At 67.4% G+C, this 114728-nt stretch carries 104 protein-coding genes and 1 tRNA gene (1 of these 105 running past the window's edge); 59 read left to right on the forward strand and 46 right to left on the reverse strand.

Annotated elements, in window-relative coordinates; translation table 11 throughout:
- The 5 genes from JNO53_RS03910 to JNO53_RS03930 form a co-directional block, all read left to right on the forward strand.
- Positions 1–469 (forward strand): inositol monophosphatase family protein (locus tag JNO53_RS03910; RefSeq protein WP_338015295.1); only part of this gene is annotated, 469 nt, incomplete at its 5' end.
- A 1-nt stretch (position 470) separates the two neighbouring features.
- The gene (locus JNO53_RS03915) at positions 471–1262 is read left to right on the forward strand and encodes a sulfite exporter TauE/SafE family protein (protein ID WP_203107902.1); all 792 of its coding nucleotides are present in this window, start codon (positions 471–473) and stop codon (positions 1260–1262) included.
- Positions 1263–1407: 145 nt separating this feature from the next.
- Complete coding sequence (locus JNO53_RS03920) at positions 1408–2412, forward strand: ligase-associated DNA damage response exonuclease (protein ID WP_203107904.1); 1005 nt, start codon at positions 1408–1410, stop codon at positions 2410–2412.
- A gap of 158 nt (positions 2413–2570) precedes the next feature.
- On the forward strand, positions 2571–4172 hold the full coding sequence (locus tag JNO53_RS03925; protein ID WP_203107906.1) for a cisplatin damage response ATP-dependent DNA ligase: 1602 nt from the start codon (positions 2571–2573) through the stop codon (positions 4170–4172).
- A 34-nt stretch (positions 4173–4206) separates the two neighbouring features.
- Positions 4207–4845 (forward strand): YoaK family protein, encoded by a 639-nt coding sequence (locus tag JNO53_RS03930; protein WP_203107908.1) that lies wholly within the window; start codon positions 4207–4209, stop codon positions 4843–4845.
- On the opposite strand, the gene JNO53_RS03935 is transcribed toward JNO53_RS03930, so the two are convergent.
- The 6 genes from JNO53_RS03935 to JNO53_RS03960 form a co-directional block, all read right to left on the reverse strand.
- Entirely contained in the window at positions 4842–5135 is a 294-nt protein-coding gene (locus JNO53_RS03935) for a DUF167 domain-containing protein (RefSeq protein ID WP_203107910.1), read from the reverse strand. The genes JNO53_RS03930 and JNO53_RS03935 overlap by 4 nt on opposite strands.
- Positions 5116–5688 carry a gamma carbonic anhydrase family protein gene (locus JNO53_RS03940; protein ID WP_203107912.1) on the reverse strand — a complete coding sequence of 191 codons (573 nt, stop codon included), beginning with the start codon at positions 5686–5688 and terminating at the stop codon, positions 5116–5118. Before JNO53_RS03940 ends, JNO53_RS03935 begins: the two co-directional genes overlap by 20 nt.
- Complete coding sequence (locus JNO53_RS03945; protein ID WP_203107914.1) at positions 5685–6245, reverse strand: GNAT family N-acetyltransferase; 561 nt, start codon at positions 6243–6245, stop codon at positions 5685–5687. Before JNO53_RS03945 ends, JNO53_RS03940 begins: the two co-directional genes overlap by 4 nt.
- A complete protein-coding gene (locus JNO53_RS03950) occupies positions 6238–6798 on the reverse strand; it encodes a GNAT family N-acetyltransferase (protein ID WP_203107916.1) in 561 nt (186 codons plus the stop codon). Before JNO53_RS03950 ends, JNO53_RS03945 begins: the two co-directional genes overlap by 8 nt.
- A 2-nt stretch (positions 6799–6800) precedes the next feature.
- Positions 6801–7796, reverse strand: a complete 996-nt coding sequence (gene hemB, locus JNO53_RS03955; protein WP_203107918.1) for a porphobilinogen synthase — start codon at positions 7794–7796, stop codon at positions 6801–6803.
- Positions 7797–7923: 127 nt separating this feature from the next.
- Complete coding sequence (locus tag JNO53_RS03960; RefSeq protein ID WP_338015296.1) at positions 7924–9549, reverse strand: peptidoglycan DD-metalloendopeptidase family protein; 1626 nt, start codon at positions 9547–9549, stop codon at positions 7924–7926.
- Between the two features lie 271 nt (positions 9550–9820).
- On the opposite strand from JNO53_RS03960, the gene JNO53_RS03965 reads away from it, so the two are divergent.
- The 6 genes from JNO53_RS03965 to JNO53_RS03990 all read left to right on the forward strand — a co-directional run bounded on the left by JNO53_RS03965 (position 9821) and on the right by JNO53_RS03990 (position 15001).
- On the forward strand, positions 9821–12238 hold the full coding sequence (locus tag JNO53_RS03965) for a helicase-related protein (protein ID WP_203109000.1): 2418 nt from the start codon (positions 9821–9823) through the stop codon (positions 12236–12238).
- Positions 12238–12522 carry an RNA-binding S4 domain-containing protein gene (locus JNO53_RS03970; RefSeq protein WP_203109002.1) on the forward strand — a complete coding sequence of 95 codons (285 nt, stop codon included), beginning with the start codon at positions 12238–12240 and terminating at the stop codon, positions 12520–12522. The genes JNO53_RS03965 and JNO53_RS03970 overlap by 1 nt, the downstream gene beginning before the upstream one ends.
- A gap of 34 nt (positions 12523–12556) precedes the next feature.
- Positions 12557–12895, forward strand: coding sequence for a ferredoxin FdxA (gene fdxA / locus JNO53_RS03975; protein ID WP_203107922.1), 339 nt, complete (start codon positions 12557–12559; stop codon positions 12893–12895).
- A gap of 247 nt (positions 12896–13142) precedes the next feature.
- On the forward strand, positions 13143–13676 hold the full coding sequence (locus JNO53_RS03980) for a CarD family transcriptional regulator (RefSeq protein WP_203107924.1): 534 nt from the start codon (positions 13143–13145) through the stop codon (positions 13674–13676).
- A 140-nt stretch (positions 13677–13816) separates the two neighbouring features.
- Positions 13817–14602 (forward strand): head GIN domain-containing protein, encoded by a 786-nt coding sequence (locus JNO53_RS03985; RefSeq protein WP_203107926.1) that lies wholly within the window; start codon positions 13817–13819, stop codon positions 14600–14602.
- A gap of 63 nt (positions 14603–14665) precedes the next feature.
- The gene (locus JNO53_RS03990; RefSeq protein WP_203107928.1) at positions 14666–15001 is read left to right on the forward strand and encodes a hypothetical protein; all 336 of its coding nucleotides are present in this window, start codon (positions 14666–14668) and stop codon (positions 14999–15001) included.
- A 6-nt stretch (positions 15002–15007) separates the two neighbouring features.
- Here JNO53_RS03990 and JNO53_RS03995 read toward each other — a convergent pair whose 3' ends face one another.
- The gene (locus JNO53_RS03995) at positions 15008–15961 is read right to left on the reverse strand and encodes an L-threonylcarbamoyladenylate synthase (protein ID WP_203107930.1); all 954 of its coding nucleotides are present in this window, start codon (positions 15959–15961) and stop codon (positions 15008–15010) included.
- A gap of 50 nt (positions 15962–16011) precedes the next feature.
- On the opposite strand from JNO53_RS03995, the gene JNO53_RS04000 reads away from it, so the two are divergent.
- Together JNO53_RS04000 and JNO53_RS04005 are read left to right on the forward strand one after the other, a co-directional pair.
- On the forward strand, positions 16012–17751 hold the full coding sequence (locus JNO53_RS04000) for an acyl-CoA dehydrogenase family protein (RefSeq protein WP_203107933.1): 1740 nt from the start codon (positions 16012–16014) through the stop codon (positions 17749–17751).
- On the forward strand, positions 17748–18590 hold the full coding sequence (locus tag JNO53_RS04005; RefSeq protein WP_203107935.1) for a DUF815 domain-containing protein: 843 nt from the start codon (positions 17748–17750) through the stop codon (positions 18588–18590). Before JNO53_RS04000 ends, JNO53_RS04005 begins: the two co-directional genes overlap by 4 nt.
- Before the next feature lie 4 nt (positions 18591–18594).
- Here the strand turns inward: JNO53_RS04005 and JNO53_RS04010 are convergent, their stop codons facing one another.
- The gene (locus JNO53_RS04010) at positions 18595–20052 is read right to left on the reverse strand and encodes a PQQ-dependent sugar dehydrogenase (protein ID WP_203107937.1); all 1458 of its coding nucleotides are present in this window, start codon (positions 20050–20052) and stop codon (positions 18595–18597) included.
- 332 nt (positions 20053–20384) lie between these two features.
- On the opposite strand from JNO53_RS04010, the gene JNO53_RS04015 reads away from it, so the two are divergent.
- Both JNO53_RS04015 and JNO53_RS04020 read left to right on the forward strand, forming a co-directional pair.
- Complete coding sequence (locus tag JNO53_RS04015; RefSeq protein ID WP_203107939.1) at positions 20385–20867, forward strand: GAF domain-containing protein; 483 nt, start codon at positions 20385–20387, stop codon at positions 20865–20867.
- A gap of 116 nt (positions 20868–20983) precedes the next feature.
- A complete protein-coding gene (locus JNO53_RS04020) occupies positions 20984–21874 on the forward strand; it encodes a hypothetical protein (RefSeq protein ID WP_203107941.1) in 891 nt (296 codons plus the stop codon).
- Between the two features lie 103 nt (positions 21875–21977).
- Here the strand turns inward: JNO53_RS04020 and JNO53_RS04025 are convergent, their stop codons facing one another.
- The 6 genes from JNO53_RS04025 to JNO53_RS04050 form a co-directional block, all read right to left on the reverse strand.
- Positions 21978–22955: a ParB/RepB/Spo0J family partition protein gene (locus JNO53_RS04025; RefSeq protein ID WP_203107943.1), complete on the reverse strand. Its 978-nt coding sequence runs from the start codon at positions 22953–22955 to the stop codon at positions 21978–21980.
- Positions 22952–23728 carry a ParA family protein gene (locus JNO53_RS04030; protein WP_203107945.1) on the reverse strand — a complete coding sequence of 259 codons (777 nt, stop codon included), beginning with the start codon at positions 23726–23728 and terminating at the stop codon, positions 22952–22954. Before JNO53_RS04030 ends, JNO53_RS04025 begins: the two co-directional genes overlap by 4 nt.
- On the reverse strand, positions 23725–24354 hold the full coding sequence (gene rsmG / locus JNO53_RS04035) for a 16S rRNA (guanine(527)-N(7))-methyltransferase RsmG (protein ID WP_203107947.1): 630 nt from the start codon (positions 24352–24354) through the stop codon (positions 23725–23727). Before rsmG ends, JNO53_RS04030 begins: the two co-directional genes overlap by 4 nt.
- Positions 24351–26213 carry a tRNA uridine-5-carboxymethylaminomethyl(34) synthesis enzyme MnmG gene (gene mnmG, locus JNO53_RS04040; protein ID WP_203107949.1) on the reverse strand — a complete coding sequence of 621 codons (1863 nt, stop codon included), beginning with the start codon at positions 26211–26213 and terminating at the stop codon, positions 24351–24353. The genes rsmG and mnmG overlap by 4 nt, the downstream gene beginning before the upstream one ends.
- A 97-nt stretch (positions 26214–26310) precedes the next feature.
- On the reverse strand, positions 26311–27630 hold the full coding sequence (mnmE, locus tag JNO53_RS04045; protein WP_203107950.1) for a tRNA uridine-5-carboxymethylaminomethyl(34) synthesis GTPase MnmE: 1320 nt from the start codon (positions 27628–27630) through the stop codon (positions 26311–26313).
- Positions 27631–27731: 101 nt separating this feature from the next.
- Positions 27732–27992 carry a DUF6489 family protein gene (locus tag JNO53_RS04050; protein ID WP_129525012.1) on the reverse strand — a complete coding sequence of 87 codons (261 nt, stop codon included), beginning with the start codon at positions 27990–27992 and terminating at the stop codon, positions 27732–27734.
- Between the two features lie 106 nt (positions 27993–28098).
- On the opposite strand from JNO53_RS04050, the gene JNO53_RS04055 reads away from it, so the two are divergent.
- Genes JNO53_RS04055 through JNO53_RS04065 form a run of 3 tightly spaced genes read left to right on the forward strand, consistent with a single transcriptional unit; the run spans position 28099 to position 30837 of the window.
- Positions 28099–28797, forward strand: coding sequence for a dienelactone hydrolase family protein (locus JNO53_RS04055; RefSeq protein ID WP_203107952.1), 699 nt, complete (start codon positions 28099–28101; stop codon positions 28795–28797).
- A gap of 13 nt (positions 28798–28810) precedes the next feature.
- Positions 28811–30427: an FMN-binding glutamate synthase family protein gene (locus JNO53_RS04060; RefSeq protein ID WP_203107954.1), complete on the forward strand. Its 1617-nt coding sequence runs from the start codon at positions 28811–28813 to the stop codon at positions 30425–30427.
- On the forward strand, positions 30424–30837 hold the full coding sequence (locus tag JNO53_RS04065) for a nuclear transport factor 2 family protein (RefSeq protein WP_203107956.1): 414 nt from the start codon (positions 30424–30426) through the stop codon (positions 30835–30837). The genes JNO53_RS04060 and JNO53_RS04065 overlap by 4 nt, the downstream gene beginning before the upstream one ends.
- On the opposite strand, the gene JNO53_RS04070 is transcribed toward JNO53_RS04065, so the two are convergent.
- The 6 genes from JNO53_RS04070 to hemE form a co-directional block, all read right to left on the reverse strand.
- Positions 30829–31374, reverse strand: coding sequence for an AAA family ATPase (locus JNO53_RS04070; RefSeq protein ID WP_338015298.1), 546 nt, complete (start codon positions 31372–31374; stop codon positions 30829–30831). The two genes, JNO53_RS04065 and JNO53_RS04070, sit on opposite strands and share 9 nt — an antisense overlap.
- A gap of 10 nt (positions 31375–31384) precedes the next feature.
- Positions 31385–31798 (reverse strand): aspartyl protease family protein, encoded by a 414-nt coding sequence (locus JNO53_RS04075; protein WP_203107960.1) that lies wholly within the window; start codon positions 31796–31798, stop codon positions 31385–31387.
- Positions 31785–32033, reverse strand: a complete 249-nt coding sequence (locus JNO53_RS04080) for a hypothetical protein (RefSeq protein WP_203107962.1) — start codon at positions 32031–32033, stop codon at positions 31785–31787. Before JNO53_RS04080 ends, JNO53_RS04075 begins: the two co-directional genes overlap by 14 nt.
- Before the next feature lie 99 nt (positions 32034–32132).
- Positions 32133–33398: a transcription termination factor Rho gene (gene rho / locus JNO53_RS04085; RefSeq protein ID WP_203107964.1), complete on the reverse strand. Its 1266-nt coding sequence runs from the start codon at positions 33396–33398 to the stop codon at positions 32133–32135.
- 203 nt (positions 33399–33601) lie between these two features.
- Positions 33602–34045 (reverse strand): CopD family protein, encoded by a 444-nt coding sequence (locus JNO53_RS04090; RefSeq protein ID WP_203107966.1) that lies wholly within the window; start codon positions 34043–34045, stop codon positions 33602–33604.
- A 163-nt stretch (positions 34046–34208) separates the two neighbouring features.
- A complete protein-coding gene (hemE, locus tag JNO53_RS04095; protein WP_203107968.1) occupies positions 34209–35234 on the reverse strand; it encodes a uroporphyrinogen decarboxylase in 1026 nt (341 codons plus the stop codon).
- Between the two features lie 321 nt (positions 35235–35555).
- Between hemE and JNO53_RS04100 the strand changes: the two genes are divergently transcribed.
- The 10 genes from JNO53_RS04100 to JNO53_RS04145 all read left to right on the forward strand — a co-directional run bounded on the left by JNO53_RS04100 (position 35556) and on the right by JNO53_RS04145 (position 42027).
- The gene (locus JNO53_RS04100; RefSeq protein WP_203107970.1) at positions 35556–36401 is read left to right on the forward strand and encodes a pyruvate, water dikinase regulatory protein; all 846 of its coding nucleotides are present in this window, start codon (positions 35556–35558) and stop codon (positions 36399–36401) included.
- The gene (locus JNO53_RS04105; RefSeq protein ID WP_203107972.1) at positions 36398–36979 is read left to right on the forward strand and encodes a Maf family protein; all 582 of its coding nucleotides are present in this window, start codon (positions 36398–36400) and stop codon (positions 36977–36979) included. The genes JNO53_RS04100 and JNO53_RS04105 overlap by 4 nt, the downstream gene beginning before the upstream one ends.
- The gene (locus tag JNO53_RS04110; RefSeq protein ID WP_203107975.1) at positions 36976–37830 is read left to right on the forward strand and encodes a shikimate dehydrogenase family protein; all 855 of its coding nucleotides are present in this window, start codon (positions 36976–36978) and stop codon (positions 37828–37830) included. Before JNO53_RS04105 ends, JNO53_RS04110 begins: the two co-directional genes overlap by 4 nt.
- Positions 37827–38417, forward strand: coding sequence for a dephospho-CoA kinase (gene coaE / locus JNO53_RS04115; RefSeq protein WP_203107978.1), 591 nt, complete (start codon positions 37827–37829; stop codon positions 38415–38417). The genes JNO53_RS04110 and coaE overlap by 4 nt, the downstream gene beginning before the upstream one ends.
- 76 nt (positions 38418–38493) lie before the next feature.
- Positions 38494–39180 (forward strand): DNA polymerase III subunit epsilon, encoded by a 687-nt coding sequence (gene dnaQ / locus JNO53_RS04120; protein WP_203107980.1) that lies wholly within the window; start codon positions 38494–38496, stop codon positions 39178–39180.
- 44 nt (positions 39181–39224) lie between these two features.
- Positions 39225–39794 carry a ribosome hibernation-promoting factor, HPF/YfiA family gene (hpf, locus tag JNO53_RS04125; protein WP_203107982.1) on the forward strand — a complete coding sequence of 190 codons (570 nt, stop codon included), beginning with the start codon at positions 39225–39227 and terminating at the stop codon, positions 39792–39794.
- Positions 39795–39926: 132 nt separating this feature from the next.
- The gene (locus JNO53_RS04130) at positions 39927–40388 is read left to right on the forward strand and encodes a PTS sugar transporter subunit IIA (RefSeq protein WP_203107984.1); all 462 of its coding nucleotides are present in this window, start codon (positions 39927–39929) and stop codon (positions 40386–40388) included.
- Positions 40375–40845 carry a hotdog domain-containing protein gene (locus tag JNO53_RS04135; protein ID WP_203107986.1) on the forward strand — a complete coding sequence of 157 codons (471 nt, stop codon included), beginning with the start codon at positions 40375–40377 and terminating at the stop codon, positions 40843–40845. The genes JNO53_RS04130 and JNO53_RS04135 overlap by 14 nt, the downstream gene beginning before the upstream one ends.
- A gap of 2 nt (positions 40846–40847) precedes the next feature.
- A complete protein-coding gene (locus JNO53_RS04140; RefSeq protein ID WP_203107988.1) occupies positions 40848–41183 on the forward strand; it encodes a DUF1491 family protein in 336 nt (111 codons plus the stop codon).
- A 202-nt stretch (positions 41184–41385) separates the two neighbouring features.
- Positions 41386–42027 (forward strand): cell wall hydrolase, encoded by a 642-nt coding sequence (locus JNO53_RS04145; protein ID WP_203107990.1) that lies wholly within the window; start codon positions 41386–41388, stop codon positions 42025–42027.
- 172 nt (positions 42028–42199) lie between these two features.
- On the opposite strand, the gene xth is transcribed toward JNO53_RS04145, so the two are convergent.
- The 3 genes from xth to JNO53_RS04160 all read right to left on the reverse strand — a co-directional run bounded on the left by xth (position 42200) and on the right by JNO53_RS04160 (position 43881).
- Positions 42200–42973: an exodeoxyribonuclease III gene (xth, locus tag JNO53_RS04150; RefSeq protein WP_203109004.1), complete on the reverse strand. Its 774-nt coding sequence runs from the start codon at positions 42971–42973 to the stop codon at positions 42200–42202.
- Positions 42974–43088: 115 nt separating this feature from the next.
- Entirely contained in the window at positions 43089–43418 is a 330-nt protein-coding gene (gene erpA, locus JNO53_RS04155) for an iron-sulfur cluster insertion protein ErpA (protein ID WP_203107992.1), read from the reverse strand.
- Positions 43419–43449: 31 nt separating this feature from the next.
- Positions 43450–43881 carry a CBS domain-containing protein gene (locus JNO53_RS04160; RefSeq protein ID WP_203107994.1) on the reverse strand — a complete coding sequence of 144 codons (432 nt, stop codon included), beginning with the start codon at positions 43879–43881 and terminating at the stop codon, positions 43450–43452.
- Positions 43882–43968: 87 nt separating this feature from the next.
- Between JNO53_RS04160 and JNO53_RS04165 the strand changes: the two genes are divergently transcribed.
- Both JNO53_RS04165 and JNO53_RS04170 read left to right on the forward strand, forming a co-directional pair.
- Positions 43969–44262, forward strand: coding sequence for a hypothetical protein (locus tag JNO53_RS04165; RefSeq protein WP_203109006.1), 294 nt, complete (start codon positions 43969–43971; stop codon positions 44260–44262).
- A 106-nt stretch (positions 44263–44368) separates the two neighbouring features.
- Entirely contained in the window at positions 44369–45481 is a 1113-nt protein-coding gene (locus JNO53_RS04170) for a calcium:proton antiporter (RefSeq protein ID WP_203107996.1), read from the forward strand.
- A 6-nt stretch (positions 45482–45487) separates the two neighbouring features.
- On the opposite strand, the gene JNO53_RS04175 is transcribed toward JNO53_RS04170, so the two are convergent.
- From JNO53_RS04175 to JNO53_RS04185, 3 genes are all read right to left on the reverse strand, one after another.
- Complete coding sequence (locus JNO53_RS04175) at positions 45488–47293, reverse strand: AMP-dependent synthetase/ligase (RefSeq protein ID WP_203107998.1); 1806 nt, start codon at positions 47291–47293, stop codon at positions 45488–45490.
- Positions 47294–47385: 92 nt separating this feature from the next.
- Positions 47386–49089, reverse strand: a complete 1704-nt coding sequence (ggt, locus tag JNO53_RS04180) for a gamma-glutamyltransferase (protein WP_203108000.1) — start codon at positions 49087–49089, stop codon at positions 47386–47388.
- 9 nt (positions 49090–49098) lie between these two features.
- On the reverse strand, positions 49099–50127 hold the full coding sequence (locus tag JNO53_RS04185) for a quinone-dependent dihydroorotate dehydrogenase (RefSeq protein ID WP_203108002.1): 1029 nt from the start codon (positions 50125–50127) through the stop codon (positions 49099–49101).
- 300 nt (positions 50128–50427) lie between these two features.
- Between JNO53_RS04185 and JNO53_RS04190 the strand changes: the two genes are divergently transcribed.
- From JNO53_RS04190 to JNO53_RS04230, 9 genes are all read left to right on the forward strand, one after another.
- Positions 50428–52242 (forward strand): DUF885 domain-containing protein, encoded by a 1815-nt coding sequence (locus JNO53_RS04190; protein ID WP_203108004.1) that lies wholly within the window; start codon positions 50428–50430, stop codon positions 52240–52242.
- Between the two features lie 111 nt (positions 52243–52353).
- Positions 52354–52788 carry an SUF system Fe-S cluster assembly regulator gene (locus tag JNO53_RS04195; RefSeq protein WP_203109008.1) on the forward strand — a complete coding sequence of 145 codons (435 nt, stop codon included), beginning with the start codon at positions 52354–52356 and terminating at the stop codon, positions 52786–52788.
- Entirely contained in the window at positions 52785–54266 is a 1482-nt protein-coding gene (gene sufB / locus JNO53_RS04200; RefSeq protein WP_203108006.1) for a Fe-S cluster assembly protein SufB, read from the forward strand. Before JNO53_RS04195 ends, sufB begins: the two co-directional genes overlap by 4 nt.
- 132 nt (positions 54267–54398) lie before the next feature.
- Entirely contained in the window at positions 54399–54905 is a 507-nt protein-coding gene (locus JNO53_RS04205) for an endonuclease domain-containing protein (RefSeq protein WP_203108008.1), read from the forward strand.
- 144 nt (positions 54906–55049) lie between these two features.
- Complete coding sequence (sufC, locus tag JNO53_RS04210; RefSeq protein WP_203108010.1) at positions 55050–55793, forward strand: Fe-S cluster assembly ATPase SufC; 744 nt, start codon at positions 55050–55052, stop codon at positions 55791–55793.
- Positions 55790–56539 (forward strand): SufD family Fe-S cluster assembly protein, encoded by a 750-nt coding sequence (locus JNO53_RS04215; RefSeq protein ID WP_203108012.1) that lies wholly within the window; start codon positions 55790–55792, stop codon positions 56537–56539. The genes sufC and JNO53_RS04215 overlap by 4 nt, the downstream gene beginning before the upstream one ends.
- A gap of 119 nt (positions 56540–56658) precedes the next feature.
- Positions 56659–57801 carry an aminotransferase class V-fold PLP-dependent enzyme gene (locus tag JNO53_RS04220; RefSeq protein ID WP_238401685.1) on the forward strand — a complete coding sequence of 381 codons (1143 nt, stop codon included), beginning with the start codon at positions 56659–56661 and terminating at the stop codon, positions 57799–57801.
- Positions 57798–58304, forward strand: a complete 507-nt coding sequence (locus JNO53_RS04225; RefSeq protein ID WP_203108016.1) for an SUF system Fe-S cluster assembly protein — start codon at positions 57798–57800, stop codon at positions 58302–58304. The genes JNO53_RS04220 and JNO53_RS04225 overlap by 4 nt, the downstream gene beginning before the upstream one ends.
- A 161-nt stretch (positions 58305–58465) precedes the next feature.
- Positions 58466–58822 carry a HesB/IscA family protein gene (locus JNO53_RS04230; protein WP_203108018.1) on the forward strand — a complete coding sequence of 119 codons (357 nt, stop codon included), beginning with the start codon at positions 58466–58468 and terminating at the stop codon, positions 58820–58822.
- On the opposite strand, the gene JNO53_RS04235 is transcribed toward JNO53_RS04230, so the two are convergent.
- Positions 58819–59712 carry a hypothetical protein gene (locus tag JNO53_RS04235; RefSeq protein ID WP_203108020.1) on the reverse strand — a complete coding sequence of 298 codons (894 nt, stop codon included), beginning with the start codon at positions 59710–59712 and terminating at the stop codon, positions 58819–58821. The two genes, JNO53_RS04230 and JNO53_RS04235, sit on opposite strands and share 4 nt — an antisense overlap.
- Entirely contained in the window at positions 59709–60701 is a 993-nt protein-coding gene (locus JNO53_RS04240; protein WP_203108023.1) for a diacylglycerol kinase family protein, read from the reverse strand. The genes JNO53_RS04235 and JNO53_RS04240 overlap by 4 nt, the downstream gene beginning before the upstream one ends.
- Before the next feature lie 82 nt (positions 60702–60783).
- Here JNO53_RS04240 and JNO53_RS04245 point away from each other — a divergent pair, with 82 nt between their 5' ends.
- Positions 60784–61995, forward strand: coding sequence for a M20 metallopeptidase family protein (locus JNO53_RS04245; RefSeq protein WP_203108025.1), 1212 nt, complete (start codon positions 60784–60786; stop codon positions 61993–61995).
- A 9-nt stretch (positions 61996–62004) separates the two neighbouring features.
- Here the strand turns inward: JNO53_RS04245 and JNO53_RS04250 are convergent, their stop codons facing one another.
- The 7 genes from JNO53_RS04250 to JNO53_RS04280 all read right to left on the reverse strand — a co-directional run bounded on the left by JNO53_RS04250 (position 62005) and on the right by JNO53_RS04280 (position 76791).
- Positions 62005–62364 carry a MarR family winged helix-turn-helix transcriptional regulator gene (locus JNO53_RS04250; protein ID WP_203108027.1) on the reverse strand — a complete coding sequence of 120 codons (360 nt, stop codon included), beginning with the start codon at positions 62362–62364 and terminating at the stop codon, positions 62005–62007.
- 185 nt (positions 62365–62549) lie between these two features.
- A complete protein-coding gene (locus tag JNO53_RS04255) occupies positions 62550–65636 on the reverse strand; it encodes a Mur ligase family protein (RefSeq protein WP_203108029.1) in 3087 nt (1028 codons plus the stop codon).
- Positions 65633–66820, reverse strand: coding sequence for an HlyD family type I secretion periplasmic adaptor subunit (locus tag JNO53_RS04260; RefSeq protein ID WP_203108031.1), 1188 nt, complete (start codon positions 66818–66820; stop codon positions 65633–65635). The genes JNO53_RS04255 and JNO53_RS04260 overlap by 4 nt, the downstream gene beginning before the upstream one ends.
- Positions 66817–68958: a type I secretion system permease/ATPase gene (locus JNO53_RS04265; RefSeq protein ID WP_203108033.1), complete on the reverse strand. Its 2142-nt coding sequence runs from the start codon at positions 68956–68958 to the stop codon at positions 66817–66819. The genes JNO53_RS04260 and JNO53_RS04265 overlap by 4 nt, the downstream gene beginning before the upstream one ends.
- Complete coding sequence (locus JNO53_RS04270) at positions 68955–70160, reverse strand: TolC family protein (RefSeq protein ID WP_203108035.1); 1206 nt, start codon at positions 70158–70160, stop codon at positions 68955–68957. Before JNO53_RS04270 ends, JNO53_RS04265 begins: the two co-directional genes overlap by 4 nt.
- 188 nt (positions 70161–70348) lie before the next feature.
- Positions 70349–75550 carry a BapA/Bap/LapF family large adhesin gene (locus tag JNO53_RS04275; RefSeq protein ID WP_203108037.1) on the reverse strand — a complete coding sequence of 1734 codons (5202 nt, stop codon included), beginning with the start codon at positions 75548–75550 and terminating at the stop codon, positions 70349–70351.
- Positions 75551–75984: 434 nt separating this feature from the next.
- The gene (locus JNO53_RS04280) at positions 75985–76791 is read right to left on the reverse strand and encodes a type I phosphomannose isomerase catalytic subunit (RefSeq protein ID WP_203108039.1); all 807 of its coding nucleotides are present in this window, start codon (positions 76789–76791) and stop codon (positions 75985–75987) included.
- Positions 76792–77033: 242 nt separating this feature from the next.
- Between JNO53_RS04280 and JNO53_RS04285 the strand changes: the two genes are divergently transcribed.
- The 10 genes from JNO53_RS04285 to JNO53_RS04330 all read left to right on the forward strand — a co-directional run bounded on the left by JNO53_RS04285 (position 77034) and on the right by JNO53_RS04330 (position 95825).
- A complete protein-coding gene (locus JNO53_RS04285; protein ID WP_443111157.1) occupies positions 77034–78389 on the forward strand; it encodes an MFS transporter in 1356 nt (451 codons plus the stop codon).
- A gap of 74 nt (positions 78390–78463) precedes the next feature.
- Positions 78464–79666, forward strand: coding sequence for an ROK family transcriptional regulator (locus JNO53_RS04290; protein WP_203108043.1), 1203 nt, complete (start codon positions 78464–78466; stop codon positions 79664–79666).
- Between the two features lie 211 nt (positions 79667–79877).
- The gene (locus JNO53_RS04295) at positions 79878–82268 is read left to right on the forward strand and encodes a GH92 family glycosyl hydrolase (RefSeq protein ID WP_203108045.1); all 2391 of its coding nucleotides are present in this window, start codon (positions 79878–79880) and stop codon (positions 82266–82268) included.
- 23 nt (positions 82269–82291) lie between these two features.
- Positions 82292–84238 carry a glycoside hydrolase family 2 protein gene (locus JNO53_RS04300; RefSeq protein ID WP_203108047.1) on the forward strand — a complete coding sequence of 649 codons (1947 nt, stop codon included), beginning with the start codon at positions 82292–82294 and terminating at the stop codon, positions 84236–84238.
- Between the two features lie 185 nt (positions 84239–84423).
- The gene (locus JNO53_RS04305; RefSeq protein ID WP_203108049.1) at positions 84424–87411 is read left to right on the forward strand and encodes a TonB-dependent receptor; all 2988 of its coding nucleotides are present in this window, start codon (positions 84424–84426) and stop codon (positions 87409–87411) included.
- 126 nt (positions 87412–87537) lie between these two features.
- Positions 87538–88599, forward strand: coding sequence for a glycoside hydrolase family 43 protein (locus tag JNO53_RS04310; RefSeq protein WP_338015299.1), 1062 nt, complete (start codon positions 87538–87540; stop codon positions 88597–88599).
- Positions 88600–88661: 62 nt separating this feature from the next.
- On the forward strand, positions 88662–90977 hold the full coding sequence (locus tag JNO53_RS04315) for a GH92 family glycosyl hydrolase (RefSeq protein ID WP_443111162.1): 2316 nt from the start codon (positions 88662–88664) through the stop codon (positions 90975–90977).
- Positions 90978–91012: 35 nt separating this feature from the next.
- A complete protein-coding gene (locus JNO53_RS04320) occupies positions 91013–92446 on the forward strand; it encodes a glycoside hydrolase family 125 protein (RefSeq protein WP_203108053.1) in 1434 nt (477 codons plus the stop codon).
- A gap of 15 nt (positions 92447–92461) precedes the next feature.
- A complete protein-coding gene (locus tag JNO53_RS04325; RefSeq protein ID WP_203108055.1) occupies positions 92462–94795 on the forward strand; it encodes a GH92 family glycosyl hydrolase in 2334 nt (777 codons plus the stop codon).
- Between the two features lie 106 nt (positions 94796–94901).
- The gene (locus tag JNO53_RS04330; protein WP_203108057.1) at positions 94902–95825 is read left to right on the forward strand and encodes an ROK family protein; all 924 of its coding nucleotides are present in this window, start codon (positions 94902–94904) and stop codon (positions 95823–95825) included.
- A gap of 6 nt (positions 95826–95831) precedes the next feature.
- Here JNO53_RS04330 and JNO53_RS04335 read toward each other — a convergent pair whose 3' ends face one another.
- Positions 95832–96473, reverse strand: a complete 642-nt coding sequence (locus JNO53_RS04335; protein WP_203108059.1) for a cation transporter — start codon at positions 96471–96473, stop codon at positions 95832–95834.
- Between the two features lie 70 nt (positions 96474–96543).
- Here JNO53_RS04335 and JNO53_RS04340 point away from each other — a divergent pair, with 70 nt between their 5' ends.
- The gene (locus tag JNO53_RS04340) at positions 96544–96969 is read left to right on the forward strand and encodes a MerR family transcriptional regulator (RefSeq protein WP_203108061.1); all 426 of its coding nucleotides are present in this window, start codon (positions 96544–96546) and stop codon (positions 96967–96969) included.
- Between the two features lie 61 nt (positions 96970–97030).
- Here JNO53_RS04340 and JNO53_RS04345 read toward each other — a convergent pair.
- A tRNA-Arg gene (locus JNO53_RS04345) sits at positions 97031–97107 on the reverse strand.
- Between the two features lie 119 nt (positions 97108–97226).
- Here JNO53_RS04345 and JNO53_RS04350 point away from each other — a divergent pair.
- Positions 97227–97616, forward strand: coding sequence for a hypothetical protein (locus JNO53_RS04350; protein WP_203108063.1), 390 nt, complete (start codon positions 97227–97229; stop codon positions 97614–97616).
- A 60-nt stretch (positions 97617–97676) separates the two neighbouring features.
- The gene (locus tag JNO53_RS04355) at positions 97677–98183 is read left to right on the forward strand and encodes an MmcB family DNA repair protein (RefSeq protein ID WP_203108065.1); all 507 of its coding nucleotides are present in this window, start codon (positions 97677–97679) and stop codon (positions 98181–98183) included.
- Between the two features lie 4 nt (positions 98184–98187).
- Here the strand turns inward: JNO53_RS04355 and JNO53_RS04360 are convergent, their stop codons facing one another.
- The 5 genes from JNO53_RS04360 to JNO53_RS04380 are packed head-to-tail and all read right to left on the reverse strand — an operon-like array spanning position 98188 to position 103324.
- Complete coding sequence (locus JNO53_RS04360) at positions 98188–98580, reverse strand: (2Fe-2S) ferredoxin domain-containing protein (protein WP_203108067.1); 393 nt, start codon at positions 98578–98580, stop codon at positions 98188–98190.
- Positions 98577–100679: a S9 family peptidase gene (locus JNO53_RS04365; protein ID WP_238401644.1), complete on the reverse strand. Its 2103-nt coding sequence runs from the start codon at positions 100677–100679 to the stop codon at positions 98577–98579. Before JNO53_RS04365 ends, JNO53_RS04360 begins: the two co-directional genes overlap by 4 nt.
- Before the next feature lie 53 nt (positions 100680–100732).
- Positions 100733–101182, reverse strand: a complete 450-nt coding sequence (locus JNO53_RS04370) for a DUF2497 domain-containing protein (protein WP_203108070.1) — start codon at positions 101180–101182, stop codon at positions 100733–100735.
- A 28-nt stretch (positions 101183–101210) separates the two neighbouring features.
- Complete coding sequence (locus JNO53_RS04375; protein ID WP_203108072.1) at positions 101211–102704, reverse strand: TolC family outer membrane protein; 1494 nt, start codon at positions 102702–102704, stop codon at positions 101211–101213.
- Positions 102705–102706: 2 nt separating this feature from the next.
- Positions 102707–103324, reverse strand: coding sequence for a protein-L-isoaspartate O-methyltransferase family protein (locus JNO53_RS04380; RefSeq protein ID WP_203108074.1), 618 nt, complete (start codon positions 103322–103324; stop codon positions 102707–102709).
- Positions 103325–103475: 151 nt separating this feature from the next.
- Between JNO53_RS04380 and JNO53_RS04385 the strand changes: the two genes are divergently transcribed.
- The 3 genes from JNO53_RS04385 (at position 103476) to JNO53_RS04395 (ending at position 107073) form a co-directional block, all read left to right on the forward strand.
- Positions 103476–105017, forward strand: a complete 1542-nt coding sequence (locus JNO53_RS04385) for a fumarate hydratase (RefSeq protein ID WP_203108076.1) — start codon at positions 103476–103478, stop codon at positions 105015–105017.
- Positions 105018–105101: 84 nt separating this feature from the next.
- Positions 105102–106340: a sensor histidine kinase gene (locus JNO53_RS04390; RefSeq protein ID WP_203108078.1), complete on the forward strand. Its 1239-nt coding sequence runs from the start codon at positions 105102–105104 to the stop codon at positions 106338–106340.
- Positions 106333–107073, forward strand: a complete 741-nt coding sequence (locus JNO53_RS04395; protein WP_203108080.1) for a LytR/AlgR family response regulator transcription factor — start codon at positions 106333–106335, stop codon at positions 107071–107073. The genes JNO53_RS04390 and JNO53_RS04395 overlap by 8 nt, the downstream gene beginning before the upstream one ends.
- Positions 107074–107147: 74 nt before the next feature.
- On the opposite strand, the gene JNO53_RS04400 is transcribed toward JNO53_RS04395, so the two are convergent.
- Positions 107148–107444: a UrcA family protein gene (locus JNO53_RS04400; RefSeq protein ID WP_203108082.1), complete on the reverse strand. Its 297-nt coding sequence runs from the start codon at positions 107442–107444 to the stop codon at positions 107148–107150.
- 211 nt (positions 107445–107655) lie between these two features.
- Between JNO53_RS04400 and JNO53_RS04405 the strand changes: the two genes are divergently transcribed.
- The 3 genes from JNO53_RS04405 to JNO53_RS04415 are packed head-to-tail and all read left to right on the forward strand — an operon-like array spanning position 107656 to position 109665.
- On the forward strand, positions 107656–107922 hold the full coding sequence (locus tag JNO53_RS04405) for a hypothetical protein (protein WP_203108084.1): 267 nt from the start codon (positions 107656–107658) through the stop codon (positions 107920–107922).
- A 38-nt stretch (positions 107923–107960) separates the two neighbouring features.
- Positions 107961–108815, forward strand: a complete 855-nt coding sequence (locus JNO53_RS04410) for a diacylglycerol kinase family protein (RefSeq protein ID WP_203108086.1) — start codon at positions 107961–107963, stop codon at positions 108813–108815.
- Positions 108805–109665: a metallophosphoesterase family protein gene (locus JNO53_RS04415; RefSeq protein ID WP_203108088.1), complete on the forward strand. Its 861-nt coding sequence runs from the start codon at positions 108805–108807 to the stop codon at positions 109663–109665. The genes JNO53_RS04410 and JNO53_RS04415 overlap by 11 nt, the downstream gene beginning before the upstream one ends.
- Before the next feature lie 15 nt (positions 109666–109680).
- On the opposite strand, the gene JNO53_RS04420 is transcribed toward JNO53_RS04415, so the two are convergent.
- The 3 genes from JNO53_RS04420 to ybaL all read right to left on the reverse strand — a co-directional run.
- Complete coding sequence (locus JNO53_RS04420; protein WP_203108090.1) at positions 109681–110715, reverse strand: phytase; 1035 nt, start codon at positions 110713–110715, stop codon at positions 109681–109683.
- A complete protein-coding gene (locus tag JNO53_RS04425) occupies positions 110715–113561 on the reverse strand; it encodes a TonB-dependent receptor (protein ID WP_203108093.1) in 2847 nt (948 codons plus the stop codon). Before JNO53_RS04425 ends, JNO53_RS04420 begins: the two co-directional genes overlap by 1 nt.
- A 114-nt stretch (positions 113562–113675) precedes the next feature.
- Positions 113676–114728: the 3' portion of a YbaL family putative K(+) efflux transporter gene (gene ybaL / locus JNO53_RS04430; RefSeq protein WP_203108095.1), read on the reverse strand. The gene runs 609 nt beyond the window's last position; 1053 of the gene's 1662 nt are visible here — the last part of the coding sequence; its start codon lies off the right edge, out of view — the gene reads right to left on this strand; it ends in the stop codon at positions 113676–113678.

Genomic DNA, 114728 nt, shown 5'->3' on the forward strand with positions numbered 1-114728 from the left:
CTGGGCGGTCCATGTCGGGCTTGCCATCGACGGGGAAGCCAAAGTCGGCGCGGTCGCGCTGCCCGGCCTGAACGGCGGCGTGGTGCTGCGCAGCGACCGGATCGCCGCCCTGCCCGAACCCGCCGCCACCCCGCGCCTCGTGGTCAGCCGCACCCGGCCGGCAAAGGAAGCACTCGCCGTAGCCGAGGCGATCGGCGGCGAGCTCATCGCGATGGGCTCCGCCGGCGCCAAGGCCATGGCCGTGGTCCGCGGACAGGCCGAGATCTACCTCCACTCGGGCGGACAATACCAGTGGGACAACTGCGCCCCCGTCGCCGTCGCCAAGGCACACGGCCTCCACTGCTCTCGCATCGACGGCTCACCACTCATCTACAACGCGCCCGATACCGAACTCCCAGACCTCCTCATCTGCAGAACACAATGGGCCGAACAGGTGCAGTCTGCTCTGCGGGCAATGGTACCCGGCTAACATGGAATTCGGCTACTCGCTGGCGGGGGCCTTCGTCGGGTTTCTCGTTGGGCTGACAGGGGTTGGGGGCGGATCTCTCATGGCTCCCCTGCTGATCATCCTGTTCGGTTTTTCGCCAGCAGTAGCCATCGGCACCGATCTGTGGTTCGCCTGCATGACGAAAGCTGCAGGCGGCCTCGTTCACCATCGATTGGGGTCGGCCAACTGGAAGATTGTTGGTCGGCTCGCGCTGGGAAGCCTGCCAGGGGCTGCGCTGACGCTAATATGGCTCGCCGTATTCCACGACGGAAGCCTCGAATCCGGCATGCTGCTAAAGTTGCTGGGCGCCGCACTGCTGCTCACTGCCACACTGATGCTGTTCAAGACCCAGATCACCCGCCCTCTGCAACGGATCCGTTCGAGGTTGGAGATGGCCGCAGGCCGCTTGCGCCGATGGCAGCTGATACTGACGCTCTGCGGTGGAGCGGCCGTGGGAAGTCTGGTGACCCTCACGTCCGTCGGTGCGGGCGCACTGGTCGCGGTTATGCTCGCCCTGATCTATCCTTTGCGTCTCAGTGCGAAAACGATCGTCGGCACCGATATCATTCACGCCATTCCTCTCACTTTGGTTGCTGCCCTGGGTCATAGCTGGCTTGGCAATGTCGATGCCTGGCTCCTCGGCAGCCTGCTACTTGGCTCCATTCCCGGGATCATCATCGGCTCGCTGGCAACGGGAAAGATCAACGACAACATCGTTCGCTATGCGCTTTGCGCCATGCTCTTTGTGTCCGGCATAAAGATGCTTCTCAGCTAGGCACTGCAGCCTTGATGCATGCGCTCGCCGCTACAGCGTAGGGTAGATCCAGCTTCAATCTCACACATTCTCCGCTCCGCCTCTTCAAGTCCTGACCGAACCCGAACCTCTGGAACCGCCCGGCGTTACGCGTCATTCTAAACGAATGGCGCACGACTTCGCATGGATCCGGCCCGAGCCGCATGGCATCCATGTCGTTCCCGCCGATTGCTGGATCGATCCCTCGGAGCCGGTGGATCATGCGCTGGTGACGCACGGGCATGCGGATCATGCGCGCGGCGGGCATGGGCGCACGGTCGCGACGCCCGAGACGCTGGCGATCATGAAGTTGCGCTACGCGACTTCCGGCGGTGCCGTGCCGGCAGGTTATAGCGAGACGATTCGCCTGCCGGGCGGTGTGGATGCGACGTTCGTTCCTGCGGGGCACGTGCTCGGGAGCGCGCAGATCCTGCTCGAGCATGCGGGCGAGCGCGTGGTCGTGACCGGCGATTACAAGCGCTGCCCCGATCCGACCTGCCCGCCGTTCGAAGTGACGCCGTGCGACGTGTTCATCACCGAGGCGACCTTCGGACTGCCGGTGTTCTGCCATCCCCCCATCGAGACCGAGATCGGCAAGCTGCTCGATCGCCTCGCCGCGTATCCCGAGCGCTGCGTGCTGGTCGGCGCCTATGCGCTGGGCAAGGCGCAGCGGGTGATCGCCGAGCTGCGCCGTGCCGGACATGACCGGCCGATCTACCTCCACGGCGCGCTGGAGCGGATGTGCCGGCTTTACGAGGACTGGGGCGTGGACCTGGGCGAGCTGCGCCTGGTGAGCGACGCGAAGAAGGAAGACATGCGCGGGCACATCGTCGTCTGCCCGCCGTCCGCGCTGAACGACCGCTGGAGCCGCCGCCTGCCCGACCCGATCACCGCCATGGCGTCAGGCTGGATGCGCGTGCGGCAGCGCGCCCGCCAGCGCAATGTGGAGCTGCCGCTGGTCATCTCCGACCATGCCGACTGGGGCGAGCTCACCCGCACGGTCGAGGAGGTCGATCCGCACGAGACCTGGATCACCCACGGACGCGAGGAGGCGCTGCTGCGCTGGCATCAGCTCCGCCAACGCCGCGCCCGCGCGCTGGCGCTGGTCGGGTACGAGGACGAGGATGACTGAGCGATCGGCATCGGCCCCTCCTCTTCAGAGGAGGGGCGGCGGGACTTGGGGCTGCGCAGCAGGCCCTAGTCGCAGCGGGGTGGTGCCAAAGCACGGCGCGACGCTGCGCGACGCGACACCACCCCCAACCCCCTCCTCTGAAGAGGAGGGGGCTTAGGTTGGAACGCTTTGCCGCCCTGATCGACGCGCTGGTCTATACGCGCAGCCGGAACGAGAAGCTGCAGTTGATCGCCGGCTATCTGCGGGCGACGCCCGACCCCGACCGCGGATGGGCGCTCGCGGCCCTGACGGGCGGGCTCGACTTTCCTGCGGTCAAGGCGAGCACGATCCGCAACCTGATGCACGAACGGGTCGATCCGGTCCTCTGGACCCTGAGCCGCGATTTCGTGGGCGATACGGCCGAGACCGCGAGCCTGCTGTGGCCGGCCGGCGAATCGCCGCCCGATCCGCCGAGCGTGTCGGAAACGGTCGAGGCGCTCGCCGCGATGACCCGCAGGAGCGTGTTCACCGAACTGCCGGCCCTGCTCGACCGCCTCGACGCCTCGGGCCGCTTCGCGCTGCTCAAGCTCGCCACCGGGGCGATGCGGATCGGGATCTCGGCGCGGCTCGCCAAGATCGCCTTTGCCCAGGCGTTCGACGTCGGGGTGGAGGAAGTCGAGGAATACTGGCACGGCCTCGCCCCGCCCTACCGCGCGCTCTTCGCCTGGGCCGCCGAGAGAGCGCCGCCGCCCGATACCGGCAGCCTGCCGCTGTTCCGCCCGTTCATGCTCGCCCACCCGCTCGACGACACGATCGTCGATCTCGAGGACTACGTGGCCGAGTGGAAGTGGGACGGCATCCGCGTCCAGCTCGTGCACGTCGGCGGCGAGCAGGGGGAGACGCGCCTCTACTCGCGTTCGGGCGACGACATTTCCGGCACCTTCCCCGAATTCCTCGACGCCCTGCCGATGGACGCGGTGCTCGACGGCGAACTGCTCGTGCGCGGCGTCCACCAGGGCGGCGAGAAAGGGGGCGCGGCGAGCTTCAACGCGCTGCAGCAGCGCCTCGGCCGCAAGACCGTCTCCAAGGCGATGCTGGCGGACTTCCCCGCCTTCATCCGGCTCTATGACGTCATGATCCTCGAGGACGACGATCTGCGCGGCTTGCCGTGGACGCAGCGCCGCGCTCGCCTCGAGGCGCTGATGCCGCGGCTGCCCGCGGATCGCTTCGACCTCAGCCCCGTGGTCGATGCCGAACACTTCGACCATCTCGCCGAGATTCGCGCCGGCGCCCGCGACGATGCGATCGAGGGGCTGATGCTCAAGCGCAAGGACAGCCCCTATATCGCAGGACGCAAGACGGGGCTGTGGTATAAGTGGAAGCGCGATCCACTGCTGGTCGACTGCGTGCTGATGTATGCCCAGCGCGGCAGCGGCAAACGGTCGAGCTTCTATTCGGACTATACCTTCGGCTGCTGGGACGGCGATCCCGACGCGGGCGCCGATCTGCTGCCCGTGGGCAAGGCCTACTTCGGCTTCACCGACGAGGAACTGCGCAAGATCGACCGCTACGTCCGCACGCACACCGTCAACCGCTTCGGTCCCGTGCGCGAAACCGACAGGAGCCTGGTGTTCGAAGTCGCCTTCGACTCGGTCCACGCGAGCAAACGCCACAAGTCCGGCCTCGCCATGCGCTTCCCCCGTATCCACCGCATCCGGTGGGACAAGCCCGCGCACGAAGCCGACCGCATCGACGCCCTGCGCGCGCTGGTGCGGGATTGAAATCGCGCCGCTCCGGCGGCAAGGCCAGCAGGCCATGCATCGCTACGACCTTCCGCGCCGCTCGCTCGCCTACGGCGTAGCGGGGCTGGCCGGGTTCGTGGACGCGGCGGGCTTTCTCGCAGCCGGCGGCTACTTCGTGTCGTTCATGTCGGGGAACACGACCCGGCTCGGCGTCGAAGCTGCGGCCCGGTCGCCGGCGGCATTGGTGCCGATCCTGCTGATCGTGTGCTTCGTGAGCGGAGTCGCGGCCGGCGCGGTGGTGGCGGAGCGCAGCGGGTCGCCGAAGCGATCGGTCCTCATGCTCTCGACCCTGCTGATCGCCGCGGGAGCGGTCAGCCATGCGTTGGGGCTGATCGCGCTGTTCGTGGGCGCCTCGGCGCTGGCCATGGGCTCGATCAACAACGCGTTTCGCCGGGAAGGCGAGGTCGCCGTCGGCGTGACTTACATGACGGGCGCGCTGGTGCGCTTCGGGCAGGGTCTGGCGGCGAGATTCATGGGCCGGCCGGCCCCCGGCGCCCTGGCGCATCTCCTGCTTTGGGCGAGCCTGGCCGCCGGCGCCGTGCTGGGTGCCTGGATTACGATCGCCTTGCCCGCTCTTGCGCCATGGATACCGCTCGCGTGGGCGGCAGGACTGTGCCTCGCGGCCAGCCGGATCGAGCGCGCCCGTACCTAAAGTCGGTGCGCATCCGGCAGCTGGACCAGCTTTTCCCGCGAAGTTGCGCCGCGCAACAGTTGCAGCCGCGAGGCGCCGATCCCCAAAGCCTTGCCGAGCAGCGCCAGAACCGCGGCGTTGGCCGCGCCGTCGGTGGGTTTCGCGCGCACTTTCACCTGCACGCGGCCATTCTCGATCATCACGCTCTCGCTCCGCGCGCCCGGCGTGACCCGTAGGGCCAGCCGGCCTTCTGCATCCGCAAGCGCACGGATCGCGTGGGCCGGCGGAAAGTCAGCCTTGGGACGTGCCATCGAGCGCCGCTGCGTGCGCCTTCGCGTTCTCGACATAGTGCGCGACGCCCGCGCGCATCCCGGCGATCGCGGCATCGTCGAGATCACGCATCTTGCGCGCCGGCCGCCCGCCCCAGAGCTCGCGCGCGCCCATGACCTTGCCTTCGGTGAGCATGGCGCCCGCGGCGAGCATGGCGTCGGTGCCGATCACCGCCTTGTTCATCGCGATCGCGCCGAGGCCGACGAAGCCGCGGTCCTCGATTGTGCAGCCGTGGACCATCGCCATGTGACCGATCAGCGCGTCGTCGCCGATGATCAGCGGCGAGCCTTCGGGATCGCCGGGACGCTCGGGGTCGCAGTGGAGCACGCTCCCGTCCTGCACGTTGGTGCGCTGCCCGATGACGATCCGGCTGACATCGGCGCGCAGCACGCAGTTGTACCAGACCGAACTGTCCGCGCCGATCTCGACCTCGCCGATCAGCACGCAGCCCGGCGCAACGAAGGCGCTGTCGTGGATCTTCGGCGTGCGGCCGTGGATCGGGATGATCCGGACTCCGGGGCGGTTTGCGCTCATGCCTTGTGCTCCTGCCATTGCTGGGCGGTGAGACTGTAGAGGATCGTCCGCCGATCCTCCGGCGGATAGGCGGGATCGTCGAAATCGAGATCGCGCCGGCGGACCATGCCGAGCTTTTCCATCAGCTTCCAGCTTCCGATGTTGGCTTCGCTGGTCAGCGCGACGACATGCGGCGCGCCGACCCGGCCGAAAGCCCAGTCGAGCACCGCGTGCATCGCCTCCTCCGCATAACCGCGCCGCCAGTGATCCTCGCGCACCAGCCAGCCCACCTCGTGATCGCCCTGATTTTTCGCCAGCGGGTTGTCGACCCGCTTGATGCCGCAGTGGCCGACCATCTCGCCGGTCGCCTTCTCGATCATGAACAGGAAGCTGAAGCCCTCCTGCGCATAGAGCGCCATGCCTTTGGCATGCTTCGCCTCGATCTCGTGCAGTTCCTTGACGCCGCCCAGCCGCGCCATGACCGCGGGCGTGTTGAGCAGGCGATGCTGGAGGGCGGCATCACCCTCCTCGATCGTGCGCAGGACCAGCCGCTCGGTCTCGGCGACGATGTCAGCCATCGCGGCTTTCCCATGCGGCGCGGTCGATCGAATAGACGATCGTGTCGCGCCACGGCGGATCGTAGCGATCGTCGGGATAGTCGAGCTCCTCGCGCCGGCGCATGCCGAGGCGGCGCATCAGGCCCCAGCTTCCCGCGTTGCCTTCCACGGTGAGCGCAATGACCTCCTCGGCGCCGAAACGGTTGAACGCGAGCCCGAGCGCGGCAGTTGCCGCTTCCTTCGCGTAGCCCTGCCCCCAGGCGTCCTCGCGCAAGCGCCAGCCGATCTCGACCGCGCCTGCAACCGTCGATCCCGGCGCGTCGGCGCGCTTCAGGCCGCAGAAGCCGAGCAGCGCGCGGTCGGCCTTGCGCTCGACCACCCAGAAGCAGAACCCGTTGCGCCGGGCGCTGCCTTCGACCCGTTCGCGCTGCGCCGCCATGCCCGCCTCGTCGAGCTCGCCGCCAAGCCAGCGCATGACCGCGGGCGTATTGGTCTGGCGGAAGAATTCGGCCCAGTCCTCCTCGCGCCAGTCGCGCAGGATGAGCCGTTCGGTTTCGTGCCGGAATCCAGCCATGTCTATGCCCCCAGCAGCCGGGCGGCGTGCGCCGCGTGGTAGGTCAGCACGCCGCTGCATCCGGCGCGCTTGAAGGCAGTGAGCGTCTCGAGCACGAGCGCGTCACGGTTCCCCGCGCCCGCAGCCGCCGCGGCCTCGATCATCGCGTATTCGCCGCTCACCTGATAGGCGAAGACCGGCACTTCGAACCGCTCCTTCACCCGGCGGACGATGTCGAGGTAGGGAAGCCCCGGCTTGACCATGACACTGTCCGCCCCTTCGGCGAGATCGAGCGCCACTTCGCGCAAGGCTTCCTCGCCGTTCGCCGGGTCCATCTGGTAGGACCGCTTGTCGCCCTTGAGCAGGCCGCCCGAACCCACCGCGTCGCGGAACGGTCCGTAGAACGCACTCGCGTACTTTGCAGCGTAGCTCATGATCTGGACGTTGTGGTGCCCGCCCATCTCAAGCGCCATGCGGATCGCCTTCACCCGTCCGTCCATCATGTCCGAAGGCGCGATGACGTCGGCCCCGGCCTCCGCCTGGTTGAGCGCCTGGTCCACGAGAACGGCGACCGTGTTGTCGTTCACGACGTAGCCTGCCCCATCGAGTAACCCGTCCTGACCGTGGCTGGTGTAGGGATCGAGCGCCACGTCGGTCAGGACGCCGATGTCGCTGCCGCAGGCGTCCTTGATCGCCTTGATCGCGCGGCACATCAGGTTGTCGGGGTTGAGCGCCTCGGCCCCGTCGTCCGAGCGGCGGCCGGGCTGGGTGTTCGGGAACAGCGCCAGGCATGGGATGCCGAGCCGGACGGCCTCTTTCGCGCGGGCGGCGATCCCGTCGACCGACCAGCGCGAGACGCCGGGCAGGCTCGCGACCGGCTCCTCCACCCCATTGCCGTCGGTGACGAACAGGGGCCAGATCAGGTCGGCGGGCGTCAGCGCGGTCTCGCGGTAAAGGGCGCGGCTCCACGAACTGGCCCGTGCGCGGCGCATTCGCAGGTTGGGATAGGAGGCGGTCATCCGCGCCTGTTGCCGGAATTGGGAAGGGGGTGCAATCTACCCGAGTCCCCGCGCAGGCGGGGACCTCATACCGCCGGCGCGACGCAAATATCCTGAGATCCCCGCCTGCGCGGGGATTCAGTCTGCCTCAGCCCACGCGCTTGGGCGTCTCGAGCCTGTCGATCTCGCGCACCGGCTCGGCGGCGGCGGCTTCGGTCGCGGTAGGGGCGAGGTCCTCCAGCGCGGTGCCGGCCTCGACCGTCTTGAGCGTGGCCAGCGCGGCACGGAAGCGGCGCAGCTCGGCACCCGAAAGCTGCGCCCGGGTGACGAATTCGACCGAGGCCGGGTTCACCGCGCGGCCGCCGCGATACATCTCGTAATGCAGGTGCGGGCCGGTCGAGAGGCCGGTCGAACCGACGTAGCCGATCACTTGCCCGCGGCGCACGCTCTGCCCGCTGCGCACGGCGACGCGGCTCATGTGGCAATAGCGCGTGGCGAGCCCGCCGCCGTGGCTGAGCTTGACCGCCTTGCCGCAGCCGCCCGCGCGCCCGGCGCTGGAAACGCGGCCGTCGGTCACCGCGACGATCGGCGTGCCGTAACTGGCGCGAAAATCCATGCCCGCATGCATGCGCTTGTAGCCGAGGATCGGGTGGCGGCGCATGCCGAAGTTGGACGAGATCCGGCCGGGCACCGGGGCAACGAGGCCGCTGCGCTGCTCGCCCACGCCGGATGCCTCGTAGAAGCGGCCCTCGTCGCCCCAGCGCATGAGCTGGGTCTTCGTCTCCCCGCCCCGCTCGATCCCGGCATAGAGCAATTGCCCCGCCTGGCGCTCCCCGGTGGCGGCGCGGCGGTACTGCACGATCATGTCGAACGTGTCGGTCGAGCGCACCGCGCGGTCGAGATCGACCTGCTCGCTGAGCGCCTTCAGGTACTGCTGCACCGCGCTCGCGGGAGCGCCCGCAGCGCGCATCGAGCGGTAGAGGCTGCTGCCCACGGTGCCGCGGATACGCAGCGGCGTCTCGTCGACGCGGATCGGCTTGCGCGTGAGTGACAGGTGCCCGGCATCGTCGCGCGTCACGGCCAGCGCGAGATCGAAGCGGGCGCGGAATTCGAGCGCGTCGAGCGGACGCGCCGCCCCGGGCTGCGGGCGGCGGCCGAGCGTGATGTCGACCTGCGTTCCCGGCTCGATCGCGTCCAGCGCGACCGAAGCGGAGACGAGTTCGGCGACCCTCTCCGCGTCGCCCGTGCCGACCCCGGCGCGGCGCAGCATCCGCTCGAAGCTGTCGCCCCGCGCCAGCGTGGCGAGCAGCTCGATCCGGGGACGTTCGGGCGCCGACTTGAGCGGCACGACCAGCGCCGTGGCGCCCATGCGCCGCCCGCTGTCGGAACCGAGCGCGAGCGGCATGATCATCTGGCTGCGGAATTCGTCGCGCGCCGGATCGTCCAGCCGCATCACGGGCGCGGCCTCGACCGGCGCGAAATCGGGCCACATCGCCAGCGCGAGCGCCGAGAGGCCCATCAGGGTGCCGAGCCCGCGGAACCAGCGGCGGCTGCCGATCTTTTCCGCCAGGTCCGGCGCGAGATCCATTCTCTCGAAAGCTTCGGAGAGGCCCGCCCGCCGCGCGTCGAAGCGTTCGGAGAAGCGCCGGGCGCGCTGAATCACATGGGGCTGCGGATCGGCAACGATCTGGGAGTGCGAAAGCGCGGCCGGGCGCCAGAGGTCGCCGCCCGAATCGGCGGAGACCTGACCGTCGCCAAAACCCTGCTTGTACACCGCGCCTCCTCCGCAGGTCGCGATGCATGGTCTCGCGACCCGACCCGAGCGTGCTCTATGCCGCAATCCCTGCCCGATTAAAGTAAAGACCGGCTTAAGCTGCGGCGGACCGAGTCGTTCGCGCGGCGGCCTGCGGGAACTCCGCCGCACGGCGCCGGCGCGGCTTGCCGCGCGCCCTCCCCGATGCCACATTCACCGAGTGACCGATGGCACCATCAAAGCGGTCCTCGGACCCACCAATACCGGGAAGACCCATCTGGCGATCGAGCGGATGTGTGCCCATTCATCGGGTGCGATCGGTTTTCCGCTGCGCCTGCTCGCGCGCGAGGTCTACGACCGCGTGGTAGCGATCAAGGGGGAGAGCCAGGTCGCCCTGATCACCGGCGAGGAACGGATCGAGCCGGCGAGCGCGCGCTATTTCTGCTGCACGGCCGAGGCCATGCCGCGAACCGGCGGCGGCCATGCCTTCGTCGCACTCGACGAGGCGCAGCTTTCCGCCGACCGCGAACGGGGGCACGTCTTCACCGATCGCCTGCTCCATGCCCGCGGGCGGGAGGAGACCATGCTGCTCGGCGCGGCGACGCTGGAGCCGGTCGTTGGGTCGCTGATCCCGCGCGCCGAGATCGTCGAGCGGCCGCGCTTCTCCACGCTGACGCATGCCGGCGCGCGCAAGCTCTCGCGCCTGCCGCCGCGGAGCGCGATCGTCGCCTTCTCCGTCGAGCAGGTCTACGCCGTCGCCGAAATGCTGCGCCGGTTTCGCGGCGGGGCGGCGGTGGTCATGGGCGCGCTGAGCCCCGAGACCCGCAACAAGCAGGTTGCGATGTTCCAGTCGGGCGAGGTCGACTACATCGTCGCGACCGACGCGATCGGCATGGGCCTGAACCTTGACGTCACCCACGTCGCCTTCGCCTCGCTGACCAAGTTCGACGGCGTGCGCCAGCGGCGGCTGACCCCGGCGGAGATGGCGCAGATCGCCGGGCGCGCGGGGCGCCACCAGAAGGACGGCACCTTCGGCACGCTCGCCGCCGGCAAGGGCCCGGTCCCCGAGTTCACCGACGAGGAAGTCTACGCGATCGAGGAGCATCGCTTCGCGCCCCTGACCAAGCTGTTCTGGCGCGAGGCCGAACCGCGCTTCGACAGCCTTCGCACGCTCATCGCCGATCTCGAGGCCCCCCCGGCCGAGCCCCAGCTCGTATCCGCGCCCGAGACGATCGATCTCGCGGTTCTCAAGCGGCTGGCGGACGAACCCATCGCCGCTGACGTCAAGGGTGCAGGGCTGGTGCGGCGGTTCTGGGAAGCCTGCTCGCTGCCCGATTTCCGCCAGCTCGGCCCGGACGTCCACGCCCGCTTCGTCGCGCGGCTGTGGCAGGATCTGGCGCGCGGGCATCTCGGCGCGGACTACGTCGCGGCACGCATTGCGGAACTCGACCGCGTGCAGGGCGACATCGACACACTGCAGGGCCGCATCGCGGCGATCCGCAGTTGGGCCTATATCTGCCAGCGGCCCGACTGGGTCCTGGCGCGCGACGAGATGGCCGCGCGTGCAAGAGCAGTGGAAGCGAGGCTGTCGGATGCGCTACACGCAAGGCTGACCGAACGTTTCGTCAACCGGAGGACCACGATCCTGATGAAGAGCCTGGGCACCGATCCTGCGCTGCTGCCCGTCACCCTGGCGGAAGACGGCGCGCTGCTGGTGGAGGACGAGCCGATCGGCCATGTCGAGGGTTTCCGCTTCAAGGTCGATCACACGGCCAGCCATGGCGACCGCAAGATGCTGCTTGCCGCGGGCGAGAAGGCCCTGCCCCGCATCCTGTCGGACCGCGCCGAGACGCTGATCGCCTCGCAGATGGAAGGCGCGGAGCTGACGGGCGGCGCGATCCGCTGGCAGGGACAGGATCTGGCGCGGCTGGAGCCGGGCCCCGACGCCGTTCACCCGCGCATCGTGCCCGCGCGCGAGCTCCACGCCCTTCCCGAAGCCGTGCGCGAGCGGCTGGTGCAGGCCATCGCGGACTGGCTCGCCGCGGCGCTGGCACCGCTCGAACCGCTCGCCCGGCTGGAGGAAGCGGCCAGGGACCCCGAGGCGGGCTCGCAGGCGCGCGCGCTGCTGCTGGGTCTGATCGGGGGACATGGGTTCGTCGCCCGCGAGAAAGCCGGGATCGAGCATCTGCCGAAGGACATGCGCCCGTTTCTGCGCCGGCTCGGCGTCACGTTCGGCGCGCTCGACGTCTTCGCTCCCGCCCTGCTGAAGCCCGCGCCGCGCGCGCTGCTCCATGCGCTCGGTTACGACCGGCGGCCGCTGCAGGAAGCCATGCAGCCGGTCATCGAAGGCGCGAAGGCCCTCCCCGCCGGCTACCGCCCGGCTGGCCGCCAGGCGGTGCGTGTCGACATGGCCGAGAAGATCCTGCGCGCTGCCCATCAGACGCGCGGCGAGGCGAAGGCGCGCCGCTTCGTGCTCGATCCGGCGCTGGCCGTCTCCACCGGGCTGACGCCGGAGAACTGGCACCGCCTGCTCGGCGCGGCAGGCTTCCGCCGTCTTCCCGCGCGCAAGCTGGTCGAGGGTGCCTTCGGCCCGCCCGCACCGGACGTGTGGGAATGGCGCCCTTCGCGCCGGCGGCCGGCGGAACGTCAGCCCGACCGCAAGCCGCCCGCGAACGGGGCCTTTGCGGCGCTGGCGGATCTCGTGCGGTGATGCGGATCGACCGGCTGCTGTGCCACTTGCGCTTCGTGAAGACGCGCGCGCGGGCACAGACGCTGGTCGAGGCGGGACACGTGCGGCGCAACGGCCAGCGGGTCACCCGCGCGAGCCAGCCGGTCGCACCGGGCGACGTGCTCACCTTTCCCATCGGAAAGGCGGTGCGTGTGATCGAACTGCTGGAACTGCCCGCGCGCCGCGGCCCGGCGTCCGAAGCGCAGGCATGTTATCGCGCGCTTGACCCGGACGGGCAAACCGCCATAGCAGCGGCTAAACCGTGAACCAGGGCCGAGCCCGCAAAGGAAGCGCTTCCCAATGACCTATGTCGTCACCGACGCCTGCATCAAGTGCAAGTATACCGACTGCGTCGAGGTCTGTCCGGTCGACTGTTTCTACGAGGGCGAGAACATGCTGGTGATCAACCCCAGCGAATGCATCGACTGTGGCGTGTGCGAGCCCGAGTGCCCGGCCGAAGCGATCCTGCCCGATACCGAGAGCGGCCTCGAACAGTGGCTCGAGCTCAACACCAAGTACTCCGCCGAATGGCCGAACATCACGAGCCAGAAGGAGCCGCCCGCCGACGCCGACGAGCACAAGGGCGAGGAAGGCAAGTTCGAGAAGTACTTCACGCCGGAGCCCGGCGAAGGCGACTAACAAGCCGGTCCGAAAGCGGCGCCCGGCGGCCCGATTCGGACACCTGCACTGCGGACTCGCAATTTTGTTGCTGTTATGCTATATAATGCAACAACTGCACCGGTCGTGGCCGGTCGCAGGCGTGACAGCAGGAAGGTCCGGACCACTCGCGACAGGACAATCGACCGTTCGACCGCGCCCGATGCGGCGCGGTGCAAGGGCGATTTGACTCTGCCTCCCGGGGCCCGACCGCAGAAAGGACTTTTGCATGGCTAGCAAGGCTCCCGCCTTCGATGTCGGCGACTACGTCGTCTATCCCAAGCACGGCGTCGGCCGTGTGATCGAGCTGCAGAACGAAGAAATCGCCGGGATGCAGCTCGAGCTCTACGTGCTTCGCTTCGAGAAGGAGCGGATGACGCTCCGCGTGCCCACCAACAAGGTCGAGGCGATCGGCATGCGCAAGCTGTCGAGCGACAAGACGCTGAAGGAAGCGATGGAGACGCTCAAGGGCAAGCCGAAGGTCAAGCGCACGATGTGGAGCCGCCGCGCGCAGGAATACGAAGCGAAGATCAACTCGGGCGACCTCGTCTCGATCGCCGAGGTGACCCGCGACCTGTTCCGCCCGGAGGATCAGCCAGAGCAGTCCTATTCCGAGCGGCAGATCTTCGAGGCCGCCTCGAGCCGCCTGGCCCGCGAGCTGGCGGCGATGGAGAAGACCGACGAGCCCGCCGCGCTCGAGAAGATCCTCAATGTCCTGCGCGAACATGCGCCGCAGTACTACGAGAACGCCGAAGAGGCCTGATTTCGACTAAGCGTCGTATCCGACCGACGAAAGGCCGCCCCCCGGGGCGGCCTTTTTCGTATCGCGGTTGAACGCACGATGCCGCTGTATTATGTCGGCAACACGGGCTGGGTCCATTTCGGACACGAGGAAGGGTTCACATGCTGCAGAAGATTCTCAAGGGGGTTGCCCCGGTTGTCGCGCTGATGATGGCCAGTGGCTGTAACGGAAGCTTCAACATCAACGGTTCCGACGGGGTTCCGCTTTCCGAGCTCGATCTCACCGGCAAGAGCCCGACGGAAGTGGTCGCGGCCGGGCCGGACAGCGTGATCGTGACCCGCGGCGAGACCCTCGCCATCGACGTCAGCGGCGACCAGGAAGCGGTCGACGCGCTGCGCTTCACACTCGACGAGGAAACGCTCGGCGTCATGCGCGAGAACGAGAACTGGAGCAGCACCGACGGCCGCGCCACGGTGCGCGTCACCCTGCCCCGGCTCGAGAAGCTCGTCGTCGCCGGCTCCGGCACGGTCGAGGCGGACGTGATCGACGGGAATGCGGAAGTGACGATCGCCGGCAGCGGATCGGCGAATACCACCCGGGTCGACGCCGAGGTGCTCGAAGTGAACATCGCCGGATCGGGCACTTACCGCGCAGCCGGCCGGGCGACCACGCTCGAGCTCAACATCGCCGGATCGGGCGAAGCCGAAATGGAACAGCTCAAGGTCGACAAGGCCGACATCACCATCGCCGGGTCGGGCGATGCGGCGTTCGCTTCCGACGGAACGGTCGAAGCGTCGATCATGGGTTCGGGCGACGTGTCGGTGACCGGCTCCGCCACCTGCACGATCAGCTCTATGGGTTCGGGCACGCTCAAGTGCACCCCGGCCGCCTCCGGCGCGAGCGCCGATGCCGCGCCGGAAGCGACGCCAACGCCCGAAGCGGAATAAATTCGTACACATTCATCGCCGCGACGCTTTCGACAGGCTATGCTGCGCTCAGGAGGAGTTCCCATGCGCGGCATAGTCTTGGCTTCCATCGTTCTGCCCAGCGCGTTCATGCTCGGCGGCTGTCTCGCGAAAGCAGCGGTCGGCGCAGTGACGGCGCCGGTGAGAATCGCCAGCGGGGCGGTCGATCTCGCCACCACGAGCCAATCCGAAGCGGACGAGAAACGCGGGCGCGAACTGCGCCAGCGCGAGGCGCAGCTCGGCCGGCTCGAGCGCCGCTATGCGGACGAGATGCGCGACTGCAGCGACGGCGACCGCCGTGCTTGCGACAAGGCGCGGCAGACCTACGGCGAGATCCAGGTCCTGCTGCCCAGCGTTCCGGCCGCCCCCGAGCCGCGCTAGCCCGCCTCAGGCCGCGGCGCGGCGTAGCCGGTCGTTGATCGCGACGCCGATCCCCGCTTCCGGGACCGCCGCGACCGCGACTCGCGGCAGATCGGACCGCGCCGCCTCGTGCAGACAGGCGTAGAGCCGCGCGGCAGCTTCGCCGAGATCGCCCCTGAGCGACAGGCTGCAGTGGCCCGTAACGTCGCCGAAACCGATCATGAACTCGTCCGGCGCAGCGGCGGCGGCGTTCAGGCGAACCGGCTTTCCCGGCGCGTAGTGGCTGGCGAGCTGGCCCGGCGCCTCGATCGCATCGCCCGCGCCGCCGCTCTCGCGCGGTGCGCCTAACAGCCGCTGGTGGAGCGCGTCGAGATCCACCGGTCCGGGGCGCAGCTCGTCCCAGCGGCCATCCTCGCGGATGGCGAGGATCGTCGATTCGACCCCCTCTTCGCAGGGCCCCGCATCGAGAATGAGGTCGATCCGGCCATCGAGCGAGGCGGAGACGTGTTCCGCCCGTGTCGGGCTGATGAAGCCGCTGCGGTTCGCCGAGGGCGCCGCGAGCGGAAAATCGCAGGCGGCAAGCAATGCCCGCATCGCCGGGTGCGCTGGCGCGCGCAGGGCCACGGTCGGCAGGCCGGCGGTAACCGCCGCCGCCAGGCCCGCGTCCTCGCGCCGGGACAGGACCAGCGTCAGCGGCCCGGGCCAGACGGACCGGGCGAGACGGTCCGCGTCACGTTCCAGCCGGGCGTACCGGGCGGCCTGTTCCGCGTCGCGGACGTGCACGATCAGCGGATTGAAGCTCGGCCGGCCCTTGGCTTGATAGATGCGCGCCACGGCGTGGTCGCTGTCGGCCCGTGCGGCTAGGCCGTAGACCGTCTCGGTAGGCACCGCGACCAGCCCGCCGCCGGCGAGAATATTCGCTGCGCGAGCAATTCCTTTCGCATCTGCAAAAACTGTTTCGGTCGCGTTCTTGCCGCTCATACCCGCGCGCTATATGCGCATCGGCGCAAAGCCAAGGGGAACCGCACGACGTGACCTATTCGCCCGCCACCCAGGACCAGTTGCTCGCCATCCGCGTCAATGCGGGAATCGCCGACCTCGCCGCCTCCGAACGCTTCGCCGCGGCCGAATCCGACATGGTCGAGGCGATCGTCGAAGGCATCGGCGCTTTCGCGGCAGGCGAATGGGCGCCGCTGAACCGCGCGGGCGACCTGGAAGGCGCGAAGCTGGAGAACGGCGTGGTCCGTCTGGCGGCCGGGTTCGCAGAGGCCTATGCCGACTATGTCGCGCAGGGCTGGAACGCGATCGCCGGCCCGGCGGAATTCGGTGGCCAGGGCCTGCCCTTTACGCTCGCCTGCAACGTGCTCGAGAACCTCGGCACCGCGAACATGGCTTTCAGCCTGCTGCCGATGCTCTCGGTCGGCGCGACCGAGGCGCTCGATCATCACGGGAGCGAGGCGCAGAAGGCGCTCTACCTGCCGAAGCTGGTCAGCGGCCAGTGGTCGGGTACGATGAACCTCACCGAGCCGCAGGCGGGCAGCGACCTCGGCGCGCTGCGCACGACCGCGACGCCGATCGAGGGCGGAGAGCACGCCGGCAAGTACCGGATCGCCGGGCAGAAGATCTTCATCACCTTCGGCGAGCACGATCTGGCCGAGAACATCATTCATCTCGTCCTCGCACGCCTGCCCGGCGCGCCCGAGGGCAGCCGCGGTATATCGCTGTTCCTCGTGCCCAAGTACCATATCAACGACGACGGCTCGCCCGGTCCGCGGAACGACGTGCGGTGCGTCAGCCTCGAGCACAAGCTCGGCATCCATGCCTCGCCGACCTGCGTGATGAGCTACGGCGACAACGGCGAATGCATCGGCGAGCTCGTCGGCGCCGAAAACCGCGGGCTCGCGGCGATGTTCACGATGATGAACAACGCGCGGATCAACGTCGGCAACCAGGGCGTGCAGATCGGTGAGCGCGCCACGCAGGCCGCGCTAGCCTATGCGCGCGAGCGCGTGCAGTCGGCGCGTGCCGGGTCGCCCGACAAGACGCCGGTCGCGATCGCCGAGCATCCCGACGTGCGCCGCATGCTGCTGCGGATGAAAGCGCTGACCGAAGGCGCGCGCGCGCTCCTCTACTACACCGCGGGCCAGGTCGATCGCGGCACGCTGGGCGACGAGGCCGCCGATGGGCGCGGCGACGTGCTCGTGCCGCTGATCAAGGCCTGGGGGACCGATGTCGGCGTGGAAGTCGCCAGCCTCGGCGTGCAGGTCCATGGCGGCATGGGCTTCATCGAGGAGACCGGCGCGGCGCAGCATTACCGCGACGCGCGCATCGCCCCGATCTACGAAGGCACCAACGGCATCCAGGCTGCCGACCTGGTCACGCGCAAGCTGGGGCTCGAGAACGGCGCGGTGTTCGCCGCATTGATGGCGGATATCGCGCGCGACGCGGCGGGCGACGAACCGGCCCTCGCCGCGCTCGCGAACGACTGCGCCGCGATCGGCGAATGGATGGGCGATACTGCGACGCTGGATGATCGGCTCGCGGGCAGTGTGCCGTTCTGCACGATGTCCGCCGTTGCGGTCGCCGGGTGGCAGTTGCTCCGGCAGCTCCGCGCGGTCGAGGCCGGCGAGGCGCCGGGCCCCGCCGCCAAGCGCGCGAGCGTGCGCTTCTTTCTCGACCGGATCGTGCCCGAGGCCACCGGTCTCAAGGCCTCGGCCATGGCGGGCGCAGAGCCGCTCTACGCGCTCACAAGCGAGCAACTCGCGGGATGACGCGGGGGACTTCGGCCGATCAGGGAGATCCCCTGGCGCGCATCGCCGAAGCGCTGGAAAGACTCGCGGGCGACGCCGCACCGGCGACCGACTGGCACGCAGCGCCCGCTTACGTGTGGGACGGGCGCTCGGCACGTCTGGTCGGCGCGATCGATGCGCCGCCGCTCACGCTGCTTCAGGGTATCGACGCCCAGCGCGACATCGTCGCCGCCAACGTCGTGCGGATCGCCCAGGGCCACGCCGCGCACGACATGCTGCTGTGGGGCGCGCGCGGCATGGGCAAATCGGCGCTGGTGCGTGCCTCGGTCGTCGCGGCGCAGGCCGCAGTGCCGCGCGGGCTGGCGCTTGTGCAGGTCGCGGCGGACGCCCTGCCCTCGCTCCCGCACCTGTTTGCGCAGCTCCGCGGGGCCGGGCGCAACTTCCTCGTCTACATCGACGACCTCGGCTTCGGCGAGGAGGATTCGGCCGGGCCGCGCCACTTGCGGAGCTGGCTGGAAGGCGGCGTCGAGGCGCGGCCGGCGAACGTGCGCCTCGCCGTCACGTCGAACCGCCGCGCGATCGTGCCGCGGCATTCGCGCGAGCAGGACGATCCGCTGAACCCGCGCGACGCGGTCGACGACACGCTTGCGCTCGCCGACCGGTTCGGCCTTTCGATCGGCTTCCACAACTGCACGCAGGACGACTACCTCGCCATCATCCGCGGCTATGCGGACGCCTACGGTCTCGACTGGAGCGAGGCCGACGCGCTCGAATGGGCGCGGCGGCGCGGTGCGCGTTCGGGGCGCACCGCATGGCATTACGTGAACGAGCTTGCCGGACGCGCCGGACGCGCGATCTGAGCCCTTACTGGATCACATCCTCGCGTGCATAGTCGTCGCCGAACGTCGCCGTGCTGCCACCCAGCTCGCGCTGCGGGGGCAGGGAATCACCCCGCATGCGCTCGATCGCCGGCAGGGGCTGGGCACCGGGAGCGGTCACGCGCCAGATAATGCCGGCGGTGTCGTCGCTGACCAGCAGCGCCCCGTCGCCGGCCCATTCGACCCAAGTCGGGCGGCCGCGCGTGGTGCCCTCGCCCGTCAGGAAGCCGGTCAGCACGGGAACCGGCTTGCCGAGCGGATTGCCGCGGTCGTCGAAAGCGACATAGACCACGTCGTACCCGGCCGGCGGCTTGCGGTTCCATGAGCCGTGGCGCGCGATGAAGGCGCCCTGGCCGAAACGCGGCCCCATCCGCGCCCCTTCCTCGCTGAATACCAGGCCGAGCGCGGCGACGTGCGGGCCGAGCGCATATTCGGGACGCCGGGCATATTCGATGAGGAACGCCGGCATCGGCGCTTCGACCCGCCGGTCGATGTTGTTCTTCCAGTAGACCCAGGGCCAGCCGTACTGCGCGCCGATCGGCACATTGGTGAGGTAGTCGGGCACGAGGTCCGAGCCGAGCATGTCGCGCTCGTTGACCGTGGTCCAGAGCTCGCCGCTCCAAGGATTCCAGTCGAGGCCGTTGGGATTGCGCAGGCCGGTTGCGAAGATCCGCTGCCGGTTATCCTCGAGATCGTATTCCCAGATTGCCGCCCGGCCTTCCTCCAGCTCGATACCCTTCTCGGCGATATTGGAGGCCGATCCGACCGCCACGTAGACGTGGGCGCCTTCCGGATCGAGCGCGATGTTGCGCATCCAGTGGTTGCCCGCGGCAGGGAGGTCCATCAGCTTGCGCGGCTCGGCGGTGATCTGCGTCGCGCCGAGTTCGTAGGGAAAGGCGAGCAGCGCATTATGGTTCGCGACGTAGAGCGTGCCGTCGGCCCAGGCGATGCCCGAGGGGGATGCGAGATCGTCGGTCAGCACGAAACGCTGCTCGGCGCCGCCGTTGCCGTCGGCATCGCGCAGCAGCACGAGCGTATCGGGCGATTCGCCCGTCGCCCCGGCGCGCGACATCAGCAAGCCGGCGACCCAGTCGGTAAACCCGCCACTGTCGTCATCGCTCTTGGGGGCGCGGGTCAGGGTCGCCAGGACGTCGCCGTTGGGCAGCGTGTAGATGACGCGCGGATGATCGAGCCCTTCGGCAAAGCGGGTGACGGCAAGCCCCTCGGCAGCTTGCGGTGCCTCGTCCGGCGCCCAGCCGACCGGCTTGGCGATGCGAACGGTCGGGATCGTCTGGGAATCGGGTTCCACCAGCGTGGGATCCGCGCCGGTGACCTCGGCCACGGCAAGCTCGGCCTCGTCGCCCCTGACCAGCCAGGCGGCCGCGAAGATGAGAACGAGGATCAGGACGAGGACCCAGATCAGGATCTTGCGCTTGGTGCTCATGAGCGGGAGGATTACGCGCTGCGGGCCTTTGCGGCAATGGCGCAGCGGTCCAGGGTCCGTACTTAACTGGAGCAAGGATCGTGATTGCCCATGGAGGTCCGCCGACAAGGAGCGTAGCGCAGACGCGTAGCGGCGCTACGCGCAAGCAAGCGACGCTGCTCGGCGGACCTCCATGGGCAACCGCTGCGCAGCGGGCGGATTTTGGCGCCAAGCGGCGTTGCGCGTCGGTCACGATGAATCATCATCGCTCCCTCCTTGCTTCTGGCCGGGCGCCAAAATCCGCTCCGTCACGGTCTTGCTCCAGTTAAGTACGGACCCTAGAGGTCGGTGCCATGTACGATTTCGCTGCCGATCCCGCGCTCCCCAAGCCCGAGCTTTACCGCCAGCTTTGCGCGGCCGCCGACGCGCTGACCGCCGGCGAGCGCGACGGTATCGCCAATATGGCCAACGTCGCGGCCCTGATCTGGGAACTCGTGCCGCGCCTCAACTGGTCGGGCTTCTACCGGATGGTCGAGGACGAACTCGTCCTCGGGCCCTTTGCCGGCCGGCCGGCCTGTATCCGCATTCCGCTCGGCCAGGGCGTGTGCGGCGCGGCGGCGCGAACGGGCGAGACGCAGCTCGTCGAGGACGTGCACGCCTTTCCGGGCCATATCGCCTGCGATGCCGCCAGCCGCTCCGAACTGGTCGTGCCCGTGTTCCGCGGCGGCGCGGTGATCGCAGTGATCGATCTCGACAGCCCCGAGCCGGCGCGCTTCGATCGGGAGGACGCTAACGGTCTGGAAGCGCTGGCGGCGATCCTCTCCGACCGGATCTGACCCCGCGGCGCCCCGTTTCGGGACATCGTGCGCGGCCGCGTGTGCCTCTGCGGGTTGCAATGGTAGCTTTTTCGTTAACGCCGGGAATCGACTCGGCCTAACGAAGGGGATCGACCATGACCGCCCGTCACTTGACCCTGCTCGGCGCCGCAGTGGGCGCGATCGGGGCCGCATCTCCTGCGATGGCGCAGCCGGAGATGCCGTACGAGTATGCCTATCCGCTGCCGCCCGGCGAAGTCGTCTACGAGCAGGCGCCCGTGGTCCAGCCGCTTCCGGCGCCCGCGCAGCCATCCCCGCCCCCGGCGGAAGTCTATCACGAGCCGGACTATTCCGACGATCCTGCGTATGACGAGTACGCCGACCGTTACGAATACGAGCGCAGCGAGCCGGTCTATCACGACGCCCCGCCGCCGCCCGCGGCCTATTACCCTGCGCCGCCTGCGCCGCCGCCCCATTTCGACGCCGAAGCATGGCTGGCGGACTGCCGGGCGCGCTATCGCGCCGGCGAGGGCCGCGAAGAAGGCGGTGTCGCCGGAGGACTGCTCGGCGCGGCCGCGGGCGGGCTGATCGGCAACCGCGTCGCCGATGGCGAGCGGCTTGCTGGCACGCTGATCGGGGCGGGAGTCGGCGGCCTCGCCGGCCTTGCCATCGGAACCGCGATCGGCGCGGCCGTGGATCGCGACCGGGCGGAGGATTACTGCGAAGCCATGCTCGAGCGCTATCCGCCCGGCTATGCCCATGCACCGGCACCGGCCTATCCGCCCCCCGCTCCTTACGGCTACGGCTATCCGGGCTACTACGGCCAGGGCTGCGCGTGCGCCCCGGCGGTGACCTACATGCCGGTCCTGATGGCCGTGCCGCAGCGCGCCGTCGTGCGCGAGTACGTGACCGAGGAATGGGTCGAGGTCGAACCGCGCGCCGAACGGCCCGTGTCGACCAAGCGCCGCGTGATCCGCACGCCCGCGCCCGCGCCCGACAAGCGGATCAAGTACACCAAGACGAGATGACTTGGGGCGAAGCCGCATTCTTGCGGCTTCGTAGGGGGAGGCGGCGGCCGCGGAGCCACCCGGTCGCCGCCTTTACGTGATACAACAGGCGTTTAGATGATATCTAGATATCGCCGCCGGTCAGGCGCTGGCAGATCAGATCGAGCTGATCGAGCGTGCGATAGCGGATCGTCACTGCACCCGACCGCGGATCGGCATCGGTCTTGATCCGCACGCCCAGCCCCAGAAACTCCTCCAGATGAGTCTGAACCGCGGCAATGTCCGCATCCTTCGCCGGATCGCGCGAACTGCGCGCCTTGCGCCGCGGTTCGCCCGCGGCGGGCTGCGCGGCCAGCTTTTCGACCTGCCGGACCGAGAGCTTCTGGGAGACCGCACGCTTCGCCAGTTCGACCGCGGCATCGTTTCCTATCAGCGCCCGCGCATGGCCCATGGACAGCGCGCCCTCGTCGACCAGGTCGAGCACCTCGTCCGGCAGATTGAGCAGGCGCTGCAGATTCGCGACGTGGCTGCGCGACTTGTCGACCAGTTGCGCGATCTCGCCCTGCGTCATGCCCTGCCGGTCCGCCAGCGCCTGATAGGCGCGCGCCTCCTCCACCGGATTGAGATCCTCGCGCTGGATGTTCTCGATCAGCGCGAGCGCCATGACCTCGGTTTCGTCGAGCTCGCGCACGATCGCGGGGATCTCGTGCAGCCGCGCCTTCTGCGCAGCGCGCCAGCGCCGCTCGCCGGCCACGAGCTGATAGCGCCCGCCCGCGAGCGGCCGAACGATCACCGGCTGGATCACGCCGCGCTGGGCGATCGACGCGGCGAGCTCCTCCAGCGCCGCCTCGTCGAAGCGGCGGCGCGGCTGACCGGGCAGCGGCTCGATCGCCGAGGTCGCGATAGAGGCCAAGCCCGATCGCGGTGAAGAGCTTGATTTTCCAGAGTTTTCTGCCGATCCACCGGCATCGCTGCGGACCAGCGGCTCTTCACGCTGGGTTTCGCCCAAGAGCGCGCCCAGCCCTCTGCCAAGCTTCCGCTTGCGGTCGGTCGCGCTGCGAACGGGGGCCGAGGCGGGGGTCGGTTCCGGGGAGTTGCTCATGCGGCTTTCCTCTTCTCGGGAATGCGCCCGATCAGTTCGCGTGCAAGCGCGATATAGGCCCGGCTGCCGGCGCAGGCGTGGTCGTAGACGAGCGCGGGGAGCCCGTGGCTCGGCGCCTCGGACAGGCGGACGTTGCGCGGGATGACCGCTTCGAACACCAGCTTGCCCAGGCAATCGCGCACGTCGTCCGCGACCTGGTCCGTCAGCCGATTGCGGCGATCGAACATGGTCAGGACGATGCCGATGATGCCCAGGTCGGGGTTGAAGCGCTGCTGCACCCGCTCGACCGTCTGCAAGAGCTGGCTCAAGCCCTCGAGCGCGAAGAACTCGCACTGAAGCGGAACCAGCAGGGTATCGGCCGCGCCCAGCGCGTTGAGCGTGAGCAGGCCGAGCGACGGCGGGCAGTCGATGAAGCAGATGTCGTGCGCATGGTGATGCGCGAGCGCCCGGCGGAGCCGCGCGGTGCGGTCCTCGACCGAGACGAGCTCTACCTCGGCACCGCTGAGATCGACTGTCGCGGGAACGATATCGAGCCCGGGAATGGCCGTCGGATGGACACATTCGGCGAGCGGTGCCTCGTCGACCAGAATGTCGTAGCTGGAACCCTCGCGGTCGGCACTGGCAATTCCCAGCCCGGTCGAGGCATTGCCCTGGGGATCAAGGTCGACCAGCAGCGTCTTCCAGCCGATGGCCGCCATCGCGGTCGCGATGTTGATGGCGGTCGTCGTCTTGCCGACCCCGCCCTTCTGATTCGCGATGGCGATCGTGATCATGCTTTTGTTCTCCCGGCCAGCTTACCGACGATAATGCCCGATGCGGGGTCCGTGCGTGATTGTTCCACGTGAAACAACGCGCGCTGCCGCTTTGGCAGCTCCTGCAATTCTTGCGCTGCCGAACGGCCCTTGGGCAACAGCCACAGGGTTTCGCTTGTGGAAAATCGTGCGGATAGCGCGAGGATACGTTCGAGCGGCGCGAAGGCTCGCGCCGAGATCACGCTCACCGGGGCACTGTCGACATTCTCAAGTCGTGCGCCCTCGATCCGACAGTGTTCGAGCCCAAGCTCGTCTCGCATGCGCTCCAGCCACTCGATCCGCTTCCTACGCGATTCCACGAGAACGACGGGCCATTCGGGCCGCATCGCAGCGACGACCAGACCGGGCAGCCCTGCCCCCGAACCCAAGTCCAGCCAAGGTCCTGTTTCACGTGGAACATATTCGAGAAGCTGCGCCGAATCTGCGATATGCCGCTGCCACACTGACGGCAGCGTTGCGCGTGCCACGAGATTCTGCCGTTCGTTCTCGTCGACGAGTGCGCAGATCAGTCGGTCGAGCCGATCCATGGCTACCGCATCGCACAGACCGGCCACATACGCGCGCGCCTGATCTTCGGTCGCGATCACGCCGCTTCTTGCCGCGCATCGCGCCGGCGCGCGTGGACGAGCACGGCCGATAGCGCCGCCGGAGTGATTCCCGGAACTCGCCCGGCCGCGGAGAGCGTCTCCGGCTGCGCCATCGTCAGTCGCTCCACCATTTCGTTGGAGAGCCCCGGCACATCCCCATAGGGGAACCCCGCCCCAAGCCGCACCGTCTCGCTGGCGCGCAGATCGCGCAGCTCGGCCTCCTGTCGTTCGAGATAGGGCGCGTAGATCGCATCCTCGGCAAGCTCCACCGCGATCTCTTCGGCCGGATCGAAACCCGGGTCGAGCCACGGCGCCAGTGCCGCAAGATCGACCCCATTATAGCGCAGCCACGCATCCAGCCTATGAACGCCTGAATCGCGCCGGATCGGCAGCCCCGCCTGCTCCAGTTCCGACGCGGGCACGTCCTTCGCCAACTGCTCGCCCCATTCCGTCCGCCGCTGCTCGCGCGAGTCGAACCATTGGCGGCGCGCGTCGCCGATGCAACCGGCCGCGATCGCCAGCGGCGTCAGGCGTGACGAGGCATTGTTGGCGCGTAGCCGCAAGCGATACTCGGCGCGCGCGGTCAGCATGCGGTAGGGTTCGCTGACACCCTGCAGCGTGAGATCGTCGACCATGACTGCGATGTAGGAATTGGCGCGGTCGAGCGCAGCCGGCTCCCGGCTTAGCACCGCGGCCGCCGCATGCATTCCGGCGACGAGCCCCTGCGCCGCGGCCTCCTCGTAGCCCGTCGTGCCGTTGATCTGCCCCGCGCAATAGAGCCCGCCGATGGCGCGCAGCTCGAGCGCCGGCGTGAGTGCGCGCGGATCGATATGGTCGTATTCGACGGCATAGCCCGGCACGACCATGTCGACGGCCTCAAGCCCTTCCATACTTCTGAGCATGGCGAGCTGGACGTCGACCGGAAGCGAGGTGCTGACGCCGTTGGGATAGACGAGGTGCGTGTCGAGCCCCTCGGGTTCGAGGAACACCTGGTGCCCCTCGCGGTCGCCGAAGCGGTGGATCTTGTCCTCGATCGACGGGCAGTAGCGCGGCCCCTGCGCACCGATCGCTCCGGTGAACAGCGGCGACCGGTCGAGCCCCGCGCGGATGATGTCGTGGCTGCGCACATTGGTGCGGGTAATGGCGCAGAAGACCTGCGGATTGGCGCGTTCCGGAGTGACGGCGGACATGGTCCATGTCCCGTCGTCGGACGGTTGCTCGGCCAGTCTCGCCCAGTCGATCGTCCGTCCGTCGAGGCGCGGCGGCGTGCCGGTCTTGAGCCGCGCCATCGGCAAATTCGCTTCGCGGAGCTGCGCCGCGAGGACGTGTGCAGCGTTCTCGTCGATCCGGCCCCCTTCGAACCGTTCCTCCCCGCGGAACAGGCGCCCGCCGAGGAAAGTGCCCGTGCAGAGGATCACCGTCGGCGCTTCGATGCGCGCGCCATCGGCGAGCGTGAGGCCTTTCGTCCGGCCGCCCTCCAGAATCAGGGCAGCCGCCTCCCCCGCGATCACGTCGAGATTCGCCTGCTGACCCAGCGCATGCTGGACGGCGGCCTTGAACAGCTTGCGGTCGGCCTGGATTCGCGGGCCCCACACAGCGCTGCCTTTCGACATGTTGAGCATGCGGTAATGGATCGCCGCTGCATCGGCCGCGCGGCCGATCACGCCGTCGAAAGCGTCGACCTCGCGCACGAGGTGGCCCTTCCCCAATCCGCCGATCGCCGGGTTGCAGCTCATCGCCCCGACCGTATCGGGATCAAAGGTCACCAGTCCGACGCGCGCGCCCATCCGCGCGGCGACTGCGGCCGCTTCGACCCCGGCGTGCCCGCCGCCGATGACGAGAATATCGTAGGAGCGCATGGGCACGCGCGATAGGCGATCTCGCGCAGACGGTCAAAGTGCTCGCGCTAGAGCGGATGCCGGATCGGGCCGAAGCGGGAATGTTCCACGTGAAACATTACTTGCCGATGCAGAAGCGCCCGAACAGTGCGTCGAGCATGTGCTCGGTCGATGCCTGGCCGGTCAGGCGGTCGAAAGCACTGCGGGCGAGACGCAGATGCTCGGCAGCGATCAACGGATCGCCAACCACGCCGATCCCGGAGAGCGCTTGCCGCGCCTCCTCGATCAGAGCGGACTGCCGCTCGGTCAGCGCGACTTCTCCCGGTGCAGGCATCGCGCCGAGCGCGCGGGCCATCAGGCGCTCGCGCAGACGATCGAGATTGAACCCGGTCCTGGCCGAAAGCGCGAGCGCGCTCTCGCCTTTCACCCGGCGAGCTTCGTCGTCCGCCTTGGCGTCGATCTCCCACGCGCCCACCGGCCCCTGCCCTTCCTCGCCGAGCCAGAGCACGAGATCGGCGCGCGCGAGCTGCTCCTGCGCCCGGGCGATGCCGATCTTCTCGATATCGTCACCACTCTCGTCCTCGCGCAGACCCGCCGTGTCGACGAAGGTGAAGGGAATCCCCGCGATCGCGACCGATCGTTCGAGAACATCACGCGTGGTTCCTGCGATGGGCGAGGTTATGGCCGCTTCGTTCTCTAGCAACGCATTGAAAAGAGTCGATTTTCCGGCGTTTGGCGGGCCAGCGAGGACGACCCGGTACCCCTCGCGCAGCACGGTCGCGCGCGGGCGGGCGAGCCACTGGTCGAGTTCCTCGGCAAGCCGCGCCCCATCTTCCGTGAACGATGCCGGCAAATCCGCCGCGTCCTCCTCGTCCGAGAAGTCGAGCACCGCCTCCACTTGCGCCGAAAGTGCGAGCACCCGGTCGCGCCATTCGCCGACCTGCTGCGACAGCGCGCCGCCTGCCAGCGCCATCGCCGAGCGCCGCTGCAATTCGGTCTCCGCCTCGAGCAGGCCGGCGAGCCCCTCGGCTTCGGCGAGGTCGATCCGGCCATTGGCGAAGGCGCGGCGGGTGAACTCGCCGGGCGTCGCGGCACGCAGGCCGGGCAGCTCCGCCAGCGCGCTCTCGACCGCGCTCACCACGGCCCGCCCGCCGTGCAGGTGAAGCTCGGCCACGTCCTCGCCCGTCGCGGTTCCCGGCCCCGGCAACCAGAGCACCAGCGCCTGATCGAGCATCTCGCCCCGGGCATCGCGCAGCGTCCGCGCCGCAGCCCGCCGCGCCGGCGGAAGCGCACCGCCCAGCACCTGCAGCGCGTCTCCCGCGCGCGGGCCGCTGACGCGCACGACCGCGATGCCGGCGGGCAACGCACCGCTCGACAGCGCGAAGATCGTTTCGGCCAGCGCCTTGCCGCTATCGTGAGGAATCGACGTAGGTTTCATAACCGGATCGCGCCCTGCGGCCGCTCCCAAACTCCCGTCATCCCGGCGAACGCTCGGACGACGGATCGATCGATGACGTCCTTCTCGAAGTCAGGGACAGCCTAGGACTTCCCCTCGTCCGTCGGCTTCTTCTCCGCATTGCGCGCGGCGCCTTCCATGAAGCTCTGGAACAGCTTCAGGCCCGCCTGCCCCATCGGGGCGAGCTGCCGCGCGTAGTCCTGCAACTGGTCGGGATTGCTGACCCCCTTCATCGCCTTGGCCATCATGTCGACGTAGACGTCGTTGGCCTTGCCGACGTCCGGAAGACCCATGAAGGTCCGGGCCTCCTCGGGCGTGCAGTCGATCTCGATATGGACCTTCATCGCGGTTCCTCCGTTGGTCGGGAAACAAACTGGGTTTGGCATTCGCCGCGCGCAAGCGTTAAGCCCGGCCTACGCAGGTGCAACCGCGAAAGGAAGGGACGACGAAATGAGCGAGACGGCGACCATCGAGACACTGTCGGCCGACCGGACCTTCGGCGCCTACGTCGCTCGGCCGGAGGGAACCCCGCGCGGGGCGATCGTCGTGATCCAGGAAATCTTCGGCGTGAACCCCGGCATCCGCCGCAAGTGCGACCGCCTGGCCAAGGACGGCTATCTCGCGGTCGCGCCAGACCTGTTCTGGCGGCTCGAACCGGACGTCGAGCTCGATCCCGACGTGGAGGCCGAATTCCAGCGTGCGCTCGGCCTGATGGGCAAGTTCGACCAGGACCAGGGCATCCGCGACATCGAGGCGACGATCCACTGGATCCGCCGCAGCGAAGGCGTCGCGAAAGTCGGCGCGGTCGGTTACTGCCTCGGCGGCCGGCTCGCCTACATGACCGCGGCGCGCACCGACGTGGATGCCTCGGTCGGCTACTACGCGGTCGGGATCGACAATCTGCTGCGCGAGAAGCACGCCATCGCCAACCCCCTCATGCTGCACATTGCCGGCGACGACGGGTTCGTCGACGAGGCCACGCAGCGGGCGATGCACGAGGGGCTGGACGACCATCCCAAGGTCACGCTCCACGACTATCCCGGCCTCGACCACGGCTTCGCCACCGAATTCGGCAAGCGCCGCGACGAGCAGGGGGCAGCGCTTGCCGACGAGCGCACCGCGGAGTTCTTCGCCCGGCACCTCGGCTGAAAGGCGGCAGGCGATGATCAACCGCGCGTCCTGGCGCTTCTCCGGGCATGTCGCCTCGCGCTTCGTCGTCCCGGCGCTGCTGATCGTCCTGACGGCGCTGTTCGCCTGGTGGGAGCCGCTGCGCTGGGGCCTCGTGCTCACCGTGCCCCTGCTGGCGATCGCCGTGTGGGACTTCTTCCAGAAGAAGCACACCCTGCGGCGCAACTACCCGCTGCTGGCGCGGGTGCGGTGGATCATGGAGGATCTGCGCCCCTACGCCCGCGCCTACGTGATCGAGGGCGATCTCGAAGGCCGCCCGTTCAACCATGACGAGCGCGCGCTGGTCTACGCCCGCTCGAAAGGCGAGCTCGACTCGCATCCCTTCGGCACCGAGCTCGACGTCTATTCGGACGAATACGAGTGGCTCGCCCATTCGATCGTGCCCAACGAGGCGGCGGCTTCGGACTGGCGGGTCGACGTCGGCGGGCCGCAGTGCGCGCGGCCCTACTCCGCCTCGCTGCTCAACATCTCGGCGATGAGCTTCGGGTCGCTCTCGGCCAACGCGATCCTCGCGCTCAACAAGGGCGCGGCGGCCGGGGGATTCTACCACGACACCGGCGAAGGCGGCATCTCGCGCTATCACCGCGAGCACGGCGGGGACCTCGTGTGGGAGATCGGCAGCGGCTATTTCGGCTGCCGCGACGGCGAGGGACGGTTCGATCCCGCGCGCTTTGCCGATGCGGCGCAGGACGATCAGGTCAAGATGATCGAGATCAAGCTCAGCCAGGGCGCAAAGCCGGGCCACGGCGGCGTCCTGCCCGCCGCGAAAGTGAGCGAGGAGATCGCCGCCGCACGCGGAATCCTGCCGCACAAGGACTGCATCTCCCCCGCCGCCCATTCGACCTTCTCGACCCCGGTCGGCCTGCTCGAATGGGCGGCGCAACTGCGCGACCTCTCGGGAGGAAAACCGATCGGGATCAAGCTCTGCGTCGGCAAGCCGCACGAGGTCTTCGCGGTGATGAAGGCCATGCGCGAGACGGGCATCCGGCTCGACTATATCGTGGTCGACGGCGCAGAGGGCGGCACCGGCGCGGCGCCGGTCGAGATGTCGAACCGGATCGGCATGCCCCTGCGCGAAGGCCTGATCCTGCTGCGCAACGCGCTGGTCGGCTGCGAGCTGAGGGACGACATCCGCCTCTCGGCCGCCGGCAAGGTCCATTCGGGCGCCGGCATGGCGATGAAATTCGCGCTCGGCGCCGACTGGTGCAACGCCGGACGCGCCTTCATGTTCGCGCTCGGCTGCGTCCAGTCGATGCGCTGCCACGACGACACCTGCCCCACCGGCGTCGCCACGCAGGATGCGACGCGCCAGCGCGGGCTGGTGGTGATGGACAAGTCCGAGCGGGTCGCGCGCTTCCACCGCCATACGCTCCATGCCCTGCGCGAGATGGTCGTTGCCATGGGGCTGGAGAATCCGTGGCAGATCGAACCGTGCGACTTGTCCGAACGGCAGAACAGCGCCCGCTCCGACGCGATCGACCACATCTACAACTTCCTCGAACCCGGGGAGCTGCTGGCGGAACCCGAAGGCACGCAATATGCGCGCGACTGGCGTCTCGCCCGCGCGGACAGCTTCGTGAAGGCGCTATGACGCGCGCCACGGGGAGCACGCCCGCGGGCCTCGCAGCATGGTACCGGGTGCTGGCGAACGGCAACCGGCCGGAGGAGCTGGCCGGGACCCTCGCGGACAATGCCGTGTTCCACTCGCCCGTCGTCCACACCCCGCAGGCCGGCAAGGCCACGGTCATCGCCTATCTCGCCGCGGCCGGCCAGGTGCTCGGCGGCGAGCAGTTCCGCTACGTGCGCGAGCTGGTGGAGGGGCACGACGTGCTGCTCGAATTCGAGACGCAGATCGACGGCATCCACATCAACGGCGTGGACCTCATCCGCTTCGACGAGAGCGGAAAGATCAGCGATTTCAAGGTGATGATCCGCCCGCTCAAGGCCATCAACAAAGTCTGGGAAGCGATGGCGGCCCAGCTCGGGCGCGCGTCAGGCTAGCCGTTCGAGGACGAAGTCCACGCGCTCCTCAGCGCTGACGAGCGGCAGGTCGACCGGCTCGTAGCCGTAGTCGCGCCACGCGCCCGTCACTGCCGCATCGCTTGCCAGCGCGGCCTCCCAGTCCTGGATGCGCTCCTCGTCGGGCCGGTAGATCGCCTGCCACGGCGGCGCGCGGAACACCGGGCCGTCGTAGCGCAGCTCGCGGCAGGCACGGTCGATGTCATCCGGCACCGGCAGCCCTTCGAGCCGCAGGAAGCCGGCGATGTCGGGAAAGCCGCGGTCGAACACGGTCGGGCCCGGCCGCCCCTCGGCTACGCGCCAGGCGGCGAGCTCCGCATCGAACATGGCGCGCGCGAAGCCCGAAGGGTCATCCGCCCGCAGCGCCATGCCGCCCGCTTCGCGCAGGATCGCGCGCGCCACCTCCGGTTCGGTCGCGATCCCGCGCCGGGCCAGCGCCTCGAGCAGCGTCGACTTGCCCGTGCCGGGACCGCCGGTGATAACTGCCCGCCTGGGCGTCGAAGCGGCAAGACCATTCACCGGTGGAGAGCTAACCGAACGCCAAAGTCCATCGGCCGTCGCGATACATCGAGAAATCGGTTTCTGAGAGAACATCCATGCCCAGAAGCACGTCAAAACCGCTCGCTTGGGAGATTTCGAAACCAAGCGTTTCGGCGAAAACGATGGGTAATGCTGTTGGCGGTTGATCGTCGCCCATCAAGCCCAAACGAAAGACATAAGCTGGCCGTTGTCTAATCTCGGTGGCAACTACGACCGGCTTCTTTCCGATCGAACGAAAGCCCAGCCGATTAACGACTTTGCTGCTGATCCAGCTTGCCGTCGCTCCCGTGTCTAGCAATCCGTCGAACGTCTCGTGGGTCAGGTCCGTCGGATGAGCCGAGGAGAATACTGATACCGGGAGGAGAATTCGTCGATGTTCGCGCCGACCGCTAATCGACCGCAAGACTGCTCAAACCCATCTCAGCCGGTCGGTCTTCCACCTCCTGAATCGAGAATATCTCATCCGGAAATCGATCCAAGCCGGCCCGATAAGCGTCACCTGGTCCATCGAAAAAGCCGACAATCTTCTTCGATCGGATGAGCGCGAATTCACCTCGATGCGACGGCAAAAGCGTGCTTAAGGCCCGCCGGAAGAAATCGTAATTCTGATCGATCTCGTGTTTCTGCATATGCGACATCGGACATTCCCCCCAGAGGAGAGTGACACAGCACACAACGAATCCAAAGAATCATGCGATGAAACGAATCTTGCGATCGTCGAATCGAGTCTGATTCCCCTACTGGTTCATCGTCGCGAAGAAGTCCTCGTTGGTCTTGGAATCCTTCATCTTGTCGAGGAGGAATTCCATCGCATCGATCGTGCCCATCTGCATGAGGATGCGCCGGAGGACCCACATCTTGGAGAGCTTGTCCTTCTCGACCAGCAGCTCTTCCTTGCGGGTGCCGGACTTGCCGACGTCGAGCGCCGGGAAGATGCGCTTGTCGGCGACCTTGCGGTCGAGCACGATCTCCGAATTGCCGGTGCCCTTGAACTCCTCGAAGATCACTTCGTCCATGCGGCTGCCGGTGTCGATCAGCGCGGTGGCGATGATCGAGAGGCTGCCGCCTTCCTCGATGTTGCGCGCCGCGCCGAAGAAGCGCTTGGGCCGCTGGAGCGCGTTGGCGTCGACGCCGCCGGTCAGGACTTTGCCCGAGCTCGGCACGACGGTGTTGTAGGCGCGGCCGAGGCGGGTGATCGAATCGAGCAGGATCACGACGTCCTTCTTGTGCTCGACCAGGCGCTTGGCCTTCTCGATCACCATTTCGGCGACCTGGACGTGGCGCGTCGCGGGCTCGTCGAAGGTCGAGGAAATGACCTCGCCGTTCACGCTGCGCTGCATGTCGGTCACTTCCTCCGGCCGCTCGTCGACGAGCAGGACCAGCAGGAAGACTTCCGGATGATTGTCGGTGATCGCCTTGGCGATGTTCTGCATCAGCACGGTCTTGCCGGTCCGCGGCGGGGCGACGATCAGCGCGCGCTGGCCCTTGCCCTGGGGGCTGATGATGTCGATCACCCGCGCGCTCTTGTCCTTCACGGTCGGGTCGAGCGTGTCGAGATTGAGCTTCTCGTCCGGATAGAGCGGCGTCAGGTTGTCGAAGTTGGTCCGGTGGCGGACCGCGTCGGGATCGTCGAAATTGACCTTGGTGAGGCTCGTGAGCGCGAAATAGCGTTCGCCGTCCTTCGGCGCGCGGATCTCGCCTTCGACCGTGTCACCGGTCCTCAGGCCCCATTTGCGGATCTGGTTGGGCGAGACGTAGATGTCGTCGGGCCCGGCGAGATAGTTCGCCTCGGGGCTGCGGAGGAAGCCGAAGCCGTCCTGCAGCACCTCGATCGTGCCCACGCCCATGATCTTCTCGTCGTACTCGTCGTCCTCCGCCAATTCGCGCAGGATGCAGAACATCAGGTCCTGCCGGCGCATGGTGGAGGCGCCCTCGACGCCGAGTTCCTCGGCCATCGACACCAGGTCGGCCGGGGCTTTCTGCTTCAGTTCTTTCAAGTGCATCGTGTGTTCCGTGGTGGGAATGGCCGGCAGGTCGTATGGGTCCTTCGCCTTCAATGGAGATCGGGGCTCAGGACATGCTTGGAGAAAGCGGACCCGGCACCGCTTGACCGCGGGGCCTCAGCCGGAAGAGAGGTTCGAAATAATCCTGCGCCGCCGCGCCGTCAATTCGCTTTGCGCAGATTCGCCGCCGGCCGGTCCGGCAATCAGAACGGGCGGACGATCACCAGCACGACGATCAGCGCCGCGGCGATCCCCGGCACTTCGTTGAGCAGCCGCAGCTTGCGCCCTTCGAGCGGGCGTTCGCCGCGCGCGAGCGTCTTCGCATAGGCCGCCATCCATCCGTGATAGCCCGACAGCGCGAGCACGAGCAGCAGCTTGGCGTGGAACCAGCCCTGGCTCCAGGCATCGACGGTCATGGCGAGCAGCAGGCCGAGCACCCAGACGACCACGATCGACGGCAGAAGGATGATCTTCAGCAGGCGCCGCTCCCGCTCCACCCAGGCGGCGTCCTCGGCCGATCCCGGCGCGGATTCCTGGTGGTAGACGAAGAAGCGCGGCAGCATGAACAGGCCGGCCATCCAGAAGATCACGAAGATCAGGTGACCAGCCTTGAGCCAGTAGTAGGTCATGCCGAGGATGTCCTGCATATGGGCGATGTAAGATCAGAGCTTGAACCTGGCAACGGCCCGAATCGCCGAAGGAGAGAAGCGCAAGCATAGCTTGCTCCCTCACCCTCTCTCCCGTTCTCTCCGTCAGGGTGACGAGTGTTCGGGCTGCGGGGACGGTGCAGCAAATATCGGGGGGTGCGCGTCACCTCCTCCATGCGCGAACGGTTTCGATCAGCGTCTCGACGTGGGCGATCGGCGTGTGCTGGCCGATCCCGTGACCAAGATTGAACACATGCGGGCGGTCCGCAAAGGCCTCGAGAATCGCCCGCGCGCCACTCGCCAACCGCTCCCCGCCCGCGAGCAGCAGCAGGGGGTCGAGATTGCCCTGGACCGGCACGCCAGCCGGCAGTTCGCGCGCAACCCAGGCGGGATCGAGCGTCTCGTCCGCCCCGACCGCGGCGATGCCGGTTTCCCGCGCATAGGCCGGCAGCTTCTCGCCCGATCCCTTGGGAAAGCCGATCACCGGCAAGCCGGGAAACCGCTCGGCCATGGCAGCGGTGATGGCAGCATTGGGGGCGATCACCCAGCGCTCGAATTCGCGCGGCGCGAGGCTGCCGGCCCAGCTGTCGAAAAGCTGCACCGCCTCCGCCCCGGCTTCGATCTGTCCGGCGAGATATTCGACGGTGACCGCGGCGATCGCGTCGATCAGCGCCTGGAACGCCGCCGGATCGCGGTAAGCCATCTCGCGCGCCGCATGCTGGTCGCGGCTGCCCTCGCCCGCCACCATGTAGGTCGCGACGGTCCACGGGCTGCCGGCGAAACCGAGCAGCGTCGTCTCGGGCGAAAGCCGCGCGCGGACCTGCCGCACCGTCTGGTAGATCGGCGCGAGGCGGCCCGGAACGGCCTCCAGGCTCGCCAGCGCGCTATCGACCAGCGGCGGCGAGAGCTTCGGCCCCTCGCCTGCCAGGAATGCGAGATCCTGCCCCATCGCATAGGGCACGATAAGGATATCGGAGAACAGGATCGCGCCATCGAAGCCGAACCGGTCGATCGGCTGCATGGTGATCTCGGCCGCGGCCTCGCTGTCATAAACCAGCTCGAGGAAACCGCCCTTCTCCGCCCGCAGCGCGCGGTATTCGGGCAGGTAGCGGCCCGCCTGACGCATGAGCCAAAGCGGCACGCGCTCGCCGCGTTTTCCGCGCAGGGTGTCGAGAAGAAGACCGGGCATTCGGGAAGGTCCAATCCAAATAATAAAGTATTTAAATAGGATGCTGGAGTCTGTTGGCCCTGTGGATATCGGGGACAGGCGCGCCCTGCCCGATTTCTCCCGGATTGAACAGGCCCAGAGGGTTCGCGACTCATCGGTCTGCCGCGTCAACCGATGCTTTTCCCCACTGTCCCCAGCCTGTCGAAAAGCCGCGCGCCATGTCCACAAGCGCGGGTGCGGAATGGCTGACAGCGGGAATGAAAACGGCCCCCGAACTTGTCGCCAGCTTTCTCCCGTGGTTTATGCCGGGCATTCTCCACAGCCGATCGCACACCCTTACGGATGAGCCGCCTCCACCTCCATCTCGTGTCGGATTCCACCGGTGAAACGCTGGAAATGGTGGCCAAGGCCGCGCTTGCCCAGTTCGACGCGGCGGAGATCGTGCGCCATTTCTGGCCGATGGTCCGCTCGCGCCAGCATCTCTCGCGCATTCTGCCCGATCTCGCCGACAATCCGGGGCTCGTGCTGTTCACGCTGGTCAATCCCGAGACGCGCGCGACGCTGGAGGAGCATTGCCGCCAGCTCGGCCTGCCGGCGGTGCCCGCGCTCGACGCGGTGACCGAAGCGCTCGAGGCGCAGCTCGGGCAGGAGGCGCACGGGCGGCCGGGCCGGCAGCATGCGATGGACGAGGCCTATTTCCGCCGGGTCGACGCGATCCACTTCACGATCGCGCACGACGACGGGCTCGGGTGGGAGGACTGGGAGGAAGCCGACATCGTGCTCGCCGGAGTCTCGCGCTCGTCGAAGACACCGACCAGCATCTATCTCGCCAACCGCGGATACAAGGTCGCCAACATCCCGCTGGTCATCGAAAGTCCGCCCCCGGCCGCCTTGTTCGAGTTGCGCCACCCGCTGGTCGTCGGCCTGACCACAGCGCCCGAGCGGCTGGTGCAGATCCGCCGCAACCGCCTGCTCACGCTCAACGAGACGGCCGAGACCTCCTATGTCGATGCCGAGCGGGTGCGCAGCGAAGTCCAGTTCGCCCGCCGCATGTTCGCCGACAACGGCTGGCCGGTGATCGACGTCACGCGCCGCTCGATCGAGGAGACCGCGGCGGCGATCATCCGCCTGCTGGGCGAACGGCCGAGCGATGGCGACGACATGCTCACCGGATCGAAGCCCATATGACGCTGGTGCTCGCATCGAAGAGCGCCTCGCGCGCGGCCATGCTCGAAGCGGCGGGCGTCGCGTTCGAGGCGCGGCCGGCGCGCGTGGACGAGCGCGCGCTCGAAGCGCGGCTCGGCGCCGCCCCGCCCGATCAGGTCGCCCTGGCGCTGGCCGAGGCCAAGGCGCTTGCCGTCGCGGAGCCCGAGCGGCCCGTGCTCGGCAGCGATTCGCTGGTCGTCGTCGGCGAGCGGCGCTTCGACAAGCCCGCCAGCCGCGAGGAAGCGGCCGAGCACCTGCGGGCGTTCTCGGGCCGGGTCATGCACCTCCACTCCGCCGCGGCCATCGCCCGGAGCGGCTCGGTCGTCTGGCGCGAAACCTCACTCGCCATGCTTCACACGCGCGAATTTAGCGAAGATTTCATCCACACCTACCTCGACACCGAATGGCCCGCAGTAAGCCACTGCGTCGGGGTGTTCCGGATCGAAGGCCCCGGCGTGCAACTGTTCGAGCGGATCGAGGGCGACCAGTTCACCGTGCTCGGAATGCCGCTGCTCGCCGTGCTCGGCGCCTTGCGCGACATGGGGGAACTGCCGCGATGAGCATGGCCTATGCCGAAGTGATCGGCGATCCGATCGCGCAGTCGAAGTCGCCGCTCATCCACCGCTTCTGGATAGAGCGCGCCGGGCTCGACGCCGACTACCGCGCGCATCGCGTGGCTGAAGGAGCGCTCGCCGACTACCTCGCCGAGCGCCGGACAGACCCCGCCTGGCGCGGGTGCAACGTGACGATGCCGCACAAGCAGGCGATCATTCCCCTGCTCGACCGGATCGACCCGTTCGCGGCGCGAGTCGGCGCGGTCAACACCGTCGTGCGCGAGGGAGAAGCGCTGGCCGGCTACAATACCGACGTGGCGGGCTTTCTCGAACCGCTGGAAGGCCTGCTCGGCAAGCAGCACCTGTTTCGCATGGCGCGGGTGTTCGGCACCGGTGGGGCGACGCGTGCGGTGATCACCGCGCTCGCAGGCCACGGGTTCACGCTCGTCGTTGCCGGGCGCGATCCGGAGAAGGCGCGCGCGCTGCTCGAGGAGCTCGACCCGGGCGGCGAGCATCATGCGGTGGCGCTCGACCACTTCGCGCAGGCGACCGATTTCGCGTTCGACGACCGCGAGGGGTGCTGCGACCTGCTGGTCAACACCACGCCGCTGGGCATGCGCGGCCAGGCGCCGCTCGCGTTCGACTTCAGCCACGCACCGCCGGGATCGATCGCCTACGACATCGTGACCGATCCGGTGGAGACCGATTTCCTGCAGCGCGCGCAAGCCGCGGGCTTCGACACGATCGACGGTCTCTCGATGCTGATCGGGCAGGCAGCCGCCGCCTTCGTGCGCTTCTTCGGCGTCGCCGCGCCGCGCGAGCGCGATGACGAACTGCGCGAAAGGCTCGCGCAATGACCCGCCAGAAGATTGTCGGCCTGACCGGTTCGATCGGCATGGGCAAGTCGACCGTCGCCGCGATGTTCGAGCGCGCGGGCGTGCCGGTGTTCGACGCCGATGCCGAAGTGCGGCGCATGCAGGAGCCGGACGGTACGCTGATCCCGGCGATCGAGGCGGCCTTTCCCGGCTCCACCGGTCCCGAAGGCGTTCGGCGCGAGGCGCTCGGCGCGCAGGTTTTCGGCGACCCGGAGGCCTTGGCCCGGCTGGAGAGGATCGTCCATCCGGCAGTCGCGGTTCGGCGCAAGGAATTCCTGGCCGAGCATGCGGACGCGCCGCTGGTGGTGTTCGATATCCCGCTCCTGTTCGAAAAGGGCGGCTACGCGCAAGTCGACGCCATCGTCGTCGTCTCGGCGCCGGCCGACGTGCAGCGCGAGCGGGTGCTTCGGCGGCCCGGGATGACGGCAGAGAAGTTCGCGCAGATCCTCGCCCTGCAGGTGCCGGATGAGGAGAAGCGCGCGCGGGCCGATCACGTGATCGACACCGGCCGCCCGCTCGCCGAGACCGAGGCCGCGGTGCGCGCGCTTGCGGCCGAGCTGGCCCGTTAGGTTTACGCCCCGACCGGGTTAAAAAAGCGGCAGCCGCCCCTTGTCACTTGGCTGTCCGAGGCCGATAGATAAAGGGATGCGCGAGATCGTATTCGATACCGAAACCACCGGCCTTGACCCCCGCAGCGGGGACCGCCTGGTGGAAATCGGATGCGTCGAACTGATCAACCGCGTGCCCACCGGGCAGACCTTCCACGCCTACTTCAATCCGGAGCGGGACATGCCCGCTGGCGCCGAGGCCGTGCACGGGCTGTCGAGCGCCTTCCTGTCGGACAAGCCGCTGTTTCGCGACACGGTAGCCGCGGTGCTCGACTTCATCGCCGATTCGCCGCTCGTCGCACATAACGCTTCGTTCGATTTCGGCTTCCTCAACGCCGAGCTCGCGCTGTGCGAGCGCGAGGCGGTGTGCATGACCCGGATGATCGACACCGTGGCGCTCGCGCGCAAGCGGCATCCGGGCGCCAAGCTTTCGCTCGACGCGCTGTGCACGCGCTACGGCATCGATCGCAGCCACCGCGTGAAGCACGGCGCTCTGCTCGATGCGGAGTTGCTCGCGCAAGTCTATGTCGAGCTGACAGGCGGCCGGCAGATCGGGCTCGCGCTCACTGCGGAAACCGCCAGCGTCGGCATTGTCGCGATGCCGCGGCACATCCCCGCGGCGCGCGTGCGCCGCGAACCACGACCGCATGCTGCGAGCCAGGAGGAACTCGCACGTCACCAGGCGTTTATCGCCAGGATGACTTCGCCCCTCTGGGGTAGCTGATCGGGGCCGGGGGGTCTCGCCCAAGCAATGGAGAATGATCGCCGATGGATATCCGCATTTCTGGCCACCAGATGGAGACGGGCACTGCCCTGCAGGATCACGCCGCCGAGCGGCTGAACGCGATCGTCGAGAAGTATTTCAACCGAGCGCTCACCTCGCAGGTGACGTTCGGCAAGGCGCCTGCCGGCGCCTTCAGTTGCGATATCGTGACTCACGTGATGCAGGGCATGATCGTCAAGAGCCATGCCGAGGCGCAGGACGCGCACCAGGCGCTCGACCGCGCGGCGGAGAAGATCGACAAGCAGCTCCGCCGCTACAAGCGCCGCCTGCAGGACCGCCATTCCCAGGCCGTGCACGCGCTGCAGGAGGAAGAGGCTGCGTACACGATCTTCGCGCCCATCGGCGAGGACGTGGAGGAGATCGAGGGCGACGAACCGCCGATGATCGTTGCCGAGACCACTGCCGACATCCCCGAGACGAGCGTGGCCGACGCGGTCATGATGCTGGACTTGCGCGATACCAACGCGATGTTCTTCAAAAACGCTGGCACCGGCCGACATAATATGGTCTATCGCCGCCGAGATGGCTCGATCGGCTGGGTCGAGCCCCGTTGACACCGCGGCGCGCGGACAGGCGCTTGCCACGGAAATCCGCCGGATCGCAAAGGCTTGCTACGGTCGATCGCGCCTCCGGCGCGCGACCCGCTCGCCGGATCGCGGCATACTGAGCCGATTCGCAACCGAACGATGAACGCACATTTCAAGCTGATTCCCGAAGCATTCGTGCTGAGCGATGCCGGCACCAAGGCCGCGGTCCTGGGCGATCTCGCGCAGTGCTTCGCGCGCGCCTACGGCTTCGCGGCGCCCGATGTGCTGGAGGCGCTCGAGGAGCGCGAGAAGCTCGGCAGCACTGGCTTCGGCCGGGGCGTCGCCATCCCGCATGCGCGCCTCGCCGGGATCAACCGGCCGGTCGCGGCCGTGCTCAAGCTGTCCGCCCCGGTCGATTTCGAGGCGGCCGACGGCATGCCGGTGGAGCTCGCCTTCGGTCTGATCTCGCCCGAGAACGCAGGCGTCGCGCACCTTCACGCGCTCGCGGCCGTCTCGCGGCTGGTGCGCGACGAGGTGACCAACCGGATGCTGATCGAGGCGACCGACACCGAGGCGCTGATCGCATCGCTCACCAACGCCAGCGACCGTGACGTCGCCTGAGTCTCCGTCTGGCGCCGGTCCGCACTATCGAGCGCTGGAGGCGCTCTACCGCTCCGCGCCGGTCAATGCGCTGTTCGAATCGACGCTGGAAATCATCGCCGAAGGGCGCTCGCGCATCGAGTTCCTCGTGACCCCGGCCGCCTATCACGCAGCGGGCGCGGCGCACGGGACAATCTACTTCAAGATGCTGGACGACGCCGCCTTCTACGCCGCGAACACGCTGATCACCGACCGCTTCCTGCTGACGACCTCTTTCAACCTCCATTTCACCAAGCCCGTGCGTGAAGGCAAAGTGACGGCCGAAGGGCGCTGGATCAGCGGTCGGCGGCGGGTGCTGGTCGCCGAAGCGCGGCTGGTCGATGCCGAAGGCGAGGAGATCGGCCGCGGCACCGGCACGTTCATGCGCTCGCACATCGCGCTGTCGAGCCTGGCGGGCTACCGCCCCGACGCCGCCTGAGCGTGGACGGCCGACTGCCCGCGCACCTCGAAGTGGCGGCGATCCTGCGGCTGGCCGAATCGCTGGGCGGGTTCGCTGCGGTTATCGAAAAGGGTGAACGCGACTCGGGCACCATCCTTCTGGTAACGATGTTTCGCGGCCAGGCGGCGCGCCTTTACGAAAGAATGCCGCAGCTCGACGGAACCCGCCCTTTCGTGCTTTCGCGCGAACAATCAACTGATAACAAAGAGGAATTTTTTGCATATTTGACGCGGCGCAAGCGTCAGGACGACGATATCTGGATTCTGGAGGCAGATATCGCGGACCATGAACGGTTCGTCGCATCCCTGCCGCGTTAAGTTGACACCGAAACGCGGCAATCTATCTGGCCGCGCAACTACCGATGCGCAGGCGGCATGGGCGGCATTCGGCCGCGCGGCAGGCACGCAGACGGGGAACGGCCGGCAGGCCCACTCATCCGGACCCATCCTTTAACGCTTCAACGCGATTCAGGTCCCAGCCTGCGACTGCGCTCGTTCACCGCCGAGATATGACGGATTGATGAGTCGAAAGACCCGCCTCGCGGCATTCGCGGCCATTGCCGCAATGACCAGCTTTACGATTGCCAGAGCCGAAGGTTCCGGTGCCAATGCCCAAGTGGGCGAGAACCCCACGATTTCCGAACCGGTGCTGACCGAGGAGATCGTTCCGGTCTTCGTCGAGAAGGAAGTGGTCCAGCCGCTTCCCGCGCATGACGCGGCGGCGGCGCAGGATCTCACCAGTGCCGGCTCACTGCGCGAGCTCGTCGCGCGGATCCCCGATCGCGGGCAGCTTTCGCGCGAGATGGAATGCCTCGCCGGGGCGATCTACTTCGAATCGCGCGGCGAACCGCTCGCAGGCCAGCTTGCCGTGGCGCAAGTGGTGATCAATCGCGCCAATTCGGGCGTCTTCCCCTCGAGCTACTGCGGCGTGGTGTTCCAGCGCGCGCAGTTCTCCTTCGTGCGGGGCGGCGAGATGCCGCATATCCCGCGCGGATCGGCCGCATGGGAACGCGCCAAGGCCGTGGCGCACATCGCGCACGAAGGGCTGTGGGAAAGCGAAGCTGCCGACTCGCTCTATTTCCACGCGACGTATGTGAGTCCCTCGTGGAGCCGCAGCAAGCAGGCGCGGGCCACGATCGACACCCACGTCTTCTACCGCTGATCCGGCGTGCGCCGCTGAGGGCGTGCTTTGTCATCCCCGCGAAAGCGGGGTTTCAGGCGCGACCTTCCTCCATGGATTCCCGCGTGCGCGGGAATGACGAGGTGGCGAGAGTCCCCTCTTTTGAGATCGGGCAGCGCTGAAACCCGGCGTCAGGGCCGAACGTCGATGCGTCCTAGTCGGCGATGTCGACCCATACCGGGGTGTGGTCGCTGGCCTTCTCGCGGCCCCGGTATTCCTTGTCGACCCCCGCGGCGACCATGCGGTCGGCGAGTTCGGGGCTGAGCAGCAGGTGATCGATGCGAAAGCCGTGGTCGCGCTGCCAGGCGCCCGCCTGATAGTCCCAGAAAGTCCAGACCCCGCCGCGCGGGTTCAGCGTGTCCAGCGCGTCGGTCCACCCGGCCGCGAGCAGCCGGCGGTAGGCGGCGCGCGATTCGGGCTGCATCAGAGCGTCGTTCGCCATCGCGGCGGGCGACCAGACATCCTTGTCCTCGGGGATGACGTTGAAGTCGCCCACGACTGCGCAGGGGATCTCCAGCGCCCATAGCTCGGCCATGCGCGCGCGCAGCCGCTCCATCCAGGCGAGCTTGTAATCGAACTTGGGCCCCGGCTGCGGATTGCCGTTGGGCAGGTAGATGCAGGCGATCCGAACGCCGTTCACGTCGGCTTCGATGTAGCGGGCGTGCAGATCGTCCGGATCGCCGGGCAGCGTGCGCTGCGCTTCGATCGGCTGCACCCCGTCGGCGAGGATGGCGACGCCATTGAAACCCTTCTGGCCATGCCAGATCGCTTTGTAGCCGATCTTCTCGAACGCGTCGGCGGGGAAGCCCTCGTCCTGGCTCTTGATCTCCTGCAGGCAGGCCACGGTGGGGCGGGTTTCCTCGAGCCATTCGATCAGCCGCGGCAGGCGCGCCTTGATGCCGTTGATATTGAAGCTGGCGATTCTCAGAGCAACCTCCCGCAAACCGTTGGGGCGGAGCCTGCCCCGCCCCGCCCTTCAACGCTTCGCTAGAAGAAAATGCCGTGCTTCGAAAGCGCGGCGCGTGCCCGTGCGGGCCGCGGCGCTAGATTCCGAAGCTGGAGCCGCAGCCGCAACCGGCCGCGGCGTTGGGATTCTCGACCCGGAAGGCCGCGCCGCCCAGCGATTCCACGAAATCGACCGTGCTGCCCGCGACGAGATCGAGGCTGACGGGATCGACCACCAGACGCACGCCGTCGGTCTCGCTCACGCTGTCGTCCGTGTCGGGCGCATCGGCCAGGTCGAACTTGTACTGGAAGCCCGAGCAGCCGCCCCCTTCCACCGAAAGCCGCAGAACGGCGGGTTTCGCCTGACGTTCGGCGATCCATGCAATGCGCTTCGCGGCGGCGGGTGTGAGAGTCAGCGTGTCGGCCATGGCGGCGATATGGGGATGCGGCGGCGCCCGCTCAAGCGGTGCGAATATAGTCGCGCATCGCGGCTGCATCGCGCTCGACTTCGTCGATCCGCGACTTGACCAGATCCCCGATCGAAATGAAGCCGCACATGATCTCGCCGTCGAGCACGGGCAGGTGACGGACGCGCCGCCTGGTCATCAGCGCCATCGCCTCGTCGACCTTGGCCGAGGGGGAAACGGTGATCGCAGGCGCGGTCATCACCTCGCCCACCGTGCGGTCGAACGCCGCGGCCCCTTCCTTCGCCACGCAGTAGAGGACGTCGCGCTCGGAGAAGATGCCCGCGACCCTGCCGCCTTCCATGACCGGCATGGCACCGATCCGGCGTTCCGCGAGCAAGGCGACGGCATCGCCCATCCGGGTCGCTGCTTCGCATTGGACGATGTCGGCACGTGCCCGGCCGACGATCAGGCTGGCAATATCCATGGTATCCGGCCTCCTTCGCTGGGATGGGAGAATGCCATGAAACGCGCGCCATTGCCAATCGGGAGGGGAATGGCCAGTTGGGACGCGATGACATCCCGGTCGCCCCTCGACGATCCCGACAAGGCCGCTTTCGCGTGGGGTCGTTACAAGCGGCTGATGCGGGCGATGGTGCTTGTCACGCTGGTCGTGGTCGCGCTGGTCCTCGGCTATATCTACGTCACCGACAGTGCGCTCTCGATCCACTTCTACATCGCCACCGGGCTCGGCGTGGGCGTCACGATGATGCTGACCGCGGCGCTCATGGGGCTGGTGTTCCTGTCCAGCGGGACCGGCCACGACGAAAGCATCGGCGATCCGACGGACGACGCGTGGCGCGACTAGCCGCGCCGATCCCGCGCTCGCAGGCCGCGGGCCTCGGGCCGCGAATCCCGCTGCCGGGAAAAATCGCGAATTGGCGCGCGGCGCCCGACACGCTAGCGAGGAAGTGATGACAGCGCCCGCAGCCCAGACCGCCCCTCTCTCTTCGCGCTTCTTTGGCCTTTCGCCATGGTCGGTCTTCGCTCCGCTCGTCGCATTTGCGGCCGTCCTGCTGGGCAAACCCGAAGGTCTCGGCATCGCGGTCGTGGTCGGCATGCTGCTCTGCGCCGCCATCCTGGCTGCGGTCTACCATGCGGAGATACTCGCGCATTATCTGGGGGAGCCGTTCGGTACTCTCGTGCTCGCGCTGGCCGTCACGATCATCGAAAGCTCGCTGATCGTCTCGATCATGCTGAGCGAGGGCGCGCAGGCCCAGGCGCTGGCGCGCGACACGCTGATGGCGGCGATCATGATCACGATCAACGGCATCATCGGGATCTGCCTGCTTGCGGGCGGCCGTCGGCACCACGAGCAGCGCTATACCCAGTCGGGGGTGAGCGCGGGCCTCGCCATGCTGGCGACGCTATCGGTGCTGACGCTGATCCTGCCGAACTACACGATCAGCGCGAGCGGCGCGTTCTACAATTCGCAGCAGCTCGTGTTCGTGGCGATCATCTCGCTGCTGATCTACGCGACGTTCGTCGTCGCGCAGACGATCCGCCATCGCGACCACTTCCTGCACCACATTCCCGATGCCGACGACTATGCGCACGAAGCGCCCGTGCCGCGCCCGAAGGCGATAGCGGCAGGGGTCGTGATGCTGGTCGCGCTGGGAGCGGTCGTGCTCCTGGCGAAGAATCTCTCGCCCGTGATCGAAGTCGGCGTCGCCGCGATCGGTGCGCCGCGTGCGCTGGTCGGGATCATCATCGCCGCGCTGGTGCTCGCGCCAGAGGGCTTCGCCGCGCTGCGTGCCGCGCGCGCCAACCGCGTGCAGACCAGCCTCAACCTTGCGATCGGCTCCGCCCTCGCGTCGATCGGGCTGACGATCCCGGCGGTCGCGACGGTCGCGCTGGTCCTGGGTCTCGATCTCGAACTCGGCTTGTCGATGCCCTCGATCGTGATCCTCGCCCTCACCCTGCTGGTCGCAACGATGACGCTGAACCGCGGGCGTACCACCGTCGTCCAGGGCGTGATTCACCTGACGATCTTCGCCACCTTCCTGTTCATCACGATCGTGCCCTAGGCGGCGTCAGCCCCGATAGAGTGCGTCGAGCCGCGGCTGGTAGCGTTCGCGGATCTTGTGGCGGCGGATCTTCATCGAGGGGGTCATCTCCTCGTTCTCGATCGTGAACGGCTCGTCGGCGAAGGCGAACTGGCGGACCTTCTCGATCACCGAGAGATCCCTGTTCACTTCGTCGATCGCGGCGCGCACCGCGCTGCGGAAGGCGGGCAGGTCCTGCAGTGCCTTCATGTCGAACTTCACGTCGTTCGCACTGGCCCATTCGAGCGCCCATTCGGCATCGGGGACGATCAGGCCCACGACGTAGGGGCGCCGGTCGCCGCTGACCATCGCCTGGGCGATCTCCTGCCGCAGGGTCAGCATGCCCTCGATCTTCTGCGGGGCGACGTTGTCGCCCTTGTCGTTGACGATCATGTCCTTCTTGCGGTCGGTGATGACGATCCGGCCCTTCTCGTCGAGATGGCCGATGTCGCCCGTGTGCAGCCAGCCATCCTTGAGCGTGCGCCGTGTCTCGGCCTCGTTGCGCCAGTAGCCGTGCATCACGAGCTCGCCGCGGCAGAGGATTTCGCCATCCTCGGCGATCTCGATCTCGACCCCGCGCAGCGGCGGGCCGACGGTGTGCATGGCGATGCCAGCGCTTGGTCGATTGCAGCTTATCACCGGGCCCGCCTCGGTCTGGCCATAGCCCTGGAGCATCGTCAGCCCCATCGCCTGGAAGAATACCCCGACGTCGGGATTGAGCGGCGCGCCGCCGCTGACCATGGCCTTGATCCGGCCGCCGAAGCGCTGGCGGATCTTCGGCCGCAGCAACCGCTCGAGGACGAAATTCAGCGTCTTGTCGCCGAAGCGGTAGCGCCCTTCCGCCTGCCGTTCGCCGAGCGCGAGGGCGCGGTCCATCAGCGCCTTGGCCGCCCCGCCCTGCTTCTCCACCTGCTTCATGATCCGCTGGCGCAGGACCTCGAACAGGCGCGGGACGACGACCATGATCGTCGGCCGCGTTTCCTCGATATTGCTGGCGAGCTTCTCCAGCCCCTCGGCGTAATAGATCTCCGCGCCCGCCGCGATCGGCAGGAACTGGCCGCCGGTGTGCTCGTAGGCGTGGCTCAGCGGCAGGAACGAGAGGAAGCGCTCGTCGGCGTCGAGCCCGAAATCGTTCGCCAGGATGTCCGCCGCGCCGGCGACGTTGCACAGGATCGCACCGTGGTGCTGCAGCACGCCGCGCGGCGCGCCGCCGGTGCCGCTGGTGTAGATGATGCAGGCCGTGTCGCCCCGGCCGATCGCGGCGATCCGTTCCTCGACCGCCCTGCGCGCGGCGGCGGCGTCGCCTTCGACCATCTCCGACCAGTCGTGGCAGGCGAGATTGCCCTGCTGGTATTTGCGGATGCCGTCGATCGGGATGACGTGCTCGGCGATGCCGGTGCGCATGATCGCGGGGAGGAGCGGCTGCGAGAGCTTCTCGGTGGAGACGATCACCGCGCGGGCGCCGGAATTGTCGAGGATATGGACGTGGTCGCGCTCGGTATTGGTGGTGTAGGCGGGCACCGTCACGCAGCCCGCGGCCATGATCGCGAGATCCGCCAGGCACCATTCCGGACGGTTTTCGGAGACCAGCATCACCCGGTCGCCCTGCTCCAGACCCAGGGCGCGCAGATTCTCGGCCAGCAGGCAGACCGTTTCGGCCGCCGCGCGCCAGCTCGTCGTCTGCCAGGTGCCGCCGCGCTTCACGCCCAGCATCGGCGCATCGCCCTTGGCATCGGCACGCTTCAGGAAGAGTGCGACGAGGTTGTTCGCCGAATCGATATCGGAAAGCTGCAAGTCTCTGGGCTCCTGCTCCCACGTCCGGCTTCATCGCGGCCGGTCGCCCGGATTACGCCGCCGCCGCGGTAGCGGCAAGCGTGCGATCGCCGTCAGGGCAGGATCAGCTTGGCCTCCACCCGCGGATCGCGCGCGGGAACCCAGCGGTCGCCCCGGCGCAATACGGCGTTCGCCTTGACCCCTGCCTCGCGCACCGCAATCTCGTCGTGGCCGAGCGCCTTCAATTGCGGGATCGCGCCTTCGAGCCAGGTGCCGTCCTCCACCGTCACGTTGTCGCCGTACGCCATGACGAAGGGCATGCCGAGCGCGGCTTCCGCACCCAGCCCGAAGTCGATCACGCCGATGATGCTGCGGGCGGTCTGCACCGGGATCGTGCTCCCGCCGGCGGCGCCGATCGCGAGCACGGGGCGGCCCTGCGGGTCCCAGACGACCATCGGCGACATCGAGCTGCGCGGACGCTTGCCCGCCTCGACCCGATTGACGACCGGGCGGCCGTCGATGTCCGGCGAACGGCTGAAGTCGGTCAGCTCGTTGTTGAGGAAGAAGCCGCCGGTCATCAGGCCCGAGCCGAAGGCGCTCTCGATGGTCGAGGTATAGCTGATCATCGTGCCGTCGGCGTCGACGACGGCGAAGTGGGAGGTGCCCCTTTCCTCGGGCTCGTCACCATCCGCCAGTGCGGTCGACGCGCCTGCGGGGACGCCGGCGACGACCGCCTCGATCGTCGAATCGGGATCGATCAGCGCGCTGCGCCGCGCGAGGTAATCGGGCTCGAGCAAGCCCTGCACCGGGACCGACACGAAATCGCTGTCGGCGATGTAGAGCTCGCGGTCGGCGTAGGCGAGCCGCTGCGATTCGAGGAACAGATGCCAGGTGACGGGGTTCTCGGCTCCGAGCGCAGACAGGTCGAAACGTTCGAGCTGGCCGAGGATCTGCAGCACTGCGATCCCGCCCGAGCTCGGCGGGCCCATGCCGCAGATGCGGTAGGCGCGGTAGGTGCCGCAGACCGCCTCGCGTTCCTTGGCCTCGTAAGCGGCGAGATCGGCCGCGGTCATCGCACCCTTGCGCGGCGTTTCGGCAGCGACGGTCGCCGCGAGCGCCTCGGCTCGCGGCCCTTCGTAGAACGCCGCGGGCCCGGCGGCCGCGATCGCCTCGAACGTGCGGGCGAGCTCTTCGTTGACGACCAGATGCCCGGCGGGCTGAGGCCGGCCCGCGTCATCGAAGAACAGCGCCCGTCCCGTCTCGGTCCATCCGGCGCGCTCGGCGGTCGATGTCAGAGAGCCGTTGAGCCGCGGATTGATGCGGAAGCCCTTGCGCGCCAGCTCGATCGCCGGTTCGAACAGCGTGGCCCAGGGCAGCCGCCCGTGCTGGTCGTGCGCCAGCGCGGCGAGCGCGATATTGCCCGGAACGCCGACGCTAAGCCCACTCTTCACCGACTCGCCGAAAGGCGGCACGGTGCCGTCCGGGCTCAGAAACCAGTCGGGCATGGCGCCGGCCGGCGCCGTCTCGCGTCCGTCGAAGGTCTCGACCGTTCCGTCCGCGGCGCCGCGCACCATGAAGCCGCCGCCGCCGATGCCCGAGCTCTGCGGCTCGACCACCGTCAGCGCCAGCATCGTCGCGATCGCCGCGTCGGTGGCGCTGCCGCCCCGGCGCAACATGGCCATGCCCGCCTCCTGCGCCCGCGGATCGGCGGCGCTGACGGCGCCAACGGAATCGGTACCGGTCTCTGCTGGCGGGACGGTCGCGCATCCGGCGAGCGCGAGCAGGGCGGCGATGGGGGCGAGAACGTTGCGGAGCATGCCCTGTGGCTATTCGCTCCCGACCGCCTCGGCAAGCGTAGCGAAGCCGTCGCGCCGCATCAGCGCCGCCATGCCGCGCACGATTTGCCGCGCGAGGCCCGGCCCCTCGTAGACCAGCGCGCTGTAGAGCTGGACGAGGCTGGCGCCTGCGCGGATGCGCGCCCAGGCGTCCTCCGCGCTGCCGATTCCGCCCACGCCGATTAGCGGGATTGCCCCGCCGGTCGCAGCCCGGAAGTCGCGCAGTCGCTGCTGGGCCAGATCGCGCAAGGGCGCGCCCGATAGCCCGCCGGTCTCCCCGGAATGGGGCGAGATGAGCGGCGGGCGCGAAATGGTCGTGTTCGAGACTATCAGCGCGCCGAGCCGCTTGTCGAGCGCGATCCGGGCGATCGCGTCGATGTCGGCAGGCTCGAGATCGGGTGCGACCTTGAGGAATACCGGCGGTCCCTCCGCCGGGCGCGCATCGAGCACCGCGTCCAGCAGAGCGACCAGCGCGCCCTCGTCCTGCAGTGCCCGCAGGCCCGGAGTGTTGGGGCTCGAGATATTGACGGTCAGATAGCTCGCCAGCGGCGCGAAGCGGCGCGTGAGCAGCGCGTAGTCGGCGATCCTGTCGGCCGAATCCTTGTTCGCACCGATATTGACCCCGACGAGCCCGGCCCGGCCGGCGCGCCGGCGCAGCCGCGCCTCCGCCTCTGCCGCGCCCCCGTTGTTGAAGCCCATGCGGTTGATCACCGCGCGGTCCTCCGTCAGCCGGAACAGGCGCGGCCTGGGATTGCCGGGCTGCGGCAGCGGAGTGATCGAGCCGATCTCGACGAACCCGAAGCCGAGCCCGAGCACTGCGTCGGGGACTTCGCCGTCCTTGTCGAACCCGGCGGCCATGCCGAGCGGATTGGGGAAGCGCAGCCCTGCCACCTCGGTCGCGAGCGGGCCCGGCGCCGGTGGAGTCCGTGCGGGCGAGAGCTTGAGCGCCGCGATCGTCGTGCGATGGGCGGTTTCGGGGGCGAGCGCGAAAAGCGCAGGGCGGGCAAGGCGGAACAGCATCGCCGGCGCCTATGGCAAGCGCGCCGCGCCCTGTCGACTGTGGCGATCGGACCCGTTTCGAGCTCTACTCGCAAGGAAATTTCGCGAGCCGTTGTCGCATCCATACAATCGTGCACCGACGACTCGTCCTAGAGGGGCGCTGCGACCCGAAGGCGCTCGGTGCAATGGTGCGCCGGGTTCCTTGCCTTTGCAGGGCGGCGCTCCACCGGGAGCGCCGCCCTCTTTTTTCGCTGGTCTGGCCATGGCGGGCAAATCGCGCCACAAGCCGGCCGGTCATCGAAGAAAAGAGGGAGGTCGCTCATGGCGAAGAGGATTCTGGGAGTTTCGCTGCTGGCACTGGCGTTGGCGGGATGCGCTGCCACCGGAGAGGAGCCGCGCACGACGCAGGCGGCTGGCTCCGAGGCCGCGGCGACGCGGCCCGCGTCCGACATCGGGGCGCTGTTCGAGCGCTATGACGAGGCGCAACTGGCGCTTTCGCCGCTCGGCAAGGCCTACCGTGGCATTCGCGATGCGGACTATGACGACTGGGGCGACTTCACCGATGCGGCCGAAGTGCGCGAGCAGGAACTGCTCCAGCAGACCGCTGCGACGATGCGCGAGAGCTTCGATCCTGCCGCGCTGCCGGAACAGGATGCACTGAGTTACCGCCTGTTCGATGCCATGGCGAAGCGCAGCGCCTCGCTGTTCCCCTATCGCGAGTACGGCTACGTCTTCGACCAGATGAACGGCGCGCAGAGCGGGCTGCCTGCCTTCCTCATCAACATCCACTCGGTCGCCGACGAGGAGCAGGCGCGCGCCTACGTCAGCCGCATCGAAGGGCTCGGGCCCGTGCTCGATACCCTGATCGCCGAATCGCGCGAGCGGGCGGCGAACGGGGTGATGCCTCCCGACTGGGTCTATCCCTATGTCATCTCCGACATCGAGAACCTGCTGAATGCGGGTGAGGAGAATGCGATCCTGGTCGACTTCGCCGGCAAGGCGAAAGCGCTGGAACTCGATGCGGCGAAAGAGGCCGAGCTGATTTCGGCCGCGCAGCGCGCGTGGGAGAATTCGGCTGCGCCCGCCTATCAGCGGCTGCTCGACGAGATGAAGCGCCAGCAGGCCAACGCGCCGACCGACGACGGCATCTGGCGTTTCCCGGAAGGCGCGGCCTATTACGAAGCGCTGCTCAAGAGCTACACCACGACCGATCTCACCGCCGACCAGATCCACCAGATCGGCCTCGACAACGTCGCGCGCATCCATGGCGAGATGCGCGCGATCATGCAGCAGGTCGGGTTCGACGGCACACTGCAGGAATTCTTCGCGCACGTCCGCACCGATCTGCGGTTCTACTACGACACGCGCGAGGAATATCTCGCCGACGTGGAGAAGCACCGCGTGGCGATGGAAGCGGTGCTGCCGCAGTATTTCTCGACCCTGCCCGAAGATCCCTTGACGGTGAAGCCGGTCGAGGCGTTCCGCGAGAAGAGCGCGGGCAAGGCCTTCTACTCGCGCCCGGCGCCGGACGGCTCGCGCCCGGGCACCTACTACGTCAATCTCTACAACCTGAAGGACATGTCGAAGAACGAACTCGAGGCTCTGTTCTACCACGAGGGGCTGCCAGGCCATCACCTGCAGCTTTCGATCCAGACGCAGCTCGGTGACGTACCGCCGTTCCGCCGCTTCGGCGGGGTCACCGCCTATACCGAAGGCTGGGGCCTCTATGCCGAGGAACTGGGCAAGGACATGGGCTTCTACACCGATCCTTATTCGGACTTCGGCCGGCTGGGGATGGAGTTGTGGAGAGCCTGTCGACTGGTTGTGGATACAGGCATCCACCACAAGCGCTGGAGCCGCGAGCAGGCGATCCAGTACCTGACCGACAACACGCCCAACCCCGAGGGCGACATCCGCAAGGCGATCGAGCGCTATGTGGTCTATCCCGGCCAGGCGACCGCCTACATGATCGGCAAGCTCAAGATCATGGAATTGCGCGAGCGGGCGAAAACGGAACTGGGCGCGGAGTTCGACATTCGCGGCTTCCACGATGCGATCCTTCGCACCGGCCCCGTGCCGCTCTCGATCATGGAGGAGAACGTCGCGGCCTGGATTGCGGCGGAGAAGGCGAGCTAGCGAGCCTCCCCGCTCCGGGGAATGCTAACGACTCGCAACTGGCGGTTTTCGGTTGAAAGCCGGCGGTGCGGTGCATAGGTGCAAATCGGAACGAAATGGTCCGATTTGACGATGCGCCTCTCCAACCTTGCCGACTACGCGGTCGTGACGATGAGTGCCGCCGCACGCCATTGCGGCGGCGGGCGCACGAGCGCGGCCGAACTGGCGGCGGAGACGGGGCTGCCAGTCCCGACGGTGCAGAAGGTGGTCAGCAAGCTCTCCGCCGCGGGCCTGCTGCGCTCGGTGCGCGGCGCGGGCGGCGGGCTGCAGCTCGCGCGTCCGGCCGCGGCGATCACGCTGGCGGACATCGTCGAGGCCGTCGAAGGCCCGATCGCCCTGACCGCCTGCATCGAGGGGGGCGAATGTGCGATCGATCACACCTGCAGCGTCAAGCCGCACTGGCCGATCGTCAACGCCGCCCTGCGCGGCGCCCTCGCAGATATCCCCCTGACCCAGCTTTCGAAGGGCGCGCCGCGTGAATCGAATCCCACTGGAATTTCCGCATGACTGACGACATCGACATTCAGGACCGCGACGCCCGCGAAGCCGCTGCCCGCGCGGCCGAGTACGAATTCGGCTGGTCGAGCGACATCGAGCAGGAGTTCGCGCCCAAGGGCCTGAACGAGGATACGGTCCGCTTCATCAGCGCCAAGAAGCGCGAGCCCGAATGGATGCTCGACTGGCGCCTCAAGGCCTTCCGCATGTGGCAGGAGATGGAAGAGCCGAACTGGGCCAAGATCGGCTATCCGCCGATCGATTACCATGACGCCTACTACTACGCCGCGCCGAAGAAGAAGCCGCAGCTCGAATCGCTCGACGAGCTCGATCCCGAGATCAAGTCGGTCTACGACAAGCTCGGCATTCCCGTGGCGGAGCAGGAAGTGCTCGCCGGGGTCAAGGGAGCGCGCAAGGTCGCGGTCGACGCGGTGTTCGATTCGGTCTCGGTCGCGACGACCTTCCGCGAGGAGCTCAAGCGCGCCGGAGTCATCTTCCTCTCGATCAGCGAGGCGATCCGCGAGCATCCCGAACTGGTGAAGAAGTGGCTCGGCCGCGTGGTACCGCAGCGCGACAACTACTTCGCCACGCTCAACAGCGCGGTCTTTTCCGACGGCACGTTCGTCTACGTGCCCGAAGGTGTGCGCTGCCCGATGGAGCTCAGCACCTATTTCCGCATCAATGCCGAGAATACCGGCCAGTTCGAACGCACGCTGATCGTGGCCGAGAAGGGGAGCTACGTCAGCTACCTCGAAGGCTGCACGGCGCCGATGCGCGACGAGAACCAGCTCCACGCCGCGGTGGTGGAACTGGTCGCGCTCGACGATGCCGAGATCAAGTATTCGACCGTACAGAACTGGTATCCCGGCAACGCCGAGGGCAAGGGCGGGATCTACAACTTCGTCACCAAGCGCGGCCTGTGTCAGGGCGCGCGCTCGAAGATCTCGTGGACCCAGGTCGAGACCGGCAGCGCGGTGACCTGGAAGTACCCGAGCTGCGTGCTCAATGGCGAGGATTCGGTCGGCGAGTTCTACTCGGTCGCTGTCACCAACAACTTCCAGCAGGCCGACACCGGCACCAAGATGATCCACAACGGCCGCGGCAGCCGCTCGACGATCATCTCCAAGGGCATCAGCGCGGGCAAGAGCAACAACACCTATCGTGGCCTCGTTCGCGTTGGCCCGAACGCGGAAGGCGTGCGCAACTTCACCCAGTGCGACAGCCTGCTGCTCGGCGACAAGTGCGGCGCGCACACCGTGCCCTATATCGAGGTCAAGAACCCCTCGGCGCAGATCGAGCACGAGGCGACCACCAGCAAGATCAGCGACGACCAGCTCTTCTACGCCATGCAGCGCGGGCTCGATCAGGAGCAGGCCGTCGCCCTGATTGTCAACGGCTTCGCCCGCGAGGTGCTCAAGGAGCTGCCGATGGAATTCGCGGTGGAAGCGCAGAAGCTGCTGGCGATCTCGCTGGAAGGGAGCGTGGGGTGAATCATCTCGGCTATCCCCTTGGCCGTCATGCTGAACTCGTTTCAGCATCCATCGTGCCTTCGGAACCGGCAGCGCGAGCGGAGAAATGGACCCTGAAACAAGTTCAGGATGACGAAATTGTTGGGGCGGAGAATGACTGACAAGAAGACCCTCAAACTCCGCTCCCCGTCCGAGATAGACGCACCGCTTGCGCTCCAAAAGAAGGGCCGCGGGTGGAAGATTTCGGAGAAGCGGCTCGACGCACTGCATGAGCGGGCGCGCGAGCTGCGGCGGCATTCGAGCGAGGCGCACAAGGCACTGGCCGAGCGGTTCGCGAAGGCCGATCTCGGGCGTTACAAGTTCACCCGCCATGCGGTGGTCGGCAGCGCGATCGTCGACTTCAACTGCCACAATCTCGGCATGGCGATCATGATCGACGAATCGGGCGACGAAGGCGAACGGACCGCGCTCGACACACGTCGCGACAAGAGCCTGGAATCGGTCGGCATTCGTGTGATGCGGATCAAGGCGGCCGACATTCTGGAGAATATGGACGATGTGCTCGCGCGCATCACCGCCGGCATGCGCCTGCGCATCGCCGACAAGCAGCAGGCGCGACGCGAGCATCACCGCGCCAGCACGCCAAGGGATCGCCGCTGATGCCGGAGCCAGACCATCACTTTAGCCGTCATGCTGAACTCGTTTCAGCATCCATCGCTCCTTCCGCAACGGCGGAGCAACCGGCGCGACGGGCTCTGAAACAAGTTCAGGGTGACGTTCAAGAATTGAATGAGATCGAATGAAATGCTGAAAATCGACAATCTCCAGGCCGAAATCGGCGGCACGCGGATACTCAACGGCCTCTCGCTCGAAGTGAATGCGGGTGAGGTCCACGCGATCATGGGCCCGAACGGCGCGGGCAAGTCGACGCTCGCCTACGTGCTGGGTGGACGGCCCGGATACGAAGTGACCGGCGGCTCGGTGGAATTCATAGGCCGCGACCTGCTCGATATGGAGCCGCACGAGCGCGCGGCCGCGGGCATGTTCCTCGGCTTCCAGTATCCGGTCGAGATCCCGGGCGTATCGAACGTGCAGTTCCTGCGCGAGGCGCTCAATGCGCAGCGGCAGGTGCGGGGGGAAGAGCCGCTGTCGGGCGGCGATTTCCTCAGGCTGGCGAAGGAGAAGGCCGGGCTGCTGAAGCTCGACATGGACATGCTCAAGCGCCACGTGAACGTCGGCTTCTCGGGCGGCGAGAAGAAGCGCGCCGAGATGGTCCAGATGGGCATTCTCGATCCGCAGTTCGCCGTGCTCGACGAGACCGATTCCGGCCTCGACATCGATGCGCTGCGGATCGTCGGCGAAGGCATCAACGCGATCATGCGCGCGCCGGAGAAGGGCGTGCTGCTGATCACGCACTATCAACGGCTGCTCGACTACGTGAAGCCGGACTACGTCCACATTCTCAGCAAGGGCCGCATCGTGAAGACCGGCGGGCCCGATCTCGCGCTGCGGCTCGAGGAGGAAGGCTACGAGGCGGTCGCGGCATGAACGCACTGACCGCCCTCCCCACCCGCAAGGACGAGGCCTGGCGCTATTCAGCGGTCGAGGCGCTCGTGGGTGCGGATCTCGACGCCTGGCGCGCGATCGACGTGCCGGCGGGCGAGAGCTACCGCGAGTGCCTGACGATCGAGGATAGCGAGAGCACCGAGCTGCGCCGCCTGCGCGTCTCGATCGGCGAAAGTGCACGGTGCGAGCTGTTTGCGGTGATCGCTGCGGGACGTCTGGGGCGGATCGAGGTCGAAGTGCGGCTCGCCAAGGGCGCGCATTTCGAGCTGGGCGGCGTCACCCTCGGCGGGCGCGACACGGTGCGCGAGTTCGTCACCCGCGTGGTGCATGCCGAGCCCGAAGCTACGAGCAACCAGGTGATCCGCTCGGTCCACTGGGGCAAGGGCACTGGCAATTTCCTCGGCCAGATCGACGTGGTGCGCGACGCGCAGAAAACCGACGCGGCGCAGAGCTTCAAGGGCCTGCTGCTGGAGAAGGGCGCGAGCGTGAACGCGGTGCCGCAGCTCGAGATCTTCGCCGACGACGTGAAGTGCGCCCACGGCGCCAGCGTCGGCCAGCTCGACGAGACGGCGCGCTTCTACATGGCGGCGCGCGGGCTTTCGCCGGAGCTTGCGCGGCGGCTGCTGGTGCAGGCGTTCATCGGCGATGCGTTCGTGGCGCTCGACGACGAAGCCGAGCGCGAGCGGCTGATGGGCGTCGCCCTCGCCAAGCTGGATCTGCACCTGTGAGCGGCCGCGTCTCCCCGAGTCCCCGCGAAGGCGGGGACCTCAGGCCACCCGCCGGGCGCCAGCGGCCCGAGGCCCCGGCCTTCGCCGGGGCTCGCGATGTTCGCAGCGACTTCCCCGGCCTGGTGACCGCAGAGGGCAAGCCGTGGCACTATCTCGACACGGCCGCCACGGCGCAGAAGCCCAATCAGGTGATCGACGCCGTCTCCCGCGCGATCGGAGCCGACTACGCCACGGTCCATCGCGGGGTTTACACGCGCTCGGCCGAGATGACGCTCGGCTACGAAGCGGCGCGGCGGCGCGTCGCGGGCTTTATCGGCGGGCGCGAGGAGGAACTGGTCTTCACTCGCGGCGCGACCGAGGCGATCAACCTCGTCGCCTACAGCTACCCGCATAAGGGCCGCGTGCTGCTGTCCACGCTGGAGCATCACTCGAACATCGTTCCCTGGCAACTCGCGGGCTGGCAGGTCGACGTCTGCCCGCTGACCGAGGACGGCAGGATAGATCTCGACGCGGCCGAGCGCATGCTGACGAAGGACCACACGATGGTCGCCTTCGCGCATATCTCGAACGTGCTCGGCTCGGTGCTGGACGCGAAGCGCGCGGCGGAGCTGGCGCACGCGGTGGGCGCGAAGCTGCTGCTCGACGGGTGCCAGGCCGTTCCGCGCCTTCCGGTCGACGTGGCCGAGATCGGCTGCGACTTCTACGCTTTCAGCGCGCACAAGCTCTACGGCCCGACCGGCGTCGGCGCGCTCTGGGGCCGCGCCGAGCTGCTCGATGCCATGCCACCGTGGCAGGGCGGCGGCTCGATGATCGAGAAGGTGACTTTCGAGCGCACGACTTACGCGCCCCCGCCGCAGCGGTTCGAAGCCGGCACGCCCGCGATCGTCGAGGCGATCGGCTTCGCCGCAGCCTGCGACTATGTCGACAGCGTCGGGATCGAGCGCATCCATGCGCACGAGTGCGCGCTGGTCGGGCATCTGCGCGAGGCGCTTTACGGTATGAACGACGTGACGCTGTTCGGCCCTGCCGACAGCGCCGGAATCGTCAGTTTCGCGATGCGCGGGGTTCACCCGCACGATCTCGGCACCATATTGGACGAGGAACATGTGGCGATCCGCGCCGGACACCACTGCGCGCAGCCGTTGATGGCCCATCTCGGCGTCCCCGCCACCGCGCGGGCGAGCTTCGGGCTCTATTCGGACGAAAGCGATGTCGAGGCGCTGCTGCGCGGGATCGATCGCACCAGGAGGATCTTCGGATGACCGAAGCGAGCGAGAAGAAGAAGAAGGAATACGTGGCCGCGCCCGCGCCGAACGAGGGATTCGCGAAACCGCCGCGCGCGCGTGTGTCGGACGCGGTCGATCCCGAGGAAACGATGGGCGCGAAGCTGGAGCGCAAGCGCGACTATCTCGAAGGCTTTCTGCAGAAGAAGCCGGAGGGTGTGTCCGCCGGCGCGCCGGGCGGTGAGCTCTACGAGGCGGTGATCGCCGCGCTGAAGGAAATCTACGACCCCGAGATTCCGGTCAATATCTACGATCTCGGCCTGATCTACGGCGTCGACGTCGACGACGAGGGCGGCGTGACGATCACGATGACGCTGACCACGCCGCATTGCCCGGTCGCCGAATCGATGCCGGGCGAAGTGGAACTGCGCGCGGCCTCGGTGCCCGGCGTGCGCGATGCGGAGGTGAACCTGGTGTGGGACCCGCCGTGGGGTCCGGACAAGATGACCGACGAGGCGCGCCTCGAACTGGGCATGCTGTGATTTTCCCCCTCCTCTTCAGAGGAGGGGGTCAGGGGGTGGTGGCGACCCCGGCCCTGAGCCGGGGGGAGCGCCCGCACCATCCCGCTGCGACTTGGTTTTGGCTGGCGCCAAAACCAAGTCTCGCTCCCCTCCTCTAAAAAGGAGGGGGTTAGGAGAAGACGATGACCGAGACCAAAACCCGCCAACGCCCCGCCGCCGTCGCGCTGACGCCGGCCGCCGAGCAGCGTGTTGCCGAACTGATGGCCAAGGCGCCCGAAGGCGCGATCGGCGTCAAGCTCTCGACCCCGCGCCGGGGCTGCTCGGGCCTCGCCTATTCGGTCGACTACGTGACCGAGGAACAGGCGTTCGACGAGAAGATCGAAACGCCGGGCGGCACGTTCTACATCGACGGCGCGAGCGTGCTCTACCTCGTCGGCAGCGTGATGGACTGGCGCGAGGACGATTTCACCGCCGGCTTCGTGTTCGAAAACCCCAACGCCAAGGGCGCGTGCGGCTGCGGCGAGAGCTTCATGGTTTAACCTCGCCGGCGGGCGCGCCAGACCCGGAAGAGCACACCGGGCGCGGCGAGCACCGGGTGTCGTTCGCGCCAGGGGGTGATCGCCACGGGAACGCCCGTGTGCCGTTCGATCTTCCATGCCGCGTAGCGCGCGGCCCCGTCGAAGGTCGTGCTCGCCTTGACCAGCCGCGCGAGATTGAGAGGCTTGCCGAAACGCCGCCGGCGCGCCCACCAGCTCAGGATGCGCCGCCGCGCGGTGGTCGAGAGGCGCGGGGCGAGCCGCTCCCCGTCGCGCGCGAAGGGGATGCCCTGCGCCTCCCAGGCGAGTGGCAGCAGGCCCTCGAAATGGGCGGCGTTGACCGAGAGGATCGAATCCTCCCGCCCAGGCTTCTCGACCCGGAACTCGGCCTGATAGGTCGCGCGGAACAGCGCGCGCCAGTAATCCCCCGCGGTGCCGCTCTCCGGGCCGAGCGCCGCAGCAAGCCGTGCCGCGGTCTGCGCCGCGCCGGCGATTGCGGAAACGACGCGCGGGCGCCATTCCTCGGTCGCCAGCCAGACCAGCGCGCTCGGCTGCACGAAGCGGGCCCAGATCGTCGTATCCCGGCTCTCACCCTCGGCCGCCCGAACGAACGTCGCGAAGGCCATCCGCGCGACTTTCGCGCGCAGCACATGCCCTTCGTGCTCCCATTCGTGATAGCTCACGCGCGGCCAGATGCGCTCCGCCTGGCTGCCGGGTAGCAGGAGATAGAAGTCGAGCACGCCCTCGAGCTCGCCCGTACGCAGGTTCGATCCGTAGAACAGGGCCGCCGCAGCGTCGGCCTCCTCCGCCAAGCGGGCGGCGAAAGCAGCGACCGCGGGGTGAACTGCCGCCTCGAGCCCTTCCCCGATCCGCTGCTCCAGCGCTTCGATCACGGGACGACGAAGCGCAGCTCGGGGCCGCTCGTCAGCCGGTAGCGTCCGGCGGGGAAGGCCTCGCCGTCGAGGATGATCTCGTCGCCCACCGCGATCTCGATCGGATCGGCTGCGACGCGGTGGAAGCCCTGCTCGCGCAGCCGCTCCGATCCGTGCCCGCGGATGATCGCCGGCATCTGCAGCAGGAGCGCGCGCGCGGGGTGGTCGAGGACTGCGAGCTTGAGCCCTTCGCGCGGCTCGCCGAACGGGTTGAGACCGGCGGGAAACCGCTCGAGCGTGGAGGCGAGCACGAAATGGCGCCGTGCCGGGTCGCCGGCCGGAACATGCGGCAGCGCGCGGCCTTCAGGACCGATTGTCAGCTCCATCGGGACGCCGCGGCGCCAGCGGTTGTTGTCGCTGCCGAGCAGGGCCTGGAGAATGCCCCAGCCTGCGGTCACGCCCACAGCGAGGCTGTCGAACGCCCCCAACCGGTGCGCGTCCTGCCCCGCGCGGATGCCGAGTGTGTAGGCACCGGCGCCGAAGATGAAGCCGAGCATCGGCGGTGCGGCGCGGTCGAGCGCATCGACGCGGACCGGCCGGCGGGCCACGCGGCGCCCGGCGGCGAAGGCGGCGATCGCGGCCCCGATCGTCCACCGGGGCGGCGCGCCGAGGTCGACGTTGAGGGCATTCGTCTTGCCCTTGGGCAGAACGGCCACGTCCGGCCAGTTCTCCCCGAACACGTCCAGTCCGGCGGTAAGCACGTCGCGCACCGTGCCGTCACCGCCGTTGATCACGAGGTAATCGATCCCGCGTGCGGCGAAGCGGGCCAGCTCATCCTTCAGGCGGGCGGTGTCCGGCGGCTGGGCGACGAAGATGTTGGCCTTCACCCCGAGGTTCAGGTCCTGCCCCTTGTTGCGATGGCTGCGCGGGTTGTAGATCACGCCGACCGACGGCCCGGCCGCGGCAATGCGCACGTCGGGCGCGGGCAGTTTTGCGTCGACGGGAGTCATGGGGGCGCCTTAGCCGGATAGTGGGGCGCGGACCTAGACATTTTCGCTTCGTCGGGCCGATCCGCTCCTGTATCCTCGGCCCATGCTCCATCCCGACCTGCTCGACTCCGCCCGCGCGCTGTCCGACCGCATCGTCACCCTGCGCCGCGCGATCCATGCCGAGCCCGAGCTCGGGCTGCACACTCCGATGACGATGGCGAAAGTGCGCGCCGCGCTTGCCCATCTGCCGCTCGAATGGCGCGAGGGTTCGTCTACGACAGGGCAGGTCGCGGTGCTGAAGGGTGCGCAGGCCGGGCGGCGGGTGCTGCTGCGCGGCGACATGGACGCCCTGCCGATGCGCGAGGAGACCGGGCTCGACTTCGCTTCCGCCATCGACGGGCGGATGCACGCCTGCGGACACGACACGCACACCGCGATGCTCGCCGGCGCGGCCGAGTTGCTCGCGGCCCGGCAGGGCGAGCTGGCCGGCGAAGTGCTGTTCATGTTCCAGCCGGGCGAGGAAGGCTTCCACGGCGCGCGCTTCATGCTGGAGGACGGGCTGCTGGGCGGCAATGCGCACGGTCCGCTGCCCGAGGCGGCCTTCGCGCTCCATATCATGCCCAACGCGCCGCACGGGGTGCTCGCCGGCCGCGCGGGGCCGCTGATGGCCGCGGCGGACCAGTTCGACGTCGTGGTGACCGGCCAGGGCGGCCATGCCTCGATGCCGCACGACGCGCGCGATCCCGTGCCTGCCGCCTGCGAGATCGTCGGCGCGCTGCAGGCGATGGTTACGCGCCGCTTCAACGCCGCCGACGCGGTGGTCGTCACCGTGACCCAGCTCCAGGCCGGCACCGCGCACAACGTCATCCCCGACCACGCGAGTCTGCGGGGCACCATCCGCACGCTGTCGCCCCGCCATCGCGCGGCCGTGCGCGAGGCGATGGAAGCGGTCGTGCGCGGCGTGGCCCAGGCGCACGGGGTGGAGGCCGAGTTGACCGTGACCGAGGGCTTCCCCGTTACCGTCTGCGACGAACGTGCAGTCGCGCTCGGCCGCGAGCTCGTTCACGGAGCGCTGGGCGAGAGCTCGTGGCGCGAACTGCCGGCGCCGATCATGGGTGCGGAGGACTTCGCCTACGTGCTGGAGAAAGTGCCGGGCGCCATGTTCTTCCTCGGCGTCGCGCCCGAAGGGGAGGACTGGCGCCAGTGCTGCGGCATCCACTCACCGCGCATGATCGTCGACGAGAGCGCGCTGCCGCGCGGGACCGCGATGCTCGCCGGCTGTGCCCTGCGCTTCTTGGAACGCGGGTTCGCCTGAGCCAGACGGCTACCGGCCGCGAGGAACGTACGGCTTGGGCTGTGCCGGGGCATCGCTTTCGTTCGGCTGTTCCAGAACTTTTCGAAGTAGAGTGACCATCGCGGTTCGTCCGCGCTCGGACAGGCTCACGATGACGCGCCGATGATCGAGCGGATCGGGAAGCCGTTCGATCAGCGCTTCGTCTTCCAGCCGGTCGATCAGCCGCATCGCCGAGGTCGCCGTCGTACCGGAGACCAGCATGAGCTGCTTGACGTAGACGATGCCGCCCTCCTCGCCGTTGACGAACAGCTCGAGCAGTATGTCCCAGGCGTAGTCCTTCACCAGGCCGGGCGGAATGTGCTTGTCCACTTCCTTGCGGAGACGGATCATGTGACGGGCGCAATCGACGAGCTCTCGTTCGAAAATCGTCCGGCCCTGACCTGCCTGCGCAAGGGATTCGACCGTCCGCCGCGAGGTGGGTGTCGGGCCGGCATGAAGGGGGATGATCCTGCTCTTCGAACTTTTCATGATGATTTGTGTCAAATGCCCCGAAACAGTATTTAACAATTCGACTTCTAAGTGATCGATCCTTCTTTTGCCGATGCTATATCGGAAACCAACTTGTGCATAGCAGTGCTATGTGAACCTTTGAAAAGAACTGCGTCCCCATTTTTCAGATCATCTAGTAAAGAACTTCTTAAGCTTTGAAGATCCGAGGGGCGACTCGCGCGGATTTCTTCAGGGAGCTCCAACCAGAATTCGTCATACAGCGGACCGAGTGCATAGACCCGGTCGATGGGCTGCCGTGCCACGGCGGCGGCGAGCCGCGTGTGATACAAGCCGGCATCGGGGCCCAGTTCGGCCATTTCGCCCAGCACGGCGATGCGGCGTGCCGCGCCGGTCTTGGTGCCGAGCAGTGCCAGTGCGGCTTCCATTGAGCCGGGATTGGCGTTGTAGGCCTCGTCGAGGACGAGCACTCGCCGCCCCTCGATCTCGGCTTCGAATTCCCGGCCGCGGCCCTCCAGCGGGGCGAAGGTCGCCAGCCGCGACAGCGCCGGTTCGAGATCGCGGCCGAGCGCCCACAGCGCCGCGAGAACCGCCAGTGCGTTCAGCGCCATGTGTTCCCCCGCCGCGCTCAGCGCAAAGGCGACGTTGCGACGGCCGATGCGTGCCTCTGCGATGCGGGACGACGGGTCGTAGCCGATCAGCCTGACCTCGCATTCCGGCGTTCGGCCATAGTTGATCGCGCGCAGGCCGCGGCTTCGGGCGGCCATGTGGACCCGGGCCCATTCGGCCATCTCCCGGTTGAGAACCGCCACGCCGCCGGGGCGCATGCCTTCGAAGATCGCGCTCTTTCGCCGGGCGATCGTCGCGAGATCGCGGTGGTATTCGAGGTGCGCTGGCAGGATGTTGGTGAAGATCGCCACGTCCGGCCGGGTCAGCCGAGAATTCTGCGCCATCCGCCCGATCGCCAGCTCCAGCGCGACATGCGGCACATCCCAGGGGATCGACGCGAGGTTCCAGGCGATCCCGTGCGGCAGGTTGGCGTTGTGGCGCGTCGTCCCGACCGCGCCGTAGCCTTCCATGGCATGCGCCAGCATCGCGACCGTGCTCGTCTTCCCGGCACTGCCGGTGACGCCGACCACCTTCCCGCGCATCCGCTGGCGCGCGTACGCACCGAGATCCAGAATGGCCGTGCCGACATCATCCACCAGGAGCGAGGGGGCAGCAGTATGGCCGAGTTGCGCCGCATCGCTGCCGATGAACGCCGCGGCGCGGCTTTCGAGAGCAGGAACCTGTCTCTCCGGAACGCCGCGCTGCGCCCCCTCCGGCGGGCGAAGCGTGACCATGTCGCCTTCCCTGAACGTCGGCAGGAAGACGCACAGCCCGCCGGTCGACCAGTTTTCGGGCGGGCGCTTCAGCCATTTTCCGCCCGTGGCCTTCTCGACATCCGGCGCCGTCCAGTGACGCCGCCCTTTCTCCGCGGGAGGGCGATGGACGGCGCCGTCTTTCCCGTCGCGCGCCAGCAGGTAGCGGCGATAGGCGGCGAGGCCCGAAAGGTAGTGCTCCACATCGTCGATCCGGATGCGGAAGGCGTGGTGGCGGATGAAGAAGCTGCCCGCGATCTTTTCCGGCCGGGCGAAGAACATCGCCAGCTCGGGCCAGAAATGGCCGTTGAGCAGGTAATGCGCGCGGAAGTCGAGCGCCCGGTAGAAGCGCGCCAGGTCGATACCGTCGAGCAGGTGCTGCCGCTCGGGATCGGCGCGCAGCCGGGCGACCATGCTCTCGGCCGCGGTCATCAGTTCCAGCAGCGTCGGGAACGTCGTGATCCGCTCGAGGACGAAGCCGAGATGGCTGCGGAAGTTGTCGAGCCCGAAGCGGAAGTAGCGTTCCTCGGGCCGGTAGCGGGTCAGCTCGTTGACGGCGTAGCTGAGCCAGTGGTCGTGCGCCTTCCAGTGTTCCTGGTCGATGAAGTATGCGAACGCTCGCTCCACTGCAGACAGCCAGCGTTCCGCGCCCGTGGCCTCGTAGAGCCGCATGAGCGCGAAGGCCGCCTCGCCATCGTAGTAGATGATCCGGAAGCGCTCTTTCTCGTTCAGCGAGGGATAGGCGAGCACGTGGGAGAACGATCCGGCGGCCGGGTTCTGCATGTGCAGGATTCCCGCGCCCAGCCGCTCGGCAAGCGCGAGGCTTCCGGCGGTTCCCGTCAGCGCATGGTGCTTGAGCAGCGCGAGGATCGCCACCGCGTTCCCGCCTAGCTTGATCTCGCTCCCGACGTCGACGAGGAACGCCGCTTCCTCCCCGGACGGCAGCGGCGCAGTCCGAATGAGCTCGCCGGTCAGATAGCTCAGGGCCCGCCCAATCGCCTGTTCCAGGCCGTCGTCGTGCGTGACCTCCCACGCTTCGAGCATGGCGTAGACCGTGCTCGCATGGCGCAGCGCGTTGTAGGCCCGGATCGGGCGATCGAAGCACGGGTGCCAGCCGTAGTGAAAGCGCCCGTCGCGGAGAACCTGCGTGGCGAGATAGGCGCTGCCCGCATCGACGAGCTGCTCGCCATCCTCCGGCCGCAGAGCGCGCGCCGTGCGCCGCCCGGCATCGAGACCCGCGCCCGAAAGCTCGTGGACCTGCAGATCGTCGCCGACGAACGCGCCTCTGGTCGTGAACAGCCAGACCGGATCGTCGTCACCGAACGCAAGCTCCGTCAGCCCGTGGCGCTTTTCGGCATAGATGCGGAAGTTCTTCTCGTTGAGCACGGCCGCCGCATCCCGGTTTCCGCCGTAGAGCATCGCGTTGGCGTTGATTTCGGTCTCGAGGAACGCGTGCTCGAAGCCGGGATCGAGCGCGATACCGAGGCGGAAGTAATTGCGCTTGATGGTGCGTAGCGCGGCCTTGAGCTCGCTCCAGGTCCGGCGCTCCACCGCATCGACCCAGTCGAGCCGCAGCCAGCGAACCGCAGCCCCGCTTGCCGCGATCCGCTCGATACCGGCCCGCCAGGCCTCTTCGGCGGTGTCCCCGCTCGCGGTCACGGTCGCCGCTCGCCGGGTTCCGTCGGTGAAGGAAAAGAACAGGATCGTGCGCGCCTGCCCTTCGACCTGCACGGATGGGACCTGCACCAGACAGGGGCGGAGGCGATCGAGGCGGGTTTGCAGCCGGTCCGTCACCGTTCGCGCAGCGCCTCCTGCGCCCGGTTGATCGGCTTCATCAGATATTGCAGCACCGTCTTCTGTCCGGTGTGGACGTCGACGGTGGTGATCATCCCGGGCACGATCGGGAAGCTCTCGCCGGCATCGTTGACCAGCGCGTTGGACGTCGTGCGGATGAAGACCCGGTAGTAATAGACTTCCGGGTTCACCTCGTCCTGGATCGTGTCGGGCGAGATCGTCGCGACTTCGCCTTCGAGGCCGCCGTAGATCGAATAGTCGTAGGCGGTGACTTTCACCGTCGCCCTCTGCCCTGGGTGGATGAACGCAATGTCGCGCGGCGACATACGCGCCTCGATCATGAGCTGGTCCTCCAGCGGAATGATCTCCATCAGCCGCCCGTTGGGCGGGATCACGCCGCCCACGGTCGAGACCTCCATGCTCTTGACGATCCCCTTGACCGGGGAGCGGAGCGTCAGCCGACTCAGGGTGTCGGAACGCCCGCGCATAACCGGGGCAAGCGCCTCGACCTGCTCGTTCGCTTCGGAGAGCTGCTGGCGCGCCTCGACCAGATATTGCGAGCGCAGGTCCGCCTTCTTCAGCTCGAGCTCGGAGAGCTGGCGCCGCAGCCGGATCACCTCGACATTGCTCGCTGCGCCGACCTCGATCAGCGATTCGCCGATCGCGACTTCGCGGCGGATCAGCGCGATCGACTGGTCGATGAGCCGGACCGACTCGTTCAGGCTGCGACGCCGCGTCTCGTAGAGGCGGGTTTCCGTGCGGACGAGGTCCGGAAACTCGTCCAGCTCGCCTGGAAATGCGAGCGCCGTCTGATTGACTTCCGCCTGTAGGCGGGCCGACGCCGCCAAAGCCGCCCGGTACTTCGCAGCGCTTTCCTCGAACGTCGAGCTCGCCTGCGTCGGATCGAGCTGCGCCAGGATCTGCCCGGCCTCGACCAGATCGTCCTGCTTGACGTACAGCTTGGCGACGATCCCGCCTTCGAGCGATTCGATGACCTGCTCGCGCATCGTCGGTACGACCCGCCCGCTGCCGGTCGCCACTTCGTCGAGCGTGGCGAACCACGCCCAGAGGACGGCGGCGGCAAACAGTGCGCCGAGCGTCCAGACGAGACGGCTGGAGAGCTTCAGGCGGGGATCGGTCTCCTCCCCGAACAGCCAGTCCTCGCTTGCGGCCTGCGCGGTCATGCGGCCTTGCCCTTCCCTTGCATCGTCGCGAGCGCGGCATGCTTGGGCTGGTCCAGCTTGATCGCGCCGTTGTGGATCACGACGATCCGCTCGACCAGCTCCAGCACCCGCATGCGGTGCGTGGCGATAATCACGGTGCGGCCCTTGCTCCAGTCCGCGAAGCGCTCGATGAAATGCCGCTCGGTCGCCTCGTCCATCGCCGCGGTGGGCTCATCGAGCAGGACGACCGAGGGTTCGCGCAGCAGCAGCCGCGCGAGAAGCAGGGCCTGCGTCTGTCCGCCAGAAAGGCCCAGGCCCCCTTCCAGGATCATGTAGTCCAGCCCCGACTGCGTCCGGCGCACGAATTCGTCGGCGCCGACCATCTCCAGCATCGCTGCGATCTGCAGGTCGGACGCGTTCGGCGCGCCCATCGTCAGATTGTCACGCAAGGTCCCGTGAAACAGGCGGCTGTTCTGGCTGAGCAGACCGATGTCACGCCGTACGTCGGCCGGATCGATCTGCTGCAGTGCGAGATCGTCGACCAGCACTTCGCCCGCGTTCGGCGGCAGCAGCCCGGAAAGCGCCTGCAGCAGAGTCGACTTGCCGGCCCCGTTGCGGCCGAGCAGCGCGATCTTCTCGCCCGCGGCGATGTCCAGTTCCGGCACGGCCAGCGCGGGCGGCGCATTGGCGTCTCCGTAAGTGAAGACGGCCGAACGGAGGCTGAAAGTGCCCCGTATCGCCGGAATGTGGAGCCGCTGCCCGTGCTCGGGATTGTCGACCGGCAGCGCCATGATCTGATCGACGCCCTGAATACCGACTTTCGCCTGCTGCAGCCGGTTCAGAACCTGCGTCACCTGCGAGATCGGGGCCATCATGCGCGAGCCCAGGATCGACGCGCCGACGAGCGCGCCCGTGGTCATGTCGCCAGCGATCACCAGCGGCGCGCCGCAGAACACGATCGTGGCATAGACGCCGTTCTGCACGTTCTGCGCCCAGGCGGTCAGCCCGTTGGTGAGGCCACGGAGCTTGAGCTGCGCTTCGCCCGCCACGGCGTTGAAATGGTTCCATCGCTGCTGCAGCGGATCTTCGGCCTGGAGCGTCTTCACGTCCTCGATCCGCTGGACTGCCTCCACCAGCATCGCGTTGCGCAGGGAGGATTCGCGCATCGCCTCGGTCGCGTAGGCGCGCAGCTTCCGCTGGGCGAGCCAGCCGGGCACGAGCAGCAGCACCATCGCGCCGAGCGGGACCAGCGCGAGCGGCCCGGCAATGAACCAGAACGCCGCCAGGAACAGGATGAAGAATGGAATGTCGGCGATCGCGGCCACGGTCGTCGATGTCAGCAGTTCGCGCACCTGTTCGAGATCGCGGAGCTGGGCGATGAACGTGCCGGTGGAGGCGGGGCGGTCGCTGTTCCGCACCCGCAAGGCATGGCCGAACACGCGGTCGGAGATGCGTAGATCCGCCCGCCGCCCCAGCACGTCGATGATATTGGTGCGCAGCTTGGTCAGCAGGAAGCTGAAGCCGATCGCCAGCAGCACGCCGATGAACAGGACGTAGAGCGTCGGAAACGATTCCGCCGGCACGACGCGGTCGTAGACCTGCATCGAGAACAGCACGCCGGCCAGCGCGAGCGTGTTCGTCACCAGCGAGGCGACGATGACGCTGGCGTAGGAGCGGCGGTCCTTCAGCAGGATGCGCCGCAGCCAGTGCTCCCCGTAAGGCCGAATGTAGGTATCGACCCGCGCGTCCGGGATGGCGCCGGCGGGGCGCGGGACGACGAAGCTCTCGCTGGCCTCGACGAGCTCGGCCAGCTCCATGCGCTGCTGCAGGCCGGCTTCGCCTGCGACAGCCAGGCTGACCTCCCCGGAAGCTCCGACGGCGGTGATCACGGCGAGATCGCCGCCATGCATCCGAACGATGATCGGCAGGCGCCAGCTCGTCAGCGACAGCGAGGCCGGGTCGGCGAAGTGGACCTGCAATCCCGCATGCCGTGCGAGCACGCGGATGCGCTCCTCGTCGCCCCTGGCGTGCAGCCAGCGATCGGACAGCCGGGCCGTCTCGGTCGACACCGGCAGGCCGTATTGGCGGGCGACGAGATGAAAGGCCTCGATCCAGGCCTGCGGGCGGAAATCCGCATCGGGGGCGGCCCTGACCGTCACAGGACGGTCCCGCCGACCGTGGTTCCGGCGAGCCCGAAGGCCTCGCGCGCGGTTCCGGAATTGACCAGGCAGTCGACCTGCAGGCGGCGCAGGTCGTGCTGTGTGTTCGCCCTGTCGAAGCGGACCTGATGCAGTTCCTGCTCCGCGTTGAGCAGGTCGACCAGCGTCTTGGTGCCCATCTCCAGGTATTGCAGGCGGTAGAGCTTGCCGGTCTCGCGCATGCTCGCCTCGCGGAAGGCGAGCGTGTCGAGCACGCGGCCGAAGCTTGCCACCTGGCGCTGCGCCTCGCTCAGCGTGCGGCTCACGTCGTTGCGGATGCGCGCTTCCGCCGCGTCGGCGGCGCCCAGCGCGTGGGAAGCGCCGCGGATGCGCGCGCGGTTCGCCCCGCCGTTGTAGAGCGAGGTCGAGACGTTGATCCCGAAATTGTACTCTTCACGGCCCCCGAAGGGATCGTGGATGTCGGTCGCGCCGCCCGCGCCGAGCGAAACGGTGGGCATGCTTTCGGCCCGGCTGCGCTCCAGGTCGGCAAGCGCCTGGTCGCGCTCGGCCCGAACCTCGCGGATCGCCGGAATCGTTTCCCAGTCCGGCTCCCCTTGCGCGCAGGACTGCATGAAGCCTTCGGGCAGCTCGGACGACACCGCGGGCGCCTCCCCGCGGCCGAGCAGGTGGGCGAGGGTCGTCTGCCAGCGCAAGTGTTCGGCCTCGATCTCCTCGATCGTCGCGTGGGCCGCCTGCACGCGTGCGTCGGCCTGCAGCACATCGGCCTTCGTCGCCGCGCCTTCATTGAAGCGGTGCTGCACGAGATCGCTGATGCCGCGCACGCTTTCGAGCTGGTCGAGAGCGATCTGCCGTAGCGCTTCGGTGCGCTGGAGCTCGATGACGGAGTAGCTGGTGTCCCGGATCAGCCCATCTACCGCGAGCAGGAGCTGCGCTTCGCCGATCGCGACGCCGGCCTCGGCCGTGTCGACCGAGCTGCGCACTTTCCCGAAGTCGTAGAGCATCTGCGAGACCGAGACGTTGGCGCGAGGGCGCCAGCGGCTCTGGCCGATATTGTCGTAACCCGTGCCGACACCCGCGTTGATCTGCGGCAGATAGCCGGCTTCGGCGACGTCGATCTCCTCGGCCCGCGAATCGAGCCGCGCCTCCGCTTCGACCACGGAGGGGTGCCAGGCGACCGCCTCGCGCGCGACACGGTCGATCATGAGGGGCGCCGGACTGTCAGGAGGTGAAGCCGCCAGGTACGACGGTAGACAGAGTCCGCAGGCCCATCCGACTGCAACAAGCCACCCATTCCCCCGCTTCACCCGATCACACGTCACACATTCTCACTCGTACTGCGCCAACAAGGGCCCGCACCGATTCGGCGCGGGCCCCGTGAGAATACAGGCAGTTAGACAACCGAAAGGTTACTGCCGTCGAGCTCGTCCCGTGGATCGGCGCCGAGGTAGCCGAGCGGATCCTGCATGGGATCCGAGACCGCCTGCACGAGCGCGATCTCTTCCGCCGGCTCGGTGGCCGAGGGCATCGGCGCATCCTCGCCGCTTTCGGAGAGATAGCGGTTGAGCACTTCCTCGAGCGTGCCCTGCCCTTCGAGCAGGTCAAACTCGGGGAAGCCGGTCTCGCCGGTTGCCGCGAGGTTCTCGCTGCCATCGGCGCCCGCCAGATCCAGCGGGATGGCGTCGGCCGCGAACATGCTCATGAAGGCGGCCGCCCCCGCTTCGGGCACGCCGGCGCCCGAAGGCTCGACGGTTACTTCGAGCGTGCCCTCTTCCACCTCGCCCGACGGAAGCGTGACCTGATAGGCGAAGGTATCGACCCCCGGTTCGGTCAGATGCGCCGTCGTGTTGGGCGTGTAGGTGTAAGTGCCGTCGGCGTTGACCTCCAGCGATCCGTAGGTGCCCTGGATGGTCACCGGAGTGCCGCTGGCCACTTCGGTGAAGGTCACCCCATCGGCCGAGATCGACAGCGGCGGGTCCACGTCGCCGAGGAAGTCGTTCGCGAACAGATCGCCTTCGGCCGGGAAAGTCTGGCCGACGAGGAAGCTGTCCAGATGGGTGACCGTCGAGCTCACGTCGATGTTGACGCCGCCGGCCACCGCGACCGCGCCGAAGTTGACGTCGGCACGGATCCGGTACTCGCCCGCCGGAACGTCGGGAACGAGGATGTCGCCGGTACCGCCGCTGCCCAGCAGGCTCAGCAGTTGGTCGCCGCTGTAGCTCGCGTAGGTGGACCAGGTGTTGGTCGCCGTGTCGAGCATCTCGACGAAGACCGTGACGCCGCCGCCCACGCCGATGAGACTGCCGGCATTGACGGTGAGCGACAGGTCCTGCGTGGTGTCGGCAGCGACGAGGAAGCTGTCGCTGACGAGGTCGCCGGTCGCGCCGATGGGCGCACCCAGCAGCACGGCGGTCCACGCGTAGTCCACCGCATCGGGCATCGGATCGCCCGTGGTCACCTCGTACTCGTATTCGATCCCGGCTTGCGCGGTATCGTCGGCTACCCGTTCGCCGGCGACCTCGACCGTGAGGGTCGCTTCGACCGAACTGGTGCCGTCCGAGATGGTGTAGGTGAACACGTCGGACAGCCCGAGCGATGCAGGGTCGCCATTGGCCGTGTAGCTGTAGGAGCCGTCGGCATTGATGACGAGCGTGCCGTAGGCCCCCTCGATCGTCGCACTGCCGCCGGTGAGCGTCTGGACCTCGCCGGTACCGTTCTCGACCTGCGTGACGGTCGTGCCGGGAACCGCGCTGTCTTCGCCCGCTTCTCCGCCTGCGGCGCCGTCGGGATCGATGACATTCCCGGTGACCGGCGTGCCGGCACCCGAGAAGCTGTGCTCGGTAACGGTTGCCGTGACGGAGGTGTCCTGGATGACCGTCAGCGTGTTGCTGAGCAGCGCCTCCGTGACCGCGCCGAGGACCGCATCGAGGGATGCGCCCAGACCCAGAGCGTTGAGGCCGTCGGTCAGGACTTCCACCAGCTCACCCGCACCGAGGTCGGTGGTGGTCTGGAGCACCGGCTCCAGCAGGTTCCGCACGACCGTTCCCAGCGGAAGTCCGATCCCGGGCAGGATCTCGCCGTTCAGCGCCGTCTCGACCGCATCCAGAACGAGGGCCTCGTTCTCCGTCCCAAGGACCACGCCACCTTCGCCCAGTTCCTCGAGCGACAGGCCGTTGCCGTCGGTGTCGAGCAGGCTGCCCAAGGTGCTCTCGCCCTTGCGGACCACGATCGTGTAGTCGCCCGGCTCGAGCCCGGTCACATTGGCGACCAGCCGGTTGTCGCCGGTGACCCCGAGCACGCCCAGTCCGGCCACGTCGCCGAGCAGCGGATCGTTGCCGGTGGTCAGGACCCGGACCAGCTCGCCCGCCGCGTCGTAGATCTCGACGTTGAAGGCGTCCGCCACCGCGAGCAGCGCCGTCTGGCTGACCTCGATCGCGATCTCGCCCGACGATCCTTCGGCGATCGAGACCGCGATGCTGTTGGTATCGTTGCCATCGTCGAGCAGGCCGAGGACCTGCAGGTTCTCATCGCTCACGGGGGCCTGGGTGACCGAGTCCCTGGTTCCCAGGTCCGCGGTGGCCGTGTCGTTCACCGCCAGGAGAGCGGCGACCGTCACGGCACCGAGCTGGGCGCTGGGTCCGGTGTTGCCGGCCGCGTCGGTCTGGCGGACCTGCACCTCACCGGCGGCATATTCGCCGACCGGAAGCTCGAAGCTCGTGCCGGCGCCGGCCGTCCAGCTCGTGCCGCCGTCGATCGAGTATTCCCAGGCCGCGCCCGTCTCGACACCGCTGATCCCGACCGTGCCGTCGCTGGTGACGCCGTCGCCGTCGACACCGGTGTCGGTTTCGATAGCCACACCGAGCGCCGCCGGCGGCGTGAGGTCCGGTGCCCCGGCAGTGGCCGGCGCGGACTCGTTGCCGGCTTCGTCGGTGGCGGTGACCAGCAGGTCCTCTCCGCCGACCTGCGCCGGGATCGTCACGCTGTAGTTGCCGTCGGTTCCGACCGTTCCGGTCCCCAGCTCGGTCGTGCCGTCAGGGGCATAGACGGTGATCGTCGCTCCGACCTCGCCCGTGCCGGTCACGGTGGTGCCGGTCGCATCGTCCACGTCCGCGGTCGGAGCTGCGGGCGGCGTGTTGTCCGGTGCTCCGGCAGTGGCGGGTGCTGACTCGTTGCCGGCTTCATCGGTGGCGGTGACCAGCAGGTCCTCACCGTTGACCTGCGCCGGGATCGTCACGCTGTAGTTGCCGTCGGTTCCGACCGTTCCGGTCCCCAGCTCGGTCGTGCCGTCAGGGGCATAGACGGTGATCGTCGCGCCGACCTCGCCCGTACCTGTCACGGTGGTGCCGGTCGCATCGTCCACGTCCGCGGTCGGCGCGGCGGGCGGCGTAAGATCAGGTGCCTCGGCAGTGGTTGGCGCGGACTCGTTGCCGGCCTCGTCGGTGGCGGTGACCAGCAGGTCCTCGCCATTGATCTGCGCCGGGATCGTTACGCTGTAGTTGCCGTCGGTTCCGACCGTTCCGGTCCCCAGCTCGGTCGTGCCGTCGGGAGCGTAGACGGTGATCGTCGCCCCGACCTCACCCGTACCGGTGACGGTGGTGCCGGTCGCATCATCCACGTCCGCGGTCGGCGCAACAGGCGGCGTGGTGTCGGCTTCGACCAGGCCGATCGTCAGCGTAGCCGTATCGCTGCTTCCGTCGGGATTCACCAGACGGTAGGTGAACACCTCCGCCTCGCCCACACCCACAGCCTCGTCGTTCGGCGTGTAGGTGTAGCTTCCGTCCGCATTGATGACGAGCGTGCCGTATTCGCCGGCGACGACGAGACCGTCGGTCACGGCAGCGAAGGTACCGTCGCCGGTATCGATCTCCAGCACCGCCTCGCCCGCGTCCACGTCGTTCGCGAGCACGTTGCCGCTCACCGGATCGCCGTCGACCGTAGTGGTTTGGAACTCGGCGTCGAGGGTGAGTGTGATGCCCAGCGAGAGCAGGCCGCCCCCCTCGTAGACCACGCGATAGTTCCCGGGGGGAAGATCGTCGGCCGTGACCTGGACCTGGTTGTCGGCAAGGACGTCTAGCGTGAGCAGGTCGAGCAGGCCGCCGCCCGACGTGCTGGCGACATCCGCGAACGAGCCGTCGGGCTGCTCCACCTGTAGAGTGAACTCGATGTCGGAAAGCACGGTCGCGAGGCTGTCCGCGGTCAGTGTGAACACGGTATCGGTCTCCGCGCCGGCGGCGACCGTGAAGTCGTAGGTCTCGCTGAAGGTTCCGACCGCCAAGGCGTAGGTCGTGCTCTCGCTGTCGGTCGTCGTCTCGACGGTCAGCGGGAACTCTACGCTGGCCGTATCATCGATGGCGTCAGCGTCGGCATCCGCGTCGGCGTCCGCATCGGCATCAGCATCAGCATCCGCGTCGGCGTCGGCGTCGGCGTCTGCATCCGCATCCGCATCAGCGTCTGCATCCGCATCAGCGTCGGCATCCGCGTCGGCGTCCGCGTCTGCATCCGCGTCAGCGTCTGCATCCGCATCTGCGTCAGCGTCAGCGTCAGCGTCAGCGTCGGCATCTGCATCCGCGTCTGCATCGGCGTCAGCGTCGGCATCCGCGTCCGCATCGGCGTCTGCATCGGCGTCTGCATCCGCATCCGCATCAGCGTCCGCGTCTGCATCCGCATCAGCGTCGGCATCCGCGTCGGCGTCGGCATCTGCATCCGCATCAGCGTCAGCGTCGGCATCTGCATCCGCGTCTGCATCCGCGTCGGCATCCGCGTCTGCATCGGCGTCTGCATCGGCGTCAGCGTCTGCATCCGCGTCCGCATCGGCGTCTGCATCCGCATCAGCGTCGGCATCCGCGTCTGCGTCCGCATCGGCATCAGCATCCGCGTCGGCGTCGGCGTCGGCGTCGGCGTCTGCATCCGCGTCTGCGTCTGCATCAGCATCCGCGTCGGCGTCGGCGTCTGCATCCGCATCCGCATCAGCGTCAGCGTCGGCATCTGCATCCGCATCAGCATCTGCGTCCGCATCGGCATCAGCATCAGCATCAGCATCCGCGTCGGCGTCGGCGTCTGCATCCGCGTCTGCATCGGCGTCCGCATCAGCGTCGGCATCCGCGTCGGCGTCCGCATCGGCGTCAGCGTCGGCATCCGCGTCCGCATCCGTATCATCAGGGCCGTCGCTGCCACCGCCTCCTCCGGCAGCTGCTGCGATTCCAGCGGCTCCAAGCAGGCCGACCAGCGGCAGGATCATTCCGGCGCCGGCGCCCGATGCGCCGGCCGATTCCGCGGCGACCTGGGTGAACAGATCGCCCACTTCACCGAGTTCGTAGAACTGCACGCCGTCTCCGGGCCGGGCGACCCACATGGAGCCGTCGGCCTCTTCGAGCACGACTTCGCTGTAATCGTCGGTCAGCGCGTAGAAATTCGCGATGCGGATGACTTCGCCGGACTTGAGGCGGATCAGGAGGTCGTCGCCCTCGCGCTCTAGGCTGGCGATGTCGGCGCGTTCAAGCTGCAGCTTGACGATGCTCGGGCCGGTGAGGTCGATTGCGTCGAGTGAAACCGTGCGGCTCACGCCCGTAGCCTTGTCGTAAACTTCCGCGGCCATGTTCAACTCCCCTGTTTCCCCACTGGAGGCAGACTAAAAATAGTCATTTAAATGAAACGAGCGGTTAGCCGCGTAAAACTAACGTCTTACGCGCAACTATAGCCATTTCTTATAATTACGATCTATCTGTTGGGGATTATATAGGCAACTGGCGACGCCGAGGTCGTTCCGTTTCCGGAATAGTTACTTTCTTACACTCTGTGTGTCGTGGATTTTTCGTGCGGTGAAGTGTGGCGCACTGTCGATGAGCCGCTGTCCTACTGGGCACGAAAGATCATCGCCTGCCGGCTTGGACGCGGCGTTCCGGCGGGAATCGAAACCCGACCCATGCGCCGAGTCGGGGTTTTTCGGGGTCAGCCGGTTAGGTGGCTGCCTGCATCGCTCGCTCACTCCGCTGTCGGCGGCGAAAGAATTGCCGCGCGGGCGGTGGTGGTTTACCTCGGCTGGCTAGCGGCCAGGACGAGGGTTCCGGGGGCGAAGACCGGCTCGTCCCCCTCGACCAGAAGGCACTCGCCGGGCCGTGCGCGATCGGCGCCGCAGGTTATCTCCCCTTCGATCGGCACCATCCACACAGGGCCTCCGTTCAGAAGCGCCATGATGGCAGCCGCATCGGTGCCCTTGGCGACAGCGAAGTGGCCGCTCGTCGCGAGGACCTGGCAATCAGGCCGGCTGTCGCCGGTCCGCAGGAAGAGGTCGTCGGTATAAGGCTCGGCCCGGGACACGGCCACGCCGTCGTCCAGATGAAGCTCGCGGGGCCGGCCATAGTCGTAGAGCCGGTAGGTGACGTCGGAGTTCTGCTGCACTTCGACCAGCGATACGCCCGCTCCGATCGCGTGGACCGTGCCTGCGGGGATGAGGAAGAAGTCGCCCGGCTGGACCGGCTTCCAGTCCATCATCGCCTCGATGCCGCCGTCGAGCGCCAGCGCGCGCAGCTGTTCGCCGTCCAGCGCCTCGCGCGTGCCGATCCCCAGCACGGCGCCGGGCTCCGCGGCGGTGACGTACCAGCATTCGGTCTTGCCGGTGGCGAGTCCGCGGTCCCGCGCCTGCTCGTCGTCGGGGTGGACCTGGATCGAGAGACGCTCGCTGGTGAAGAGCAGCTTGACCAGCAGCGGCATCGGCTCCGCATCGTCCCGGGTGAACCAGATCTCGCCGATCCGCGCGCCGGTGTCGTGACCGTCGATCGGAATCGGCAACGTGGTGCGGCCCCATGGCTTTTCGACGTGGCGCGCAACGAGCTTCATCTCAATTCCTCCCAGACTGCGATCGGCTGCGAGTCGCACCGGCTACGATAATGATCTTACGGGCAGGCCGGCCTAGCGGCACGGGTCGAATAATCCAAATGATTTGGGATATTTTGCTGTGCAACGGCCGCAGACCGGGTAAACGCTGGTCTCTGCGGGCCGGGCGGGTTACGTCGGGATCGGCTCCGCAGGGGAAACAAGAATGCGCTGGTCTCGCGCGGCCGGCCAAAAAGCGACGAGGAGTGCGCCCTTTGACGTCATCACAGCGATCGACCCTGGGGGCCTTCCTCGCGGTCACGACCCTGTTCTTCGCCTGGGGGTTCATCACCTCGTTGATCGATCCGCTAGTCGCGGCGGTGAAGGGCGTCTTCACGCTCACCGACGTCGAAGCGCAGTTGTCGGCCTCGGCCTTCTTCATCGCCTACGGGCTCGTCTCGCTTCCGGCGGCCGTGCTGCTCCATCGGCGGCAGGCGGGCGCATCGATCCTGATTGCGCTGGCGACGATGCTTGCCGGGTGCCTGGTGATGCTCGTCGCCACCAATGCCGGCAGCTACGCGATCGTGCTGCTCGGGCTGTTCGTCGTCGCAAGCGGGATCACGATCCTGCAGGTCGCCGCCAATCCGCTGGCGGCGGCGCTAGGCAATCCCAGGTACAGCCACTTCCGGCTGACGCTCAGCCAGAGCTTCAACAGCGTTGGCACTTTCATCGGGCCCTATCTGGGGGCGACGCTATTCCTCGAAGGCGTCCATGTCGAAGGCGGCGCCGCGGTGACCGAGGCGGCGCGGCGTAACGCGCTCGCGGGAATCGATTCGGCGTTCTTCTGGATCGCGGGGATGATCGCGGCGCTGTTCCTGTTCTTCTTCCTGCAGCGCCGGCGGGTCGACCGTGCCGTGCCCGCCGCTGCCGCGGACGTGTCCACGAGCGTCGGCGCCACGCTTCGCGAGACGATGAAGTCGCCGTGGGCGATCTTCGGCGCCATTGCGATCTTCCTCTACGTCGGGGCGGAAGTCGCGATCGGGACGCAGATGGCGATGTTCCTGAACTCGCCGGACGTGTGGGGGCGGTCGGACGCCCCGGCCGAGATCGGGGCCCTCGCCCGTTTCATGCAGCTCGACGGCACGCCCGGCGTATCGCTGCAGGAAGCCGGGCGTGCGGTCTCGCTCTACTGGGGCGGCGCGATGGTCGGCCGGCTGGTCGGCTCCGCCCTCCTCGCCCGCTTCAACGCCGGGTGGCTGCTCGCGATCTTCTCGACCGTTGCCGCGGCGGCCTGCGCCTACGTCGCGCTGGTCGGCGGGGTGCAGGCAGGCTTCGTGGCGCTCGGCATCGGGCTGTTCAACTCGATCATGTTCCCGACGATCTTCACGCTGACGCTCGAGCGCTCCAGCGCGAGCCAGGCGGCGACTTCGGGGCTGCTGTGCACCGCTATCGTCGGCGGCGCTTTCATTCCGGTCCTGACGGGCAGCGTCTCGCAGCTGGCGGGGTATTCCTTCTCCTTCAGCGTCCCGATGGTGTGTTATGGGCTGATCTGCATTTTCGCGGTCGCGGCCGTGCGGGCGAAGTCGTCCTCGCGGGCGCCGGCCGCGGCCGTGCCTCATTGACGCAGCCCGAGAAGAGGTTGGTGCGTGATATTTAACTGCATTTACAAGTGCTTGCGCGCTCGCGGAGGCCGGTGATGACCGAGGCTCCGCGTCCCCGCATCGGCCTTTCCGGCACCAATCTCGAGCGCGCGGCCGACCATAACCAGCGCGTCACGCTTCACGCGATCCGCGTCAACGGGCCGCTCACCCGGGTCGACCTGGCGAACATTACAGGCCTCACACATGCGACAATCGCGAACATCACCAAACGCCTCCTCGCCGAAGGACTGATCGAAGAAGCGGGGCGTCTACGCGGCGGACGCGGACAGCCGCCGGCCAAGCTGATCGTCAACCCCAACGCCTGCTACGCGCTGGGCGTCAACATCGACCGCGACCACGTGACTATCGTGGTGGTGAACTTCCTCGGTCAGACGATCGCGCGCGTTTCCCGCGAAGTGGAGTTCGCGCTGCCCGAGGAGGTCAGGTCCTTCTACGTCCGCTCGGTCGACAAGCTGCTCAAGCAGGCGAAAGTCGACGTGTCGCAGCTCGTGGGTGTGGGCATCGCCCGGCCCGACGATCTCGGCCTCGTCGATCTCCCGGGGCGCCCTGCCGCCTATGCCGAGTGGGAGAACATGGACGTGGCGAGCCTGTTCGCCGAACCGCTCAATCTTCCAGTGTTCGTCGAGAACGACGCGGCGGCGGCGGCAATGGGCGAACTTCAGCTCGGCCTCGGCCAGGGCTTCTCCAGCTTCTTCTACATCCTGATATCGTCCGCGCTCGGCGGCGGCCTGGTGGTCGACGGGGCCTACTTCCGCGGCGCCAACGGGCGCAGCGGGGAGATGGGGTTCCTGATGAGCGACGATGGCCGCGGCGGGCGCAGCCAGATCCAGAACTTCGTGTCACTTTCCGGCCTGTCCCGGCCGCTGGAGGCGGTCGGGTTCAGCATCGTCGACATGCTGCAGTCGCAAGGCCGGAACGACCGGATCGAGCCGATCGTCGATGCCTGGATCGAGGAAGCCGTCGAACGGCTGACCGAGCCGCTGACCGCGATCAACTGCCTGATCAATCCTGCCGCCGTGTTGATCGGTGGGCGCCTGCCCGGCCCCTATGTCGATCGCCTGGCCGACCGCCTGAGCGCCCTGCTGCGGCAGCGCGCGACCAACGCGCCGGTCATCGCACCGATCAAGCGGGCGATGCTGGCCGAGGATGCCCCGGCAGTCGGTGCCGCGATCCTGCCGTTCAGCCACTTCTTGCTACCCAAGCCGAACGCCCTCTGGAAAGCGCCGGCGCGCGTCTAGCTCCGGCACGCGCCCTTCCCATCCCGCCAGAAGTTGCGCCGCTCCCTCGAGTCCGGCGAGTCCAAGTCGTGCGAATCCGCGTCCAAATTCGGCACGACCATTTTATTTGACAAAATGATTTAATTAATCGAAAGTCGTTCGCACAGGCCGGGAACGGAGCAAATCCGTCCGGGCGAGGGCTTGCCGCAAGCCCTTGGGAGAGGGAGCACCAATGAGGAACGATCAAGCACGCCCTGCGATTCGCGCGCAGCAGCTCGGGAACTGGTCGCGGACCGTCGCGCTGCTCATGGCGAGCGCCGGCTTCGTCGTCGCGCCGATCGCTGCGCAGACGCACGACAGCGCGCAATCCGACAGTCAGCCCGTCGAGCTGGCCGATCCGCTGGTCGGCACAGCTCCGCTCGACGATGGCGATCTGATCGGTAACGCGCCGCCGCCGGGCGAGCCGCTCTATTCCGGACAGACTTCGCCCGGTGCGCGGCTGCCGCACAGCTCGGTCGAAGCATCTCCCGTCAACGTCAACCTCGAGCTCACCTATCCCAACGGCGTTCCGGCGCCCTACCACTATCCGAACCCGACGATGATCGCCTTCACCGGCGGCGGCGGCGCGACGTACGGCGGCAACGCCAAGCCGTTCATCATGCCGGTGGTCGGCGACTGGACGGTGCCGCCGGCCTACACCCCCTCGTACTACGACAAGGCGCGCGAGAAGGCCTCGCCGGGGTACTATTCGGTCTATCTCGACACCTTCCGCACCCAGGCGGAGCTGACCGCGACGCAGTGGACCAGCATGATGCGGTTCACCTTCCCCGAAACCGACCGGGCGAACGTGATCGTCAATCTACCGCGCGAAGGCGGCGAGGTCGAAATCGTGGACGACCGAACCGTGCGCGGCGTCTCGGCCGAGAAGCGGAGCAGCGCCGACGGGCCCTATTTCGTCGCCGAATTTTCCAAGCCCTTCGCCGCACTCGGCACGTTCCGCGCGAACCTGGAAGACAAGGGCTGGGGCATCGGCACCAAGGACGTCGAGCCGGGCCGGCGCGAGATTTCGGGCAACTATGCCGGCGCCTACGTTACGTTCGCTACCGATCGGGGCGAGCAGGTGCTGATGAAGATCGCGCACGGCAATAGCTATGCCGAGGCCGAGCAGCGCCTGCGCGAGGAAAATCCCGGCTGGGACTTCCAGCGCGTCCACGATTCCGCGCGCGCAGAATGGGCGGAGCTGCTGAACCGCGTGCAGGTCACCGGCGGCACGCCCCAGCAGCGCAAGCTGTTCTACTCGACGCTGTTCCAGTCCTTCGCCAGTCCGCGCCTGCTCGCGGAGAAGGGCGACACCTTCACCGCCCGCGACGGGGAAGTGAAGACCGCGACCTACGACCGCTACAGCCCGGTTCCGTTCTGGGATACCGGCCGCAACCAGATCGTGCTGCTCGAACTGATGGAGCCCGAGCTGGTGCAGGACGTCATGCGCTCCGAGCTCGACATGGCGCGCGAGCGCGGGTTCATGAACACCTCGTTCCACGGCGACAACGCGGTGTTCCTCTACCTCGGCGCGATGGAGCGGGGCATCCCGTTCGACTACGAGGCGGCCTACGAATACCTCCGCAAGAACGCGACCGACCCGAAAGGGCCGCGCGGCTATATGGACGAGTATCTGACCAAGGGCTGGATCTCCGACATCGTGCCCGAGGGTAATCCCAGCCCGCCCTACGCAGGCGGCAAGGCGGGCGCCGACAAGACGCTCGAATATGCCTGGGACGACCACGCGCTTGCTCTGATGGCCAGGCGCCTCGGCAAGACGGACGACTACCGCATGTTCCTGCAGCGTGCGGGCAACTACCGGAACGTCTTCGACAGCTCGATCGGCTTCATGCGCGGGCGGACCGAGGACGGCAACTGGATTGCCCCCTTCGATCCGGGCGAGCCCTACTACAACTTCATGATGAAGGAGGCGTCCGGCTGGTCGACGCTGTGGCTCGTGCCGCACGACGTGCAGGGGCTCATCGATCTGCTGGGCGGGCGCGAGGCGTTCAACGCGAAGCTCGATGAGTTCTTCGAGACGCCCTACAACCCGAAGGGCATCTGCCGCGACTGCACCGGCATGCTCGGCCAGTACGTGCAGGGCAATCAGCCCGACCAGCACGCCCCCTATCTCTACGCGTGGAGCGGGCAGCCCTGGAAGACCCAGAAGCTTGTCCGCGAGATTCTCGGCACGCTCTACGGCAGCGACGCCGCGGGCTACGGCTATCCCGGCATGGACGACCAGGGCGCGACCTCGTCGTGGTACGCGATGAGCGCGATGGGCTTCTACCCGGTCGATCCCTCCACGCCGCACTACATCATCGGCAGCCCCGTGTTCGACACCGTCAGCCTGAGTATGGGCAACGGCAAGGCGCTGGAGATCGTCGCCGAGAACAATTCGGCCGAGAACATCTACATCCAGTCGGCGACGCTGAACGGCCGCCCCTGGAACAAGCCGTGGTTCAGCCATGACGACGTCAAGGACGGCGCGAAGCTGGTGCTGACGATGGGTCCGCAGCCCAATCCGAGCTGGGGCAGCGCTCCCAATGCAGCGCCGCCTTCCATGTCGGAGCCGGCACGGTGAAGCGAACGATCGGAGCCCTCGGCATGCGGACACTCCTGGCATTGTTCTGTGCGATCGCGGCATTCGGCACCGCGCCGGCGCTGCAGGCGCAGGAGCCGGACGACGACAAGGTCTTCACCGGTGAGGTCATGACCAGTTGGGGGCGGGAGGTCACGCCCGAGAACGCCTGGCGCAGCTATCCGCGCCCGCAGCTCAAGCGCGATGCCTGGCTCAATCTCAACGGCCTGTGGGATTATGCGATCACTTCGCCCGACGTAATGCGGCCGGAGCGGATGGATGGGCAGATCCTCGTTCCGTTCGCGGTCGAATCGCGCCTCTCCGGCGTTGCGCGCCGGGTCGGGCCCGAGGACCGCATCTGGTACCGCCGCAGCTTCACCGTTCCCGCCGATTGGGCCGGCCAGAATGTTATGTTGAACTTCGGGGCGGTCGATTACGAAGCGCATGTCTGGGTGAACGGCGCGATGGTCGGCTCGCACACAGGCGGTTTCGACGCCTTCGGCCTCGACATCACTCCCTATCTCCGCAGCGGTGAGAACGAGCTGCTGATCCAGGTGGCCGATCCGACGAGCGCGGGCACGCAGCCGCGCGGCAAGCAGATTCTCGAACCCGCAGGCATCTGGTACACCGCGGTCAGCGGCATCTGGCAGACGGTCTGGCTCGAACCGGTGCCCAAGCTGCACATCGCCGACGTGCGTGCCACGCCCGACATTGACCGCGGCGTGATCGAAGTCGACGTGGCGCTGAGCGGATGGGCCGACGACACCGACGCGGTGCGCCTGACTGCGAGCGCGGGCGGGAAGACGATCGCTTCCACCGTCATCCGGGCCAATCGCCACGCGAGGCTCGAAATCCCGGACGCGCGGCTCTGGTCGCCCGAGGACCCGTTCCTTTACGACCTGACCGCCGAACTGGTCACCGTGCGCGATCCCTATGCCGGAATGGAAGACCGCAACCGCGTTGCCTACGACGCGCGCTTCACCGAACGCGAGCAGAACACCTATGCGGCGGCTCAAGTCGTCGGTGGGCCGCGCGACCGCGTCGAGACCTACTTCGGCATGCGCAAGATCTCGGTCGGCCCCGGCCCGGTGCACGGCCAGCCCGTGATCCTGCTCAACAACGAGCCGTACTTCCAGCATGGCACGCTCGATCAGGGCTGGTGGCCGGACGGGCTCTACACCCCGCCTTCGGAAGAGGCGATGGTGAGCGACCTGGTCTTCCTGAAGAAGGCCGGCTTCAACATGGTCCGCAAGCACATCAAGACCGAGCCTGCGCGCTATTATTACGACGCGGACCGTCTCGGCATGCTGGTCTGGCAGGACATGCCCTCGGGCGGCGGCGAGGACCAGTTCGTCACCGGCACCAGCAAAAGCCAGGCCGTGCTCTCGTCCGATACGATGGCGCAGCATCAGGACGAACTCACCCGCATGATCGGCGACTTCCGTGCTTTCCCGTCGATCGTCATGTGGGTCATCAACAATGAGGGCTGGGGCCAGTACGACTCCGAGACTCTGACCGAGCTGGTAAAGGGCATCGATCCGAGCCGGCTGGTCAATGCCGACAGCGGCTGGCTCGACGTTGCGCCTGAAGTGTCGGACGTGTTCGACATCCATACGTACGAAGACGAGCCGAGGACGCCCGAGCGCAAGAGCAACCGCGCGATCGTGCTTGGCGAATATGGCGGCATCGGCCTGCCGGTCGAAGGGCATCTCTGGCGCAAGAGCGAGCGCAACTGGGGCTACCAGACGGCTACCGACGAAGCTGACTACGTGGCCCGCTACCGCCGCAAGCTCGAGGCGGTGATCCGCCAGGCGAAGGAGCACGGCCTCAGCGCCGCGGTCTATACCCAGACCACGGACGTCGAGGACGAGATCAACGGCCTGCTCACCTACGACCGGGCACGGCCGAAGGCGCCGCCGGAAACCCTCGCGGAGATTGCCGCTCCGCTCTGGGAAGAAGGAGGCGACCCCTAGGGAGTGGCGCGCATTCGCCACAGACCAAAGCGAATGCGGCAGCTCTCGGCGAATTCTATTGGAAATTTGATTTTTTTATTCTGAGATGAGGTTTCGCGCCGACTCGCGAAGGCACAGCCGACGAAGCGCCGCGGAAGGAACAGGAAGGGGAGCCTCGAGCTCCAACAGTAGGGAGGAACGACCACATGAAGAACGGCCAGATTTCGCGGCGCTACGGCAACGGGCGGCTCGCACGGGAATTGATGCTATCCGCGAGCATGATCGTCGGCTTTGCCGGTACCGCACATGCCCAAACGGCGGATGCGACGGCGCAGGACCAGGATGCGGCGCAGCCCGCCGGCACCTCGGGCGAGATCATCGTCACGGGCTATCGTGAATCGATCGAGGAAAGCTTGCGCCAGAAGCGCACCGCCGAATCCTTCGTCGACGTCATCACGGCCGAAGACATCGGTAAGTTCCCCGACAAGAACGTCGCGGACGCGCTGCAGCGCGTGCCGGGTGTGGTGATCACCCGCGATGGTGGCGAAGGCAGCCGGGTCAGCATCCGCGGTCTTCAGCCGGGCCTCACACTGACCCTGCTCAACGGCAACTTCCTCGCCGGTGCCGACAGCGGCGATCCGCAGCGCTCGTTCAACTACGTGATGCTGCCGTCGAACTTCATCGCCAGCACCGAAGTCTACAAGTCGCCCGAAGCGCGGCTCGAGGAAGGCGGTGTCGGCGGCACGATCATTCTCAACACGCGGCGTCCGCTCGATCTCGATGCATGGTCGGGCTTTGCTTCGGTCGAGGGCACGTATTCCGACACAACCGAAAAATTCGAACCGCAGCTCGCCGCGCAGGTTTCGTGGAAGAACGATGCCGAGACGCTCGGTTTTCTCGTGGGCGGCGTCTACCAGGAGCGTTCCAACCGCGAGCTGCGCGGATATACCGAGACCTGGCGCTGGTGGAGCGATCGCGACGAGGATGGTAACATCATCACGCCGGCCACTGACGTCAACGGCGATCCCTTCGCGAACGACGACGCCATCTCCTATTGGCCAGGTGAAGGCGTGACCGCGCGCGACGGCACGCACTATTCCGGCTACTGGGCGCCGCAGTCGGTGAACACCGAAGTGTTCGACCAGAAGCGCGAGCGCTACGGCATCCAGGCGACCATGCAGGTGCGGCCGTTCGACAACGTCACCGTTACCTCCAACTACTTCCGCTTCGAGTACAGCAGCGACTTCGTCAGCAACGTGCTGAAGATCCCGGAGTGGGGCTACGGCAATTTCTTCACCGGTCCGACCTTCGACCCGAGCGGAACGATTTTCCAGTCCGCAGCGTTCGAAGTGCCGGCGGCCGGAACGGAATGCCTCGCCAACACGCCGCCATGCACGATGGAAACCCCGCAGCTTGCGGGCACCTACAGCCGCGAGAAGCAGGTCTCGAACACCTTCGAAACCGAGGTCGCTTACGAAGGCGATCGCTTCGAGGCGGTGGCGAAGTTCGGCAAGACCCGCGCTACTGGTGGACCGTCGATGCGCTTCGGCGTTGCGGCCAAGCCGCGTCTCACCATCACCGGCGCGGAGCAGAACGGCAACTTCTACAGCGCCTGGGATATGACGGGCGGCAATCTGAGCATGGAGTTCTCGCCTGAGCTGCAGGAGAACATCAAGAACGGCATCGCGCAGATCGATATCGGTTCGACCGGTTCGGGCTTCACCAACAGCGAGCTCGAACAGCGCTATGCGCAGCTCGACCTGACGCGTCACTTCGACAACTTCCTGAGCTCGATCCAGGTCGGCGCGAAGTGGCGGGAGCTGAACATCCAGCGCGAGACCGGCCGCAACGAATGGTATGCCGATCCGGCAACCGAGCTACGCTATCAGGACACGCCGGAAGGCGCGATCGCACGGCCTGAATACTTCTACGATCAGCCGATGGGCAATATCGTCGGCGGCTTCAATGCGAACCTGTTCCCAGGCATCGATTTCAACCGCTATCTCGACTACATCAATTCGACCTATGGCCCGTCGGTGCGCGTGCCGGAGCCGAACAACCTCTACAACATCACCGAACGCGTGTGGGCCGGTTACGTTCAGGCGAACTTCGAAAGCGGCGGCCTGCGCGGTAATATCGGCCTAAGGGTCGCAAACACCAAGCAGTCGGGCGTGACTTCGGACCGCCTCGAATATCTCAACGAATACTGCGTTGACGGCCCCGGCGGCGACTTCGATGAAGACAAGCCGGTTGGACCGGACGGCAACTGCCAGGTGATCCCGCTCGAGGAGCGGCGTGAGATCGTCAATACGCGGGTCGAGGAGTCGAAAAATTACACCGACTGGCTCCCTAGCCTGAACCTCGTCTACGAAGTCACCGACACGCTGCTGGTTCGCGGTGCGGTCGCCAAGGTGATCGCGCGCCCCTCGTTCGGTGATCTCGCCGGCTCGCGCTCACTCACTTATCGCTCGGCCGCATATGCCTTCGACCGGAACGAGTTCGGCGAGTTCGAGGGCTGGTCCGGCGGCGGCGGCAACGCCGACCTGAAGCCGTTCTCCGCCTGGCAGTACGATCTCGGTATCGAATGGTACTTCCAGCCCGGATCGGTTGTGGGCGCGACGCTGTTCCGCAAGGACGTGTCTGACTTCATCGTGCCGCTGGTCCTCGACGTCGAGCGCGAGGTTGCCGGCGAAACGGTGCTGATTCAGCCCTATTCGACGGTTGCGAACGGGTCGAACGCAGTCTCGCAGGGTGTCGAGCTCTACGCCCAGCACACTCTGCCCTTCGGCCTCGGTGCGCAGGTGAACTTCACCTACAACGACACCTCGGTTGCCGACATCACCCTCGACGGCGAGAAAGTCGGCGAATCCGCGCTGGTCGGTAGCTCGAAGACGCAGCTTAACGCCTCGGTCTTCTACGAAACCGATCGCCTCCTCCTGCGCGCATCGTACAACCGCCGGGGTGAAGTTGTCGGCGGGCTCGCCTCGGGCCTGAACGTCTACACCGATCCGTATGAGCAGATCGACCTCAACGCGTCGTACGAGCTGTTCGACAACCTGCTCCTCACCGCCGCGGTCATCAATTTGACCAAGTCGGAAGAGAGTCAGCACCTCGGTAACGACACCAACGATCGTTTCTACCGGAACAACTACTTCGGCCGGCGCGCCTACATCGGATTGTCCTACAACTTCTGAGGCAGGCGCCTGTCATTATCTCCCCCCTGGGTGGCTCCGGACGGAGCCACCCCCCTTTTTCGGGGTAAGGGAGAGCAGGGATTTTCACTACGTCGCCCGCGCGGATCAGCGGGCAAGGAGAGGGTCGTGACGCGCGGTTGGTTGAAGTCGGTTCTGGTTGCGGCAACGCTTGCCTGGGGCGCCGCCGCAGCGGCTGAGAACCCGGTGGTTCCCGGGTGGTATGCCGATCCCGAGATCCGGGTCTTTGGCGATCGCTACTGGATCTATCCGACATACTCGGATCATACCGAAACGCCCGACGTGTCGGAGCATTTCAGCGAGAAGCAGCAGGAACTGCGCAAGCAGCAGATGGTGCGCCCGTCCTACGCCATCCAGACCTTCTTCAACGCGTTCTCCTCGCCCGATCTCGTCAACTGGACCAAGCACCCGCATGTGCTCGACGTCGAGAACGTCGAGTGGGCGGCCTACGCGGTCTGGGCGCCCTCGGCGATCGAGAAGGACGGCAAGTACTACCTCTTCTTTGGCGCCAACGACATCCAGTCGGACGACCAGCTCGGCGGGATCGGCGTCGCGGTCAGCGATAGCCCTGCGGGTCCGTTCAAGGACGCGATCGGCAAACCGCTCATCGGCAAGTTCCACAACGGCGCGCAGCCGATCGACCAGTTCGTGTTCCGCGACAAGGACGGTCAGCACTATCTCTATTATGGAGGCTGGAAGCACTGCAACGTCGTGCGCCTGGGTGACGACCTGACCTCGATCGTGCCGTTCGAGGACGGCACGATGTTCAAGGAGATCACCCCTCCCGGCTATGTTGAGGGGTCGTTCATGGTCGAGCGAAACGGCATCTACTACCTGATGTGGTCCGAAGGCGGCTGGACCGGCCCGGACTACCGCGTCGCCTATGCCATGGGACCGAGCCCGACGGGGCCGTTCGAGCCCAAGGGCGTCATTCTCGAGCAGGACTTCAGCATCGCGCGCGGCGCAGGCCACCACTCGGTGGTCAACGTACCGGGGACCGATGAGTGGTATATCGCCTACCACCGCCGTCCGCTGGATACCGATCGGGGCGAGCACCGGCAGATCGCGATCGATCGCATGTATTTCAACGAGGACGGGACGATCCGTCCGGTCGTGATGACCAACGAGGGTGTCGACCCGCGGCCGTTCGCGGCTGCAGGTACGAACTAACGATGATGGGGAGGGAAACCTTGAGAAACAGCCTGAGCCGCACGCTGCGCGGCGCGACCACGATGCTGCTGGCAGTCAGCCTGTCGCTGCCGATGCCTGCGCTGGCCCAGAGCACGCAAAGCGCGGGCGAAGGCGAGGCGCTGGTCGATCTCGTCAACCCGCTGATGGGTACCGACAGCGAGTTCGCGCTGTCCTACGGCAACACCTATCCTGCCGTGGCGGTGCCGTGGGGCATGAACTTCTGGACCCCGGTCACTGGCGAGATGGGCAGCGGCTGGGGCTACACCTACGACGCGCACAAGATCAGCGGCATCAAGCAGACCCACCAGCCCAGCCCGTGGATGAACGACTATGCCGCGTTCGAGCTGATGGCGGTCACCGGCCCGGTCCGCATCAAGCAGGAAGAGCGCGCCTCGTGGTTCAGCCACATGGCCGAGGTGAGCAAGCCCTACAAATACCAGGTCTACCTCGCCGATCACGACGTGACGGCGGAGGTCGTGCCGACCAGCCGCGCCGCGCAGTTCCGCTTCACGTTCCCCGAAAGCGACGACGCGCACATCGTTCTCGATGCCTACAACGAAGGCTCGATGGTGACGATCGACCCCGAGCGCCGCCGCATCACCGGCTATGTCCGCAACAACAGCGGCGGCGTGCCGGACAACTTTCACAACTACTTCGTGCTCGAGTTCGACCGCGATTTCACCGTCACCCGGACCTGGGACGAGAACTTCCAGCTCCACGACGACCTCAAGAGCGAAGGTGGGCACGTCGGCGCGGTCGTCAGCTTCAAGACCGAGAAAGGCGATCAGGTCGGCGTCAAGGTCGCCTCGTCCTTCATCAGCCCCGAGCAGGCGCTGCTCAACCTCGAACGTGAAGTGGGCGGCGAGAGCTTCGATCAGACCGAGGCCGCGGCGCGTGCCGAGTGGGAGAAGGAACTCTCGCGCATCCGCGTGACCGATTCCGACATCGACAATCGCAAGACGTTCTACTCGGCGCTCTACCGCATGCTGCTGTTCCCGCGGCCGCTGCACGAGATCACTGCCGACGGGAAGACCGTCCACTACAGCCCCTACAACGGCAAGGTCGAGGACGGCTATCTCTACACCGACAACGGCTTCTGGGACACCTGGCGCGCAGTCTTCCCCTTCTTCGCGCTGATGTATCCCGACTTCGACAGCAAGGTGATGCAGGGGCTGGTCAACACTTACGAGGAATCGGGCTGGCTTCCCGAGTGGGCGAGCCCGGGGCACCGCAACGTGATGATCGGTTCTAACTCGGCGATCCTCATCGCCGACGCCTACCTCAACGGCGTGCGCGGCTTCGATGTCGAGAAGCTCTACGAGGCGATGGTCAAGAACGCGACCACGTCCGAGGGGCGCCCGCGCGACGACAGCGGCCGCGTGATCAATGCGGTCGGACGCGAAGGCGTCGAATACTACAACCGCCTTGGCTACGTGCCCTACGACGTGGGCATCAAGGAGAATGCCGCGCGCACGCTCGAATATGCGACGGCCGACTTCGCACTGTCGCGGCTCGCCGCGGCACTCGGGAAGACCGAGGATGCCCAGAAGTACGCCAGGCAGGCGCAGAACTACCGCAAACTCTACGACGCGGAGAGCGGCTGGATGCGCGGCCGCAATCAGGACGGAAGCTGGGCCACGCCGTTCAATCCGTACAAGTGGGGCGACGCGTTCACCGAAGGCAATGCGCTGCATTACAGCTGGTCGGTGATGCAGGACGTTCAGGGCCTGATCGACCTGATGGGCGGCGACCAGAAGTTCGTCGAGCGGCTCGATTCGATCTTCACCACGCCGCCGATCTTCGACGACAGCTACTACGGCCAGACGATCCACGAGATCCGCGAGATGCAGATCGTCGACATGGGCCAGTATGCGCACGGCAACCAGCCGATCCAGCACATGATCTATCTCTACAACTGGGCCGGCGCGCCGTGGAAGGGGCAGTACCATGTGCGCAACGTGCTGGAGAAGCTCTACTCGCACGGGCCGATCGGTTACCCGGGCGATGAGGACAACGGCCAGACGTCGGCCTGGTACGTCTTCTCCGCGCTCGGCTTCTATCCGGTGACGCCGGCCGTCGGCGAGTACGCGATCGGCAGCCCGCTGTTCGACCGGGTCGATCTGACCATGCCCAATGGCAAGGCGCTGACGATCGTCGCGGAAAACAACAGCGACGAGAACGTCTACATCCAGTCGGTGACGTTCAACGGTCAGCCGCACGAGGTGACCTGGCTCGACCGTGAAGCGCTGCAGCAGGGCGGCACGCTCACTTTCGTGATGGGACCCAAACCCAACAAGCAATGGGGCGCCGGCAAGGATGCCGCGCCCTTCTCGATGAGCGCGCCCGCCGGTCAGTGACCGCGGCGTACCGGAAATCAGTGGGAGAGACCGTGATGAACCTCAGCCGCCGCGACATGCTGTCGAGTGCAGGTGCCCTTGCCGTGGCGGCGACGCTGCCAGGGGCCGCCATGGCTGCCCAGCGAGGGGTGTCGCAGCGCCCCCCGAAGGCCAAACGCCGCTTCACCAGCAAAGCGGTCGAGGCCGAAATTGCGCGGGTGAAGGCGAAGATCGGCGACCCCGAGCTCGCCTGGCTGTTCGAGAACTGCTATCCCAACACGCTCGACACCACCGTCTTCCCGAGCGAAGTCGGCGGCAAGCCCGATACGTTCGTCATCACCGGCGACATCAATGCGATGTGGCTGCGCGACAGCTCTGCCCAGCTCCAGACCTACGTGCATCTGACCGGCAAGGACCCCGAGCTTCGCCGGCTGTTCCATGGCGCGATCCAGCGCCAGGCGCGCTGCATCCTGATCGATCCCTACGCCAACGCCTACACGCACGATCCGAACGCGAAGTCGAACCTGCCGGCGATCAACGATCTGACCGACATGAAGCCGGGTGTGGCCGAGCGGAAGTGGGAGATCGATTCGCTCTGCTATCCGATGCGCCTCGCGCACGGTTACTGGACGAACACGCGCGACAAAGCGCCGTTCGACGACGTCTGGGCGGAAGCGATGCGCACCGCGGTCGACACACTGCGCGTCCAGCAGCGCAAGGATGGCCCCGGCCCCTACCACTTCCAGCGGGTCGACAAGTCGCCGACCGAGACGCTGATGTTCGGCGGCTACGGCGCGCCGACGCGCAAGGTCGGGCTGATCCATTCGGGCTTCCGCCCGTCGGACGATGCGTGCCGCTTCCCCTTCCTGATCCCCTCCAACCTGTTCGCGGTCTCGGCACTCCGCATGCTGGCGTCCGTGCTGCGCGATACGCGTAACGATTCCGCCTTCGCGCGCGACTGCGAAGCGCTGGCGAGCGAGGTCGAGACGGCGCTCAACGCGCACGGCAAGATGTCCGACGGTAACGGCGGTGAGGTCTGGGCCTACGAGGTCGACGGCTACGGCAACGCGATCTTCATGGACGACGCCAACGTCCCCAGTCTATCGGCCTTGCCGCTGCTTGGCTCGGCCGAGCGCAACGATCCGCTCTATCGCCGTACCGCGAACCTCGCCTGGTCCGAGCGCAATCCCTATTTCTTCAGGGGCACGGCGGCCGAGGGGATCGGCGGCCCGCACATCGGCATGGACATGGTCTGGCCGATGTCGATCATCACCCGCGGCCTGCTGAGCGACGACGACGCGGAAATCCGCCAGTGCCTCAAGTGGCTGACGACCACGCATGGCGGCACCGGCTTCATGCACGAATCCTTCCACAAGGACGATCCGGCCAACTTCACGCGCAGCTGGTTCGCCTGGGCGAACGGCCTGTTCGGCGACCTGATCCTCGATCTGGAACGCCGGAAGCCCGCGCTGATCGCCGGCCGTATCTGACGGGGAGGGGGAACCATGCTGCGCACCAGCCGACGCCAACTGCTCGCCGGAACCGGTTTCACCGCTTTGGCGGGCCTCGCGCCGCGCACCGCCTGGGCGCAGGGCCCGAGCGCGGGCAAGGCGAACGTGTTCGTCGGCACCGGCGGACATGGTCATACGTTCCCCGGCGCCTCGCTGCCGTTCGGCATGGCGCAGCTCAGCCCCGATACCGATAACGCGCGGTGGGATGCCTGCTCGGGCTATCACGATACCGACGGCTCGATCATGGGCTTCTCCCACACGCATCTGTCGGGCACCGGCATCGGCGACATGCTCGACGTGCTGGTGGTGCCGACGCGCGGCAAGCTGGAGCTGACGCCGGGCAAGCTCGGCAGCCCCGACATGGGCTATCGCCAGCGCTTCACCGACGAATTCGCGGAGCCCGGCTACTACCGCGTGCGCCTCGAATCGGGCGTTCAGGCGGAGCTGACGGTCACCGAGCGGTGCGGCCTCCATCGCTACCGCTTCCCCAACGGGCCGGGCCATATCCTGATCGACTTCGCGCACATGATCCTCGACGATTGGGACACCGGCGCGCTGATCGAGCAGGCCTCGCTCCTGCTCCAGCCCGACGGGATGCTGACCGGCCACCGCCAGGTCAATCGCTGGGCCAAAGGGCGCCACATCCATTTCGCGATGGAGCTGTCGCGCAAGCCCGACCGGGTCCAGTTCTTCGACGACGGTGACAAGCCAGCGATGGAAGGCTCGACCGGCGTGCAGGGTAGGACCCTCAAGGTCGCGCTGTTCTTCGACGATGCCGGCGGCGATCCGATCCTGATCAAGACCGGCCTCTCCGGCGTTTCTGTCGAGGGTGCGAAAGCGGCGCTGGCGGCCGAGGTGCCCGGCTGGGACTTCGACGGCGCGAGCAAGGCCGCGCGCGCCGCGTGGGCCCGCGAGCTCAATTGCGTGCGCGTCAAAGGCGGCACCGAGGCACAGCGCACGATCATGGCGAGCGCGCTCTACCACGCCTTCCTCGCCCCGACCCTCTTCACCGACCGCGACGGCCGCTACATCGGCCTCGACGGAGAGGAGCATCAGGCGCCCGAGGGTGAGGCGGCCTTCAGCACCTATTCGCTGTGGGACACGTATCGCACGCTCCACCCGCTGCTGACGCTGGTGCAGCCGGAGCGCGCGGCAGTGTTCACCCGTGACCTGATCCGGCAGACCGAGCAGAGCCCCTACGGTCCTCCGGTCTGGCCGCTCCAGGGCGTCGAGACCGGCACGATGATCGGCTGGCACTCGGTGGTCACGCTCGCCGAAGCGAAAGTTAAGGGCATCGAGGCGGACTATGCCGCCGCCTGGCCCAACATCCGCAAGCGCGCCTTCGATCGCGAGTTCAAGGACAGCCCGAGCTCGCTCGGCCGCGGATACTACTACGACCTCAACTACATTCCTGCCGACAAGGTGTGGGAATCTGTCAGCCGTACGCAGGAATATGCCTACGACGACTGGGCCATGGTCGTTCTCGCCGAAGCGGCCGGCGCGCACGACGATGCCGAGGCGCTGCGCAAGCGCAGCCTCAACTACCGCAACGTGCTCGACGCCTCGATCGGCTTCGCGCGGCCCAGGTTCTCCGACGGGACCTGGTGGGCGCCTTACGATCCGGTCCAGATCGGCCACATGCCCGAGCCGTGGTGGCGCGACTATACCGAGGCGAACGGCTGGCAGGCCACGTTCCTCAACCAGCACGACATCTACGGCCAGATCGAGCTGTTCGGCGGCGACGCGGCGTTCGAGAAGAAGCTCGACGACCTGTTCAACGCACCCTCGACGCTGCCCGACAATGCGCCCCCCGACATCTCCGGGCTGGTCGGCCAGTATGCCCACGGCAACGAGCCCAACCACCACGTCGCCTATCTCTACGCCTACGCCGGCGCGCCGCATAAGACGCAGGCGATGGTCCGCCGGCTGCTGACCGAGATGTACAAGGCCGATCCCGACGGCGTGATCGGCAACGACGATTGCGGTCAGATGAGCGCCTGGTTCATCATGTCCGCGCTCGGCTTCTACCCGGTAGATCCGGTGAGCGCGGTCTACGTCTTCGGCTCCCCGCTGTTCGACGAGGCGGAGATGGACCTTGGCGGCGGCAGGACCCTGCGCGTGCGCGCGCCGGGCAATGGGCCGAACGCGCCTTACGTCCAGTCGGTCCGCTGGAACGGCAAGCCCTGGACCCGCAACTGGATCGACCATGCCGATCTCGCCAAGGGCGGCGAGCTGGTGTTCGAGATGGGCGCGCGGCCCTCGCGCTTCGGTACGGCCCTGGCGGATCGTCCGCCGTCCTTCGGGCGAGCGGCCGGAAATCCATCATGATTGGCGCGGCGTTCGCACGCGAGGCGCGGCTTCGTTCGGCGCATTCGCGCACCAGATCGATTGACAAGGAGAAACTGATGCACTTCGACGCTCCGGGGGCATGCGAATGAGCGCGAGGGACGACGGGCAGATACGACAGTTACCGTTCGCAGGCGTCGAGCTTGGGGGCACGAAATGCATCGCCACCCTGGCGCACGGCCCCGGCGCCGTGCTCGATCAGCGGACGATTCCCACCACGCATCCGGACGAGACCCTGCCAGCGATCGCGGGCATCCTGCACAAGTGGCGGCTCGACGGCGGATTTCGCGCCCTGGGCATCGCCTCCTTCGGACCGATCGAGCTGCGGCCTGCTTCCGAGCGGTACGGGCAGATCCTGAGGACCAACAAGCCGGGCTGGTCCGGCACCGACGTGCTGCACTGCCTGTCGGCATCCTTCGACGTGCCGACTGGGTTCGATACTGACGTCAACGGCGCCGCTCTCGCCGAAATCCGCTGGGGCTGTGCGCAGGGGCTCGACGACTTCGCCTATGTCACCGTCGGCACGGGCGTCGGCGTCGGGCTGATCGTGCACGGACGCCCGACGCGCGGCATCGGCCACAGCGAGATCGGGCACCTGCGTGTGCCCCGCACTCCGGGCGACACTCACCGCAGCGTGTGCCGTTTCCACGAGGACTGCGTCGAGGGTCTGGCATCGGGCACGGCCTTGAAGGCGCGCCTGGGCGAGCAGCGGGTCCGCGACATCGCTCCCGACGACCCGGTCTGGACCGCGATCGTCGATGCGCTGGCGGCGATGTGCCACGACCTCGTCTGCACGACCGGCCCGCACCGCATCGCGATCGGCGGCGGGGTCGTGTCGAGCCAGGCCCACTTGCTCGGCCGGATCGAGGCGCGGCTGGTCGACAGCGTGAACGGCTATATCGATCTGCCGGATTCGGGCGATTTCATCGTCCAGCCCGAACTGGGTGTCCTCGCCGGGCCGCTCGGCTCGATCGCCCTCGCGGCCAATGCGGCGGAGCTGGCGGGCGCCTGACCCGCGCTATTCCGCCGGCTGCGGAGCGCGCTCGCTACGCAGTTCTTTTACGGCCTCGCGCATGATCTGCGCGCCGCCCGAAAGACCCAGCGCTGCGAGCACCGCCGCCACGACCAGATCGGGCCAGGCGGTGCCGGTGCCGAACACACCGGCGGCCGCGGCCACCACGGCGATATTGCCGATCGCGTCGTTGCGCGAGCAGATCCAGACGGAGCGCATGTTCGCATCGCCCGTGCGGAAGCGGTAGAGCAGCAGAGCGACGCCGGTGTTGGCGAGCAGGGCCAGCACGCCGATCGCGCCCATTGTGCCGGCGTGGGGGTTCGCCCCGGCGATCGCGGCGTAGATGCTGCTGCCCAGCACCCACAGCCCCAGCACGATCAGCGTCGCTCCCTTGAACAGCGCTGCGCGGGACCGCCAGGCCAGCGCGAGACCGGCAACGGCCAGGCTGATCGCGTAGTTGGCCGCGTCGCCGAAGAAATCCAGTGCGTCGGCCATCAGCGCGCGCGAGTCCGCGGCCGCGCCGGCGACGATCTCCGCCCCGAACATCCCGAAGTTTACCGCGAGCGCGATCCACAACGCGCGCCGCCAGCGCGGATCGTTGTTTCCGCCGGTGCTCAAACACGAGCTGCTGCAGCACCCGCCTGCCATATGCCGTCTCCTGGACAATTTCCGAGTCGGCACCCCATATGCACCCTGTAGCAGCTACAGGGTCAAGGGCATGGGTCTCAAAATCGGCGAACTGGCCAAGGCGACCGGTACCAAAGTCGAAACGGTGCGATACTACGAACGGATCGGCCTGCTGCCCGAAGCGGAACGGACCAGCGGCAACTATCGCAGTTACGCGCCGGCGCATCTCGATCAGTTGAACTTCATTCGCCACGCGCGCCGGCTCGGCTTCGACATCGCCGACATCCGCTCGCTTCTCGACCTTGCGGGCCAGCCCGAGCGCGACTGCGCCGAGGTCGACCGGATCGCGTCCGGCCATCTGCGGGCCGTCGAAGACAAGATCGCCCGCCTGGCTCTGCTGCGGGAGGAACTGAACCGCATGATCGGCCAGTGCCGCGGCGGGTCGGTCGGCAATTGCCGCATCATCGAAACGCTCGCCGATCACGGCCTGTGCGAGAGCGATCACGGAGGCGGCTGATCGAGAGTCGGTCGTCACTCCACGAGGATGCGCGACGGCTGCTGAGCGAACTTAAGAGCGATGGCGCACCCGACAGGATTCGAACCTGTGACCTCTGCCTTCGGAGGGCAGCGCTCTATCCAGCTGAGCTACGGGTGCGTGAGCGAGCGCGGCGCTTAGCAAAGGGGACGGCGGCTTGCCAGACGAATTTGCCGGTCCGTCGGTGGCCGGACGCGGCATTAGCGATTTGGCAAGTGCGCGGGTGCTAGGCGGGCGGCATGAATGCGCCGTTTCCTCCCGATCAGGCCCAGCGCGAGCTGCGCGGCGAAGCGTCGCTGAGCGCGCAGTGGTCGGCCATGCTCGATGCGGGCGCGGCGGTCGCGATGCTGGCCGGGGTTTCGGCGGAAAAGCCTTGTGCGGCGCAGCGCGGCTTCGTCGCTGCCGTCCGGGACGCCGGCGGCTGGCGGCTCGAACTGGCGCGCGACGGCATGGCCGATCTCAGCGCAATGCTCCAGCCCGGCCTTTCCGCGCTGCTCGCCGTGAAGGCGCGCGGGCACGATGCGAGCGGCGCCGCGCTTACGTTGTGGGAGGAATACCGCGCCGCGCGCGACGCCTTGCTCGCGCTCGCGCCGGAAGCCGGGATCATGGGCCCCCGCCGCAGCGCCTGATCGGCATGCATCCGGCGCAAACGGGTTGACCGGGTTCGCCGTTTGTTCCAGTCGTAAGGCATGAGTCGCGTTCTCAACTCCCAGCCTGCCGCCGTCCCCATTGCCGCCAGCGCGACCGCTGCCGATGTCGCGCGCGGTATCTGCCGTCTGTTCGCGCGCAACGACGTCTGGTGCCTGACCGAGATGCCGCTGCGCAACGGCCGCCGGGCCGATCTGATGGGAATCGATCCGAAAGGGCGGATCGTGATCGTAGAGATCAAGGTCAGCCGCGCAGACCTGCTCGGCGACGGCAAGTGGCCCGACTATCTCGACTTCTGCGACCGTTTCTACTGGGGGCTGCCCGTAGGGCTCGACCGCGGCCCGCTTGAGGGTGCCGATTACCGGCCCGACTGCTGCGGGGTGATCGTCGCTGACGGCTACGACGCGGAGATCGTCCGGCCAGCGCCCTCGCACCCGCTCGCCGCTGCGCGGCGCAAGGTCGAGATGGAGCGGCTCGCGCGCGCCGCGCTCAGGCGGAATCTCGTCGGCCTCGACCCCGAATGCATGCCCTGGGGCACGCAGGCCTAGCGCGCTACGAGTCTTCGGGACCCCGGAGACGGAACTCCTCGACCGGCTCGCCGCCGATCAGGTGCTGCTGGATGATCCGCTCGAGCACCGGCTCGCTGCACGAATGATACCAGACCCGGTCGGGCCAGACGAGCGCGATGGGGCCGGCCTCGCAGATCTGCAGGCAATCGGCCTTGGTCCGCTGCACGCCGCCCGAGCCGTCCGCGCGCCTGGGCCCGGCGAGGCCCAGCTCCTTCAGCCGCTTCTTGAGATACTTCCAGGCCCGCCCGCCTTCCTCGCGCCGGCAGCACTTCTGCTTCTCCGACAGCGCGCAGAGGAAGATGTGGCGCTCGACCGTCTCGCCGCCGATCTTGGCGAGCGCCGCCCGCGCCTTGGCGAGATCCTTCGCCCCGCTCATTCCTTCCCGAGCCAGCGATCGAGCCAGGCGAAAACCGTCTCATGCCACTGGAGCGAATTCTTCGCGCCCAGCACCCAGTGGTTCTCCTCCGGGAAGACGAGCAGCTGCGCCGGCACGTCCTGCTGTTGCAAGGCGGTGAAGGCGCCCAGCGCCTGGGTGTAGGGCACGCGGAAGTCCTTCTGTCCGGTCACCACCAGCATCGGCGTCTTCCAGTTGCCGACGTGGTGGACCGGGTTCCACTTCTCGTAGAGCTCGGGGTTCTCGGCATAGGAGCCGCCGAAGTCCCAGCGGGGAAACCACAGTTCCTCGGTTGCATAGTAGAAACTGCGCATGTCGAACAGGCCGTCGTGCTGCACCAGGCAGTCGAACCGGTCGGGCCAGCGGCCGGCGATCCAGTTCATCATGTACCCGCCGTAGCTGGCGCCCATGGCGCAGGCGCGCGTGCCGTCGATCTGCGGATCCAGCGTGAGCGCGGCGGCGAGACCCTTCTGCAGGTCCTCGAGCGGCTTGCCGCCCCAGTCGCGGTTGATGGCGTCGGTGAAGGCCTGGCCGTAGCCGGTCGAGCCGTGGAAATCGATCGAGATCACCGCATAGCCCTGGCTGGCCACGACCCGGGGGTTCCAGCGCGAGGACCACGCATCGTTGAACGAGCCTTGCGGCCCGCCGTGAACGTAGAGGATCGCGGGCATGGCGCCCTCGTGCCCGTCGAGCTTGGTGATCTGGCCCCACACCGTATCGCCGCCGGCGCCGGTGAAGCTGAAGCGGCGGGTGACGATCGGCGCGAGCCGGCCGAGATGGCGCCCGGCCACTTCGGTCAGCGGCGCGGCCTGCTGCCAGCCTTGCGACAGGAACAGCTCGGGCGGGGCGCCGATCGAATCGCGGGTGAACAGCAGGCGCTCGCCGGCGAGCGGCACGACATTGCCGATGTGCGCCTCGTTACCCGCCATCAGGTCGAGTTCCTCGACCTTGCCACTCGCCGGGTCGATGCGGAAGGCGGGCGTGTCGAGCACGTCCTGCGCGGTGGCGACGATCCAGCGCGAATCGGGCGTCCAGGCGAGCAAGCCGAACGAACGGTCGAAGCTTTCGGTCAGCGCGCGGGTTTCCCCCGTCGCGAGATTCCGCAAGTGGATCACCAGCCTGTCGGCCTCGTAACCGGGGCGCGCCATCGCGGTGTAGGCGAGCCACTTGCCGTCGGGCGACGGCGTCGGCAGCGTGTCGGTCGCGGCGTTGGCCTGGGTGAGGTTGACCGGCGCACCGCCCGTCAGATCGTTCCACCAGATGTCGATGTTGGTCGAGGTCGGTTCGTCCGCGTTCGATCGCCGCGCGGCGAAGAACACGCCCGAGCCGTCGGGCGCCCAGGCGATTTCCTCCCCGCCGCCGAACGGCTTGGTCGGCGTGTCGCCCACGAGCGCACCTTCTCCGGACGGGCCGTCAAGTGGAACGCCGGCGCCGGCGGCCTTCCCGTCGACGAGGTCGAAGGCGAACACGCGGCCGAAAGTGCCGGGCGTTTCCCAGGTATCCCAGTGACGGACGAAGCCGTCTTCCGCATTGTAGAGGAGGCCGTTGCCCGGCCCGGGAAGATGCGCGGTGCCGTCGCCCTCGCAGCCGAAGGTCGGGCAGTCGCGTGCCACGTCGCCGAACAGGGCGATCCTGCGGCCGTCGGGCGAGACCTTGAATCCCGCGACATCGGCGGCGACATCGGTCACCTGAGCGGGGCTCCCCGCGATGCCGTTCGCGTCCAGCGCAGCACGCCACACCTGGCTCGTGCCGCCCGCACCGCGGTCGGACAGGAAGTAAAGCGCGCCGTCGGGCCCGAAGGCCGGACTGTTCGCGCTGCCGCCGAGATCGAGCGCGACCGCCTTCGCCTGGGGCGCAGCGAGATCGCGCAGATAGAGCGCGGTCGTCCGGGCATAGCTCTCGGGATCGGTCGTCGTGACGGAATAGATCGCGAAGCGGCCGTCGGCCGACGCGACCGGGGCGCCGAGGCGCGGCATGGTCACCAGGTCTTGCGCCGTCATCGGCGCGTCGTCCTGGGCAAGGGAAGGCGCGGCGGAGGCCAGCGCGGCGAGCGAGATTGCGAAACCCGTTCTTCTGATCATGCGCCACGGCCTAGCGGCTCGGCGAGCATCGGGGAAGCGGTTTAGGCCGCGCGTCAGCCGCGCTTGCCGGCAATCCGGGCGATTTCCGCCTTCACCAGCCGTTCGACCATTTCGGGCAGGTTCCGATCCAGCCATTCGGCCAGCATCGGGCGCAGCATGTCGCGCACCAATCCCTCGAGCGAGGTCTCGCCGGAGCGGACGATCTGCGGCGGCACGCCCGGCTCCGCCAGCATGGCGAGGGCGGCCAAGTTGTCGCGCAGCGAATCGCGCACGGCGTCGGTCGTCAGCGGCGAGCCATCGTCGTCCGCCTGTTCGACGAATTCGGCCGCGCCGAGATCGAGGACCTCTTCCGTGCCGGCGTCGCTCGCGGCGCCGTGGCCCGTCACGCCGTCTTCCTCGCGCCGCCGGCGCGTTTCGGTCGCGATCGTGCGATTGTCGCGCGCGATCACCTTCTTGATCGATTCGAGGATCTCCTCGACGGACGCTTCGCCCTGCTGACGCATGTTGCCGAGTACCCCGAGTTCCGCCCGCTCAGTCGGTTGCCGAGGCGGGCTGCGATTCACTGCCGGGAATCTCCGCATCCTGTGCGGGGATGTCAACGGTTCTCGTCGATTGCGGCACCGGGTCGGGATCGCGATCCCAGTCGAACCACTTGCCTTCGACCCTCTCGAAGTTGAGCTGCGGGTCGTAGAGCAGCCCCTCGCTCTCCAGCCCCAGGTCGCGCGCTTCGGCGCGGCCCATGGCGGCGAGCAGGCTGAACCCTGCGACGTAGGCGTTGCGCCGCGCGGTCACGAGTTCGACCTGGGCGTTCAGCAGTTCCTGCTCGGCATTGAGCACGTCGAGGATGGTGCGGTTGCCGATCGAGTTCTCCGCACGCACGCCTTCGAGGCTCAGATCGGCGGCGGAGACGGCGGCCTGCGAGCTTTCGATGATCGCCAGCGAGGCCTGCCAGCTCGAATAGGCGGCGCGGACCTGGGCGATCACGTCGCGCTCGGCAGCGATGATGTCCTCCAGCGCGGCCGAGGCGCGCGCCTGCGCCTGCCGCTGCAGCGCGGCCGGGCGCCCGCCCTGGAAGATCGGGATCGAGATAGAGACGCCCGCCTGCGCGCCGGACGACGACTGCGAGACGTCCTCGCTCGGAAGCGTCGGATCGTCCACGATCGCGCCGCCGAGCGTGCCGAGGTAGTTGTTGTAGCTATAGCCGGTGAACAGCGAGACGCGGGGCAGCCGGCCCGCACCGGCAACCTCGATGTCGTACCCGGCCGCTTCGGCACGCTCGCGCGCCGCAATGAGGTCGGGGTTGTTCTCGAGCGCCACGGTGACGGCTTCGTCCGGGGTGTTCGGCAGGCCCGGCAGCGGCGGGGGCGGCTGCAGATCGGTCGGCGCCTGGCCGACGAGCGCGATATAATCCTCACGCGCGGCGATCAGGTTCGCCTGTGCCGCCCGTAGGTCGCTTTGTGCGACCGCCAGGCGCGCTTCGGATTGCGCCACGTCGGTGCGCGTCAGATCGCCGATCTCGAACCGGTCGCTGGTCGCCTGCAGGTTGGTCGAAAGCACGTCGACCTGATTGGCCGCGAGCCCGACAATTGCCTCGTTGCGGATCACGTCCATGTAGGCGGCGACGACCAGGCTGAAGACGGCCGATTCCGTACCGCGGAGCTCGGCCTGGCCGGCCTGAACCCGCTCCTCGGCCGCGCGGACCGCGTTCTTCACCGCGCCGCCCGAATAGATCGGCACGCCGAGCTCGACGCCAAGATTCACTTCGCGTTCGGGTGCCGCAAAATTGGTCGAGCTTTGCTTGAGGTATTCGGTGTACCGCCCTGTCGCGCCGATATCTGGGCGCCCCGCGGACTTCTCGATCGGAACGTTCTCATCGGTCGCGCGCTGCTGCGCCCGGGCCGACTGGAGGGTCGGATTGCCGCGATATGCTTCGATCAGCGCCTCGCGCAGCGTATCGGCGCTTGCCGGTGCGGCAACGAGCGTCGCCCCGGCCAGCAAGGCCAGCTTTACCCCCCTCCCTCTCATTGTCAGAAGCTCCATCGTTTCGGCGCGTCGAACTGCCTCAGGCGCGGGATCCCTATTTCGGCGAGGCGGAGCCAGCCGATCCCGCCGCCCGCCGGGCGCCCCGCGGCAAGCCTGGTCAGGCCGTCCTCGAGCAGGCCGGCGACGACCCGCCCGTCCTCGGCCAGGCGCCGGGTGAGCGTGTCGGGAAACTGCTCGACCGCCCCGTCGATCAGGATCAGCGAGAATGTGCCGCGCAGTGAACCGAGCGCCTGTTCGGGCGTGATGGCCTTGACCGACTTCACCAGCGGTTCGACCAATGCGGGCAGATAACCGCTGCCCCCATCGACCACGAGAACCTCGTCGCTCGGTTCCGGGCGCGCTTCCTGCAGCGCCATGCCGTAGAACACCGGCGCGGCAATGTGGCGGCCATCGTCGAAGGCGATCCCGCGATCCATGTAGGCGACCCCGCGCGCACCGTCCGGAACGTGCGCCTCGCGCGCGACGGCTGCCATGCGCTGGAGCACGCCGGCGTCGTTGATGCCGCTGGTGCGAAGCTGGCTGTCGATCATCGCGCGACGAGCGGCGGCGAAGTCGGCCTGAGGGGCGCTAGTCTGTACGGTGCGGGTTTCGGCAAGTGTCATGTGGGCCTCGGCGCGCTGTATTACACGCTTAATACAGTTGGTCAATCGGGCATGGCTTTAGGCGTATCGCCCCGCCCGGCCAAGCGCTTTGACGCTAGGCACCGCCCGCGCCTATGGGATTCGCCAATCGATAGGAAGGAACCTGGCTTCGATGAGCGACTTTGATGGGCGGCCCCTCGTAACGATCCGCGAGGGGGACCTGATCGAGAGCGTGGCGGACGCGCTCCAGTATATCTCCTACTACCATCCGATGGACTATATCCGCGCGCTCGGCGCTGCCTACGAGGCGGAGCAGGGGCCGGCCGCGAAGGATGCGATCGCGCAGATCCTGACCAACAGCCGCATGTGCGCCGAAGGGCACCGGCCGATCTGCCAGGACACCGGAATCGTCAACGTCTTCATCAAGTGGGGACAGGACTGTCGCCTCGATTCGGCCAGGAGCCTGCAGGACGTCGTCGACGAAGGGGTGCGGCGGGCCTACACCCATCCCGATAACAAGCTGCGCGCTTCGATCCTCGCCGATCCGGCCTTCACCCGCCGCAACACGCGTGACAACACGCCCTGTGTCCTGTCGGTCGAGATGGTGCCCGGCGACAAAGTCGAGATCGACGTCGCGGCCAAGGGCGGAGGCAGCGAGAACAAGTCCAAGTTCAAGATGATGAACCCGAGCGACAACATCGTCGCCTGGGTGCTCGAGCAGATCCCCTCGATGGGCGCCGGCTGGTGCCCGCCGGGCATGCTCGGGATCGGGATCGGCGGTACGGCCGAGCACTGCGTCAAGCTCGCCAAGCAGAGCCTGATGGAGCCGATCGACATGGCGCAGCTCAAGGCGCGCGGACCGCAGACCGATATCGAGCGGCTGCGGATCGAGATCTACGACGCGGTCAACGCGCAAGGCGTCGGCGCGCAGGGGCTCGGCGGGCTTTCGACCGTGCTCGACGTGAAGATCCACGATGCTCCGTGCCACGCGGCGGGCAAGCCGGTGGCGATGATCCCGAACTGCGCGGCGACGCGCCACGCGCATTTCGTGCTCGACGGCTCGGGCCCGACATATCTCGAGCCGCCGAAGCTCGACGAATGGCCCGACGTTCACTGGAAGCCCGACGCCTCCGCCCGGCGCGTGAACCTCGACACGCTGACCAAGGACGAGGTCGAGAGCTGGCAGCACGGCGACCGGCTGCTGCTGTCCGGAAAGATGCTCACGGGGCGCGATGCGGCGCACAAGCGCATCCAGGACATGCTGGCGAAGGGCGGGGAGCTCCCGGTCGATTTCCGCGGCCGCGCGATCTACTACGTCGGCCCGGTCGATCCCGTCCTGGGCGAGGTCGTCGGCCCCGCCGGCCCGACCACGGCGACGCGGATGGACAAGTTCACCGAGATGATGCTCGACCTCGGCCTGCTCGCAATGATCGGCAAGGCCGAGCGCGGGCATAATGCGGTGGAGGTAATCAGCCGCTTCAAGGTCGCCTATCTGATGGCGACGGGCGGCGCAGCCTATCTCGTCGCGCGCGCGATCAAGGAAGCCAAGGTCGTCGGGTTCGAGGATCTCGGCATGGAGGCGATCTACGAGTTTACCGTGGAGGACATGCCGGTGACCGTCGCCGTCGATGCCCGGGGCAACAACGTGCATACGCTGGCGCCGGCACAGTGGAAGGAGCGGATTGCGCGCGAGGGATTGCTCGAGGGCGCGTAACGGCTGTTCGACGAAGCGCAGAAGCGTTCCGACGACCGCGCTGGTCGGGCGGGACCGTTCACGGCTAGAGCGAAAGTCCGGATCATGGCTCGACAGATACCTTCCGAAGACCGCACCCGCGTGCCGGTCGTCACCGTCCTCGCCTCGATGACCGGGTTGTGGCTGTGCTATCTCGTGCTCACCACCGTGCGCGGCACGATCCTGGGGTTCGAACCGCACGCCGAAATGCTCTGGCGCCGCGGCGTGGTCACGCTGGTCGGCATCGGCATGACGATATTGTTGTGGGCGATCCTGCGGCTGTTCGACGACCGCGCCCTGTGGATGAAGATCCTTGCCGCGGTGCTGGTGGCCATTCCGATCTCGATCCCGATCGCCCAGACCAACCAGTGGATCTTCGCCGATATCCAGCGCCAGGTGGAAAAGAACTACGGTGAGGAGCGCGGGATCAATATCCGCCGTGACGAGGCGGGCAACCTGCTGGTCGATATCCCGCCTGAACGGTTTCACGACTTGACCGGACTGGGCGTCAGCGACGAGGTCGCGGCAGGAGCTCCGACCACGGTGATGATCGCCCCGGCTCCGTCGAAGGTCGACCAGTGGCTGCAGGTCGTCGACATCGCGCTGGGTCGCTATTTCCTCCTGCTCGCCTGGGCGTCGCTCTACTTCGCGATGCTCGCCGGCGCGCAGGCGCGGGCGGCCGAGCGGCGCGAGGAGCGGTTCCGCAGCGCCGCCAAGGCCGCCGAACTGCGCTCGCTGCGCTATCAGGTCAATCCGCACTTCCTGTTCAACACGCTCAATTCGCTGTCTGCGCTGGTCATGACCGGCAAGACGGAACGCGCCGAAACGATGATCCAGACGATCTCGACCTTCTACCGCCACAGCCTCGCCGACGATCCGACCGGCGACGTCGCGTTGACCGACGAATTCGAGCTGCAGCGCCAGTATCTCGCGATCGAGGCGGTCCGCTTCCCCGATCGGCTTGCGGCCGTGTTCGATCTGCCCGAGGACCTCGCCGAAGCGCGGGTGCCGGGCATGATCCTGCAGCCGCTCGTCGAGAACTCGGTCAAGTATGCCGTCGCCCCGCACAAGGCGCCGGTGACGATCCGCATTGCCGCTCGGGAGGACTACGGCCGTCTGGCGATTACCGTCGAGGACGACGGACCCGGCGCCTCGCACGCCTGCGATTCGGGCTTCGGCATCGGCCTTGCGAACGTCCGCGACCGCCTCCACGCCCGCTTCGGCAACGAGGCGACGGTCACTTCCGGCCCGGTCGACGGCGGCTACCTCACCGAAATCCGCATCCCGCTGGTGAATCATGGCTGACGACAACGAAACCGAACCGCTGCGCACCCTGATCGTCGACGACGAGCCGCTCGCCGTCGAACGCATGCAGGTGATCTGCGCCAAGCTGCCGCAACTGGCCGTGGTCGGAACGGCGAGCGACGGAGCCGCCGCGCTGCGGCTGATCGACGCGCTGACACCCGACCTCGTGTTGCTCGACATGACGATGCCGGAGGTCGACGGGCTCGCCGTGGCGCGCAAGCTGGCGGAGCGGGACCGGCGGCCGGCGGTGATCTTCGTTACCGCGCACGACCACTTCGCGGTCGAGGCGTTCGATCTCGATGCGGTCGACTACGTCCTCAAGCCCGTCGCACACGACCGGCTGGCGCGCGCCATCGAACGCGCAGTCTCGCGCGGGGCACGCCCGTCGCGCGCCGAAAGCCGCTGGCTGAAGGAACTGTGGGTGCCGCACCGTTCCGAACTGCTGCGGGTCGACGTGGATCAGGTCCACCGGATCGACGCCGAGCGCGATTACGTGCGGCTTCATCTCGGCGATCGCAGCTATCTGCTGCTACAGACGATCGCGGGACTGGAAGAGCGGCTCGATCCGGCCGCATTCATCCGCATCCACCGATCCACGATCTTGCGCAAGGATCGCATCCGCGGGCTGCGTCACGACGGACTGGGGGTTTGGTCGGCCGAACTCGATGGCGGTGACGCCCTGCGGATCGGGCGGACCTATCTGCCGAAGGTCAAGGCGATGGCCGGCCGCTAGCCCAAGCCCGGACGCAAGTCGGCCCGAACCGGGGGACTGAACCGGTCCGGGCCGAGCGGCGGCTGTGGAGTGTTTCAGCCGCCGAGCCGATGCCGATCGACGATGGCGGCGAATTGCTCGTGCGCCTGCTTCTTCGTCTCGGCGTAACATTGCCGGGATTCGCCCGAGACGATGCGCGAGCCGGTCGTCGTCTCGTTCATTCCGCAAAATTTACGGACTGCGCTCTCGATACGAAGGTCGAGTGCCTTCTGCCCTTCGGCCGAGGCAAGGTTCAGATCCTTGTAGGGAATGGACAGGGTTTCCGCGACGGCCGGGGTCGCAGCCGCGCCGAGAACGGCGGCGGCGGTCATGGCGATAAGGTGGCGTTTCATCGTTCGTGTCCTCCATCTTGCGAGAGGGCCCGTGTGGGGGGAGAAGGCCCTCTCGCAAGATCGATGGATACGCCTGCCGGACCGCCCACGCGCGGGTTCATCGACTGCGTGCAGCCGCCGGTCGACAGGCGATGCGCCCTCCCGACCGATGCACCGAACCGCCCGACGAACCGCGTTTGGCAAGCGACCGGCGCTGGTGCATGGTGCGGCGATGGCCGTGATCCTCATCTTCATTCTCGGGATCGGGAACTTCGCCTTGCACAAGGCGGTGCTCGAAAGCGGCCATCCGCTCCTCGGCCGGATGCCGTGGTTCGTACACATGCTCGGCGGGCGGATCACGCTGGTGACGGAGTTCCTGGTGCTGCTCGCGGCGATGCTGCTGGTCGCGAACGGCTGGCCGGCGCTGGCCTGGGCCTATCTGCTCTACACCGTGCTCAACATGGCGTCCGCCTGGCTGATCCTGAGCGGCCGGGTCTGAGCGCCGGAACGCATGGCCGCTTTCCGCGCTATCGGGTCATGAAGGAAGCACGTCCGATCTGGTTGATCGCCAACCCTGCCAGCGGCAGCAACAGCCCTGCTGCGGTGGAGGCGCTGGAGACCTGCTGCGGCCACAACGGCTTTGTGCTCGAACGGCGCATCGCCTTTCCGGAAGAGCCGCTGCCCGACGCCGCCGCGCTCGACGCCGCGGGGGTCGAGACGCTGGCGATCTACGCCGGCGATGGAACGGTCAATGCCGCGGTGACGGGTCTTTACGGTTGGAGCGGCGCGATCCTGGTGCTGCCCGGCGGAACGATGAACCTGCTTGCCAAACGGCTCCATGGCGAATCCCCGACCGAGGAGATCGTCGCGCGCGCCGGCGCGCGCGCCGCGCGGCGGGTGCGGCCGATGGTTGCCCGGACCGCTCACGGCGATGCGCTGGCGGGCCTGCTCGCCGGGCCGGGCACGGCCTGGTATGCTGTTCGCGAGGCCTTGCGCGACGTGGACATCGCCGCAGCGGCCGAGAGTGCCGGGGAGGCGCTTGCGGAGACGACGGGCGGTTCGATGCTGCGCTGTGTGGAACCCGGCCTCGGCCGCGAGGACGGCTATCCGTTGCTCGAGATCACGCCCGGCCAGTGGGGCCTGCAGCTCGACGCCTACCATGCCGAGAACACCGGCGAGTTCCTCCAGCAGGGCTGGGCGCTCCTGCGCCGCCAGTTCCGCGAGGGGCCGCACGACCGGCTGGGGCTCATCGACCGTCTCGAAGTGGCCGACCGCGACGGCGAGCCGATCGGCCTCCTGATCGACGGTGAACACGCGCAAGGGGGAGCGCGCGAGGAATTCACCGTGGCCGCGTGCGAGGTCGATCTGCTAGCGACAGAGAATGGCTGCTGACACGACGCTCCTCTTCCACCTGAGCGACATTCACTTCGGGCTCGAGGACAACCGCGCGCTCGACTGGGTGAAGCAGGAGATCGCCGAGCAGCGGCCCGACGCGGTGGCGATCACCGGCGACCTGACGATGCGCGCCCGTACGCGCGAGTTCGACGCCGCGTGCCATTGGATCAAGTCGCTCGACGTGCCGGTGACGGTGGAAGTCGGTAACCATGACCTCCCCTACTTCAATCTGAGCGAGCGGTTCTTCCAGCCTTATCGCCGCATTCGCGGGATCGCGGACCGGATCGAGCGTGAGATCGACTTGCCGGGCCTCGCGATCGTGCCGCTCAAGACGGCAGTGCGCGCGCAGCCGCGCTTAAACTGGTCGAAGGGCTGGGTCAGCCGCCGGGCGCTCCGGAAATGCCTCGCCGCGATCGATGCACTGCCCAAAGGCGTGCAGGCGCTCGTCACCTGCCATCATCCGCTGCGTGAGGTCGGAACCGCCGGCACGGCGCTGACCCGCGGCGGAAGCAGGGCGCTCGCAGAGCTTGCCCGTCGCCCCGTCCTCGCCGTGCTGAGCGGCCACGTTCACGATGCCTTCGATATCGTGGAGGACACGCCCCGCGGTCCCGTTCGCATGATCGGCGCGGGGACGCTGTCGAAGCGGACCCGCTCGACCCCGCCGAGCTTCAACGAACTCACCTGGGACGGCACCACTCTGCACGTGCGCGTGCGCAATCTGGAAGACGTGCGCACGCGCGACATGCAGATCGACGACGTGCCCGAAGATGCGAAGCCGCCGCGCGAACCGGGCGAGCCGGTCGCGCCCGTGCGGCAGATCCCGCGCACCGATCCGCCGGTGCACTGAATCTGCCGTGCGGGCTCAACGCTCGCCGAGCGCCTCGAGCACGCTGTCCCAGCGCACGAGCTTGAAGTTCTGCGCCGCCGGTTCGTTCATCCCGTCCTGCGCGATGAAGAGTCCGGCGGGGAACTCCGGACCGAAGTCGCCCAGCTTGAGCTCGATGCCGTCGGTCTCCTCAGCGGTGCCGATCGTCCCTGCGGCGATGCGGAAGCGGCCGACCGGCTCCATGCCGGGCAGGCGGAACACGGCGTAGGCGTTGTCGCCCTGGCTCGAGGCGACCAGCAGCCCACCGCTTTCCCCTTCGGGTGCGATAGCGAGACCCTCCACGTCGGCGACGAGCATGGCGTTGTCGACCGTCGCGACGAGTTCACCCGGCGTTCCGTCCGTGCGGAAGCGCCAAATCCCGGCCATCTCCTCGCCGACATAGAGGGTGCCGTCGCGCGGATCGACCACGCAGCCTTCGGGCTGCGAAGCGAGCTTGTGCCGGAACACGGTCTCGACCGCCGGTTCGCCGCCGTTCCAGCGCAGCGCCTGGCCGTGCAGCGAGCCATCCTTGACCGGCGAATAGAGCATCACGTCCGCCCCGCCGCGGCCCGGCCCCATGCAGAAACCATAGCCTTCGCCGGGCCCCACATCGATCGTGCCCACCCGGCGCAGCTCGCCGCGCCCGGTGTCGAGCGTGAACAGCGCCACTTTGGCATTTGCCGGATCGGTCCGCTCGCTGGCGCCGACGAGTACGGTGCCGTCGGCAAGTTCGGCCAGATCGACGTTGTTGAGCAGGCCGCCGGGGAGGAAGTGGCGAACTTGGCCGTCGAGGCCGTAGACGTAAAGCCCGGCCTTCTTGTCCGTCGCGACGATCAGGCTCGCCGCAGGATTATCTGCATTGCGCCAGATCGCCGGATCGTCCGCCGCGTCTTCGTTCGCCGTGCCCACCGGACGGGTTTCGGCCGACGCCGTTACCTCGACCGCGGGATCGCCCATGATCGGCGCGGTCGCGCAGCCGCTTGCCGCCGCGATGATCGCAGCGAGCGGAAAGATCTTGAATACGTTTGCCATCAGAAGTTCACCCTCGCGCCGAATTTCATGGTCCAGCTATATTCTTCGTACTGGTAGAGATTCCTGCGCCCGTCGTAGTTGTTGTAGGCGAAGTACTTGGCGTTGTTGATGTTCACCCATTCGTAGAAGAGCTGGACATTGTCGCTGACGCGGTACTTGGCGCTGAGATCGAGCTGGAAGTGGTCGTCGACCAGGCGATCTTCCTGGGCCTCGTCGCCGAGCTCGTCGAGATAGGAGTCGCGGTAGGTGCCCGCGACGCGCAAGCTGATCGGGCCTTTCTCGTATCCCAGCGCGATATTGGCCGTGTGCTTCGATGTCGCGGGCAGCGTGATCTCGCGCAGGTCGGCCGGATCGCCGTCGATGGGAACCAGTCCGGTCGCATCGGTATAAGTGTAGTTCGCCTGCATCAGCAGCCCGTCGAGCGGCGCCGGCAGCATGTCGAACTTCTGCGCGACCGAAAGCTCGACGCCGTAGACTTCCGCGCTTTCGCCGTTGATCGGGATCGTCGCCTCGTCGAAGTCGATCCCCTGATAACTGCCTTCCTCGCGCACGGTATCGACGATGAAGTTCTTGATGTCCTTGTAGAACACCGCCGCGGTAATCGCGCCGTTGCCGGAGAAGTACCACTCGGCCGAAGCGTCGAGGTTCCATGCCTCGTAGGGCAGCAGATCGGGGTTGCCGAACTCGCCCTCGCGCTCGCCCTCGTCGTTCTCCTCCACCACGAAACGCGGGGCGAGCTTGGACAGCTTGGGCCGCACCAGACTGCGATAGCCGGCGGCGCGCAGCACCAGGTCGGGCGTCGGCTCGTAGCGGATGGTGAGGCTCGGCAGCCAGTGATCGTAATCGCGCGCGTAGGCGACCGGAGCGACGATCACGGTGTCCTCTGCGGCCTCTTCCCCGCCCGGCAGTTGGCCGCCTTCCTCCACCAGCAGGACGTTGTTGCCGGTGATGTCGTTCTTCGTCCCTTCGTAACGAACGCCGCCGATCAGGCGCAACGTCGCGCTATCCCACCGGCCGAGCAGGTAGCCGGCCATGACATCTTCGGTGACAGAGTAGTCCTCGACGCTGGAATCGAATGCGCTGTCGATTTCGTTGAACGCGAAGTCGTCCCTGTTGCCGAAGAAGATGTCGCGGGCACCTCCGTAGTTCGGCACCGGCGAGATATCGGTGAGGCCGTAGTTCTGCTCGCCGAGCACGTCGGCGAGGGTCAGCGCTTCGTTCTCCCAGTACTCGGCCTCGAGATTGTAGCTCTTGTCGCGCCAGCGGCCCTTCGCACCGGCCTGGACCGTGAAAGTGCCCGAATCCGTAGCGAATTCGCGCCCGATATCGAACTTGGCAGCGAACTCCTCGTCGATCGACTCCGACAGCGCCGTCAGGGTGATGTCATCGAGCGCATAGGCCTGCGGATCGTAGAAGTCGTCGGTCGGGCCGGTGACAGTGTAAAGCGGGATGCGCGGGTCGGAGAAATCGAACCCTACGCCCAGCCCGTTGTCGGCGAAAATTTGCTCGAAGTTCGCCGGGTCGATCGAGCCGTTGTCGTGCTCGGTGCTCTTGGCCCAACTGGCGGAGTAGCTCGCCTTCCAGGTGCCGGTGTCGGTTTCGCCGCCGAGCACGACCGAGCGGATCTTCTGGGTTTCGAAGCGGTCCTTGATCGACCGCTGGATCGAGATTTCGCCGTTATCCGCTTCCTCGGGATCGGTGTCGCTGAAATCCACGCTCGCTCCGCTGCCCGAAACCTGGCCGGCGTCCTCCAGCTTGAAACTCGTCTCGCGGCGGTATTCCTGGTCGTCGAACTGACTGTAGATGCCGCGCAGGTAGATTTCGGTCGTATCGCTCAGGCGCGCGTCGAAGTTGAGATTGGCGCTGATGCGCTCGCGCTCGACGTTGTAGTCGCGGTAATTGACCTCCTCGGGGAAGATCAGGCTATCGTCGTCGCCCCAGCCATCGGCCTCGACATTGTCGGTCTCGAACTTGCGCTTGTAGTAGGACACGCCGCCCGAAACACCGAAGTTATCGCTCAGCTTGGTGGCGAAGTCGATGCTGCCCTTGGGCGAGACGTTGTCCGCGTAATCGTTGTAGCTGCCTTCGATCTTCGCAGTGAGCAGATCCTTCTTGCGGTCGAAGGCGCTGGTCGTCTCGATCTCGATCGAGGCGCCGATCGTATCGGCGTCCATATCGGGCGTGAGCGACTTCTTGATCTCGATCGATTCGATGATGTCGCTCGAGATCACGTCGAGCGCGACCGAGCGCACGTCGGATTCCGGTGCCGGCAGGCGCACGCCGTTGAGCGAGGTCGCGTTAAGCTCCGGGTCGAGACCGCGGACCGAGACGAAGCGGCCTTCCCCCTGGTCGTTGAGCACGTTTACCCCGGGCAGGCGGCGCAGCGATTCGGCCACGTTCTGGTCAGGGAACTGGCCGATTGCGTCGCGCGTCAGCACGTCGCTCACGCCGTCGTTCGCGCGCTTGCGGGAAAGGGCGCTGGCGAGGTTGGCGCTCTGGCCGACGACCAGAATCTCGCGCGCGTCGTCGCCTCCGATCAGCACGTCGGTGCGGACATAGCCGTCGGCCGGAACGCTCACGGCCTGGCGCACGCTCGGCGCGCCGACGTAGTTGACTTCGAGCGTGTATTCGCCGGCCGGAACGTCGGAGAACAGGAAGCTGCCGTCGCGCTCGGTCGTCGCCACGCGGTCGAGCTCCACCAGCCGAACCTGTGCGGCCTGCAGAGCGATCGTCTCGCTCGCATCGTAGACGCTGCCGACGACGTCGCCCGCGACTGCCGGCGTTGCGATTGCGGCCGCCAGAACCGCGCTGGCGGATGAAAGCAGATAGCGCTTGCGGCTGAACATTTCCCGTTGCCCTCCTGAACCGTGTTGGAGGGGCCGCTAGGGGCCGGGCATTACGCGCGCGTGGCGATTGTGTGACAGAACGATGATTGCGGAAAGATCGCCCGCAAGGGGAGATCAGGCGGCAGGGCGGCTCGTCGCGGCGAGGCCCAGGATCGCGCGGGCGATCTCGCGCTCGCCCATGATCACGTGGTCGACGCCGAGCCGTTCGAGGTAGCCGACTTCCTCGTCCGAATGCGCGCGCGCGAAGATCACGATCTCGGGATTGAGCCGCCGCGCGTGCTCCGCGATCGCGCCGCCCTCGAAACCTTCGGGTATCGCGATGATGAGCTTGGAGGCATGCTGGATGCCTGCCTCGTCGAGGATGTGCGGATTGCTCGCATTTCCGACCACGACTTCGCGCCCGGCTTCCTCGGCCTGGCGCGCGAAGTCCGCCTGCTCCTCGATCACGACCAGCGCCCGCCCCCGGTGAGCGGCGCCTTCCGCGATCAGCCGCCCCACGCGGCCGTGGCCGACGAGGACCACGTGCTCGCGCCGTTCGCGCTGGCGAGCTTCTTCGCGTTCCTGCGCCTTCGCCTCGTCCTGCCGCTTCACGTCGCCCAGACGCCCCGCCGCCAGCGTGAAGATCAGCGGGTTGAAGAGAATGGAGAAGATCGCGCCGGCAAGAATGAGGTCGCGGCCCTCGGGCGGCAGGATGCCGAGCTGCATCCCGAGCCCCGCCAGGATAAACGAGAATTCGCCGATCTGTGCGAGGCTGCCGGCGACCGTCAGTGCGATCTCGTTGTCGTGCCCGAACGCGCGCACGATGGCGTAGGCGGCGAGCGATTTTCCGATGACGATGATTGCCACCGTCGCGAGCACCGGTCCGGGCTGCTCCACCACCACTGCCGGATCGAACAACATGCCGACCGAGACGAAGAATAGAACGGCGAAGGCGTCGCGCAGGGGCAGCGTTTCCTCCGCGGCGCGCCGGCTCAGCTGGGTTTCGCCCAGGATCATCCCGGCGAAGAACGCGCCGAGCGCGAGTGAAACGTCGAACACGTAAGCGGCGCCCAGCGCCACTCCCAGCGCGATCGATAGCACCGCCAGGCGGAAGAGCTCGCGCGAGCCGGTATGTGCGGTCCAGTGCAGCGCCGCGGGGATCACGCGCCGGGCCACGATCAGCATGAA

It is taken from the genome of Altererythrobacter sp. C41 (genome assembly GCF_016803135.1).
Taxonomy (GTDB): Bacteria; Pseudomonadota; Alphaproteobacteria; order Sphingomonadales; family Sphingomonadaceae; genus Pelagerythrobacter.

Coding starts and splice junctions, on each gene's coding strand:
- JNO53_RS04380 (WP_203108074.1), bottom strand. CDS start 103,324: ATGACACTTGCCGAAACCCGCACCGTACAGACTAGCGCCCCTCAGGCC.
- JNO53_RS04080 (WP_203107962.1), bottom strand. CDS start 32,033: ATGTCGCATATGCAGAAACACGAGATCGATCAGAATTACGATTTCTTC.
- sufC (WP_203108010.1), top strand. CDS start 55,050: ATGCTGAAAATCGACAATCTCCAGGCCGAAATCGGCGGCACGCGGATA.
- JNO53_RS04160 (WP_203107994.1), bottom strand. CDS start 43,881: ATGGATATTGCCAGCCTGATCGTCGGCCGGGCACGTGCCGACATCGTC.
- mnmG (WP_203107949.1), bottom strand. CDS start 26,213: ATGCGCTCCTACGATATTCTCGTCATCGGCGGCGGGCACGCCGGGGTC.
- JNO53_RS04105 (WP_203107972.1), top strand. CDS start 36,398: ATGACGCTGGTGCTCGCATCGAAGAGCGCCTCGCGCGCGGCCATGCTC.
- JNO53_RS03965 (WP_203109000.1), top strand. CDS start 9,821: ATGTGTGCCCATTCATCGGGTGCGATCGGTTTTCCGCTGCGCCTGCTC.
- JNO53_RS04030 (WP_203107945.1), bottom strand. CDS start 23,728: ATGATCACGATCGCCATCGCGAATCAGAAGGGCGGGGTCGGCAAGACG.
- JNO53_RS04205 (WP_203108008.1), top strand. CDS start 54,399: ATGACTGACAAGAAGACCCTCAAACTCCGCTCCCCGTCCGAGATAGAC.
- JNO53_RS04025 (WP_203107943.1), bottom strand. CDS start 22,955: ATGAGCAACTCCCCGGAACCGACCCCCGCCTCGGCCCCCGTTCGCAGC.
- rho (WP_203107964.1), bottom strand. CDS start 33,398: ATGCACTTGAAAGAACTGAAGCAGAAAGCCCCGGCCGACCTGGTGTCG.
- JNO53_RS03990 (WP_203107928.1), top strand. CDS start 14,666: ATGCGCGGCATAGTCTTGGCTTCCATCGTTCTGCCCAGCGCGTTCATG.
- JNO53_RS03920 (WP_203107904.1), top strand. CDS start 1,408: ATGGCGCACGACTTCGCATGGATCCGGCCCGAGCCGCATGGCATCCAT.
- JNO53_RS04305 (WP_203108049.1), top strand. CDS start 84,424: ATGAAGAACGGCCAGATTTCGCGGCGCTACGGCAACGGGCGGCTCGCA.
- JNO53_RS04110 (WP_203107975.1), top strand. CDS start 36,976: ATGAGCATGGCCTATGCCGAAGTGATCGGCGATCCGATCGCGCAGTCG.
- JNO53_RS04385 (WP_203108076.1), top strand. CDS start 103,476: ATGAGCGACTTTGATGGGCGGCCCCTCGTAACGATCCGCGAGGGGGAC.
- JNO53_RS04400 (WP_203108082.1), bottom strand. CDS start 107,444: ATGAAACGCCACCTTATCGCCATGACCGCCGCCGCCGTTCTCGGCGCG.
- JNO53_RS04280 (WP_203108039.1), bottom strand. CDS start 76,791: ATGAAGCTCGTTGCGCGCCACGTCGAAAAGCCATGGGGCCGCACCACG.
- JNO53_RS03950 (WP_203107916.1), bottom strand. CDS start 6,798: ATGGCTGGATTCCGGCACGAAACCGAACGGCTCATCCTGCGCGACTGG.
- JNO53_RS04425 (WP_203108093.1), bottom strand. CDS start 113,561: ATGTTCAGCCGCAAGCGCTATCTGCTTTCATCCGCCAGCGCGGTTCTG.
- JNO53_RS04060 (WP_203107954.1), top strand. CDS start 28,811: ATGATCAACCGCGCGTCCTGGCGCTTCTCCGGGCATGTCGCCTCGCGC.
- JNO53_RS03935 (WP_203107910.1), bottom strand. CDS start 5,135: ATGGCACGTCCCAAGGCTGACTTTCCGCCGGCCCACGCGATCCGTGCG.
- JNO53_RS04010 (WP_203107937.1), bottom strand. CDS start 20,052: ATGAGCACCAAGCGCAAGATCCTGATCTGGGTCCTCGTCCTGATCCTC.
- JNO53_RS04360 (WP_203108067.1), bottom strand. CDS start 98,580: ATGAGCGGGGCGAAGGATCTCGCCAAGGCGCGGGCGGCGCTCGCCAAG.
- dnaQ (WP_203107980.1), top strand. CDS start 38,494: ATGCGCGAGATCGTATTCGATACCGAAACCACCGGCCTTGACCCCCGC.
- JNO53_RS04315 (WP_443111162.1), top strand. CDS start 88,662: ATGCTGCTGGCAGTCAGCCTGTCGCTGCCGATGCCTGCGCTGGCCCAG.
- JNO53_RS04090 (WP_203107966.1), bottom strand. CDS start 34,045: ATGCAGGACATCCTCGGCATGACCTACTACTGGCTCAAGGCTGGTCAC.
- erpA (WP_203107992.1), bottom strand. CDS start 43,418: ATGGCCGACACGCTGACTCTCACACCCGCCGCCGCGAAGCGCATTGCA.
- JNO53_RS04395 (WP_203108080.1), top strand. CDS start 106,333: ATGGCTGACGACAACGAAACCGAACCGCTGCGCACCCTGATCGTCGAC.
- hemE (WP_203107968.1), bottom strand. CDS start 35,234: ATGCCCGGTCTTCTTCTCGACACCCTGCGCGGAAAACGCGGCGAGCGC.
- JNO53_RS04330 (WP_203108057.1), top strand. CDS start 94,902: ATGAGCGCGAGGGACGACGGGCAGATACGACAGTTACCGTTCGCAGGC.
- JNO53_RS04260 (WP_203108031.1), bottom strand. CDS start 66,820: ATGACCGCGCAGGCCGCAAGCGAGGACTGGCTGTTCGGGGAGGAGACC.
- JNO53_RS04325 (WP_203108055.1), top strand. CDS start 92,462: ATGCTGCGCACCAGCCGACGCCAACTGCTCGCCGGAACCGGTTTCACC.
- JNO53_RS04250 (WP_203108027.1), bottom strand. CDS start 62,364: ATGATCCGTCTCCGCAAGGAAGTGGACAAGCACATTCCGCCCGGCCTG.
- JNO53_RS04195 (WP_203109008.1), top strand. CDS start 52,354: ATGCGCCTCTCCAACCTTGCCGACTACGCGGTCGTGACGATGAGTGCC.
- coaE (WP_203107978.1), top strand. CDS start 37,827: ATGACCCGCCAGAAGATTGTCGGCCTGACCGGTTCGATCGGCATGGGC.
- JNO53_RS04290 (WP_203108043.1), top strand. CDS start 78,464: ATGACCGAGGCTCCGCGTCCCCGCATCGGCCTTTCCGGCACCAATCTC.
- JNO53_RS04295 (WP_203108045.1), top strand. CDS start 79,878: ATGAGGAACGATCAAGCACGCCCTGCGATTCGCGCGCAGCAGCTCGGG.
- JNO53_RS04145 (WP_203107990.1), top strand. CDS start 41,386: ATGAGTCGAAAGACCCGCCTCGCGGCATTCGCGGCCATTGCCGCAATG.
- JNO53_RS04230 (WP_203108018.1), top strand. CDS start 58,466: ATGACCGAGACCAAAACCCGCCAACGCCCCGCCGCCGTCGCGCTGACG.
- JNO53_RS04350 (WP_203108063.1), top strand. CDS start 97,227: ATGAATGCGCCGTTTCCTCCCGATCAGGCCCAGCGCGAGCTGCGCGGC.
- JNO53_RS04275 (WP_203108037.1), bottom strand. CDS start 75,550: ATGGCCGCGGAAGTTTACGACAAGGCTACGGGCGTGAGCCGCACGGTT.
- JNO53_RS03995 (WP_203107930.1), bottom strand. CDS start 15,961: ATGAGCGGCAAGAACGCGACCGAAACAGTTTTTGCAGATGCGAAAGGA.
- JNO53_RS04270 (WP_203108035.1), bottom strand. CDS start 70,160: ATGATCGACCGTGTCGCGCGCGAGGCGGTCGCCTGGCACCCCTCCGTG.
- JNO53_RS03970 (WP_203109002.1), top strand. CDS start 12,238: ATGCGGATCGACCGGCTGCTGTGCCACTTGCGCTTCGTGAAGACGCGC.
- JNO53_RS04355 (WP_203108065.1), top strand. CDS start 97,677: ATGAGTCGCGTTCTCAACTCCCAGCCTGCCGCCGTCCCCATTGCCGCC.
- mnmE (WP_203107950.1), bottom strand. CDS start 27,630: ATGAAACCTACGTCGATTCCTCACGATAGCGGCAAGGCGCTGGCCGAA.
- JNO53_RS03985 (WP_203107926.1), top strand. CDS start 13,817: ATGCTGCAGAAGATTCTCAAGGGGGTTGCCCCGGTTGTCGCGCTGATG.
- JNO53_RS04015 (WP_203107939.1), top strand. CDS start 20,385: ATGTACGATTTCGCTGCCGATCCCGCGCTCCCCAAGCCCGAGCTTTAC.
- JNO53_RS04130 (WP_203107984.1), top strand. CDS start 39,927: ATGAACGCACATTTCAAGCTGATTCCCGAAGCATTCGTGCTGAGCGAT.
- JNO53_RS04005 (WP_203107935.1), top strand. CDS start 17,748: ATGACGCGGGGGACTTCGGCCGATCAGGGAGATCCCCTGGCGCGCATC.
- sufB (WP_203108006.1), top strand. CDS start 52,785: ATGACTGACGACATCGACATTCAGGACCGCGACGCCCGCGAAGCCGCT.
- JNO53_RS04190 (WP_203108004.1), top strand. CDS start 50,428: ATGGCGAAGAGGATTCTGGGAGTTTCGCTGCTGGCACTGGCGTTGGCG.
- JNO53_RS04065 (WP_203107956.1), top strand. CDS start 30,424: ATGACGCGCGCCACGGGGAGCACGCCCGCGGGCCTCGCAGCATGGTAC.
- JNO53_RS03930 (WP_203107908.1), top strand. CDS start 4,207: ATGCATCGCTACGACCTTCCGCGCCGCTCGCTCGCCTACGGCGTAGCG.
- JNO53_RS03945 (WP_203107914.1), bottom strand. CDS start 6,245: ATGGCTGACATCGTCGCCGAGACCGAGCGGCTGGTCCTGCGCACGATC.
- JNO53_RS04165 (WP_203109006.1), top strand. CDS start 43,969: ATGACATCCCGGTCGCCCCTCGACGATCCCGACAAGGCCGCTTTCGCG.
- JNO53_RS04415 (WP_203108088.1), top strand. CDS start 108,805: ATGGCTGCTGACACGACGCTCCTCTTCCACCTGAGCGACATTCACTTC.
- JNO53_RS04225 (WP_203108016.1), top strand. CDS start 57,798: ATGACCGAAGCGAGCGAGAAGAAGAAGAAGGAATACGTGGCCGCGCCC.
- JNO53_RS04335 (WP_203108059.1), bottom strand. CDS start 96,473: ATGGCAGGCGGGTGCTGCAGCAGCTCGTGTTTGAGCACCGGCGGAAAC.
- JNO53_RS04215 (WP_203108012.1), top strand. CDS start 55,790: ATGAACGCACTGACCGCCCTCCCCACCCGCAAGGACGAGGCCTGGCGC.
- JNO53_RS04185 (WP_203108002.1), bottom strand. CDS start 50,127: ATGCTGTTCCGCCTTGCCCGCCCTGCGCTTTTCGCGCTCGCCCCCGAA.
- JNO53_RS04370 (WP_203108070.1), bottom strand. CDS start 101,182: ATGCGTCAGCAGGGCGAAGCGTCCGTCGAGGAGATCCTCGAATCGATC.
- fdxA (WP_203107922.1), top strand. CDS start 12,557: ATGACCTATGTCGTCACCGACGCCTGCATCAAGTGCAAGTATACCGAC.
- JNO53_RS04320 (WP_203108053.1), top strand. CDS start 91,013: ATGAACCTCAGCCGCCGCGACATGCTGTCGAGTGCAGGTGCCCTTGCC.
- JNO53_RS04100 (WP_203107970.1), top strand. CDS start 35,556: ATGAGCCGCCTCCACCTCCATCTCGTGTCGGATTCCACCGGTGAAACG.
- JNO53_RS04420 (WP_203108090.1), bottom strand. CDS start 110,715: ATGGCAAACGTATTCAAGATCTTTCCGCTCGCTGCGATCATCGCGGCG.
- JNO53_RS04170 (WP_203107996.1), top strand. CDS start 44,369: ATGACAGCGCCCGCAGCCCAGACCGCCCCTCTCTCTTCGCGCTTCTTT.
- JNO53_RS04405 (WP_203108084.1), top strand. CDS start 107,656: ATGGCCGTGATCCTCATCTTCATTCTCGGGATCGGGAACTTCGCCTTG.
- JNO53_RS04365 (WP_238401644.1), bottom strand. CDS start 100,679: ATGATCAGAAGAACGGGTTTCGCAATCTCGCTCGCCGCGCTGGCCTCC.
- ggt (WP_203108000.1), bottom strand. CDS start 49,089: ATGCTCCGCAACGTTCTCGCCCCCATCGCCGCCCTGCTCGCGCTCGCC.
- JNO53_RS03915 (WP_203107902.1), top strand. CDS start 471: ATGGAATTCGGCTACTCGCTGGCGGGGGCCTTCGTCGGGTTTCTCGTT.
- hpf (WP_203107982.1), top strand. CDS start 39,225: ATGGATATCCGCATTTCTGGCCACCAGATGGAGACGGGCACTGCCCTG.
- JNO53_RS04390 (WP_203108078.1), top strand. CDS start 105,102: ATGGCTCGACAGATACCTTCCGAAGACCGCACCCGCGTGCCGGTCGTC.
- JNO53_RS04055 (WP_203107952.1), top strand. CDS start 28,099: ATGAGCGAGACGGCGACCATCGAGACACTGTCGGCCGACCGGACCTTC.
- JNO53_RS03940 (WP_203107912.1), bottom strand. CDS start 5,688: ATGAGCGCAAACCGCCCCGGAGTCCGGATCATCCCGATCCACGGCCGC.
- JNO53_RS03980 (WP_203107924.1), top strand. CDS start 13,143: ATGGCTAGCAAGGCTCCCGCCTTCGATGTCGGCGACTACGTCGTCTAT.
- hemB (WP_203107918.1), bottom strand. CDS start 7,796: ATGACCGCCTCCTATCCCAACCTGCGAATGCGCCGCGCACGGGCCAGT.
- JNO53_RS04020 (WP_203107941.1), top strand. CDS start 20,984: ATGACCGCCCGTCACTTGACCCTGCTCGGCGCCGCAGTGGGCGCGATC.
- JNO53_RS04375 (WP_203108072.1), bottom strand. CDS start 102,704: ATGAGAGGGAGGGGGGTAAAGCTGGCCTTGCTGGCCGGGGCGACGCTC.
- JNO53_RS04245 (WP_203108025.1), top strand. CDS start 60,784: ATGCTCCATCCCGACCTGCTCGACTCCGCCCGCGCGCTGTCCGACCGC.
- JNO53_RS04340 (WP_203108061.1), top strand. CDS start 96,544: ATGGGTCTCAAAATCGGCGAACTGGCCAAGGCGACCGGTACCAAAGTC.
- JNO53_RS04410 (WP_203108086.1), top strand. CDS start 107,961: ATGAAGGAAGCACGTCCGATCTGGTTGATCGCCAACCCTGCCAGCGGC.
- JNO53_RS04300 (WP_203108047.1), top strand. CDS start 82,292: ATGCGGACACTCCTGGCATTGTTCTGTGCGATCGCGGCATTCGGCACC.
- JNO53_RS04050 (WP_129525012.1), bottom strand. CDS start 27,992: ATGAAGGTCCATATCGAGATCGACTGCACGCCCGAGGAGGCCCGGACC.
- JNO53_RS04240 (WP_203108023.1), bottom strand. CDS start 60,701: ATGACTCCCGTCGACGCAAAACTGCCCGCGCCCGACGTGCGCATTGCC.